This window comes from Rhodothermales bacterium (assembly GCA_041391505.1).
GTDB lineage: Bacteria > Bacteroidota > Rhodothermia > Rhodothermales > JAHQVL01 > JAWKNW01.
On record JAWKNW010000016.1, the window covers coordinates 1 to 115,343 of the forward strand.

A 115,343-nucleotide genomic window follows, 5' to 3' on the forward strand; every position below is an offset into this window, starting at 1 on the left:
CGTAGAACTCGTTGTGGGTGCCGAGGGTGAAGGTGTGGCGCCCGCTGAACAGGTTCAGGTTATTGGTGATGGTAAAGATGTCCTGCTCGAGGAGGTTCGCGGTCGAGAACGGCTCCGGACCCAGCGAAATCGAGCCGGCGCCGTCGGTGATGCTGACCGAAGGGAACGGCCGGCCGGCCACGCCGCGGTCGTCCTTCACCCGGGTGTAGCCGAGCAGCAGCTTGTTGGCGACGCGGGTTCCGAACAGGCTGTTCAGCTCCATCGTCGTCGAGTTCGTCGTGTTCGGGAAGATGATCCCGTTATTCCGGAAATTGATCGTCGAAGCCGTGCTGGCGAACTCGTCGGTGTTGTCCGACTGCGAGTAGCTGTGGCGCAGGCTGAGCTTGTGATCCCGGCTGATGTTCCAGTCGATCTTCCCCAGCAGCTTGTTGTCGTCTAGCGACGCGGCCTTGGCCCCGAAATCGCCGGCGTCGTAGCCCAGTTCGTTCTGGAGCACCGTCTGGATCTCGGCGAGCCGGCTCGCGGACGCGCCGCGGTACTCGCCGGCGTTGAACGGCCGCGGCGACTCCGAACGGAGCAGCTCGCCGCTCGCAAAGAAGAACAGCTTGTTCTTCACGATGGGGCCGCCGAGCCGGATGCCGTAGCGCTGGTTCGAGAAATCGGCCAGCCGCTCGCGCGTCAGCGTCGGGTCGCTGGTCGGCGTCTTGCCGACGAGCGTCTGGTTGCGGAGGTAGTAGTAGGCCGACCCCTCGAACACGTTCGTGCCGCTGCGCGTGATCGCGTTGATGGCGCCGCCCGTGAAACCGCTCTGGGTGACGTCGAACGGAGCGATGTTGATCTGAAATTCCTCGATCGCGTCGATGCTGATCGGGGTCGCTCCGGTCTGGCCGCCGTTCGTGCCCTGGGCCGAAAGGCCGAACACGTCGTTGTTCACCGCACCGTCGATGTAGATCGTGTTGAAGCGGTTGTTCTGGCCGGCGATCGAGATGGCCGGGCCGTCGTCGTCATCGTTGATGACGTAGGCCTGGGGCGTGAGGCGGGCGAAGTCGGCGATGTCTCTCCCCATCGACGGCGCGACCTGGATCAACTGTTCGTCGATGTTAGACGCGATGCCCGTCCGGTCGGCGTCGAACACGCCGCCGAGCCCGATCACGGTCACTTCATCGAGCAAAACGGCGCTTTCGGACAGCATCGCCCCGATGGCGTGGCTCTGTCCGAGCACCAGTGTGATGCCGTTCTGGGTGTACGATTCGAAGCCTACGTACGAAATGACGACCTCGTACGGGCCGCCAACGCGCATATTGGGGATCCGGAAATTGCCGTCCAGATCGGAGATCGTGCCGTACTCGCTGCCCGAGGGCAGGTGCGTGGCCACAATATTGGCGCCGGGAAGCGACGTTCCCTGCTGGTCGGTGACTTTCCCCCATATGGAGGAGGTGGTGACGCCCTGCGCGTGCACGGCGGCCGGCGCCAGCAACAGCAAGGCTGCCAGGATAATCCAGGATTTCATGATGGTCCTCGTATGATAAAACGGGCTGACCTGCGTTCTCCCGCCGGCGAATGCGAGACGGCGGACCATCCGGGTCCGCGTGTCGACCGCCCTGCGCAACCAGGAATGAAGGGGCCGTGTGGTGGTCGGATAACCCCTGTCGATTGCGCGCGAAAAACCGGGTGTATAGCCCCGTAGCGTTCGTTACCGCAACAAAGTAGGAAGCCTGCTTCGAATCGGGCAACCCGCGTCAGCCGGATGCGATAGATCTTAACAGATTGATGACAGGCGGTCTTCGGGACGGCGTCGATGGAGAGGGTTCGCCGGCCGGACGCCCGGTCACTCGGCCGGCTCGACGATGGCCGACATCGAGCCGCGGCAGTGCGCGATACGCCAGTCGGCGCCATAGCTGTGGATCTGATCCCGCTTCAATTCCGCCCGCTCCTTCGTGGTGGTATCGACGACGACGCGCCCCTGCCGGTCGACGTCGCACGCCATGCGGTAGGCCTTCTCCTGGCTGTGCCCGAACAGCTTCATGAGCATCTCGATGACATACTCGTAGGTATGGTCGTTGTCGTCGAGCAGGATGACGTGAAAGTTCGGGAGGAAGATGGTGCGTTCTTCCTCCACGTCGATTTCTACAGGCGCTGTCAGAATATCTGGTTCCATACGATCGATGTGTCGCGTTCGAGCCTCCCCGTCAGCGCAGTTGCTCCAGGAGGAAATTGCAGCCGCGCAACGCCGCGCCGCTCAGCCGGCCCAGCACCTGGAACCCGTCGCCGGTCTTGCGCGCGCGATCCTGGGTAAGCAGCGGCGACACGGAATACATATTGGCCAGATCGATGACCGCGAGCGCTCCGTCGCTGCCCTCCGGCACCGGGTTCATCGGCGATTCGGGGTCTACTACCTCCACGCGCATCCAGGGCGGCGGATAAAAGAGCGCGCCCCCTCGCGTGTAGCATTGACTCAGCAACTCGCACATCCCGTATTCGCTCCACACCCGCTCGCGCGGAACCCGAAAGCCCTCCGCCAGCCGCTCATGCAGCGCTTCCCGTTCCACCGCCCTGCGAAACGTTTTCATGCCGCCGGTCTCGATCACCAGGGCGCCGTCGGGCACTACATACGCCCCCTGTTCCACCAGATCCAGCAAGCCGAACGCGGCGCCGAACAGGATGAACGGTGTGCCGGCCTCCCCGCTCTGCGCGATCGCCCGGTGGAGCAATGCGTCGTCCTCCAGAAAGAAGCCGCTTGCATCGTCACCGAACGTTTCGATCAGGCCGTGGACCATGTAGAGGAGGGACGAGCGCGCGCCCCGGCCGGCGTAATGAGGCAGATGCGCCACGATAGTGTACGGGCCGGCGCCGAAAAGCTGCCGGAAATGCTCCGTGAACGACCGGCGATACACCGCCGCCTTGCAGACCCCATGCCGGCTCGGCGTCCCCTGCCCGGTTCCGCTGCTCTCGAACTCCAGCTCCACCTCATCGGCAGGGCAGGTCTGCAGCGGCGCATGTTTGAAGGCCTCGACCGGAAGATACGGCATGCGCCACCCGGGAAACGCCTCGCAATAGCGGGCATAGACCGGATTCCTTTCCCGCTGATACGCCACCACGGCCTCCGACATGGCCTCAAAACCCGCGTCGTCGCCCGGGAGCAGTCCCGTAAAGCCGGCCTCGACATCCCGCAGATCCGGCGCGGGAGAGCCTATAATTTGATCCGGCATCCGAACGGCTGCGTTTCCGATGGGTCGGGCGCCGCGCCCGTGCGCAGCGAGGTCAGGGCGTCGAGGAGGTACGTCTTCTGCACCAGCGCCGCGTCGCCCGGGCTGTCGTCGATGCCGCCGGCGTACATCAGCTGCCGCGCCGTATCGAACAGAAAGACGTGCGGGATGCGCTGGGCTCCCATCGACCGGGCCAGCGACCCGTCCGTATCGAGAAAATACCGGTCCACGCCGACGCGGCGCGCGACCTGCCGGCTTTCCTCCGCGTTTTCCTTCGGAAAGGCCTCGGGATCGTTGGCATTCACCAGCACGACCGCCACGCCATCCTGACGGGCCTGCCGAATCACCTGACGCAGCCGTTCTTCATACCGCTGCGACCATACACACTGGTTGCCCCAGAACACCACGACGGTGCCGCCCTGGCCGAACGCGCTGACGACATCCATGCGCGCCCCGCTCACGGCGTCCATCATGGGGCGGTTCAAACCGGCGGCCGAACCGCCGATGCCAAGCACGGGCTGCGCGACCACCGGGTGCGAGGCGGCGAGCAGCGCCGTCAGGGACCACACGAGAATCCTTGCAGCGTACCGTGTTTGCATAGCTTCGAGCGTTTTCATGGACTGTACCGGTTGGTTCAACGTCCGGCCCCCGGCCTGGGGTCCGCATGACGTTGCCAGGCCTTATTGCATAGATCGTGCCCATGCCACGTCGTCATGCCGGCGTTGACGCCCCACAGGGGGGTCCCGGGATGAGACTCAGGCGTTCTGGCGCACGCCCGATGCGCCGGAATGCCGAGCCCACGAGGCGGTTTCGGGCGCGCCTGAGCCGGTCTGATGCGCCATATGGCGCATTTTAACGCCGCCGCGCCATGCAGGGCGATCGTTCGTCCCTGCGCTCCCCCACACCGATTCGAACCGCCCGGGACGTTCGGAATGCGTGGTTTGTGCGTCTTTTTTTTGCCCGCTCGGCCAAAACCGGCGTGTCGCCAGAATACGATAGCGACCTTCCATTTCTGGACACATACCGCGAAATGCAGCATGAACACCGTGTTTTGGATCCATCTGCTCCCCGGCGCGACGCAGTATGCCGCCTGCCTCCTCAGGGATATTCTGGCACGCCGTTTGAGAAACAACCAGACGAAATTGCCCGCCCCCCGCAATTTCTGACGACTATCACTCGTCGAATCGCCGGCACATGACCCCGGCGCTCCGGTACTCCCCGGCCGGACACATCACCTCAAGGAATCGCTCACTGTAGTATTACTGTCAAACGGGAAGCCGTTTAGCTACGTTATGAGGTTCAAATCTACGTTCGCCGTGGCGCGTGCACGGGTGTCCTATATCCTCCTGTTAGTTGTTGTCACATGCATTTCACTGCAAGCCCCCCCGGCGTTGGCGCAGGAAGACGCGTTCATCGAGGCGGACGGGCTGGTGGTGATCGAAGCCGAATCCATATCTGGGATCGACGGATGGCTCACGGAAACGTCCGAATCCGGCTATGCAGGGAACGGGTATCTGCGCTGGAACGGCGCCAACTTCTTCACCGACCCGGGCAACGGCACCATCGCCTACAAGGTCCGTATCGACACGCCAGGCGAGTATAACATGCGCTTGCGCCTTTCGCATCAGGGCGCGCCGGCGGGCGACCAGGAAAACGATTGCTGGACGCGCATGGACGGCGGCGAATGGATCAAGACCTTTCATCCGAGCAACCGGATCGACGAAGGGTTCACCTTCCACTCCTTCCACGAACCGTCTTCCGGCGAATTCGTCAACCCCCGGTACACCCTGTCCGCCGGCGAGCACATCTTCTACATCTCCGGACGCTCGAAGAACGTCCGGATCGACCGCATTCACCTTTACCTCGACTCGGTGGCGGACCCGCTGAGCATCGCCCATCCCGAATCGGCGCGCGGTGTTACGGGCGGCGGCGGGGGCGGCGATGCCACGCCCGGCGGCGTCACCGTCACGGGCGAGCAGAAGAAGTGGCACCCGATCACGATCACGCTGGACGGCCCGCAGGCCAGCGAAGGCGGCAATCCGAATCCGTTTCTCGACTACCGCTTCGAGGTCACCTTCACCCAGGGCGCTTCCAGCTACCGTGTGCCCGGTTATTTCGCCGCCGACGGCAATGCGGCCGAGACCGGTGCCACGGCCGGCAACAAATGGCGCGCGCACTTCGTCCCCGAACGGACGGGCACCTGGACCTACACGATATCGATGCGCAGCGGCGCGGACGTGGCCCTCGACACCGCGCCGACCGCCGGCTCGGCTACCGCATTCAACGGGTTGAGCGGCAGCTTCACGATCTCGGAGACCGACAAGACCGGTGCCGATTTCCGGGGCAAAGGGATGCTCCGCTATGTCGGCCGGCACTATCTCCAGTTCGACAACGGCGAATACTTCATCAAGGGCGGCGCGGACAGCCCCGAGAATTTTCTCGCCTACAAGGAATTCGACGGCACCGTCAATGGAGGCGGCACCGACTTCACCAAGTCGTACAATGCCCACGTCGGCGACTGGCAGCCGGGCGACCCGACCTGGAAAGGGAGCAAGGGCAAGGGGATCATCGGGGCGCTGAACTACCTGGCCTCCAAGGGCATGAACTCCGTCTACTTCCTCACGATGAACGTCGACGGAGACGGGAAAGACGTCTGGCCGTGGCCGGCCCAGGGCGATCGCCTCGTATACGACGTCTCGAAGCTGGCGCAGTGGGACATCGTGTTCAACCACATGGACCGGCTGGGCATCATGCTGCACGTCCAGACCCAGGAAACGGAAAATGAACTGCTTCTCAACGGGGGCAACCTCGGCCGCGAACGCAAGCTCTACTACCGCGAGCTGGTGGCCCGCTTCGGCTATCACCACGCCATAACCTGGAATCTGGGCGAAGAAAACGACGACAACACAACGGCCCAGCGGAAGCAGTTCGCCGACTACTTCGCCGCCCTCGATCCCTACGACCATCCGGTCGTGGTGCACACCGTGCCGGGGCAATACGACCAGATCTACAACCCGCTGCTCGGTTATCCGACCTTCGACGGCCCCTCGCTCCAGATCAAGAGCCCGGAACTCGTGCACGCCGAGGTCAAGAAGTGGCGCACCCTCTCCGCCGCGAGCCGGCGCTGGATCGTTTCGCTGGACGAGATCGGCCCCTACAACCTCGGCGTCACGCCCGACGGATCGAACAACAATCACGGCGTCATCCGCAAGCAGGCGCTCTGGGGCACGCTGATGGCCGGCGGGGCCGGCGTGGAGTGGTATTTCGGCTACGACTACGACAACCACGACCTGAGCGCCGAGGACTTCCGCACTCGCGACGAGATGTGGGATTTCACGCGGTACGCCCTCGAGTTCTTCCAGGCGTATCTCCCCTTCAACGAGATGAACCCCATGGATGAGGTGACGTCGCGGGCGGACGATTACGTCTTTGCCAAACCGGGCGAAGCTTACGCGATCTATCTCCCTTCCGGGGGCACCGCCACGGCAAACCTGGCGGGCGGCGAATACAGCGTGCGCTGGTACAACCCCCGCTCCGGCGGCGCACTGCAAACCGGCAGCGTGCAAACCGTCAACGGCTCCGGCTCGACCGCCATCGGCAACCCGCCGGGCAGTGTGGATTCGGACTGGGTGGCGCTGCTGCGGAGCACCTCCGGCGTGATGACGCAACCCGAGCTTCGGGTCACGCCGGCCACGCTGAACTTCGGCGAGGTCCAGGCCGGCACGCCCAAGACGCTGCCCCTCACCGTGATCAACGACGGAAATGCGAGCCTGTCGATCAGTTCGCTCTCGATCGGCGGCGACAACCCGTTCCCGTTCACCGTTCCTGAAGATCCCGCTCCGTTCACCCTTAACCCCGGCGCCTCGATCGTACTCAACGTGGTGTTCGAGCCCGGCGCGGCCGGGAGCAAGGATGCCTCGTTGCGCATCGCCAGCAACGACCCCAACCGGTCGCTCCTCAACGTCACCCTCTCTGGCAGCGGCGTGGCCGCCGGCAGCGGGGGCGGCACGGGCGACGGCGGAGACGGCGGCGGTACGGGTGGCGGTGGAACCGGAGGCGGCGGGGGCAGCACGGGCGGCGGCGGAAGCGGGGGCGGCACGGGCGGCGGCACGGGTGGCGGTGAAGCCGGAAATGGCATCCGGGTCGTCAGCTTTACGCTGGTCGACGCCCAATCCGGCGAGGAGCTCATGACGATCCACAACGGCGACATCATCAACCTCGGGTCGCTCCCCACCGCCAACTTGAACATTCGGGCGGATACCGAGCCGGAGCAGGTGGGAAGCGTCCAGTTTTCCCTCAACGAGAACCGCAACTTCCGGCTAGAGAACTCGCTGCCCTATGCGATGGCCGGCGACATCGGCGACACCTACAACGCGTGGACGCCTGTGCCGGGCGAGCATGTCCTGAAGGCCTCGCCCTACAGCTCGCGCAACGCGACGGGCGCACTCGGGGAATCGCTCGAAATCACGTTCGTCGTGTCTCGCGATGGCGAATTGCCCGGCGCGATCGAGCTGAATCAGAACTTCCCCAACCCCTTCCACGAACGCACGACGATCGCCTTCAAGGTGCAAAAAACCGCGTACGTGACGCTCGACGTCTACAACGCCATGGGCCAACGCGTGCAACGCATCGTCGACCGCTACATGCCGGACGGCGTGCACCACGTCATCTTCGACGGCGCCGACCTGTCGAGCGGCCTCTACCTCTATCGGATCGAAAGCGAAGGCCAGGTGACGGTAGGCAAGATGCTGCTCGTGCGATAAGGGGGGATGGAGTTCAAGGTTTGAGGTTTGAAGTTCAAGGTTTGAGGTTCAAGGTTTAAGGAAAGTGCCCTTAAACCTTAAACCTTAAACCTCAAACCCTTCTCAACCATATCTCCCGCCAGTAGCTGTTTTCGGCGCGGTGGCAGCCGCCGATGGCGTACATGCAGCGGCAGTGGACATTGTCCAGGATCACCGTGTTGCGCACGGTGAGCATCTCGCCGGTATGTTCGAGGATCATGCGATCCAGCACGTATTTCACCGGAAACTGCTTGCCGCAGTAGGCGCTCATTTCGTTGGTGAAGCGAAGCCCGCGGTTCTTGCCGGCGGGGTCTAGCGTGGCGCGGATCTCATCTACCGACCGGACCTCGACCCAGTCGCCGGGTTTCAGGTCGAGCGAGAGCGTGGGCGTTTTGGCGAGGGCGCCGGCGGGCCACTTCCCGAACAGCTGCCCTTTTAACTTCACGGCGAGCGAACCGGAAATCTGGCGGACGGCGTCGAGCGGGCTCCGGTTTCCGATGCGGATGTCCTCGGCGATCTTGAACAGCCGGTCGATCCGGGGAAGAGGCACAGTGGCCGAAACCAGGGCGGTCGACTGGCACAGGTAGGTGTCGTCCGCGCGCCGCGTGCCCAGCATACCTTCCAGGGCGCGTTCCGTACGCGCTACCGGCTCCGGCGCCGGCGACGCGGCATCGTCCATCCGCTCCAGCCACGCTTCCTTCCAGAAGAGCCGGCAGGCGCGGGCGCAGCCGTCGTGCGCCTCCCCGTCGCATCGCAGGTCCTCGAGAAACACGACATCGTCCTGCTCAAAGGCGCGGAAGGTGTCGCTGTAGCCGTCGACGCACGTCTTTTCGACATGGTAGGCCACCTTGTACGTCTTGCCGCAGTGCTGGATCATCTCCGGCATGAAGGGCAATCCATCCAGCATGCCGAACGCATCGAGGGTGGCGGCAATTTCGCCGGGCTGGCGCACGCGCACCAGATCGCCGCGACGCAGTGAAAGCTCCTCCCCCGTCGCATCGCGAATCGATTGGGAAACCGTTTTCATACCGTCTATCCAGAATAGGTGATGCGCCCCCTCCCGACCGGGAGAGGGCGCATCGAAGGGAATCATCCAGACCGACTCGTTACTTCAACAGCGTCATCCGTCCCGTCTGCACCTGGGCGCCCGCGTCGAAGGTGGCCTGCAGGCGATAGATGTAGGTGCCCGAAGCCAGTTCCGACGCGTCGACGGAGAGCTGGCGCGCCGCGCCGGCTTCCATCGAGCGGGATTCGAGCCCGAGCACTCGCCGGCCGAGCAGATCGAACACATCGAGCCGCACGTTGGCCGCTTCGGGCAGGTCGAATACCACGGTCGTGGTCGGATTAAACGGGTTCGGATAGTTGCCCTGGAGGCCGAACGACTCCGGCAGCGCCTCCGCAGCCGCGCTTTCGGCCGACAGGCGCAGTGTTTCGACATCCGGGTTCGCGATGACGAGCCCCTCGCCTTCGACCGCCTCGTGCGTAGCGACAACCTGGCCGCGCACGAGCTCCTCGATCACGTACCGGCCGCTAAAAGCCGGCAGCGCGTCGATCTGCACCGTCACCGGATACGTTTCGCTGTGAATCCGCACGACAGCGGCATCGCTTTCAGCCAGCCGGCTGTCGTCCGCGAAGCGGGCGTCGAACCGGAGCTGGGCGGCGCCCGGAGGCATCGCGTACTGCCGCCTGTCCGTCGCCTCGTCGAGCGATCCCCCGAAGAACAGGGTTTGCTTGCGGCCGGCGTCGTCGCGCACCGTGAGGGCGCCGAAGCCGTCCGGCGCCGGCGTCGCGGCGGCGCCCCGTTTGGCCACCACGCCCACACCCGAGCAGGTCAGCGTGACCGCGCCGGCGTCGGTGGTCAGCACCCAGTAGCCCCGATTCGGGGCCAGCTGCGATACGCTCTGGTAGCCGCCCTCGTACGCGAAGAAGGTGCCAGGGACGAGGATGCCGCCGCTATCGACGATGTCGTCCGTATTGAGCAGACAGGTGGGCCCGCTGATCAGGTTCCAGCCTTCGACGATCGGCAACACGATCGACGTGATCTCTGAACCGGCGACGTTGACGTTGCCGGCGGCCGGGACGTTGATCCAGTAGCCGCGCCCGACATCGAAGGTGGTGGAGTTCGTATAGGCCCCGTCCCAGAGGAAAGGCTCCCCGATCGGCGAAAGCGAGCCGAAGAGCGAGAGGTAGTTGTTGTCCGCCACCTCGAGCGAAAGGCCCAGCAGGTTCCAGCCCTCACTGAACGCCACGGATCCCTCCACTTGCAACTCCATCACGAGCGTGTTGGACGTGCGGCCCATGAAGCCCTCGGTGTTGGTGGTGGCCATGAAATAGTTCAGACCGCCGACGAGGCCGTTGCCCGGCACCGTCATCTTCAGCTCGACCGGCACCGAGGCCGTGCCGGACTCATCGAGCGCGACATCGTACTCGATCACGGTCATCGCCTGGTTGGCTTCGTACGGCTGGATATCGAATCCGCCTTCCGGCGCGTCCTCGGGGTTGAGCGTCGCATCCAGCTGAACGAGACGCACCGAGGCAAAGGGCGGGCCGCTGACGACTACCACCTGCTCCGGGTCCGTAAAGCTGGCCTGGGTCTCCTCCGTCCCCGAGATCGCCAGCGTGACGGCGTCGGCCGGCGTCTCGTACAGGATCGCCTCGCCGCCGCCCAGGCCGCCTTCGACCACGCGGAAGAGATCGTTCACGATGGTCACGCCGCCCGTAAACTGCACCGTGACGACCGCGCCCATGAGTTCGATGCCGGATACCGAGCCGGCTTCACCGACCGTGCTGGCGCCTTTGAGGCTCGTGGGGTCGACATCGACCGAAAACGTGAAGATCTCCTCGGCGTCAAAATCGTCGAACGCCAGCGAAGCCTCGTAGAATCCGCCCTGGAAAGGCAAGGCAAACGGATCGACGCAGGGATCGGACGGAGCGATGTAGCCGGTCGCTTCGGCCCCCGAGTTCGCCTCGATGCACTTGCTGCCGGAGTCGCCGGCCTCGCCGTTCGGATCAAACACCATGTCTGGCAGGATGCTCGTCGCGAGGTCGATCGTCACCTGCTCGATTTTCAGCGTGCCGGTAGACAGGTTTTCGACGACCAGGGTGCCGGCGTTGAAGGTGCTCGCCCCCAGCCCGTTCGTCGGGGTGATGGCTACGCGCGCCCGGGGCGTGCCGCCATCCACCTGGACGATGAATGTATCGTCCGCAGACTTGCCGTCGGTATTCGTGGCGCGGACCGTGATTTCCGCCACGCCGCGCGCGCCCGGCGTAAAGCCCAGCACCAGCGTCAGACCGTTCTCGATGGTCGCATCGACGACATCGGTGTTCGTGTTATCGAAAATGTTGAACTCCATGTCCAGCGCGGCGGGGTCGGTGAATACCGACGAAATATCGATCTGGACGTCGGGATCGGTGTCGAGCACCTGCAGGTCCCCGATGGGATCCGTGACGATGGGCGCAAAGCTGCCGATCGTCCACACAAACGGGGCAAACGTGCCGCGCGACGGCGTGCCGTCGTCGATGACCAGGAGCCGGACGTTGTATTCGCCGTCGGCCGACGGATCGATCGTGCCCGAAATGACGCCGGTCGCGCTGTCCATGAACAATCCAGTAGGCAGCCCCTCGGCAAAATACGAGAGTACGTCTTCGTTGGGATCGGAGGCCGAAACGGCCAGTTCGACGTTCGAGCCGGGATCGTCCGACTGGTTGCCCGGATTCACGACGATCGGCGCGTCGTTGCCCGAATCCATGTCGACGATTTCGATGGCGCTGATGACCGGAATGCCGATCTCGGCCGCAAATTCGATGGTGAGAAGATTATCGCCGTCGTGATCGTAGCTGTCGATGGTTTTGGCGAGGACGACCTTCTCCAGATTGCCCGTTTCGGCCAGGATATCCAGGTTATCCACCACGAGTTCGCCTTCCACGAGGATATCGAACACGCGTGTGCCGGTGCCGGCGCCGAACAATTCGGTGAAGTAGAGCACGACCTGGTAGTTGCGCTCCTGAAGCACCGGGAAGCTCCAGATCAGGTTCTGCTCCGGCGTCACCGGATCCCAGCGCTGGGTATTGAAGAGCGTCGTGCCCACGCCGGCGTGAACGGGATCCTGGAAGACGATTTCAGCGGCCTTGTTGCGGCCGGCGGTCTGATCGCCGGCGACGTCGGCATTCACGTAGGGCGAATTCGTGCCTTTCTTGGCGAACTGGATCGGAGGCGGATCGAGCGCCTCCTGCTGGTCTTCGGCCCAGTCGGGATAGCTGATGTCCGTGGCCGGCGTGATGGCGCCGCCGGTGTTCACGCGATAGACCACGACCTGCGCGGAGGCCGTGGTGGCCATGGCCAGGGCGGCGATCAGCAGGACGAATGTGTATCGGATGCGCAGGAAAAGGTCCGAACGCGTGGATAGGAGGTTTATCATGGGTGATACACCGTGATGTCGATAGAACAAGCTGCGAGAAATGACCCGGGATGGGCCGAGATAGCGGGCGATGCGCAGATCAACCGAATGAATGGGGGCGGCAACTGAAAGTACGTACAGACCGGTTAACGGCCGGGAGCTTGCCGATGGATCGGCGTACGTTTTTGGCCCATGACGCCAGCCTCCTCCGGCGCACAGCGGCGGGAATCCGGAGTCGGGATGGTATTCCAGCGTCTTTCAACAGCATGTCGTTGCACATCGGCGGCCTTGCGGCAGCCAGACCAAAAAAACAGGGCGGCGTCCCGCCAACACGGAAGCGTCACCCGGCCGGCGCGGGGACGTCATCCCCCTAAAGAAAGGGAGTCCGGGTGCCGGCGTCAGGATGGCATCATCCTGTATCCGCCGGCTCCCGGACTCCCTGAAAGAAGGAAGCGTCAAGAAGCTCGTGGAAACTAAAAAACGGGCTGTCTTCCTGGGCCCCCAACGCAAGCGCCGGGGGCTCAGGAAGACAGCCCAATTTAATCTCTCAACGGTTTCTCAAGGCTGCAGGTTCAAGGCGTAATGTAATCCTTCATTGATCCTCGAACGGGCAACCTCAAACGGCAAGCCCATCCATTCAACAGCATGGATGGGCTTGCCCTTGGTCACTTCAGCAGCATCATCCGCCCGGTCTGCACCGCCGTGGCGTTCGCCATCGTCGCGCGGATCTGGTAGATGTACAGGCCCGACGCCAGGTCGTGCGCGTCGATCTGCACCTGCTGGCCGGCGCCCGGGCCGAAGGCCGCCGCCGGCACCTCGAGCACCTGGCGACCGAGCGTGTCGAACACCTTCACCGCTACCGTGCCGCTGGCCGGCATATCGAAGAGGAGCGACGTCGTCGGATTGAACGGGTTCGGGTAGTTGCCGCGCAGCGAGAACTGGCCCGGCAGGGTGTCGACCGACTCGTTGGCCGTGGCCGTCGATTCCAGCGTGACCCGGATCTTGTTCACGTTCGGGTCGGTGACCGAAATCGTTCCGGCCTCCTGCAGCGTCTGCGTGGCCATCACCTGGCCGGCGACGAGTTCCTCGATCATCAGCGTGCCGCTCGTGCCGGCCGGCAACTGGGTGAGCGTGATCTCCATCGGATAGTGCGCGCTCTGGAGCTGGATGACCGCCTGGGGACCTTCCGCAAGCCGCCTGTCGGTCGCGAAACGCACGTCGAACGAGCCCGACGGCGCCACCGGCGGCAGCGAGAAGAAGCGGATATCCTCCGAGTTTTCCAGCGTGCCGCCGAAATACAGATCCTGCGTGGCGCCGGCCATGTCGTTGACCTTGAGCACGCCGAATGCCGTCACGTCCGGGGTCTGGCTCACGCCGGCCGACCGAACCGAGGATTTACCCGGCGCGGCGCAGTCCATCGTGATCGTACCGACGCCCTCCGAAAGCACCCAGTACCCGAACCCGGGCTGGAGCGTGGTGGCCGACTGGTAGCCGTCGCCATACGAGAAGAGGATGCCGTTCGACAGCACATTCGACGGGTCGCTGATCGCGTCAAGCGGCAGGATACACGCCGGCCCGCCGATCAGATGCCAGCCCGCCGTCAGGTTGATGCCGACCGAGTTGACCGCCGCGCCGTCGAAGGCCTGCGCGCCGTCGGCGTCGAGGTTCAGCCAGTAGCCCACGCCGCCGCCAACCGTCTCGGTCTGGGCGTAGTTGAGGCCGTTCCAGAGGAAGGGCGCGCCGATGGACGACACATCCCCGAAGACTGCGGCATACGCCGCGTTCGCCGGCGTCACCGGGACGCTGACCAGGTTCCACCCTTCGCTCATCGAGCGGCTCAACCCGCCGACTTCAAGAATCTCGATGCCCTGGATGATCGGGTCGTGCGAGATGTTCGTAAAGTCGATGTCGACGTTGCCGTCGCTCACGAGCACGAACGAGCGCATGAAGCCGAGATCGACGCCGGTGGATGCGATCTGGAAATTGTTCATCTCCGCCGGCACGACGCCTTCGATCGCCACGCTGAAGATGCGCGGTCCGTTGACGCCCTGGTCGTCATCCGGCGCATTGAACAGCTGCTCGGCGAAGTAGAGCCGCACCTCGATTTCCTTGCCGGCCTCGATCGGGATGTCCCACTGCATGGACGGATTGCTCGTCGGGTCCCATCGGCCGCGCTGGAAGAGCGCAACGGGCGTGCCCGGAGGCACCGAGGCGTCGAGCGTGATCGTCTCGTCGCGCCCGAAGGTCCAGTCGCCCGTGGCCGCGGCGTTTACATACGGATGCGGCGTACCGGGACTCGAAGCGCCGTTGTCATGGCCCACTACCTCCGTCTGGTCTTCTTCCCACGGATGCGCGCCGTCCGGAATCATCGGGCCGCCCGCGTTGACGCGGAAGAGAATGGTCGTACCGGTGCCGCCCGAGGTGGCGTTGCCGGAGACGTCCACCGTCAGCGGCGAGTTGAGCCCCGTGTGCGTAAACGTCAGCGTGGCCGCCTTCGTCCCCTGCAGATCGGGCGAGAACGTCACGTTGATCACCGACGAACCGCCGGCAGCAACGGTCACCGGGCCGTTGGTCGACACCGAAAAGTCGCCGGCGTTCGCGCCGCCGAGCGCGATGTTCGATACCGTGATGGCCTCGTCGCCCGGGTTCGAGAGCGTCACCTCGAACGGCGCGCCGGTCTCGCCGGCGGCGACGCTGGGAACGACGATCGGCGAAGGCGACACGCCCAGAATGGTCGCGTCGCGGAGCGATTCGGGCAGCGAAGCGTCATGCCCCGTATCCCACGAAATCTTGAAGGGCGCCTCCAGCTTCCAGAAATGGATCCGGTCGATGCGTACGTTGAACGAGCGCGCGGCGACCTGGAACGTGTGCACGCCGGCGGTGAGGAAGTATTCCGGGTTCCGGAACACTTCGACGCCGTTTTCCTTCAGCGCCCACTGCGTGTGCATCGTAAACCCGTTGTTCAGCTGCCCGCCCGGATGCAGGGTCTTCGTCCAGACTTCGGTATCCATCCTCGACCACACGTCGTTCTGCTGATCGAGCGACGGCGCCCCGAGGTGCGACATCTGCATCACCATGCCGTACCAGCCTTCGTTCTCGACCACGATGTTGTAGTCGATGATATCCACCCCCGGATTAAACAGCTGGTCCGGACCGGTATAGCGAAGGTAGCCGGCTCCCGTATAGCCCGGCTCTACGGTCTGAAACTTCCAGAGCTCAGGCGTCGGCACCGACTCGGTCTCCATCACGATGAGCCCCTCCTTTTCGAGAAAAGGCGCATCGGAAACGACCTGGGCAAGGGCGGATGGCCCGCAGAACAGGACAAAGGCCATGACGCCGGCCCACGAGATGACCTTGGAAACCACTTTTTTCATATCCATTATTGATTGAATCGCTGGCGATAGCTGGAATGGCGCCATCCTGCTTGCCCGCCCCGGTGGACCGCATGCGTGTCTGGCAGGGATCGCAGCGGGATGGCCGAGCGGATGGAATGCGGGACGAAACGGTAGAATTAAAAAAATAAGGTCCGCCGGCGCCGTAGGAGTGGGCGGTTAGGACGATGGGGGATCTACTTTCGGCGCATCAGGGACGGGGGATCTGACGCGGCCGCGGGATAGGGCGCTCGAGGCGCGGCGTGCCGGATGCGGGATGGCCGGTCCAACCACCCATCCCGCATCCTGTACGCTGGTATGCCTCGATTGACGTCGCCCCGGACGTTTTTTATTTCACCAGGCTCATCCGGCCGACCGCGAAGGCCTGCGTGGCATTCATCTCGGCGACGACGCGATAGAGATAGATGCCGCTGGCCAGGCTGCCGGCGTCGATCTGGATCTGATGGCCGTCGCCCGGGCCGAAGCCCTGCGCCGGCACGTCGAGCACGCGGCGTCCCATAACGTCGTAGACCTCGACATGCACCTGAGCCGTCTCGGGCAGGTCGAAGATGACGGTCGTCGTGGGATTAAACGGGTTCGGGTAATTGCCCTGCAGCCTGAAGGCGCCCGGCAGCTCGCCGTCGATATCCTCCACGGCGACCGTGTTCGCGATGATCAGTTCGTTCACCCCTTCGTCGATGATGAGTACGGACTCGCCCTCGGACAACTCGCTCGACGCGAGCACGCCGCCGGCCTTCATCTGCTGAACGTACAGCTTGTTGTCGCCCGTGGGGAGCTTGACCAGCTTGAGCGACACCGGGTAGGCGCCGGCCTGGAGATCGACGGTCGCGAAATCGGAATCGATCAGCAGCGCGTCGTTGCTGAAGCGCACGTCGAAGCTCCCTTCCGGGGCACGCGGCGGCAGCATGTACGGACGCAGCTCACTCGCCGCTCCCAGGGTGCCGCCGTAATAGAGCGTCTGCGAGCCGGCGTGCGCATCCGAGATCAGGATGGTGCCGAACGAGGCGTCCGGCGCGCCGGCGCGGGCCGAGGCGGTCTTGCCCGAGGCGCAGGTCAGGCTGACCGTGCCGGCGCCGCTCGCCTCCACCCAGTAGCCCATGCCCGGCTGCAGCACGGTCGAGGCCAGATAGCCGCGGTTGTACGCGAACCAGCTGTTGGCCACGACGATGCCCGAGGGGTCGTCGATCGCTTCGACATCCACCGCGCATGCCGGACCCGACACCAGATTCCAGCCCGCCGTCAGGTTCAGCGACAGCGTCTCGACGGTCGTGCCCTCGAAGGTGTGCAGGCCCGACTGGCCGGCGTTGAGCCAGTAGCCCTTGCCGGTGCTGAGGCTGGTCTCCTGCGCATAGCTCGATCCATTCCAGGCGAACGGCGCCTGTACCGGAGCGAATGCGCCAAAGATGCTCGTGTAGCTGCCGTTGGCCGGTGTCAGGGGCAGACCAACCAGGTTCCACCCCTCGTCGAGCGCGCGCGCGATGTTCGTGCGGTCGAGGATCTCGATGCCCTTGACGGCGGCGAGCTCCTGCCCGCCATCCTTCACGAACTCGATATTGATCGCGCCGTCGCTGGTCGTGACGAACGACTTCATGATGCCGACATCCGAGCCGGCCTCCGCGTAGACGTCGATGTTGTCGAAGCCCGTCGGGATCGTTCCATCCACCACGATATCGAATACGCGCGGACCGTCCGTCTCGTTGTTGTCGGCGTTGAGGAAGATCTCGGCCAGATACACGCGCACCTCGACCTCCGTGCCGGCCTCGACCGGGAAGGACCAGATCATGTTCGGCGACGCCGCGGCGTCCCAGCGTTCGGTCTGGAACAGCGACTCCGGCGTGCTGGACGGCACCGACGTGCCGAGCGTGATGCTGTGCAACCGGCCGAACGTGAAGTTGCCGGCCGCGCCCGTGTTCACGTAGGGAGACGGCACGCCGAGCTGCGCCTGACCCAGCGCGTTGCCGCTGGCCGTGGCCTGGTCGCCCTGCCAGATCGACAACCCGTCGATCGAGGCGATCGACGGCCCGCCGGCGTTGACGCGATACAACACGTTGCCGGGCTGGACGACCTGTCCCTCGCCCGAGAGCGTGATCTTGATCGGCGTCTCGCTGTCGCTGTGCATGATGTTCATCTGCGCCGTCTTGCTCCCCGCGAACGTCGGCGACATCGTGACGCTGACGGTGCTCGAGCTGCCGCCGGCGACCGAGATCGGGTCGGTGAAGCTGGAGGCGAATTCATCGGCATTCGCTCCGGTGAAATCGATGCCCGTCACCGTGATCGCCGAAGCGCCGCTGTTGCTGATCGTCAGCGTGCGGGCCGGCGACTGGGCGCCCACCTCCTCGACGGAGAAGTTGATCGGGTTCGGCGTGGCGGACAGGGCGGTGGGCTCGCCGAACGTAGACACCTCGATCGCGGAGATTTTGCCTTCACGGGTCGTGGACGTCAGGTCGATCGTGAGCAACCCGTCGGTCACCGTGATGCCTTCGAATGTCTTGATCAACGCGGCCGTGGCGCCCACCTCCGCATAGATGTCGAGGTTGGTCAGCGAGGCCTGTCCGTCTTCGATGTCGATCGAGAAGACCCGCTTGCCGGCCCCGCCGACGCCGCCGTTCGGGGCGCCAAAGAAGATCTCGGCAAAGTGGATCGCGACGTTATAGTCGCCGTCGGCCGGCACCGGGATGCTGTAGCCGAAGCCGCCGCCGCCCGCATCGTAGCGCTCCGACGTATACAGGGCGTCGTCGCTCGTGCCGCTGATCTCAATGCCCGGGTTGCTGAACGTGGCGCCACCCGTACTGTACTGGTCGGCGCTCCAGGTGACGCCGTCGAGCGTCACGGCCGGGCCGCCGGCGTTGATCCGGAACAGGGTGATCGGCACCGCCTCCGGATCGTGATCGAGTACGACCACGTCGGAGATCGGGCTGGTTTCGCCGGCCTCGTTTTCGAATGCCGCGACGATGTAGTTGATGCCGCCCTCCGCCTGGCTGTCCGTCAGCGTCACCTCGAAGTCGACCAGCCCGAGCGTGCCGGTGTTGCCGGCCAGCTCCTGGACCGCGATGACCGAGTTGGCTTCAAACGGATCCACGTCATAACCGCCGCTGCCAGCGAGGAACAGGGCGCCCTCGACGACGAGCAGCCGGACGTCGGTGTTGGCCGGCCCGGATACGCGGACGACCTGCTCGAGGCTCGACACCTTGGCCTTCAGACCGGACTGCCCCACCACGTCGATCGTCGGACGGGCGAGTGTGCCGCCGGCGATGATGCTCTGCGAACCGCTCAGGCTCTCCGGAATCCGGAACGCCTCGGACACGTACGTCGACCCGTCGTCGAACGTCACGGTAACCGTCGCCCCGGTGATTTCCAGACCGGAAATACTGCCGGCCTCACCCGGGCCCGGGGCCGACGTGCCCTTGATGCTCGTCGGATCGACATCGATGGAGAACGTGAAGGTCTCCCCCGGCTCGAAGTCGGTAAACGCCATCGACAGCACGTCGAAGCCGTCATCCTCGTCGACGGTGTTGTGGAAACCGGACAGGGTATGGCCCGTCAGGCCCGTCGCCGCCTCACCCTGGCTGGGGGTGAACCCTTTGCCGGTCTGATCGCCGGCGGTGCCATCGGGGTCGAAGACGACATCCGGAAGCATACTCGTGGTCAGGTCGAACGTCACGCTCTCGATCTTCTGACCGCTCGTGGACGTGTTCGTGATCTTGATGCTGCCGCCCGAGTTCGTGCTTTCGTTGATGTCGTTCGGCGGCTGGATCTTGACGTCGGCCGCGGCGCCGCTCGCATCGTAGACGATGGTGATGCGGTCCCACGTGGCCGGGAACGTCGCTCCGGTGGTCGACGAGGTGCTGATCACGCCGACCGCCAGCGCCACGCCATCGGCCTGGAGCGCGTTCAGCGAGGCGCCGGACAGAGCCACCGGCTCGCCGATGTAGACGACGTCGCTGCCGTCCATGCTGTAGCCCGGCAGCGCCGTGCCGGCAGCGGGGTCGACCAGCATAAAGAGGTCGAGCTCGACATCCGTGTCCAGCGGATTATCCGGGATGGCCGCGTCGCCGTTGCCGCCCGTCGCGTACATCGTCCGCGTGGCCGTCCCGGCGGTTTCGGAGACCACCTCCAGCCCGCCGTTCCCGCCGTTGGCGCTCACGACCACCTTGAAGTAATTATCCTGGTCGCCGGCGCCGATGTAGAAGCCCTGCGACTGCTCGCCCTGGGGCGTATTGCCGAAGAAGGGCGGCTGCATGCGCACCCGGACGGTAAACGGCGCCGTGCCGCTGTCGACATCGATGCCAAACTGGAATGCGGAGAACTGATCGTTCTGGCCGCCGATGGCGTCGCCCGCGGGCACATCGGGCACCGTGAGCAGACCCGCCGTCCCGCCGGCGATCAACTGATCGTCGAACTGGTCGAGGTAGTCGGTCGTGCCGTTCGTCATCAGCCCGGTGAAGCCGATGCCGAAGAAGCCCGTCTCGCCGTTGAAGAGTTCGTAATCCAGCGGCAAGGTGGTGCCAACCCCGTTGTTGGAGTCGTGCGCGAACGCATCGTCGACATCCGGCGTGCCGTCGTTGTCGTCATCCGTGTCGAGGCGATCGGACACGAAGTCGGTGTCGAAGTCGGACGGCTTGTCGCCGGCGTTGCACTCGCTGGTGCCGTTGGCGATTTCGTCATCGTTCGAGTAGCCGTCGCCGTCGTCATCCTGGCTGCCGGGTCCGCCGGCGCATTCGCCCTCCACCGGCTCGAAGACGGTGATGTTCTGCGCGCCGAACGTCACGGCCCAGATCGTGCCCGGGAAGACGTCGTCATCGCCCTGCGCCACGACATCGAGCGGCGTGAGGCCAAAGTTGGAGAAGAGCACTTCCACGCCGTTCGTCACCTGATCGCCCGCGCCGTTGAGCTTGGCGATAAAAATTTCGCCGCCGAAGCCGGCGGAGAGGATCGAACCCTGGAGTTCTCCACCGAAGGTCGAGGCGGTGTATTCCGTCATGCCGTTCGTGGAAGGCACGTAGTCGACGAGCGAGCCGTCGCCCTCGCCGGAGTTGCGGAAGTCGCACTCGGCGGCATACGCCTCGCTGGGAGGCACCGGCGGCCAGTCGGCCGGCAGCGGATTCGGACCGGACGTGCTGGTGCGGAATACGCCGGCGCCGTCGAAGAAGGTGTAGAGCCCGGCGCCGGTGGGGTTGCCGCGAATCGGGGCGGCGTGGCCGGCATAATAGCGCTTCCCGGGATCGACCTCACGGATGTAGTGGAGGCCGTTCAGGTTGTTCACCTTGTTGTCGTTGGGTCCCGGCCCGGTCGACCCCGGCTCGGCGGGATCGTACGCGTTCGTACACTGGCCGGCGCTCGCGCCGGGGTACGCGCCCTCCCCTACGGGATGGCCGCCCCAGCCGGCGTTGGCGCCGTTGTCGATCGAATACATGCGGCCGGCCTGTCCCGGCGTCTTCGTGATGACCAGGTCATACGGATTCCGGAAGCCGGTCGCGTGCAGCTGCACGGGGCCGCCGACGACGACCTTGGCCATGTTGAGGCCGTTGTTGCCACCGAAGGGATCGCCCACGTCGATGCCGTCATAACCCGGCGTATTCGGGTTTTCGATGCCGTTGACGTTCGGGCGCGTGGGGTCATCCAGGGTGGGGATGTCGTACACGTACGCCCCGTTGCCGGTGCCCTGGATCGGCATCGCATCCAGCATGTCGAGGTCGATCTTCAGGATCGCCGCGGACAGTGCATATTCCGTGATGCGAGCGAAATTATTCGAGGGCGAGCCGGCGTTCGTGAGGCCGCCGACGCCGAGATACAGGACGTTCTCGGCTTCGTCCATCACGATGCCGTTGGTCGAGTGATTCTCCTCGGAGCGCGGCAGCCCCCGCACGAGATCCAGCTTGGTCCAGCTGCCGCCCGACTTCGTGAGGCGATGCAGGATGCCCGAGTTCGTATCCAGACCCGAATCGTTGATGCCGCCCCCATGGTCGCCGGCGCCCTCGCGCGGGTCGCTGGAGGTGGTGTAGATGATCGGGCTGCCGGCAGTGCCGGTCACGTAGATGCCCGTGATCTGCCGTGTGTTGGTGAGCGTCGACGTGGACGTGTTCAGCTCGCCGTCGTCGTCGTGGTTCGGCGTATTGAGCTTGACAATGTTGATCGACTCGGTGTTGGTGATCACATAGTCCTGCGGTCCGTTACGGACGATCGTATAGGCCAGGATCAACCCGTTTTTCTGCGCGACGTACAGGCGCCCGTCCGGGCCGAACTGGAGCGTCGTCGGCAGGATCAGGTTTTCGCCCTGGAGACCGCTGGGATCGAATGCCACGACTTGCGCGGCGGCCTTGTCCGCGGAGTTCGGGCGATAGATGAGGCGTTTCTTCCACGGAGCGGCGCTTTCCGAAACCTCGGGCACCGGAACTTCGCTCACCTGGGCCGCCGCCGGCAGGCCGGCGAAAAGGAACAACGCACTAATAGCAATCCATCGTACGCAACGACGCAACGGTGCATTCATATCGATTAAGATCTTGGATCGGACGTAAAAAACGAAGCGGAATGGGGAATTGACGTTCTGAGGCGCAAGGGCATCCCGGCTGTATCACGCGATGCGCGCGCCGCAAGCCTCTCCAAATACATGCCAACATGGCAAGGCGACTCCCTCCGCCCGGCAGTCGTGCCATATACGAAAAGCTCCGGAACAGGATCGCGCCTCTACGGAGAAATGCTACGACAGGCTACCTGCTCCCGGATACACTACATCGCCGGGAGGCCCCTATCGGTTCCAGGATGGGATAGCGAGGTAAAAAAACGGGGAACGCCGCTCCGGTTAGATGCCGCTCAGCACATTTCTTTTCAATCGGCCCACCATCCAGCCGTTGAGCAACGCCAGCACGATGGCGGCGCCACCCCACTGCACGAGACAGGTCATCACGCTGTACGGATCCGTCGGATCGAACCACGTGGTCGGCGCATATTCGGTTGCCGACAAATACAGCCACCACCCCAGCAGCACGATGGCCTGAAACGGGATGAGATACTTGATCTGCACATCCCACAGCTTGCTGACGCTCCAGTCCATCGGCGTGCCGTTGATCTCCTCGCGGCGGAAGTGAGCCACCCCGAAACGCATGACCGCGAACGCGATCAGGGCCCCGGAAATCATCAGGGCGACGCCCCACACGAAATCCTGGTTGCCGAACACGTTCAGGTTGACCGCCGACGGGATGCCGAGCAGAAATCCGAGCGTCGCCACCGAAAGCACGGCGCGATTGCGCGACAGTCCGCCATCCACCAGCATCCGGGCCGCCAGTTCGATCATGGAGATGAGCGAGCTGAAGGCCGCGAAGGAGAGTCCGAGGAAAAACAGCGCGGCGAAGGCGGTGCCGAACGGCATCTGGGCGAACAGCTGCGGCATCCAGATGAACGTCAGGCCCGTCGAGGCCGGCCCGCTGTTCTGCATCACCGAAAGCACCTCGCTTTTGTTCATCTCGGCGCCCAGGATCGCGAAACAGGCGGAAAAGATCGTGATCGCGGCGAGGAGGGATACGGTGTTGTTGCCGACCCCGGTGATGAAGGCGTTCTTGACCACCCCGTGACGGTGCTGCATGTAGGCCCCGTACGTCAGGATGAGGCCCCAGCCGGCGCCAGTGTCCCACGCATTTTGCGTCAGCGCATCCAGCCACAGCCGCGGGTTGGCCAGCGTGTCCCACTGCGGGGTGAAGAGGTACCGGATGCCGTCGCCCGCACCGTTCAGTGTTACGGCGCGGCCCAGCGCGATCAACACGATGAGCAGCAGCGCCGGGATGAGAAACTTGTTGGCGCGCTCGATCGAGGACACCCCGCGCCAGACGATGAGGCCGCCGATCAGCATGGCGAGGCCGTGATACATGATCGGCATGTATCCCCCTTGAAACTGGTCCCAGATGCCCTGCGCGGCGTCCGTCGTGAGCGGGAGCGGCTGGGATACGGTCTGCACGAAATAAAACAGGCACCACCCGTTCACGACCGAATAATAGAACATGATGGCGGACGCGACGAACCCGATGAAGGCGCCCATCCAGGCGAATTTTTCGCCGGCGATCAGCGAAAACGTCCCGACGAGCCCCATGCGCCCCTTGCGGCCCAGCGCATACTCCGCCATGATCAGCGGGATGCTCCAGACGAACAGAAAGATCAGCCACGCGATCAGAAAAGCCCCCGCGCCATCCTCTCCCGCATTCTGCGCCGCAATCCGGGGAAACCGCCAGATATTACCGGTACCTACGGCAATGCCCAGGACGCTGAGTATGAGCCCGAGACGTGAGGAAAAACGAAGTTCGGTATGGTCGTTCATGGCCATCGATCAGGATGCGCGCGATCCCGCGCGCGAATAAGGACGGTGGGGCGGCCGGCAGGGCAGGACCTCCGGCGGAATAGCCGACAACATTAGCCCGATTTTGGCTCACCTGCAAGTCGCAGGCTGCCTTTTATCGGCGGGGGCATTCAGCGTGGCGTGAGCGTCTGGCGCGATCTCACCGCGCCGGCCAGGGCATCCGCCGCCGTCGCCGGTTTTGCCAGCGGGTACCGCTCGAACCGAAGGTAGGTCTCGATCTGGGCGTCGTACAGCGAACTGAAGGGGTTGCCGCTCGGTCCGCCGGGATACACGCCATACCCCGTGGGCGGCTGGGTGGAGAAATCGACGACGACGCGCCAGCTGGCGCTGTGGGTGGTGAGACGGCTGCCTGCCGGCGAAAGCGTGGAGGCAAAACCGGGGTATTCATACGGCCCGCGCCAGAGCGGCCGGAGCGCTTCGCTGCGCGTGAAATGCCTGAACAGCACGTGGTGATGCTGCCCCCAGCGCCAGCGCGCGCGGTCCCAGCCGTACCGGGATTGCAGGCTGTCGACGGTCGTTTCGAGCGCCTGACGCAGGATGTCGGCGGCCTGCTCGCGTTCCGGGGACGCCTGCCGGTCGAACCAGACCGACGCGGGGTCGCGCACGATCAGGGTGTAGAGCTGGCTCTCTTCCGGACGCCCCGTCGTCTGGAATACGGGTTCGTCCCACGTCAGGTCCGCCAGCCTGCTCAGCAGCACGTCGAGCACGAGCGGTTCCGGACGATCGGTCAGCGCGTCGCCGTCCCACCGCTGCAGCATGGCGCGAAGTTCCTGCGCCCGCGGCGAGAGCCCGGCGAGGGTGTCGAACAGCGGCGCGAAGAGGTCGCGCTGGACGACATAGACATCGGACTGGTACGAGGCGATCTGCTCGACGCTATGGCGTTCCTCGCCGCCAAGCAGGGCGTCGATCCGCAGGGACCGGTACCCCGGGGCCCACTTTCGGCCGAGATAATACGGGTACGTCGAGTCTGCCGGCTGCTGGTTGGTCGACGTGAGGTATCCCTGCTCCGGGTTGTAGGAGTACGGGAGCTCCTCGAACGGAATCCGCCCGACCCACGACGACGCGTCGCTGGTGCCGTCCCGCATCCCGGTGCCGTCGCCGTCCCTGCGCAAGGGGAAATAGCCGGTCGAGCGGATGGCGATGTTGCCGTCGACATCCGCGTAGAGGATGTTCTGCATCGGCGAGTCCCAGTAGCGCAACGCGTCCTGGAACGTGACGAAGTTCGAGGCCCGGTTCATCTGCCACAGCGCGCGGACGGTCCGGCTCGAATCGTGCGCCACCCATCGGATCGCCTGAGGCGTGTCGCCGTCGAGATCCGCCGGCCCCCAGTGCGTGTAATACAGGCTGTCGATCACGGGCTCGCCATCCTTCACGAAGATGGTGTCCGCCGCCGTCTCGAAGGGACGGTACGCGCCTTCGTACAGATAATTGCGGCGCGCCGCATCGACCTGGAGCGCGAGATGATCAATCTGATCGGCGCCCGTATTGGTGAACGCCCATCCCAGTCGTTCCGTGAACGCCTCGACGGGCAGCGGCGCGCCGGGGATGAGCACGCCATAGCTGTTCATGGATGGCGTCACGAGATGGACCTCATACCAGATCGCCGGCAGCGACAGGCTCAGGTGCATGTCCCCTGCGAGGATAGGCGCGCCGGTCGTCGAACGCGCGCCGGCGACGGCCCAGTTGTTGGACCCCTTTCCCGGCAACCACCCTTCCGCCAGCGTATTCGGCGCATCGGCCGGCGGCGCCGCCGCCATCGGATACCCGGCCGTATCGTAGATCGGGCGCCGGCTCGCGTCGGGCACCTGACCGCCGCGCTCCGGAATGATCGGCACGCTGAGCGCCGCATAGCGGGGATAGAGCCGGCTCAAGGCGGGGTCGTTTGCGCCGCCGGCCTCGCTCTGCGCCGAGCGGTACGTGAGGTCGTACACCATGTACTGGAGCACGCGCAGCGATTGCAGCGGCGAGTAGGCATCGGGCTTGAACCCGAGCAGCCTGAACTCGAAGGGAAGGTCCGCCTCGTCGAGGCCGTCGAGGTACGCATTGAAGCCCCGCGCGTAGGCTTCGAGGATGTTGAGCTCTATGCCGCCGGCCCGCTCGATGCGCTCCAGGTTGCGGCGGGCGCCCCAGTCCATGCCCGTCTTCCGGAACATGCGATCGGTATCGACCAGAGCCGGCCCCATCGCCGACGCGAGCCGGCCGGAGGCCACCCGGGGAAGGAAATCCATCTGGAAGAGGCGATCCTGGGCGGTCACATAGCCCAGCGCCGCGATGGCGTCCAGGTCGTTTTCCGCGTAGATGTGGGGCACGCCGCGTCCGTCACGCACGACTTCGACGCGCCCTTTGAGACCCGAAATGGCCACGTCGGCGCGGTCGCCTTGCGGCTCGGCGTCGCGCGCGGTCCGGTAGAGCCCATCCCAGGGATCGAGGAGCCGGCCGAGGGGCGGCGCGCCGGCTTGCGAAACAAGCAACAGGAAGAGGATGGCCCCGGTCAACGCCAGATAGACCAGGAGCAGCAGGATGGACTTCATGACACGCGGCTGGAAGCGGGAAAAACGCCTGCGTGTAGATACGATCAGGACCGATCGTATTCAACTCGTTTCGTGTAGCGATTCGGCGAGGGCTTGCGCGGGGCGTCGTCGGCCTGCGGCTCCAGGATATCGGGCGCGCGAATGGTGAACGCCGGATGGGAAGGCGCCTCCGTGAAGGGCGAGCCGTCGGAAAAGGGCGACCCGTCCGAGGAGGGCGCCAGCGAGGGATCGGCCTCGGTTGCCTGTTCTTCCTCGGCAATGAGGAAGTCGACGATGCGGGCCACCTCGTCCGTCACGTCGTCCGACAGGGACGCGACATAATCGGCCACCCAGTCGCCGCCGAGTTTGGTTTCGGGCGAATCCGGCAGGACGGTCTTTTTTGCCGCCGGCCTGGCGCTTATTTCTCGTACGATGACGGTGATATCTTCCTTGGCCTGCTGGGTAGGCTTCTCCAGCGGGTTGCGCCGCAGCACGATGTCGGGCGCGTCCGCGTCTTCACCACCCCGCTTATCCACGTTATGGATGATAAACTCATAAGAAGGACGAGAATCCGCGATTTCCCCGGCAGGATTTCGAGGATCCGTTGCATCGACGTTATCAAGCATACAACTGGGGGTAATAGAAGCCGGCCCCTGTGAACACGCCGGCGCTGGTGTAACGACCCTGCTCTCGGGCAGGAAACGGCCCTTCCAGCTATGGGAGAAGGAAGGGTGCCTGTTCTTCATGCCGGAAGAACAAATACTGTACCGCGTGCCGGGGAACGAACGGTACTGGAATATCCGACACGAGATGCAAAAAAGCATCAGATTCGCTATCGTCAGTAGTCTCAATTTTCAAGCTCGTTACGTCCCCATGCGTTTACCGCCGGAAGCGGCCCGATACGTCCCATCGCGTCATGCGCCCGATGTCGCCGCCCGCCTCCGCGGGGCGTTGACGTGCGGCCTGTTGCTGGCACTCAGTTTCCCCCCGTTTCCCTTCCCCATCCTCGGGAGCTTCGCGCTGTTGCCGCTGCTGCGGCTCTGGTATTACCAGACAGATATGCGACTGATGTACCTCGACAGCTTCTTCGCGCTGCTCGTGACGTTCCTCATCGCGTTTTCGTGGCCGCTCCTGCATCGCCTCCCCGACGCCGCGTGGGCCTCGCTCAGCGGCTTCTTCCTGCTCCCGATGATGCTCGCGCTCCCCTTCGCCCTGGCCATCCCGCTGCGCCGGCAGTTCGGCATAGCGCTCGGCTGCACGGCCCTCGTTGCGTTCTCCGTCGCCATCGAATGGGTCATCAGCCACGGTCCGTTCGCCATGCCGGGCCCGCTGCTCGGCAACACGCTGGCCGCCGCGCCGTCATTGAACCAGATCGCCGACCTCGCCGGCGTCCCCGGCCTCACGGTCTGGCTCTGGCTCTGCAACCTGTGTTTCTTTTTTGCGATCACCGGGGTGTACCAGCGCCGCAGACTGGCGGCCGGCATCACGGTCGCGATCCTGTTCGCCGCCGCCTACACCTACGGGTTATACCGCACCAGCGGCACCTTCGGGGTCGACGGGACCATCGACGTCGGCCTCGTCCAGCCGGCGGTTTCCCCCGAACAGTGGGCCGGCGACGACAAGACGCCGCAGGTTGACGCCCTGTTCGCCCTGTCGGATTCGCTGCTGGACACCCCTTCGGCGCCCCATATCCTCATCTGGCCCGAGACGGCCGTCTCGGTCCTCCCGTCGGCCGCCTCCTCCCGCCCGATCCGCGAGCGGCTCACCGAATGGATCACGCGCCGGGGGATCACGCTCCTGACGGGCGCCATCGCCGAGGCGCCGGGGCACATGCCCTCCGTCAGCTACGCCAACAGCGCCTTGCTCCTCCGCCCGAATTTCCCGCTGCTGCGGTACGACAAGAACAAGCTCGTCCCCTTCGCCGAACGCGTCCCGTTCGAGTCGGTCCTGCCGCACCTGGATTTCCTCCGGGTGCAGGCCGGCGGCGTCGCCGGCTACCAGCCCGGCCGTGAACGCGTCATGCTGCCCGTCGGACCGCTGCAAGCGGGGCCCCTCATCTGCTTCGAAAGCCTGTTCGGCGACTATACCCGCCGGTATGTGAAGGCGGGCGCGGACTTCCTGGCGGTCCTGTCGCAGACCGGCTGGTGGGGTCGATCCCTCGGTCCGTGGCAGTACCTGGCCTTCACCCGGCTCCGCGCCATCGAGACGCGCCGCGCCGTGGTCATCGCCACGGTCGCCGGCCCGAGCGCGCTCATCCTGCCTTCCGGGCAGGTCCAGATCGGCACGGAATGGATGAAACGCCGCGCGCTGACGGTGAAGGTCCCCGTCGCAACCGAGCGCACCTTCTACGTGACGCACGGCGACTGGGTGAGCATCGTCGGCATGGCCGTCGCGCTCCTGCTCACCGGCTGGTTTTTTGTCAACCGATTCTCCGAACGCTGGATGCACGCCTGAGGCATCCGCCCGAACTTCCAAGCCGGCGCGAGGCGCCGTTCCGTTCATGCAGTTTCGTTGCCCGTTCGTGCTGGCCTCCACCTCGCCACGCCGGAAACATCTCCTCGAACAGCTGGGGCTCGCCTTCGAGCGATGCGCGCCCGAGGTCGACGAATCGTTCGATCCGGCGCTCGCGCCGCCGGCGATCGTCGAAGACCTCGCCGGCCGCAAGGCCGATGCGGTCGCCCATCGGTTTCCCGACGCCCTCGTCCTCTCCGCGGACACCATCGTCGTGCTCGATGGCGACGTGCTCAACAAGCCGGCCTCCTCGGAAGAAGCCGCCTCGATGCTCCGCCGGCTCAGCGGCCGCACGCATGAGGTCTACACCGGCATCGCCCTCGCGCAGGCAGCGACGAGCCGGCGCGTGACGGCGCACGAGGCAACCCGCGTGACCTTCGCCCCGTTAAACGACCGCGAGATCGCCGCGTATGTCGCCACCGGGTCGCCGCTCGACAAGGCCGGCGCATACGGCATCCAGGACGACCGCGGCGCTCTTTTCGTCGCCCGTATCGAGGGAGATTATTATAATGTCGTGGGGCTGCCGCTACACCGCGTCTACACGGTGGCGAAAGCCTCATTCAGTGACCTGATGGTGCTGTAAGCGCGTCACACCGACCCGGCATGCCTGGCTTCGGACCGGCCGACACCGTGCAGCCCTTCACCCACCGCAACGGGATTCCGATGCCGTACACCTCGTTTCAAGACATCCGGCTGCTGCTCATTCAGGCCCGCAGCGCCGCGCACATGCGCGAACAGGAGCTGACGTGCTTTCTCGAACGGTGCCGCCTCCGCCCCGACCAGATCGTGCCGGTCAATGTCCTCACCGAATCCATCGACGGCCTGCTGGAAGGAGGGTTCGACGCCCTGATGATCGGCGGCTCGGGCGAATGCAGCGCAACGGAAGACTACGCCTGGATGCCCGACCTGCTGCACCTGGTCCGAGAGGCCTACGCCCTCGATCTGCCGACGTTCGGATCGTGCTGGGGGCACCAGATCATCGCGCGCGCGCTCGGCGGACAGGTCATCCACGACCCCGAACGCACCGAAATGGGATGCCTGGAGGTTCACCTCCGCCCGGCGGCGCGCGTCGACCCGCTCTTCGGCCCCTTCCCCGACCGGCTCAAGGTCAACGCTGGCCACCACGACCGCGTCCTCACGCTCCCCCGCGAGGCCATCGAGCTGGCCTACAGCGACTCCCAGCCGAACCAGGCCTTCCGGATCGCCGGGAAGCCGATCTACGGCACCCAGTTCCACAGCGAGCTGGACGCGCGCCGCGAACGCGAGCGCCTCATCGAATACCGCCCGTTTTATACCGAGATCGCCACCGAAGAAGCGTTTCAGGCGATCATGGACAGCCTCACCGACACCGGCGAGGCCGACCATCTCATGTACGATTTTCTCCGGATGTTCGTCGCGCCGCACGGCGCCTGACATCCCCTATCGACCGGATCATGGCATCAAACGACAAACGATCATTTTCGGAAGAGGAAGTGGGCAAGCTGATCAGCCGCGCCATCGCGCTGCAGGAAGCGGAGCGCCTGCGCCAGAAGCAGGATGAACGCGGGCTGTCGATCGAGGAAGTGCAGCACGTGGCGCGCGAGGCCGGCATCGATCCGCGCTATGTGGTCCTCGCCGCGTCGGACCTCGAGAAGGGTGAAGCACCGAGAGCGGCGACGCCCTTTTTTGGCGCTTCGGCAAACACCTTGTTGCATCGCCGCGTCCCCGGACAGCTCAACGATGAGCAGATTGGGCAGATCGTGGGTGAAATCCGGAGCGCCCTGAGTTCCCACCAGGTGATACGCGGCAATCTGGACCGGATCGGTCGCACGTTCGAATGGAGCACGCCGGCGTTCGGTTCGACGCGAAATATCCTCATCCGGGGCGTGCCCGAACAAAACGATACCCGCATCGAATTCCAGGAAAACCAGTCGAGTGTGCTGGTCCTCTTCCACATCTGGTGGATGATGCTGACGCCCATGTCTCTGCTGCTCGCGCTGGTCGGCGCCCCGTGGCTCGTGCCGTTCACCCTCTTTTTGATCGCGCTCCTCACCTTCTTCGTCGGACGCATGGGTGCGGCCTACGTCGTCAACAAACGCCGCGAGGCCGCGGAAGACCTGCTCGAAAAGATCGAGCGGGTGGCGGCACAGGGCATCGCCCCGGGTGCGCAGGACACGGAGCCCGAATTCGATGACGAACACGAACCCCTCGCGACGGGGGCCCGTCTGGATCTTCCCGACGCCGCGCCGGAAACCGAAGCCGCCCCGCGTCGCCGGCGCCCGACGCGCCGCTCCTGACGCCTGCGCAGGCAACCAGATGCCCGATGCCCCGGTTGAATCCCCCAGAAACGGTTGGGATTTTCAAAAATCCTTCTCGGAACGTCATCCTGAACCGCCCTCCGCTTGCGCCGGGGGCTCAGGAAGACAACTCTTTTTTATTTCTCAACAGTTTCTCATCGTTCCACCTTTCCTCATCGCCATGCCTACCCTTCGCATCGTCGCATTCGCCGGCCTCGTCTTCATGGCCGGCTGCACGCAGGAAACCCAGAACCGCTTCGGCCGCGCCGTCCAGAACTGGACCGGCACCAACGGCGTCCTCGAGATCTACGGCGGCAACACGGTGGTCCGCCGGTTTCTGGAAATCGACAAACTGACGACCGCCACCTCGACGGAAGGAGGCGCTATCGCCCGGCCCTACCGGTTCGGCTACGGCGTCCTGGATGCCAACCTCAACGGCGTGGTCGATCCCGGCGAAAAAAAGGTCTATTTCGAGATCAGCGACTACGCCACGCCGTACGTCTTTTTTGAGAACCCGGATTGAGCGAGCGCGACCGATATGCCCTGGGTCCGATGCAGTACGCGCGGATCAACACGGTGCTGCTGGCCTTCCTCGCGTTGTGTGTCGGCGGCTTCGTCCTGCATCAGCTCAAGGTCGTCCTGCTCCCCTTCACGGTCGCGGCCCTGTTTTCGGTCGTTTTCGAGCCGGTCATACGCTTCCTGAAAGTCCGTCAGTGGCCCACGGTACTGGGGCTGATCGTGATCTTTCTGTTTCTGATGCTGCTCGGCGTGCTCTTCAGCCTCGTCTTTACCGCGACGGCGACGGCCTTCCTGGATGCGCTGCCGCGGTACGAACCGCGCTTCGACGCCCTCTTCGACGGCGCCATCGCGCGGATTGACGCCATCGCCACGCGCCTCAACCTGCATCCGCCCGACCTGGACGCCCCGGTCTCGTTTACGGCGCTGACCTCTACGGCGCGCGCCGGCGTAAACACCCTCATCAGCTTCGTCAGCAACGCCTTTCTCATCCTGCTCTTCATGCTGTTCATGCTGATGGGCGCCGGCGACACGAACGCCAAGCTCCGGCGCGTGCTGCCGGCGCATACCGCCGAACGCATCGTCTCCGCCGGCCTGAACATCGGCGTGCAGATGCGGCACTACCTGCTGACCAAAACGATCATTAGCGCGGTCACCGGCGTTGTTTCGTTCGCCATCCTGTGGCTCATCGGCGTCGACTTCGCGCTGATGTGGGGAATCCTCGCCTTTCTGCTCAACTTCATCCCCAACGTGGGATCGATCGTCGCCTCGATCCTGCCGGCCATCTGGGCGCTGCTGCAGTTCGACACCATCCTTCAGGGCATCCTCGTCGCCGTATTCCTCACCGCCACCCAGATGACGCTGGGCAATGTCATCGAGCCCCGCGTGATGGCCTTCCGTCTCAACCTCAGCCCGCTGCTGGTGCTGGTGGCCCTCATCTTCTGGGGATGGCTGTGGGGGATCTGGGGGATGATCCTCGCCGTCCCGCTGATGTCCGCCATCAAGATCGTGCTCGAAAACATCGAGCCGCTGCGGCCGGTGGCGATCCTCATGGGCGACGCACCCGAGCGCAGCCCCCACCGGGGTTCACGCGGTCATTCCACGCCGTGATCCAGGATCGATCGGAGCATCTCTTTCGAGATCGAGTTGCCCCGGTTCAGTTCATCGAGCATCAAATCGATAATTTCCTGGCGGCTCAGGTTGGAATCTTCCATCATGATCTGCCAGAAGTACTTGAGCCAGTCTTCATTGTTGGCGCGCAGACTCTCGTCGAATGCGGCCGTGATTTCCTGGTGGATGCGAAGGATTTCGTCTTCGGATTGCTGCATCATGGTTGCACAGAAAACAACAACGGGTTTCGGGGGGGATCGCGGATCGGTGGGGGGCGAAGCGCATCATACAGGCCGAGTATCGACCGGCGGATGCCGCACTTTAACCGAGCTGTCGTCAGGCCGGCTTGATGCGCGCCGGCATCAGCCAGACCAGGACGCCGTCCGACGCCCCGACCACCGCCCAGGCCTCCCGGTCGATATCGATCCGGGCAAGCGCCGCCGTCGGAAAGCGGACGACGCCGCCCGTGAGGCGCGCTATCAGTTCGCTGCACATCGGTTCGTGGCCTACCAGCATGAGCCGCCTCGCCTCCGCCGGCGCGGAGCGCACGATCTGGAGGTAGCGCGCGCCGTCGGTCTCGTAGAGCTGTTCGCGTGTTTCCACGGGCGCGTTCCAGCCGGCCGCACGGGATGCCCGTTCGATCGTTTCGCGCGTGCGGCGGGACGGAGAACAATAGATGAGATCCGGGGGCACATCCGCCTCGCTAAGCCACCGTCCCTGCCGCGCCGAAGCCGCCTTTCCGCGCTTCGCCAGCGGCCGCTCGCTATCGTGCGTATAGGCCGCGTCCCAGTCCGATTTGCCGTGCCGGAACACGTAAAGGGTTTTCATGCCGTCCCTGTGCATCGCGCGGAGATCCTTCCGCGTTTTTCGCCGTTAAACCCACCTGCCGATCTTTCGCACAGGCACCCGTAGCAACCAACTCAATTCGCCGATGGCCACATCGTTCCCTCTCGACGCGCTCCCGGCCTCCAGCCGGCTCTGGATCTACGCGCTCGATCGCCCGCTCGCGCCGGCCGAGGCCGACGCCCTTCAATCCCGGCTCGATGCGTTCGTGGCAAACTGGCAGTCGCACGGCCGGAAGGTGACGGCGGGGCACGACCTCGTCCACGGCCGGTTCGTGCTCATCGCCGGCGTGATCCCCGGCGGCGACATCTCCGGCTGCGGCATCGACGCCTCCGTCCATGCCCTCACGGAGTGCGGCGATCGCCTCGGTTTCGGCGTCACGAACGGCCTCGACCTCTTCTTCCGCGACGAACAGGGCGCCATAACCCATCTTCCGCGAGCCGCTTTCCGGAAACAAGCGCGCGCCGGCGCCATTACAGGAAACACCGTAGTGTTCGATACCAGTTTGACCAACCTGCACGACTACCGGACCGGCCTCTTCGAAGTGCCGGCGCATGCCTCCTGGCACGGCACCGTTTTCAAGATTCCAGCATTCAATATTCCAGCATCCCCGAATGCTGCCGACGCCTCCCGACCGGCGTAGTCCGTCCCCAGGCCTGATACAATATGATCGCTTCCCTTTTTCGAATGACCGCTCTCCGTCTCGTGCTGACGCTGATCCTCGCGCTCGCCGGCGCCGTGTCGGCGGCCGGCCAGTCCTACATCAGCCAGGAAGCCCTCGCCGATATCCTCAACAACCAGAAGGGGTTGATGGAGGAGCAGCCCGAGGTGTACTACAACTACTTTACGTTGTACAACACCCGCGGCAACAACGTGATGGCGCGTAACACCTTTTTTAAGGTGCTCGGCGACGGCAACCTCGACGTAGGCAAGGAACGAAGCAAACTGGTCGAACTCCTCAACCGGAAACTGATCAGCAACCTGGAAATCGGCGACACGCTCGTCGTGCCGACGGAGTACGACCTCGACTTCCGCTCGTATTCCCCATTCCCGCTGTACTACCCCGGCGCGAAGGATTTCGACAAGCTGTTTATCATCGAGAAGACCATCCAGGCCTTCGCAGCCTACGAATACGGCCGCCTCGCCCGCTGGGGCATCGTCAACACGGGTTCGGAGGAATCGCGCACGCCGAACGGGCGCTTCAACTTCAACTGGAAATCGGAGTACCGCATTTCCTCGCTCAGCCCTCCCGGCGAAGACTGGGAGATGTACTGGGTGTTCAACTTCCACGAGGAGCGCGGCATCCACACGCATCAGTACCCCATGCCCTCGGGCGGCCCGACGAGCCACGGATGTGTCCGCCTGGTCGACGCCGACGCCGAGTGGGTCTACAACTGGGCCTCAGGCTGGCAGACCGGCCGGTCGCCCGGCTTCAAGACGGGCCAGCGCATCGTGGTGAAGCCCGGAACGACGGTGCTGGTCATCGGCGAGGATCCGACGGATCATCCGCATCCGTTCACCTACGAAAAACGCTTCCCGGTGCTCAAGCGCCTCATCCTCCCGGCCCATCCGTACGACATCCCGGCCGGCACGTCGCAGCAGGAGTACTTCGACCGCATCCGCCTCGCGAGCGCCGATCAGTGAATCCGTAACGGGATGCGCTCGGCGCGGGCTTTTTTCTGATAAGGATCCCAGGAGAAGTAGATGAGGACCGCCTTGCCGACGATGTGATCCTTCGGCACGTAGCCCCACGTCCGGCTATCCAGCGAACTGTCCCGATTGTCGCCCATCACGAAGAAGTAGTCCTGCTCGATCACGTACGAATCCGCCGGCTTGCCGTCGATCGTGTACTGATTTTCGCCCAGACGCTCGGCCTCGTGGCCTTCGTAATGGGTGACAATCGCTTCGTAATTCGACCAGGTGGCGTCGTTGATCGCCACGGTGTCGCCCTCGGCCGGAATGTAGAGCGGACCGTAGTTGTCGGGTGAGAACGAATGACCTGAAGGAAACATCCGGCTCTGCAAACTGGCCGAACGGACCAGCGCCTTCACTTCGCGCACTTCCGCCCACTGGGCAACGTCGCGCGCCACATTGACGGTGGCTTCAAAATCGACAGGGTCGTCGCGCCGCTGCGGCAAGGTGATCTGGACGACGCCGGCGCCGGTGAGGCGCTCCAGGGGAAGCGTTTCGCCCTGCACGGGAAACGCGCGCCACCGCTGCTTCATGTTGTCCATCATCGGCAGGGCTTCCTGGCCGGCGTAGGGAATCTTGTTGATGATCGAGAGCGAGTCGCCCGGCAGCCCGATCACGCGTTTGATGTAGTGGGTCTTGCGATCGAGCGGCTCGGTTTCCGTCGGCACGTTGAACACGATCACGTCGCCGCGATGCACGCCGGTGAAGCCGGGAAAACGCAGGTAGGGCAGGTGAACGTCGTCGAGGTAGAGCTTCGTGAAGGGCAGCCCCAGGGTGATAGGCAGGCGAGGTCCGTAGTGAAGCTTCGACACCAGGACAAAATCGCCGACCTGGAGCGTGTTCTCCATCGATTCGGACGGGATGCGGAACGCCTCGAAGAAGAGCGCACGGATGAGGAGGGCCGCGATCAGGGCCAGCGCGACGGCTCCGCCCCACTCCCACAGGATGCTCCGCCGCTCCCGCCACCGCGCCGTGGCCACTTCCTGGAGCGGCGGATCGGCGTAGGCGCCGGCCAGCGGCGCCCCTGAAGATGGGTCAAGCCTGTCCAAAACGTTCGGCGTAAAATAGGGTCAATGGATAATCTTGAAGAACCGGCGGAAGCGCGGCAGGAAGGACGAGGCATCCCAGGAATAATACACGAGCAACGCCTTGCCGACAATGTGGTCCATCGGCACGAACCCCCAGAACCGGCTGTCTTCCGAGTTGTCCCGGTTGTCGCCCATCATGAAGTAATAGTCCTGCTCGAACGTGTAGGAGGACGCCGGCTGCCCGTCGATCTCGTACGTCCCGGCGGGCGTCACCCGCACGCTATGATGCTCGTAGCGGCGAATTACGGGTTCGTAAACCGGCCAGGACTCCGGCGTCAGGTCTACCGTCATGCCGGCTTTCGGAATCGTTATCGGCCCGTACTGGTCCGGAGTATAGCCGCGGCCCGGCGGATACATGACCGCGCTGTAGCCGGCGTTTTCCGGCGCCAGGTAGGGCTCCACCCGGTCGATATAGGGCCACGTGCGAATCTGGTCGATGGCCTGCTCCGTCGCCACCACGCGCACGAGCTGCGGGTCCAGCGTGGCCGAAACCGAATCGATGCCGATCGCACTCAGGCGCGATGCCGACAGATGCACCCGCTGATCCGTCTTGTATACGTTCCAGAGCCGCTGCATCGTCTCCACAAACGGCTGCGCCTCGCCGTTGATATACACGACCTTGTCGCGCACTTCCAGCGTCTCGCCGGGCAGACCGATCGTGCGCTTGATGTAGTGCGTCTTGCGGTCGACCGGCTTCTCCTCGTCCGGGTAGTTGAACACGACGGCGTCGCCGCGCTTCACCTCCGTAAAGCCAGGGAGCCGGAAAGACGGGAAATGGACGCCCGGGACATAAATCTGCGTGAAGGGCACGCCGAGCGTGAGCGGCGTGCGGGTGCCGTAGTGGAGCTTGGAGACGAACAGGTAGTCCCCCACCAGCAGGCTCTTCTCCATCGAGGGCGTCGGGATCCGGAACAGATCGAAGATGAACGTCCGGACGATCAACATGACAATAACGGCAAATAGAAGCGCCTCGCCCCATTCTCGCAGTTTGCCCTTGGCCGTCTGCGGGGACTGCGCGTCGGCCGTGCGACCGTTCGCTTCCGATCGGCTTCCTTTGGCACGGGCCTTCTGACGGTCCCGCCTGCGCTTGTCTTTCGACATGTAGTCTGTAGTCAATGCGATGAGCGATTATACGAAACAAGCTAATCGGACCGCGAGAGCGCGTTGAGCCAGGGCCGCCCTAGGGCAAAGTTGGGTTGCTTGGTCCGTTCGAGGTAATAGCGTAAGCCATCAAACCCCGCATAATACCAGCTTGATTCAATGGGATTGTAATAATAGTCGATATACGGCGCCCTGCGATCCGAGCGGAGGAACTCTTCCATGAACGATTCGCGGATGCGCAATAGTATGTCGCGGTACCGGTAGTCGGATGAAACGATGAGGCCGCGTTCGAGCGGGCCGTTCACATCCATCACGACCAGGGGAATCGTGTCGTTGAGGACAAACCAGTATTCGAACTGGATATACCGGTCGCGCGCGGACTTCCCGCTGCCGGGGCCCAGGACTTCGGTGATCGTCTGGGTGGGCGGGCCGAAATAGGCCTCCATGCGGGCCCTCAGGTCGCGCGTGAGCGTGGTATCGATGGGCATCAGCGACTCGGTACCGAGGTAGGCCCAGAGGGTGGACGCATAGCGTTTTTCGAACCATCCCCGTTCGAGCCGGCGGACGAGCTGCCACTCGTCGATCGCGAACGGCTCCCCCGAATAGGTGGTCGACGCGGAGCCGGCGCGCATCACCATCAACCATTGCAGCAGGGTATCCGATCGGGACGGGATGTGCTGGGGTGCAGCGGGATCGGCCCGCATGCCCGTGGCCTCGAGATGCGCCTGCGCCTGGACGTTGAACCGCGCGTTTCGATACAGGTCGGCCAACTCCTGCCCCTCCGCCGGCCGGACGAGCCACGAACATACCAGAAACAGGACGAATACACGCATGGTCCTTACGTACTTTTCGATGGGCCACTCAAGGTAGCGACTTTGCGAACGAATCGCCACGCGCGGCCCGCCTCAGTCCTCGATGGAGAGAACGGCCAGGAACGCTTCCTGGGGCACGTCGACCCGGCCTACCTGCTTCATGCGTTTTTTCCCCTCCTTCTGCTTCTCGAGCAGCTTCCGCTTACGGGAAATATCGCCGCCGTAGCACTTGGCGAGCACGTCCTTGCGCATCGCCTTCACGGTTTCGCGGGCGATGACGCGGGAGCCGATGCCGGCCTGGATCGCTACTTCGAACATCTGACGCGGAATCAGATCCTTCAGCTTCTTCGTCAGCTTCCGGCCGATCTCGTAGGCCTTGTCGCGATGGACGATCGTGGAGAGGGTATCGACCGGATCGCCGTTGATCATAACGTCCAGCTTAACGAGTTCACTCGGGCGATAGTCGAGCACTTCGTAATCGAAGGACGCATAGCCCCGCGTGATGCTTTTCAGCTTGTCGTAAAAGTCGAAAATGATTTCCGCGAGGGGGAGTTCGTAGTGGAGGTCTACGCGCTCGGTATCCAGGTACTGGGTATTGATATAGATGCCGCGCCGTTCCTGGCACAGCTGCATCAGGCCGCCGATGTACTCGGTCGGCGTGATGATTTGCGCCCGCACGTACGGTTCGCGGATCTCGGTGATCGTGCTGAGAGGCGGCAGATCGCTCGGGTTGTTCACGATCTCCATCTCGCCGTTCGTCAGGTGCGCCTCGTACTTGACGTTCGGCACCGTCGTGATGATATCGAGCCCGAACTCACGATCCAGGCGCTCCTGGATGATCTCCATGTGCAGCAAGCCGAGGAAGCCCACGCGAAACCCGAACCCCAGGGCCGACGAACTTTCCGGCTCGTACGTGAGGGACGCATCGTTCAGCTGCAGTTTCTCCAGCGACGTGCGCAGGTCCTCGAATTTTTCGGACTCCGTCGGGTAGAGCCCGCTGAAGACCATGGGTTTGGCTTCCTGGAATCCCTTGATGGGCTTGTCCGCCGGGTTGCGGGCCGTGGTGATCGTGTCGCCGACCCGCGTGTCGCGCACGTCTTTCACCGATCCGATCACATAACCGACTTCGCCGGCCTTCAGCTGCTCCAGCGGCTCCATGTTGAGCCGCATGATCCCGATCTCCTCGGCGTCGTATTCCTTCAGATTCGACATGAACCGCATGCGCTCGCGCTTCGTGAGCGTGCCGTCGAACACGCGCACATACACGACCGAGCCGCGGTACTGGTTGAAAACCGAGTCGAAAATCAGCGCCTTGAGCGGGGCCTCGGGGTCGCCCTTGGGCGGCGGCACGCGGCGCACGATCGCCTCGAGCACTTCTTCCACCCCGACGCCGGTTTTGGCGCTGATGGAAAGAATGTCTTCCGCCGGCTCCCCGATGAGCTGCTCGATCGTGCCGGCGACGAGATCCGGCCGGGCGCTCGGCAGGTCCACCTTGTTCATGACCGGGATGATCTCCAGATCGCTCTCGAGCGCGAGGTAGAGGTTGGAGATGGTCTGCGCCTCGATGCCCTGCGCGGCGTCGACCACGAGGATGGCGCCTTCGCACGCCTTGAGCGCGCGCGACACTTCGTAGGTGAAGTCGACGTGGCCCGGCGTGTCGATCAGGTTGAGGATATAGTCTTCCCCATCCTGTGCGCGGTACTTCATCCGGATCGCGTGGCTCTTGATCGTGATGCCGCGCTCCCGCTCGAGGTCCATGCTGTCGAGCACCTGGTTCTGCAGCTCGCGCTGGCTCAGCGTGCCGGTCTTCTCGAGCAGCCGATCGGCGAGCGTGCTTTTACCGTGGTCGATGTGCGCAATGATGCAAAAATTGCGGATCTTGTCTTGATACCCGGCCATTCCAGAACTTCTCAAAAACTACTGCAGGCGGACGTCGCCCGGCAGGAGTTGCCGGGCTGGCGTGATGCTGGAGGAAACAAACTTCATTCCTTCGAGGATCCCTCGGGATTCGCGGCCTGCTCGGGGGCTTCGACCGCCGGCTGATCCGGCGCGTCGACGGTGGGGTGATCGCCGGCCGGATCGATGCCGCCGGCTTCGTTTTTGAGCTGTTCGCGCATCAACTCGTGCTGGAACGTACCCTGAAACACCAGGATGCCCAGCACGCCGACCACGATCGCCATGTCCGCCACGTTCCAGATCGGAAACAGCGCCGTATACTTGCCGCCCACGATCGGCCAGGACTCCGGCAGGTAGCCGCGCCACAGATTCACGTGGATGAAGTCCACCACCTTCCCCGCAAACAACGGCGCGTCGCTGAACAGCACCCCGTAGAACACCCGGTCGATGATATTCCCCAGCGCGCCGCCCAGGATGAAGGCAATGCTCATCCGGTAGGGCTGATACAGCTTCCGCACCCGGTAGAGGTACAGAAATATCAACCCGGTAGCGGCCATGGACAGGAAGGTGACCATGCCGCGCGGACCGAACGTGATGCCGAAGGCCATCCCCGGATTTTCCGTGAACGTGAATTTGAGCCAGTCGCCGAGCAGGGGAATCGATTCACCAACATACATGTTGTGAAGCACCACCTGCTTGGTGATCTGGTCGACCACGATGATGGCAACGGTAATCCAGAGAATGTGCATGACGAGGCGACTATCCGGCGCTATCCCGCAGGCCGCGAACGGCCCGCGCGCGCCGGCTACTTACGCTGTTTGAGCTTGGCTTCGATCGAGATCTCGGTGTGCGGCACGGCTTCCAGACGCTCTTTCGAGATCGGGTTGCCGGTGATTTTGCAGATGCCGTACGTCTTGTTCTTGATCCGCTCGAGGGCGCGATCCAGATAGCTGACGTATTTCTGCTGGCGTGCAAGCATGAGATACAGCTTTTCGCGCTCCATCGCGTCCGTGCCGGCGTCGGCCATGTGGTAGCTGTATGCGGTATCGTTCTCGGACTGTTCGCGCGCATCCTGCAGCTGCATCCGCAGCCGGTCGATATCCTCGACGGCCGATGAGCGACGCTGCACGATCAAATCCTCGAAATAGCGGAGTTCTTCGTCGGTAAGGGGGGTCTTGACGTCGGTATGTGCTTCGATTTTTTCCATATCCTCCTGACTCTGTGCGGATACCTGTTCATCAGCACGCCCGGGGGCAGGTTTCTTCATGGCCATAACCTTACCATGCGTGAACGGTTGTGAATAAAGCAATGAGGTACTTCCTTGCGGCGGCCGGCTTCAAACCGTACGACAAACCGGCGCCACAGGTACTGGATTACTACGACTTCGCAGCGTGTCGATTTCGATTACTTGATCTTGTCTACAGCCAGGGTGAGTTTCTCTTCACCGATCGAAAACGTCTCGACAAGCGCTCCGGATGGATGAGGTGACTCCTCCAACGATGCAGCAAGGGTCTCGTTCCGGATCCATCCGGCCTGCTGAGCTATGGCCGCAGCGAGCCGGCCGGAGGCCTGGAAATACACCCGAATCCGATCTGTCACATCAAAATCGGCTGTTTTGCGCATGTTCTGGATTCGATTGACCGTCTCCCGCGCCAGTCCCTCGACCAGCAGCGCCTCGGAGATGGTCGTATCCAGCGCAACGGTAACTCCATCTTCCTGATCGACCAGCCAGCCGTCGATTCCCTCGCTGACCACCTCGATATCCTCGCCCTGGAAGGGCATGGGGCGGCCGCTAATATCGAGCATAATCTGCCCTTCTTCAAGGAATCTTGAAATTTCTTCTTCGCTCATCTCCTTGATCCGTGCGGCGGCGGCCTTCATGTCCGGACCGAGGCGCCGGCCAAGCGCCTTAAAATTCGCCCTCGCGGCCCGTTTTACGACGCGGCTCGACCCGGAGACGTACTCGACGGCCTTTACGTTCACCTCCTCCAGGATGATGGAACGCACCCGCTCGACGGCCTCCTCCGTGGTCGTCCCGCCCGTGACCACCATGATCCGGGGTAGCGGCTGGCGGACGTTGATGCCGCTCGTGTTGCGCAGCGCAAGCACGATGGACGAGATCGTCCGCGCCAGCTCCATCCGATGCTCGAGCGCCGGATCCAGCGCGTCTTCCTCCACGGCGGGGAGCAGCGCCAGATGGACGGAGTCGTGCGGCGTGCGGCCGGCGACCTCGTTCAGCGCGCGGTAGAGCCAGTCTCCAAAAAACGGAGCGATCGGGCTCATCAGCCGCGCGACGGCTTCGAGGCATTCGTAGACGGTCTGGTAGGCGGCCAGCTTGTCGCCGGCATCCGTCTCGCCCGTCTTGGCGCTCCAGAACCGCCGGCGGGACCGGCGGACGTACCAGTTGGACAACGCCTCCACAAACGCCTCCAGCGCCCTGGCCGCCCGGGTCGGGTTGTATTCGGCATACGCGGCATCCACCGTCGCGATGGTGGAATTGAGCCGGCTCATGACCCAGCGATCGAGCTCCGCCCGCGCCGGCACCGGAATCCGCGCCTCCTCGAACCGGAAGCCGTCGATATTGGCGTACGTCGCGAAAAAGGCATAGACGTTCTGCAGCGTCCCGAAAAACTTGCGCTGGGTATCGACCAGTCCGCGCTCGGAAAACTTGAGGTCCTCCCAGGGCGGCGAATTGCTCATCATGTACCACCGCACCGGATCGGCGCCGTGGCTGGCGAGGAAGGCGTAGGGGTCGACGGCGTTGCCCTTCGTCTTCGACATCTTCTCCCCCTTCTCATCGAGCAGGAGGCCGTTGACGACGACGTTTTTGAACGCCTTCTCGTCCATCACCAGCGTGGCGATGGCGTGCAGGGTATAGAACCAGCCGCGCGTCTGATCGACGCCCTCGGCGATAAAGTCGGCGGGGAAGTTCTCCTCGAACTTGTCGCGGTTTTCAAAGGGGTAGTGCCACTGCGCGAAGGGCATGGCGCCGGAATCGAACCAGACGTCGATGAGGTCCGGCACGCGCCGCATCGTCCCGCCGTCGGGCGCCGGCCACGTGTAGCGGTCGACATACGGGCGGTGCAGATCGAGCCGGTCGTCCGCCGGCACCTGGTCACCGCATTTCTCCCGCAGCTCGGCGACGGAGCCGATGACTTCGATGTAGGTGGATCCCGGCGCGTCCGACTGCCAGATGGGCAGCGGCGTGCCCCAGTATCGCCGGCGGCTCAACGCCCAGTCCACATTGTTCTTCAGCCACTCCCCGAAACGCCCTTCCCCGATCTGGCGCGGCTGCCAGTTGATCTGGTTATTGAGCTCGATGAGGCGATCCTTGACCGCCGTCGTGCGGATAAACCAGCTCTCGACGGGGTAACTCATGAGCGGCGTGCCCTTGCGCCAGTCGTGCGGGTAGTTGTGCAAGTAGCTGTCCTGCCGGAACAGCAGACCGCGTTCCTTGAGGTGCCGGTTGATGACTTTGTCGGCGTCCTTGAACCACAGGCCGGCGACGAGCTCGGCCCGGTCGTCGAACAGGCCGTCCGGCGTCACGGGGTTAAACAGCGGCAGCCCCTGCTTCTGCCCCACCTCGTAGTCTTCGGCGCCGAAAGCCGGCGCCATGTGCACGATGCCCGTACCGTCCTCGGTCGAGACAAAGTCCGCCGGCACCACACGCCAGGCGTTTTCGGCACCGGGCTCGTCGGCAAAATAGCCGAACAGCGGCTCGTACCGGATGCCGAGCAGGTCGGCTCCCGTCATGGACTCCACCTCCTGGTAGGTGTCCGGCAGGACCGAGGCGCGCGCGCGGGCGAGGATCAGGTCCTCGGCCGGCTGATCCGGAGCCGTCTGGCGGTACCGGACATACTCGATCGCCGGCCCGACCGCCAGGCCCGTGTTCGAAATCAGCGTCCACGGCGTGGTCGTCCACGCCAGCAGGTACGTGTTTTCCGCCCCGATCTGCTTGAACCGGACGTAGACGCTGGGGTCCTGCACCTCTTTATACCCGAGGCTGACTTCATGCGAAGACAGCACGGTGCTCGATCCCGGGCTGTACCACTGGATCTTGTAGCCCTTGTAAAGCAGACCCTTCTCGTAGATCTGCTTGAGCAGCCACCAGACGGATTCGATGTATTCGTTCTTGAACGTGATGTACGGATGATCGAGGTCGACCCAGTACCCCATCCGCGTCGTCAGCTCATCCCACTGCTTCTTGTACCGCAGGACGCTCTCGCGGCAGGCCGCGTTGTATTTCTCGATGCCGTAGGATTCGACCTGGTGCCGGCCCTCGAGGCCCAGCGCCTTCTCCACCTCGATTTCCACGGGCAGCCCGTGCGTATCCCACCCCCCTTTCCGTTCGACGCGAAACCCCTTCATCGTCTTGTAACGGCAGAAGATGTCCTTGATCGTGCGGGCCAGCACGTGGTGGATGCCGGGCCGGCCGTTGGCGGTCGGCGGCCCCTCGTAGAACGTGAACGTATCGGCTTCGCGGCGCGCGGCGATGCTGCGCGCGAACAGGCCTTCTTTTTCCCAGCGCGAAAGCATCTCCAGCTCCATCGCCGGCAGATCGAACTGCTTTTCCTCTTTGAACGTCTTCATCGAACGATGATCGGCTACACCCTTTTTTGAAAAGTCGCAGTGATACGTGGTTCAACGCCTTATGTTCGAAGACTACGGGTTTTCAGCCGGATACGGGCTTTCTGGTTGAAGTGCCGGCGCGCTTTCTGCGAGCAGGGCGTCTGGTACGACAGATAGGACGACACCTCTATGCTCCATAGCCTCCTCTGGAGCCCGGGAAAACCCCCTACATACTGACCTTCTCATCGAAGCGAATTGCTTTCCATGCCGCAACGAGCTATCCGCCCGACGTTCATCCTCCTGATGACGCTGGTAGTGCTATTTCTACCGCTGCGAACGCGAAACGGGGCCTTTGCTCAGGATGCCGCCGGCGTCTGGACCAACCTCAACACCACGAACACGCCCATCGCGCGGCATGAAAACGCCTTCGCCGCCGTCAACGGCAAGCTGTACCTCATCGGCGGCCGCGGCGTGAAGAAGGTGCAGATCTTCGACACCCAGACCTCCACCTGGTCGGACGGCGCCCCGCCGCCGTTCCAGATGCACCACTTCCAGGCCATCGTCATCGGCGACCTGATCTACGTGATCGGGGCCTATACCGGGGCCTGCTGCGACGCCGAATTCGGCGTCGACCACGTCTACTATTACAACACGGCGAATAACACCTGGAATCAGAGCCATGCCGTGCCGGTGGATCGCCAGCGGGGCTCGGCCGGCGCCGTGCTCTACAACGACAAGATCTACCTCGTCGGAGGCATCCAGGGCGGCCACGGGGCGCCGGCGACGGGGTATACCTGGTTCGACGAATACGACCCGGTGACCGGCCAGTGGAAGGTGCTCCCCGACGCCCCGCGCAAACGCGATCACTTCCACGCCGTCGTCTTCAACAACAAACTCTACCTCATCGGCGGACGCGACACGAGCAACCCGGCCTATACCTCCGCCAACATCGGCGAGATCGACATCTACAACTTCACGACCGGCACCTGGTCCACCCTCTCCGCATCCCACAACCTCCCGACGCTGCGCGGCGGCACGACGTCGGTGATGTACCACGGTGAAATCCTCGTCATGGGCGGGGAATCGTCCAAACAGACCCTCGCCTTCAGCACCACGGAAGCCTTCGACCCCATTGCCCAGACCTGGCGCACCCTCGCGCCGCTCAACGTGGGCCGGCATGGCACGCAGGCCGCCCTCCTCAACGATGCCGTCTACATCGCCGCCGGCTCGGCGCAGCAAGGCGGCGCGCCCGAACTCGACTCCATCGAGCGGTACGACAACGGCTCGACCAACGTATCCGCCGCCGACGTGGTGCTCAACCCGGGCTGGAACATGGTCGGCCTGCCGCTCTCGCCGTCGGACACCGACTACGAGGCGGTGTTTAACGACATCTCCATCTCGCAGGACATGGCGCCCATCACCTGGAGCGACGCCGGCGACTACGCGGAGGAAGCCAACCTGGCCATCGGAGCCGGCTACTGGGTGCATCTGGATGAGACCTCGGGCCCATCGCAGGTCCAGACGATCACCGGCGAGCCGATCAACGCGCTGCAGATCGCCCTTAAGGCCGGCTGGAACATGATCGCCGGCCCCTCCTGCACCGACGTCGTCTTGCGCGGCATCAGCACCGACCCGATCGCCGCCATCCCGACCAGCGCGCTGTACACATGGGCCGATGCGTATGTGCCAGCCTACTCGACCAGCTTTCCCCGGGGACGCGTCAGCCAGGGCATCGGGTACTGGGTGTTTGCCAACGAAAACGCGGTGCTCACCCTGGACTGCGGCACGGCCAAACAGCTGCCGGACGAAGCGCCCGCGGCGGCCGGCTCGCTCGACGCCTTTCATCGCCTCCTCGTCACGGACGACACCGGCAAACGGCAAATCCTGCATTTCGGCGGGGCCCTGACCGTTGAGGATGCCGCGGCTTCCTACCGGCTCCCGCCGCGCGCAAACGGCCGGTCGTTCGACGTCCGCCTGGGCGACGATACGCGCCTGACCGAAAACACGGCGGCGCTCGTCCGCCTCCAGTCGACCGCGCTGCCCTTCACCCTGTCGTTCGAAGCGGCCGCCGGCCGGCCCGCCGCCCGGTACCGGGTCGAGGAGCTGGTGGCCGGGCAGCTCGTCGCCACGCACTCGCTGGCGGAGGGCGAACGGCTGACCCTGGACGATCCGTACGTGCAGTCGATCCGCATCGCGCTGGAGCCGCCTGCCGACGTATTGCCCGATGCACCCCTGCGCGTCGCCGGCAATTATCCCAACCCGTTCAGCGATCACACCGCCATCCGCTTCGATCTCGCCACCGATGCGCGGGTACGCCTCGCCGTCTATGACGCCCTCGGACGCCAGCGCTATGCCGTGGAACGCAGCGAAATCGCCGGCTTCGGGTACGAGGAGCCGATCGCAAGCGCCGGATGGCCCGCCGGCCTCTACGTGTATCGCATCGAAGCCGAGACCGCTACGGGCGTGTCGGTAAAGACGGGCCGCTTTCTGCTGGTGAGATGAGCCGGAAGGTCGGCTATTCGATGCCGAGATCGAAACGCCGGCGAAGCTCCTGTACGTAGAGCCCGACCTCGTTGCGCGTTTCGAAGAGGCGTTCGTAGATATCGCGGTAGCCGGCGGCGTCCATGTAGGGCATGGATTTGAGCTCGGGAAACAGACTCAGCGCGGCGTTCGCGCACTGCAGCGCCCGTTTCACACACGCGATATTGCCGCCAAGGGTGTCGCGGTCGTAGCCCAGCCCGTGACCCCGCGCGATATTGGCCGGGATCTGGAGGGTATTGGTGCAAAACTGGACGAGCGCCGAGTCCTTCTGGTCGCCCGGGATCTCATCGGACCAGGCGAGCAGGATGTTCGCCAGCTCGAAGGCCATCCGGTAAACAGGCAACGCGTTCAGGCCTTCGATCGTCGAGGCCTCCATCTCCGGATCCTCATCCACCTCGAACAGGGCATCCCAGGGCGTCTCCAGCGGAGCCCCCGGCGTCTGGCCCGCATCCGCGGCGCCCTCTTCCTCCTCTTCTTCCAGGGCCCGCTCGGCGTCGTCGGGGTACCACCCTCGCTGGCGGAGATAGGCGCGCAGGCGGGCCTCCCAACGCGCCATGGCCATGCGATCGCCGGCCTCGGGCATCGGATGCAGACCGAGAAAACCGATCAGGTGATTCATGTACCGACTGAGCCGCTCGTCGTCCTTACGCAGAAACGACTCCCAGGCGTGCTCGTCCCACAGGTCGTCTTCGGGCATGGTGTACCTCGAACCGAAAAAATACGACTGGCCACGACGGGCGTCCGCTCAGAGACGGACGAGTACTTGCCTGACCAGCGCCGTGAGGGACGGCTCCGCCGTGGCGGCGGCGGCCAGGATCTCGGGGATTGAAATGGGCTGGAGGGCGTCGGGGAAGCACTCGTCGGTAATAACCGAGATGGCCATGACGCGGATCCCCATGTGGCGCGCCACGATCACCTCCGGAACGGTGCTCATGCCGACGACGTCGGCGCCGATGTTTCGGAGAAACCGGTATTCGGCGCGCGTCTCGAGGTTGGGGCCGGTGACGGCGACATAGACGCCCTGATGCAGTTTGATGCCGGCGTCCAGCGCCGCCTGCTCAGCCGTCTCGCGCAGCGCGACATCGTACGGCTCGCTCATGTCCGGAAAACGGGGGCCCCACCCGTCGGCATTGGGCCCGCAGAGCGGGTTGACGCCCTGGAGGTTGATGTGGTCCGTGACCAGCATCAGGTCGCCGCGGCGCATGTTCGGGTTCATCCCGCCGGCCGCGTTGGATATCAGCAGCGCCTCGACGCCGAGCGCGCCGGCGACGCGCACCGGGAAGGTGACGTCCTGCGGCGAATACCCTTCGTAGAGATGAAATCGCCCCTGGAACACCATCACCTGGACGCCTTCCAGACGCCCCAGGTGCAATTTTCCGGCGTGGGTCTCTACGGTAGACAGGGGGAAATGCGGGAGGTCGGTGTACGCGATCGTCCGTTCGATGTCGATGTCGGAGACCAGCCCGCCGAGCCCCGTGCCCAGAATGATGGCGACGCGCGGCTCGATACCCGAGGATTCGCGGATCGCGCGAGCGGCTTCTTCTACGTTCGCGCGATAGCGCTCCATGTCGTACAGGGTGCGTTCCTCCACCGATCGCCGGCAGCGTGACCCGTCAATCCAGGTCGTTCAGAATACGTCGGATTTTTTCGATCTCCTCGGGCGTGGCGGTCAGATCGTCGTGATCGTCACTGCCCCCGAAGAGGGGTTTCTCGAACGTGTCGGGGATCGAGTCGCCGTGTTCGTCGCCGGGAGGCGCGTGCGAGATGATCGGGTTGCGCACCCAGTTGCCGCCTTCGCGCGCCGGCGTCGCCGGCTGCTCGTCGAAGGGCGACGGAGCGGTTCGAAAATCTTTGGGCTCCAGCCGCAGCACCTCTTCCTCGTCGTCTTGCTCCTGGAACGGGTCGTCCTGCCCGCTCATCCACGGCTCCTCTTCGAGCGGCTCCGCCGGCTTGAAGAAGGCTTCGGCCTCGACGTTGTGCGCGGCCGTGGTGACGGTCGCCTTGATGAAGTCGAGTTCGTCGGAGCTGAGTCCGCCCAGCTCGCCGGGGACTTCGTCCTCGTCTTTCGCCGGTTGCGGCGCCATGCTGGGCGGCGGAGGCGGTGGAGGAGGCGCTACAGAAACAGGCGCAGGAGCCGGGCGTGCCGGCTGAGGCGGCGCGGCGGGAGGGGCCTGGTGCGCGCGCCCATCACCAAGCGGAAAAGACGATTCGTCCTCGTCGTGCAGGTCGCCCGGGTCGTCGTACTCGTCGAGCGCGACGTTCGGACGCTCCAGCTTGCGCTTCTCGGGGGCGGACAGGCGGATGAAGCCGATCGGATCCTGCCCCTCGAACCGGGCAAGAATTTCCAGCTCGGACATCAAGAAGGCCCTCAATCGGGCCATGATCTCGTCCCGCCGGCCGGCAATTTTCGTGACGTCGGTCTTGAGCCGCTTGTGGTCGCTGAACGCCTTGCCCCGGATTTCCTCGGCCTCGGCGCGGGCCTCTTTCAGGATGATCTGCGCTTCGCGCTGCGCGTTCTCGATGGTCTTGTGCGAATTGTCGCGCGCGGTCTCGAGCGCTTCCTGGAGCGCCTCCTCGATCTTCCGGTAGTGGATCAGCTTGGCCTCCATGTCCCGGATATTCTGCTCAAGCCGGCGATTCTCGTCGAGCAGCCCGCCCCACTGATCGGCCACCATATCGAGAAAACCCTGCACCTCCTGCGGATCGATCCCGCGGAACGTCCGGGTGAACTCCTGTTTCTTGATATCGAGCGGGGTCAATTTCATGTTGCTGCCCAATTTTTCGGATTCAGGGGGTAACGGGCTTCTGCGCGAACGTCGCCCCGATCTTCCGGAAGATACAAATTTGTACGTTTCAACGAAATGTAGCGGAATCAGGTCCCCGATCAGGATCTGCTCCCAAAAAGTGCGCTGCCGATCCGGACATGCGTGGCGCCCTCCTCGATGGCGACCTCGAAGTCGCCGCTCATGCCCATGGAGAGGGCGTGCATGCCGGCCAGATGCGCGTACCGCGTTCGCGCCTGTTCGTAGAACTCTCGTAACATACGGAACTCCGGGCGAACGGATTCGGGATTCGCCGCCGGCGACGCCAGCGTCATGAAACCCTGCACCTGCAGTCCATCCAGCGGCGCCAGCCCGGCCAGAAGCGGGTCCAGCGCCTCCGGGTCGAGCCCGAATTTCGAGGCCTCGCCGGACACGTTTACCTGCACGAAACACGGGATATGCCGGCCCGCCGCCAGGGCCCTGTCGTTCAGCTCTTCAGCGAGACGGAGGCTGTCGACACTGTGCACCGCATCGGCGCACGCGACCACGTCTCGCACCTTATTGCGCTGTATGTGTCCAATCATGTGCCATACTGCCTCTCCGCCCGCCAGGCCCCCGGGTATTTCCTCAACTTTTTGCTTCAGCTCCTGGACGCGGTTCTCCCCGAAATGCCGCACGCCGGCTGCCATCGCTTCCCGTATCGCCGAGGCCGGATAGGTTTTGGATACCGCCACGAGCGTCACCGCAGACCGCGGCCGGCCGGCGCGTTCGCACGCCCGGACGATGCGGCTTTCGATCGCTTCGAGTCGGGAAATCAACGGACCACGCACACGTTCCGGCGGGGAGAAAACCATGGACCAACGCTGTCGATGCGGCGAACCGGTCCGCGCACATCGATAAGTAGTTAAAAAACAGAGCGTTTAAAGAGCTGATTGGGTCGACTGCCTTACGAGCGATGGGCCGGGTTTGATCCCGCATCGCCTCAGTAGGCCAGCTCGACCTCGAAGGTCGCAATGGCCTCCTCCTCTACCCGGTAGGTGATCTGGAGCGGCCGGCAGCACACTTCGCAGTCCTCCACGTACGTTTGCCCCTCCACCGACAGGTCGACCAGCACCGAGACTTCCTCCCAGCAACTGGGGCACGTGAAGAACACTTCTTCTTCCATGGTGGCAGGCTCCCAGCTTTATCGCTCGGCGCGAAGGACCTCGAGCGGCGGCCGCGCATAGATCCCCCGGCTGTTGAGCAGCCCGATGACCAGCGTAAGCCCCGTAATAAGCAGGACGACGAGCACGATCGGGCCGAGCGCCGGCACAAAGGGAGTGTCGAAAACGAATACCGCCAGCGCCCCACTGCCGGCGAGGGCGAGCAGCATGCCGGTCGCCGTCGCAAAAAAGCCGAGAAACAGGTACTCGATCAGCATGATGCGGATCAGTTGCCGGCGGGATGCCCCCAGCGTCTTGAGCAGCACGCTCTCCTCGATTCGTTGAAAACGACTCACCGTCACGGCGGCGATGAGCACGATCAGGCCCGTGAACAGGCTGAAGAGTGCCATGAACCGCAAGACAAAGGCGATCCGTTCGTAGATCGTGTCGAAGATGTTCATGACGAGCGTGAGGTCGATCGACGACACGTTCGGATACCGACCGAACAGCGCCGACTGCAGTGCGCCGGACTGCGCGTCGCCGGCGGTTCGCGTCAGGGTCACGTAAAACTGCGGGGCCTCTTCCAGCACGCCCTCGGGGAAGAGGACAAAGAAGTTGGTCTGAAACCGTTGCCAGTCGACCGTGCGCAGGCTCGACACATACGTGGTGATCGGGAGCCCCTGGACATCCCACACCAGCGTATCGCCGATCGTCACGTTCAACTCCTGCGCGAGATCGCGCTCCACCGAGATCGGCACGATGCTCACCTCGGGGCCGACGCGGCCCACGAAATCCCCTTCGATCAACGTCTCCGCGTCGCTCAACTGGCCGCGATAGGAGGAACGGTACTCGCGGCGCAGCGCCCACGATCCGCCGCGACGCGTCGAGTCCCGCCGGATCGCGTCGACATCGTCCCCCTTCAGGCGCGACAGCCGCATCGTCACGATCGGCACTTCCTCGATGATTTCGAGCCCCTGCCCCCGCACGATCTCGCCCACGCCGGCGAGCTGCTCTTTCTGAATGTCGAACAGTACCGTATTGGGGCGCCCCTCCCCGCCGGCCACCTGGATCTGGGCCATCAGAGTCTGCTGCGCCAGGTAGAGCGTCAGGATCAGGAACGTCCCGAGCCCCAGCGCGAGCATGAGCATCAGCGTCTGGTTGTTCGGCCGATAGAGGTTCGACAGCCCCTGGCGCCACGGATACGTCCAGCCCGAAGGCATCAGGCGCGGCGCGAAGTGGATGATGAGCCTGGCCACGCCGGCCAGCAGGCCGAACACGACGGCGATGGCGGCCGCATAGCCCAGGCCGACCTCCCACTCCGGCGCCTGCAGGATCGACAGACCTGCCACGGCAATTGCAATAACGGCATACAAAAACCAGCGCATCCGCACGCCCCCGGTCGACGGCTCCGCCTCGTACGATCGCCGCAGCGTCAGCAGCGGCGACACGTCGCGCACCGACAGCAGGGGCAGCAGCGAAAAAAGCACCGCCACGCCGAGCCCCACACCAAAGCCCAGCGCGATCGCCGGCCAGGACAGCGACACCGCCACCGTCACCGGCAGCACCTCCGCCAGCAGCGTCGGCACGAGGTACTGGATCCCCACGCCGATCGCGCACCCGATCGAGGCGGCGAGCGCCCCCATCACGCCGGCCTGCACCAGAAAGATCAGAAACGTCGGCGTAGACCGCGCCCCGAGGCAGCGCAACACGGCCACCGTCTCGATGCGCTGCTTGATGTACACATGGACCGTGCTCGCCACGCCGACCCCGCCCAGCAGCAGGGCGACGAGCCCCACGAGGCCGAGGAACCGGTAAAGGTTGCTGAGCCCCTCGTTCCAGTCATCCTTCACCTCGGCCACGGTATCCACCCCGACCCGCTCCTCGTCGAGATGCGGCTTGATGGCCTCGACCGTCTGCTCGACATCCGCGTCGTCCTCGAAACGGAAGTACACCTCGTATTCGGCCCGGCTGCCGCGCTGGAGCAGCAGCGTATCGAGGCCGGCCAGCGGCACGAACACGCGCGGGCTGAAGAGGGCGAACGCGGCGGACTCGCGGGGCGTCTTGATGATTTCGCCCAGGATCGGATAGGCGACGTTGCCCACCTCGACCGTATCCCCCACGCCCACGCCGTACTGTTCGAGCAAGGCCCCGTCCAGCAGGGCGCCGCCGGCCCGCTGGTACTGGCCGGCCGCCGCCGGCGGATCCGTCTCGATGGCCCCGTAAAACGGATAGCCGTCGTCGATCGCGCGCACGGTCGCCAGACGGGCCGCCTGGGCTTTCGGGAAAAACGCCATCGACGCGAACGAGATGCGACGCGCCTGCCGGCCGCCGAGTGAATCGATCAGCGCTTCGGTCGCCTCGCTGAACGGGCCGCCGCGTTCGAGGCTCATATCCGCCCCGAAGAGCCCGAGCGCCTCGTTGTCGACCGCCTGCTCGAGGTTATCCCCGAACGAGCGAATCGCGACGAGCGCCGCCACACCCAGCACCATCGACGAGACAAAGAGCAGGAGCCGGCGCCGGCTGCCCCGGCTGTCCCGCAAGGCCATCGTAAAGATCCAGGAAACCATGCGATCGAGCGAAGAATGCCAAAAATGAAAACGGAAACCGGGAGGAACGGCCTCCCTGAACCACGTACCCGGTCCCTACGCCCGCTGCGGCTCGCCGGTCAGGGTGTCGGAGAGGATCGCGCCGCCGCGCAGGCGGATGATGCGTTCCGTGCGGCCGGCGAGGTCGATGTCGTGCGTCACCAGCACGAGCGTGGTGCCGGCGCGCGCATTCAGTTCGAACAGCAGCGACTCGATGATGGCGCCGGTATCGGCGTCGAGATTGCCCGTCGGCTCGTCGGCGAAAAGGATGCGCGGTTGGTTGATGAACGCCCTCGCGATGCCGACGCGCTGCTGCTCGCCGCCGGAGAGCTGTTTCGGGTAGTGATGCATCCGGTCGCCGAGGCCGACCTGTTCGAGCAGCTCGCGGGCCCGGCCGGCGGCCGAGCGGTCGCCGCGCAGTTCGGCCGGCACCATCACGTTTTCGAGCGCCGAGAGGGTCGGGATGAGCTGAAACGACTGGAAGATGAATCCGACCTGCTCGTTGCGCACGGTGGCGCGCTCGTCTTCGCTGAGCCGGCCGATCTCGACCCCGCACAGCGAGATCGCCCCCGACGTCGGCGCGTCGAGGCCGGCGCACAGCCCGAGCAAGGTCGTCTTTCCCGATCCGGACGGCCCCACGATGGCGCACGTATCGCCTTCGTGCAGCGTGAAGGAGATGTCCTTGAGGACTGTCAACGGCCGTCCGCCGCTCTGATACGTCTTGGAAATATCGGTCAACGAGAGGACGGTAGTCCCTTCCATAGCACTCCAGGTGAAACATGGGCGATTGGACAGGGGTAGAGAAAGCGCCAGCCCAGTATGAGATCCCAACCGATGAAAAAAAGTCACCGCCGTCTTTTGATCGCTCTCGCCTTCGTTTTGGCCGCCTGCGGGGGGTCCGAACAGGGGGCGCCGATCGATGCGCAACCCGTCGCGGACGCCCCGACCGCACCGCGCATCGCGAAGCAAACCATCCTCGTGCTGGGCAACAGCATCGCGGCCGGTTACGGCGTCGAACCCGAAGAAGCCTTCCCGGCCCGCCTCCAGGAGAAGATCGACTCGGCGGGGCTCCCCTTCTCCGTCGTCAACGCCGGCGTGTCGGGCGAAACCACCGCCGGCGGGCTGGGCCGTATCGACTGGATCCTCCGGCAGCGGGTCGACGTGCTGATCCTCGAACTCGGCGGCAACGACGGCCTGCGCGGCACCCTGCCGGACGCCACCCGGTCGAACCTCGAAGCCATCATCGACCGCACCCGCGAACGGTATCCCGATGCCGACGTCCTGCTCGCCGGCATGCAGATGCCTCCGAACCTCGGTCAGCAGTTTACCCGCCAGTTTCTGGAGCTTTTCCCGCAGATCGCACAGGAGCGGAATGTCGCCCTCGTCCCGTTTCTGCTGGAAGGCGTCGGCGGCATCCCGAGCCTCAACCAGTCCGATGGCATCCACCCCACGCCCGAGGGGCATCGTATCGTGGCCGAGACCGTGTGGCAGTATCTGGAGCCCATTTTGAGATCGCGGGCGGCGTCCGTCTAAAAACGCCGACGGCCTGGCGGGTTTGGCGTCCTTTTCACGCAGGTCTTCCTGAATGCCCCGAGTACTGGATTTCGAGCCCGTTTGTCGATACATTGAACGCGCGGACGCTCTCGCGACCCGGCCGGGTCGCGATCCCGTATTTCAGACATCTCCCCCCGAACGCTTGCGGCGTGTGATTTGCACGGAGGTCGGCGTATTGATCGGCCGTATGGAACGTCTTGCGGCCGGCTATGTTGACGGACGATATCGATCACATCTATAGCTCCATGCTCCCCGGCAAAGCGGCCCAATGATCCGGGACGCGGCGCACCGCCTCTCGGTCCGATTCGCGCCAAAGACGGTATGCCCCATGTTGCGTGCATGATTCCAATGACATCGAAGCAGGAACAGTCATACGAAGATCGCATCGAGCAACTCGAGAGGACGGTTGCCAATCTGGAGTACACGGTTTCGCGACTGCAGGAACGCCTCCATGCCGCCAACGCCGCGACGCAGCGCCGGCCGGCGCTTCAGACGACGGATCCTGCCGAGGCCAGGGCCAACAACGGTAACCGGCTGCTCGCCGACCTCAAGCCCGCGGCGCCTGCCGCAGAAGGCGCTCCCACCGAACGCCCGCGCCGCGTGCGCCCCATGTATGCCCTCGACGGCGAGGCCTGGCTGAACCGCGTCGGGCTCGCCTTCGTCCTCTTTGGCATCGCGTTCGGGGTCAAGTATTTTCTCGAGCAGGACTGGTTCTCGCCGTTTCTCCGCATCATCTCCGGGCTTTTGCTGGGTGCGGTCCTGATGGTTACGGGGCTGCAGCTGCACCGCAAACGCACGCGGCTGGCGCAGGTCCTGCTCTGCGTCGGCGTCGGATCCATCTATCTCACGGCATTCGGGGCCTACCAGCTCTATTATCTGGTGCCCTACCCGGTGGCGTATTTCGGCATGTTCGCGGTATCCGTGGGGGCCTTTCTGCTCTCGGTGAAACGCAACGACCCGGTAGTCGCGATTCTGGCCGTGTTCGGGGGGCTCGTGACGCCGTTCATCATGCACTCGCAGGGCGACAACCTGCTCGGCATCATCAGCTACACGTCGCTCATCCTGACGGGCGCCGGCGTGATCTACTGGTTCACGGGATGGCGCAGCCTGCTATTCCTTTCCGCCATCGGGGGCTGGTTCGTCGTGCTGGTGTGTTACCTCAACGTCGGATTGTACTTCGAGTCCGTGGCGGCCGATCGCTGGACGCTGCTGGCCGGCGTAGGGGTTTGCTGGATGCTGTTCTGGGCGATGCCGGTCGTTCGCGGCGTGCTCCGGGCGCGCCACCCCGAAAAATTCGCCGCGCCGCCGCCCGTGCGCGCCGTGGGCTACTTCTTCAATCACCCCGCCCTGCCGCTCTCCGTCGCGACGCCGTTGTTGACGTTCGTGCTCGGCATGCTCATCTGGGACCTGTCGGACACCCTGTGGGGCTGGATCGCGCTCGAAGCCGCGGCCATCTACGGATTCCTCTATCTCTACATCCGCGGGCGCGATCTGAATCATCTCGCCCAGATGCAGGGCTTCGCCGCATCGGTGCTCCTGATCATCGGTCTCGTCCTGCTATTCAAGGAATTCGCGCTGCTGGTCGCCCTCGCGGCGGCGGCCGGCGTGATGCGGCATGTAGCCCGGATCATGAAAGACCGGATCATGTCGTTCAACTCGCATGCGCTGTTTCTGGTGGTGCTCTCCTGGCTCACCATGCGGCTCATCAATGTGCCCTCGGAGGGCACGCCGGTCACCAACCTGCCGGCCATCTGCGAGTTCGTCGTCATTCTCCTCTGCGCCAGCATGGCGCAGGTGCTCCGCCGCTCGTGGATGTACATGATCTACCTCTTCCTGGCCCATTTCCTGTTCCTGGGGTGGGTCTTCCGCGAGGTCGGTTCGCTCATCGGGGGCGAGGCGCTCGTCACCGCCGCCTGGGGCGCGTATGCGGTCATCCTGCTGCTCATCGCCCGGAAGAACGGCTCCGCCATCCTGCGCCGCGTCGCGATCGGCACGCTGGCGCTCACGATTTGCAAGCTGTTTCTGTTCGACCTCGACGCCGTCGATCCGCTCGTGCGCGTGATGCTCTTCCTCGGCTTCGGCATCTCGTTCCTGGGCCTGAGCTACATCCTGCCCCGCCTGATCGCGCGGACGACCCGTCCGGTGGAAACGGAACCGTCGAAACCCCTGGAGCGCGAAAAGGAACCCATCCTGTAGCGCCGGCGGCCGCAGGAACCGCTCGGTCTCCGCAAGCGCGCTACCGTTTCTGAAATGCCAGGCCCGTCCGGGCCCGTTGCTCACGCGCGCCGAGCGGCCTCGATAAAGCGCGCGAGCTTGCCGGCATCGAGCCGGCCCGCCGTGCGCACGCCGCTGCAGACATCGAGGCCGTACGGCCGAACCGTCCTTACCGCTTCCGCCACGTTTTCGGCTCGCAATCCGCCGGCGAGATACACCGGCACCGAAACCGCCTCGACAATCCGGCGGCTCCACGCCCAGTTGTGCGTCCGCCCCGTCCCGCCCAGTTCCTTCGTCGCCAGCCCCGGGTTGCCCGAATCGAGCAACAACGCGTCGACATGCGCCGATGCGGCGACGGCCTCGGTGATCGAAGCCTCGTCGACGACATGGACGACCTGCACGATGCGGACGGCCGGAGCGGCGTCGCGGAGGCGGGCATAGCCTTTACGCGGGATGGCGTCGCACAGTTGAACGGTCGTCGGCCGGCAGGCATCCAGTTGCGCGGCGATCGCTGCCGGATCCTGGCGGCTCGTGAGCAGGAAGGTCTCGGCCGGCGGCTCGATTGCCGCCGCGATGGCCGCGATCCGGGCATCGGAAATCACACCCGGTCCACTGGGCATCGCCGAAACCAGGCCAAGGGCGTGCGCGCCGGCATCGAGCGCCATCCGCGCCTCGTCGAGGTCCTGGATGCAGCAGATCTTGATGCGGATCATGGGCACCCCTCCTTTCGACCGGGCCCGTGTGGGCGCGCGTGCCGCGCGGTCAGTCGAGCGCCTTCACCTCGTTGGTGAGCTTCACGATGGAGTCCTTGGCATCGCCAAAGAGGAGCTGCGCGTTGTCGTAGAAGAAAAGCTCGTTTTCGACGCCGGAGTACCCCGGACGCATGCTGCGCTTGAGGATGACGACGTTGCGCGACTTGTCGACGTTGAGAATCGGCATGCCGTAGATCGGGCTGGATTTGTCGTGGCGCGCGGCGGGATTGACCACGTCGTTGGCCCCGATGATCAGCGACACGTCCGTGTTGTCGAATTCGCCGTTGATGTCATCCATCTCATACAACTGGTCGTACGGCACGTTGGCCTCGGCGAGGAGGACGTTCATGTGGCCCGGCATGCGGCCGGCGACCGGATGGATCGCATACTTCACCGTCACGCCCTTGGCCTGGAGCAGGTCGGCCAGTTCGCGTACCTGGTGCTGCGCCTGCGCGACCGCCATCCCGTAGCCCGGCACGATGACGACATTCTCGGCATAGCTGAGCATGATGGCGACGTCCTCCGGCGAGGTCGATCTGACCGATTTGCCCTCGAAACTCGTCTTGGTGGCGCCGTCGTCGCCGGCGCTGTCGCCGCCGAAGCCGCCGAGCAGCACGTTGAAGAGCGAGCGGTTCATCGCATCGCACATGATCTTGGTGAGGATCAGCCCCGAGGCCCCGACCAGGGCGCCGCTGACGATGAGGGCCGTGTTGTCCAGCACGAAACCCGTCGCCGAAGCGGCCAGACCCGAATACGAGTTGAGCAGCGCGATCACGACGGGCATGTCGGCGCCGCCGATCGGGATGACGAGCAGGATCCCCAGGAAAAACGCCACGACGCAGAGTGCGAGCGCCGCCCACATGATCTGCTGGGAGTCGTTGGGAAACACACCGGCTTTGATCGCGACCATCACGTGGCCGGCCACGACTGCGATTGCGAGCAGGAGCGTCAGGATACGCATCCCCGGGAAGGAGATCGGATTGCCGCTCACCTTGCCGCTCAGCTTGCCCACCGCCACGAAGCTGCCCGAGAAGGTTACGACGCCGATGAGGATGCTCAGGAAGATCGTGACGCCGATGGAGGCCGTGAAGGGTTCGGAGGGTGCGGCCACCGAGGCCGGCTCGGACGCCCAGGCGATATAGCGCATCAATTCCGCACCGGCGACCAGCGCCGACGACGCCCCGCCAAACCCGTTGAGGGCGCCGACCATCTCCGGCATCGAGGTCATCTCCACCCGGCGCGCCAGCACCACGCCGATGCCGGAGCCGATTACGAGGCCGAGCAGCATCTCGGAGGGCGTAAGGATTCTCGCCACGAACAGCGTTGCCAGCACGGCGATCAACATGGCGATCGAGGAAAGACGGTTCCCCTGTCGCGCCGTCGAAGGAGACTGCAGCCGCTTCATGCCGACAATAAACAGCGAGGCGGCGAGCAAATAGGCAAGGTCGATCAGCGTTGCAACCATGGCGGGACTACAAATACAGGTGAATACAGTGGGATGCGCAGGCCGGGATTTAAGGTTCAACGTTCAAGGTTTAAGGATGCAGATCGCCTTAAACCTCGAACCTGGCAACCTTAAACCGCTCACTCTTTCCCCTTCTTCTTGAACATCTGGAGCATGCGGTCGGTGACCAGGAAGCCGCCGACCACGTTTACCGTGGCCACGATGAGCGCAGCGAAGCCCAGCCATTTGGCGGCGACGCCTCCTACCATGCCGGCCGCCACGAGGGCGCCGACGATCGTGATCCCGCTGATGGCGTTGGTGCCGGACATCAGGGGGGTGTGCAGCGTCTGCGGCACCTTGCTTATCACCTCAAACCCGATAAACGAGGCCAGCACGAAGATGATCAGATTCTCAAGCATAGCGATTCGACATTAGCGATTACAGGGGCCGCACGATCAGGCGGCGAGCAGGTTCTTGACGCGTTCGTTCACCACCTCGCCGGCATGCGTGACGCAGGCGCCTTTGATGATATCGTCTTCGAAATCCAGCTGGAACGCGTCGTCCTTGTAGAAATCGAGGATCATCGCCATCAGCACGCGGGCGTACATCTGGCTGGCGTGCACGGGCATTTCGGCGGGGAGGTTGGTGGGGCCCATGATGGTGACACCGTGTTTGACGACGGTCTTTCCCGGCTCGGTGAGTTCGCAGTTGCCGCCGTTCGGCGCGGCGAGATCCATGATCACCGAACCCGGATGCATGGCCTGGACCGCGGCCTCCGTGATAAGCGTCGGCGCACGCCGGCCCGGGATGAGCGCCGTCGTGACGACCACGTCCGACGAGCCGATGTGCGGCACCAGCAACTCCGTCTGCCGCCGCGCCTTTTCCTCGGCGAGCGCCTTGGCGTAGCCGCCGGCGTCCTGCGAACCGGTCGTTTCCAGTTCGAGCTGCACGAACGTGGCCCCGAGGCTCTCGATCTCCTCGCGCACAGCGTCGCGGATGTCGTAGCCCCACACCTTCGCGCCCAGTCGGCGCGCCGTGGCGATGGCCTGGAGGCCGGCGACGCCGGCGCCCAGAATCAGCACGTTGGCCGGCTTGACGGTGCCCGCGGCGGTCGTGAGGAGCGGGAAAAACTTGGGAAGCGCTTCGGCGGCTTTCAGGACGGCTTTATAGCCGGCGACCGAACTCATGGCCGACAGCGCGTCCATCTTTTGCGCGCGGGAGATGCGCGGCACCATCTCGGTGCTGAGCGCGGTCACCTTGCGGGCCGCGAGCGTCTTCGAGACCTGCGGGGTATCGAGGGGATTCAGGAAGCCGATGTAGATGGCTCCCTCACGCAGCAGCGCGATCTCGTCGTCCGAAGGCGGCTGGACCTTGAGCACCATGTCCGCCCCGAAGGCCTCCTGCCGGGTGCCGATCCGCGCCCCGGCGGATGCGTACGCGCCGTCGTCGTGGTACGCACCGGCGCCCGCGCCGGCCTCGACAATGATTTCCATGCCCTTTTTCGCCAGTCGCCCGACGACCTCGGGCACTAACGCAACACGTCGCTCATCGGCGGCAGACTCCGCGGGAACGCCAATCGTAAATGCCATGACAGGTGGGGTTCAGTACATACACACGAACGAGCCCAGTATACAACCGAGAAAAACAAAAGGGGTGAGGAGAGTTTTTGAAGATGGTTTAAGGTTAAACGCTCAAGGTTCAGGGTAGCCTGACGCCGCCCTGAACCTTGAACGTAGCTCCTTGAACCTGCTCACCCGTTCTCCTTCTCAAACCGGTCCATGAACGCGATGAGGGCGTCGACGGAGGCCGGCGGGCAGGCGTTGTAGATCGAGGCGCGCATGCCGCCCACCGAGCGGTGGCCTTTAAGCCCGAGCATGCCTTCTTTCTTGGCCATCTCGAGGAATTTCGCCTCGAGCGTTTCGTCCTTCAGGCGGAAGCAGACGTTCATCTCGGAGCGGTCCTTCACATCCGCCGTGCCGCGGTAAAAATCGTTGGCGTCGATCCGCGCATACAGCTTGCTCGCCTTTTCCTTGTTGAGCTTGCCGATGCCCGCGATGCCGCCCTGCGCCTCCAGCCAGCGGAGCACCTTCTCGACGATGTAGATGGCGAAGACCGGCGGGGTATTGTAGAGGTCGGCCGCGTGGGTGCCGTAGTCGAGCATTACCGGCAGGTTGGGGTTACGCTTCTGGAGAAAGGCGTCGCGCACGAGGACGACGGTGACGCCCGACGGGCCGATGTTTTTCTGCGCGCCGGCGTAGATCAGGCCATAGCGTTCGACCGACATCGGCCAGCTCAGGAAGTCGCTCGACGCGTCGCATACGAGCGGGACGTCGGAGGCCGGCTCTTCGTGAAACTGGGTGCCGTAAATGGTATTGTTCGAGGTATAGTGCAGATACGCCGCATTCGGATCACGCTTCCAGGTGGAGGCCGCCGGGATGTAGGCGTAGTTGCGATCCTTGCTGCTGGCCACCTCGCGCGCCGAACCGACGTACGCCGCCTGCTTGTAGGCCTTCGAGGCCCAGGCGCCCGTGATCACATAGTCGGCGCTACCGCCCGCCGGCAGGAAGTTGAGCGGCACCTGATAGAATTGCATCGACGCCCCGCCCTGCAGAAACAGGATGTGCCAGTCGTCCGACAGCCCGAGCAGCCGGCGCAGGCTCTCCCGCGCCGACGCCTCAATCGCCGAATAGTCGGACGACCGGTGGCTGATCTCCATGATGGACGTGCCGATGCCCCGGTACACGGGCAGCTCATCCCGCACTTCGAGCAACACGGATTCAGGTAACACGCCGGGGCCGGCGGAGAAATTATGGACGCGCTGGTTGGTCATGGGTGTTGGGGTTCAAGGTTTAATGTTCAAGGTTCAATGCTCAGTTCAAAAGGCATCCATAGAACCTAGAACCATGAACATTGAACGGTAGCGTCCGGCAAAGCCGGTCGCTACAGCGCAATGGCGCTCACCGCCAGGATGTCCGGCAGCTTGCGAATGTTATCGAGGGTGGCTTCGCTCGGGGAACCGTCGAAGCGAATCCGGGCGCATGCCGCCTTGGCGCCGGAAAAAATGAGGTTTTCCATTTCCTGGACGTTCCATCCCGCTTTACGCACCTCGTCCAGCACGTTCGCCAGCACGCCGACCTTGTCGAGGTGGCGGACGGTGAGCAGGTGCGTCGCCGGCGAGCGGTCCGCCAGGTTGACGCAGTTCGGCACGACGCCGTCGACATGGTACGATTCGATGATGCGGACCGCCTCCTCGGCGATGGCATCCTGCGCCTGCTCGGTCGACGCCCCGATGTGGTGCGAGATGTACACGTTCGGATGGCTGGCCAGCGGATGCGAAAACGCGCCGTCTTTGCCGGCGGGCTCGCCCTCGAACACGTCCAGCGCCGCCGAAATCGGGCGCGCGTCGAGCGCCCAGACGAGCGCCTCCTCATCCACTACCGCGCTGCGGGTCGTGTTGATGAAAAACGCCCCGGGCTTCATCGTCTCGAAAAACACCCGGTTCGCCAGGTGCCGCGTCTCGGGCGTCGAGGCCACGTGGAGGCTCACCACGTCCGCAGCGGCGGCCACGTCGAGCGGACTCATGCAGCGCCGCACGCCGCAGGCTTCTGCCGTCGCATCCGTCAGCGAGCGGCTCCAGGCGATCACCTCCATCCCCATCGCCGTCGCGATGTCCGCCACCCGCTGCCCGATGTTACCCATCCCGATCAGCCCGAGCGTCCGCCCTTTCAGGCCCTGCGCCTTGCCGTATTTGCCCTTATTCCAGGCGCCGGCGCGCGCGTCGCTGACGTTGTCGGGCAGCCGGCGATCGAGGGACAGCATCAATCCGATCGTCAGTTCGGCCACCGCGTCCGCATTTTTCCCCGGGCAGTTCGCCACGAACACCCCGCGCTCCGACGCGGCGTTGACGTCGATGGTGTCGTACCCCGCCCCGGCGCGGACCACCAGCTCCAGGTTCGGATCCGCCTCGATGGCCGCCGCCGGCACCTTGGTCGACCGCACCACGAGCACCGTCGGCAGCTGGGTCGCCAGCGCCGTCACCAGGTCATCGCCCTTCAGCGCGGGCGCGTTGAGCACGGTGTGCCCTGATTTCTCCAGGCGCTCGATACAGGATGCCGGAAGCGCGTCGGCGAGAAGGATGGTCATGGCGGTGGATGGGGAGCTGGTTGCGGGATATGGGATGCTGGATGCAGGATCACGGATCACGTCCGGGATGACGTTTCGTCAAAAAAGGTGCACCAGCAAACCGCTGCGGAGTTTCGGCTCGAACCAGGTAGATTTCGGCGGCATCAGCAGGCCGGCGTCGGACACGGCGAGGAGTTCGGCGACGCTGGTCGGGTACATCGAAAACGCCACGGCGGCCTTGCCGGTATCGACCAGCCGCTCGAGCTCGGCCGTACCGCGGATGCCGCCGACGAAGTAGATGTTGGGATCCGTGCGCGGGTCGCCGATGCCGAGGATCGGCTCGAGGATGTGCTCGCTGAGGCGGGCTACGTCGAGCGTGTCGGTGACCGTGTCTCGCCGGGTGGCGGGCAGCGTCACCTCGTGCCACGAGCCGGCCAGATAGATACAGACGTCGCCGGCATGGCGCGGCGTCGGGGTCTGGGCCGGCCGAAGCGGCATGGCGGCGGACAGCTTTTCGAGGAACGCCGGCGGCGTCATGCCCAGCCGGTAGACGATGCGATTATACGGCAGGATGGCCATTTCCCCCATCGGGAAGAGCACCGCCGGGAAATAAAAGTGCTCGCCGGTTGTCCCGTCCCCCGCTTCTTCCACGGCCGCGGCCGCGAGACTCGCCGCCTTGCAGCGGTGGTGACCGTCGGCGACGTAGAGGTGGGGAATGTGTGCAAACGCCTCGACCATCGCGTCGGCGTTCGGCACCTTCCAGATGGTGTGGCGGACGCCGTCGGGGGCCGTGAAGTCGTACAGCGGCGGCGTCGCCTGAGCGGCCGCGATGCCGGCGGCGACGGCCGGCGAGTCCCGAAACGTGAGCATCACCGGCTCCGCGTGGGCGCGCTGGGTGATGATGTGCCGGGTGCGGTCCGCCTCCTTGTCCGGCCTCGTTTTTTCGTGTTTGAGGATCGTATCGTCGTCGTAGTCGGCCACCGAGACGCATCCGTAGACGCCCGTTTGCGACCGGCCGTTCATGATGAGGCGGTAGACATAGACGGCCGGCTCGTTTTCCTGGATGGCCGCATCGCCTGCGGCATAGGCCTGGAGGTTCTCCGCGCCGCGGGTGTAGACGGCGTCGGCGTGTTCGTCGGTGCCCTCCGGAAGGTCGATTTCCGGGCGGATGACGTGGAGAAAGCTGTGCGGATTGCCGTCGGACAGCTGCCGGGCCTCTTCCGTGTTGATGACGTCGTACGGCACCGAGGCGACGCGGGCCGCGAAGTCAGGATGAGGGCGGAGCGCCCGGAACGGGTGCAGGATGGCCATAGAGGGGAATCGGATCAGGTTCAGAGACGGCGCAAAAGTACGACGCGCCGGCGGGCGCCGGACGGCTTAACAAAAAAGCCACCCGAAATAAGCCTCAAATTCACGGCTCCTCCTTTTGGAGCCGGCGTATAAAGGCTTATCATACCAGTCCTACATCGCGGGGTGGAGCAGCTGGTAGCTCACCGGGCTCATAACCCGGAGGTCGCAGGTTCGAATCCTGCCCCCGCTACGAAAGAAAAAGCCGTCGGTCCAGTTCAAGGGCCGACGGCTTTTTTATGTACGACGTACGTTGGGTTGAGTATGCGCGCTACGATACTCGCGCCTCATACTGTGACGGTTCAATACTAAATGCCTTCTCAATAGCACCCGCTTTGCAGAATAGACGTGGCTGCTGGCGAAAGTTATAGGCTCTGTAAAGCTGGAACCGCTCGCTTTCTTTGCGGGAAACTGCTAGCTCATTTCGAGTTACGAAAAATGGAGTCGATGCTCCATAATTTGTCGTTTTGACTTCGATCAAACGTTCTCGCCCAGAGGTCTCGAACGATAGCACGTCGTAACCGAGACCATCCCCGCGGGTAGCCGACACACGCTCGACTTTGCCAGCAAGGCGATCGTGGCGGGCGTGAAGCAGCCTGGCCACCTCGAATCGCAGAACGAATTCCTCACCTGCTGCACCCAGTGAACGATTATTGGCCTCTAAAGCAAGATAGTCGAAGCCGTGACGCAGTCGACCTGGTTCCTTAACAGAAGACCTGTTATAGCGATGTGGTGATCGCACAGAATCTGACGTAGGGGCCTTCACCAGTGCAGTCAAAATATCATCGAGTGTAGGGATCGATACCAGCGGCTCCGACATCTGTTGCCGAACGAAGTCTGTAAGAGACTTGCTCCGTCCTAATCGATGCTCTACAGCCTCATACAGCAAGTGCTGATAATTCACGAGCGGCTTGTAACCGGCGATATAGACGAACCCAAGTTCAATCAGGATTGCGCTGATATTCTGGTGCTTACGCTCTATCGCCCCGTCGGTCCGTTGATTCAACAAACTTGCAAGTCGCCGCCGATGGGCCGTCTTGTTGAATTCCCGGCCGCGCACTTCGCAATCGAGCATGTCGAAGTAGTCAGCAACGGTTGCCTCGACCTCCGTTTGAGACCAATCACTTGCCATTTTCTGTCTTTTGAGTGCCCAGATACCGAATCAAGTCCCACTGCTCCCAATAGGCTCCATACGAATCAAATGCATAAACGATCTCTTTGGCGGGATGGCTTGGAGTACGGCCGCATTCTCCAGGCTGAGGAGTTCTATCTCCATTCGATAGGTGCGTCACAGCTGTACCTGATGCGAATCACTGCAAATCAAACCAATTAGTCACTTCAATCCCTTCATAATCAGCAAAATCGGCAGTATTTCGGGTGACCACAAAAAGCTCATGCGCCACCGCAACGGCCGCGATCATGCCATCGACAAATGGCGCCGGCCGGCCGGTGGCTTCCAGACGAGCCCGCTCCCGCGCATGCCAGACCGCCGCTACCTCGTCGTACGGCAGAATCGGAATCGAGGGGTACACGACTTCGTTGAGGTAGTCGAAAAGGTACTCCTTTTTTCGCCCCGCCGGCATCCGCTCGACCCCATAAACCAGTTCGTGCCACACCACAATCGGCATCGCCACCTCACCCTGATGGACATGCAGCTTCTCGACGACGTTAGGATTCGGGTGCGGCTTTATGGGTTCAGAAAGGATGTTGCTGTCTAACAGAAATCGGAGCATCAGTGGCCGTCTCCGGTTTCTTCACCAAATGGCGAGGGCCGGCCTCTGTCCGGGCTGCGCAATCCATCAAAATCGGCATCTTCCAAGGGTGAAGGGCCATGATTTCTAACGAAGGCCTCGTACCGCTCCCGAAACGAAGCCCTCCCCTCGCTTAACGCCTGTTCGAGCAGCAGGATCGCTTGCTGGTTCAAACTGCGCCGCTCCTGCTCCGCCAGCCGGCGAAGCTGCTCCAGCAGCGTATCCGGGATGCTTTTGATCGTCAAAGATGCCATACTTAGATACGGTTCCATTATGGTTGCACAATGGTTGCGAACGTTGTGGACACGGTCTGGTTCTGCAACCGTGCCGTATTTCATCTTAAGCATGGCAATAGCTCCCATTTGCGCTACAAGCCCACTGGCCGGATCACAGTCTCCGAATCCACACGGTGCAAGCAGTCAACTCCCCTCTCACGCACTCTCCCGCTTGAACACCCGCGTACCTACGGCAATCCCCACCACGACCAGAAGCAGCGTCAGCGCCACCCCCCAGAGCGAAGCCGACGATACCAGCTCGCCCCGAAACATCGCGCGGACGCCGTCGATGATGTGCTTCAGCGGATTCAGGTCGCTCACGCGCTGGAGCCACAGCGGCGCGAGCGTCATCGGTAGGAAAATCCCGCTGAGCAGAGCGATCGGCAGGATGACGGCGTTCAGCAGCGGCGCGAAGGCGTCCTCGGACTTGAGCTTGAGCGCTACCGCATAGCTGACCGACGCGAAACAGGCGCCCAGCAGCGCCACGGTGCCAACACCCACCCCCAGCGCCCACCACGGCGCGCGAAGCCCCATCAGCAGCGCCGCGCCCACGAGGATCGTGCCCTGCACCAGTAGCACGAGCACGTCGCGGGCCACGCGCCCCAGCAGGAGCGACGCGCGGCTGGCCGGCGTGACGCGCATCCGTTCGATCACGCCCGCGCGCCACTCGGCGATCAGCCCGAACCCGACAAAACTCGACCCGAACATGCCGAGCTGCACGAGGAGGCCGGGCACGAAAACGCGCCACGCATCGCCTCCGAAGCCCGGCTGCTCGGCGACCGATTTCAGCAGCGGACCGAACAGGGTCAGATACAGAATGGGCTGCATGAGGCCGAACACGACCCAAACAGGCTGCCGCATCGACAGGCGCATCGCGCGGCTGAAAACGATCCAGGTGTCACGGAAAAGGCCCATAGCGTGGAAGCTCCGAATTATCCGTTGGACTCGCGCAGCGAGCGGCCGGTGAGGGTCAGAAAAACATCGTCGAGGGTCGGCCGGCGAACCGCCACGGCCGCGGTATCGATGCCGGCCTTCGAAAGGGCGACGAGCAGTCCAGGAAGCGCCGATCCGCCGTCTGGCGCCGTGAGATGGATCTCAGCGCCATGCACTTCGGGCGTGGATCCGGCGAGGCGTTCGGCGATCACGGCGTTGGCCTCGGCAATCCTGGATAGATCGACCAGCGTCAGGTAGATGGCGTCGCCGCCGACGCGGCGTTTGAGTTCATCCGGCGTACCGCGCGCCACGATCTCGCCGTGGTCGATGATCAGGATGCGATCGCAGAGGGCATCGGCCTCGTCCATGTAGTGGGTCGTGATAAACACCGTCGTATTAAATTCGTCGCGCACGCGGCGGATGTGCTCCCAGAGGTTCGCGCGCGACTGCGGATCGAGGCCGGTCGAGGGTTCGTCGAGGAAAACCAGGGTCGGCTCGTGGATGAGGCCCATCGCGATGTCCAGGCGGCGACGCTGTCCGCCGGAGAGGGAGCCGCACTTGCGCTCCCATACCCCGTCAAGGTCGAGCACACGCAACAGCATGCGCCCACGCTGCTCGGCGGTTTGACGATCGATTCTGTACATACGCGCGTGATCGACGAGCTCTTCGCCGGCCAAAGCCGAGGCATCGGTCGTACCCATCTGAGCGACATACCCGATTCGCCGACGCACCTCGACGGGGTTCGTGGTGAGATCCGCGCCGGCGACCGTCGCAGAGCCGCCGGTAGGGTCGAGCAGGGTGGTCAGCATGCGAAGGGTCGTCGTTTTGCCGGCGCCGTTCGGGCCGAGGAAACCGACGATCTCTCCGGCCGACACGGTGAGATCAACCCCCTTTACGGCCTCGAGGGTCCGGGGCGAGCCTTTTCCGCGTGCGCGAATCTTGTAGGTTTTTGCGAGACCTCGTGCGTCGATAACGTGCTGCATCGGTAGGATAACGGGCGAGATGATGGGTGGCCATCATAGCCGGCGAAAAGGCCGTTGTTCCTCATCGACTGACCTGTCGCTACGCACGTGCACCGCAACCATGCGAGATGCGCTCTTTCCGATGCTGGATGTGCTCATTTCGCTGTATTTCGAGTATCTAGCATCAGGACGGTTAACAAACTGCACCAAACAGTCCACGATCTGATCGGAACGCGCCGATTCGTCCTGCCTGTCCTGCGGCGCTACCCGCTGCCGGCCAGATCGTGCTGCGCTTTTTCTCCCACGACAAAAGCGCCAAACCACGACGCAACCTTTCCCGGGTGCGCCTAGTTTAGGCTGACGCCTCTTGTGCTTTCGACGTGACGGTGCGAAGTACCCGATAAAACCAGGCTTTTCCGCAGTACGGGGTATCCTTCACCGACTTAGTAGCAGTACACGTCACTTCACGCCGACCCGCCGAACGCAGACAGGAACGTTCTACCTCAGCTGATCTTACGTAACTGAGGATCACGGTTCTTTTACACGTCTTCCTTGGCGTCGGCGAATCAGGGCAAATCACAGGACCTGTTCAGGGACAATGAGTCTGCCTTCCTGATCAGGGAGCCTCGAACGGCTCCTGGAATCCGCCCGGATCTCCATGAGCGCACCGGGCCTGCATACTCGCGCTTCTTCTCTCTGGCCGGCTGCCACTTCCCTTCAATCGCATGTACTGGCACTACTCGAGCGATATCTGGTTCTTCGTCTTTAGCGGACTCAGCGTGGTCCCGCTCATCATCTATGGGTGGCAGCGCAGACGGCTGCCTTCCGTGTCGTATTTCAACGCGTTTAATGCCCTCGTCCTGCTCTGGTGCATCCTCGCAACCTTCGAGCACTCCGCAATCGACCTCCGCCTGCGCGAAGGCATCGTCAACGCGCTCTACGTGCCGATTCCATTCACGAGTGCGCTCTGGCTGCTCTTCGCCATCGCCTTCGCGCGGCATAGACGCTGGCTCGACGGACGAGTTGTGGCGCTCATCCTGCTGATTCCTACCATCACCGCCATCCTCGCCCAGACCAATCCGTTCCACATGCTCTTGTTCGGGCCGGCGTCCATGGAGCTGCGCGGCGACTTCCTGGTGCTGATGCGGCCGCGCTACGCCTGGTTCTGGGTGCACACGATCTACAGCTACGCCTCCGTCATCGCCGGCGCGACGCTCATCATCTCGCATGTCGTACGAAAAGGCCCCATCTACCGGAAACAGGGCATCGTGATGTCCGCCGGCGCGCTCCTGCCGCTGCTCGTCAACCTCTTTTACCTGCTCTTCTGGAATCACTACCTCTCGATCGACCTGACGCCGGTCGCGCTTTCGTTCGCCGCCGTCATCTTTGCCTGGGGCATCTTCAAATACCGGATCTTCGACCTCGTGCCGATCGCCCGCTCCACCCTGTTCGATTGCACCGACGACCCGGTCTTTATCCTGGATTCGCAGGACAGGCTGGTGGATCTGAACAACGCCGCCACCCTGCTCTTCGATGTGCCGACGGACGGCCTGATCGGCGAGCCGCTCGCCGAGGCGTGCCCCGCCCATCTCGCCCATCTCGCCCGACTCGCTTCGTCGCTGGAGGAGCCCGGCGAACTACCCGTGCTGTATCGAGACGAAGAACGCGTCTACCGCGTCGTTTCGAAACGGCTGCTCGATCAGAAAGATGAAACGCTTGGCCGGCTTCTCTCGCTGCAGAATATCACGGCGCTCAAACGCCAGGAATCCGCCCTCATCGCCGCCAAGGAACAGGCCGAGACGGCGGCGCAGACCAAAAGCGACTTCCTGGCCACGATGAGCCACGAACTGCGCACCCCGATGAACGGCGTGCTCGGTTTTTCGTCGCTGCTGCAGGCCACGCCGCTGGACGACGAGCAGAGCAGCTATGTGGACACCATCCAGACGAGCGGCAATATCCTGCTCGCCCTGATCGACGACATCCTCGACTTCTCGAAGATCGAAGCCGGCAAAGTCACGCTGGAGCAACGTCCGGTGGTCGTTCACACCTGCGTCGAGGATGCGCTCGGCCGCATCGCGGAGTCGGCGGCCCGAAAAGGGATCGAACTGACCTGTTCCATCGCGCTCGACGTCCCCTTCGCAATCGTGGGTGACGAGGTGCGCATCGGCCAGGTGCTGGGCAATCTGCTGGGCAATGCCATCAAGTTTACCAAAAAGGGTGAGATCTCGCTGCAGGTGGCGCGGATCGCGCCGCCGGCCGGCGCGCCGGACCGCTGCACGCTCCGCTTCTCGGTGTCCGACACGGGCATCGGCATTCCGCCGGACCGGATCGAGACCATCTTCGACGCCTTCACCCAGGCCGATAGCTCGACGACGCGGCGGTTCGGGGGCACCGGTCTGGGGCTCGCGATTTCACGGCAACTCAGCGCGTTGATGGGGGGCTCTATCCACGCCGAGAGCGTCGTGGGCGCCGGCTCGACGTTTCACTTCACCCTCAAGGCCGGAATGAGCCCGATGATCGCCGCGAACGCATCCCCGCATCACGCCCTGATCGGCCAGCGCGCACTTTTGCTGAGCCATCACCCGACCCGCCGCTCCTATCTGGGCCAGCTCTGCCGGATGTGGGGCATGGAGGTGACGCTGTCGCCGTCCCATGCCGAGGCCGAGGCCTACCTGACGGAGGAGGAATCCCCCGATGTGCTGATCGTCGACGCCGGCGGCGCCGAGGCGACCCTCCTCCGGGCGTCGCTCAACCGGTGGCGAAAGCGGTACGCGGTCATCTCGCTGACCTCCGTAGGCCACACCGACCGCGCGGCTGAACCCGGCGCGGTGAGCGTCCGGAAGCCCGTCAAACGCGCGGAACTGCTCCAGGCCCTCCTCAGCTGCCGTCCCGACGGCGGCCGCAGCGTCGGAAGCCGGCAGCCGCTCTTCGACGAGGCGCTCGGACGAACGCACCCGCTGCGGATCCTGATCGCGGAGGACGACGCCATGAACCAGGAAGTGGCGCGGCTCTTTTTCTCCAGGATGGGCTACGCCCCCGACCTCGTCGCCAGCGGACGCGAGGCCGTCGAGGCCGCGGGGCGCACCGACTACGACGTCATCTTCATGGACATCTACATGCCCGAGATGGACGGCATCAGCGCGGCGAAACGCATCATGGCGTCCGGACCGGCGCGGCCCAGCATCGTCGCCCTGACGGCCAGCGTAACGGAAACGGAGAAGAAGCAGTGCCGCGACGCCGGCATGGACGGTTTCATCAGCAAACCGCTCCAGCTCGAACACCTCGTCGAGATGCTCCGCACTATCGCGCCACGGCATTAGCGGCATCGGGTTTAACGGGAGCGCTACTGCAGGAGCGCCGGCGGGGCATCTCCGGTCTCCGACGAGTCGGATTGGGCCAGGGCGAGCTGCTCCCGATGGATCTGCGCCTGCAGCCGCTTGCGCGACAACGTGTCTTTCGCGTGAACGCCGGCCAGCAGCCGCTCGCGAAACATCTTCACCTCGACCATCGCGGTCTCGTGCTCCGACTCGATACGGGCGCGCTCGACCTCGAAGTGCAGGTCGCGCGCATACGCCTCGTCGTTTTTTTCGGTGTACAGCTCCGCGATGGCACTTTCCTTCGCCAGCTGCCTTGCCACGCGGCGGACGGTATAGCTGGTGGTGATGTCCCGCTCCTCCTGCCGGTTGCGGCGGAGCAACTCGTAGATGCCGGCTTCATAGATGCTGCGCCCGATCATGACGGCGAGGACAAACCGAAAGGCCCAGCCGGCGGCGCCCTCCCCGTTCGCGATGGCCAGGATCAGCAGCGCCACGTAGATCACGACCAGCGTGAGCGCCCACGCGATCTTCATCGGCATGGGGGCATGCTTCTGCGAATCGATGGCGAGCCAGGAGTTGATGAAGGCGCCCTCCACCAGCACGAGCGCGGCGCCCATGATCACGTACAACCAGGGCGGATCAATATGGATGAAGGCCTGCCGCGCCACCGAGAGCGTCGCAAACGAGGTCACCATCACACCCGCCACCTTGATCAGGATGTCGACGACGCGTTGCGTCCAATAAAAATCGAAATCTTGTTGGCTCATCCGTTTACATCCTGTTTCAAGACGCCTCGCCGGGCGTGGGTTTTGGAGTGACGTTAGGCACGTCGGTACAGTGTTATCGAAGCGATGAGGGGATGTGGGATGCGCGATGCAGGATTTTCCCGTAAAACCATGTTTTCGACGGGGACTCTTGTATCCAGGTATCCGGTATCGGCAGACCAGCGGCGATGATGTGTGCGATCCATCAGGGATTCAGGCTGAAAACCAGCGTAAAAAGATACCAGGATTTCACCGGCTCCCGATTGAAAGTCGCCGGCTCGAACCGGGCATTCTGCAACACCTGGATGACTTCTTCCTCGCAACCAAACCCGATGCCCTGCACGACGGTCGGGTCGTGCAGCTGCCCTGCTTCATCGATCATCATCCGGAGGATCACGCGGCCTTCCACCCCCGCGCGGCGGGCGCGGGCCGGGTATTCCACCTGGTTCCGGACGGTGGCTTCGTCGACCAACCGGGCCGGCGTTTCCGGCACCACAAAGATGCCGTTCTCATCGGTGGCGCGCTGGATGCGGTCTTCGAGACGACGGGCTTCCGCCTCGGCACGCGACGCGGCCTCCATCGCGTCGCGGGCGAGAGCGATCTGCTCGGTCAGGTAGGCCTCGCCGGGCCTGTAGGCGAGCGCAGCGGTATAGATGTCCAGTGCGTCGGCCCAGTGCCGTTCCCGGAAAAGCACGTCGGCCTGTCCGCGCAGGTACTGGTACTGCCGCTCGTTCTCGATCAAGGTCTGGGCACGGGTTGCCTCGGCGGCCGCCGAATCCCGCGCGGCCGTCCGCTGCGCGGTCGCGTACCGATCGTCGGGGCGCAGCGCGAGCACCGACGCATACGCGATCTCGGCTTCTCTCCATGCGCGCCGCGCAAACAGGTTATCCGCATCGGCGCGCGCGGCCTGATACTGCCGCGTCTGTTCCGCCTCGATCGCGGCCTGCGTTTCTTCGGGCGTGGGGCCGGAGGCCGGCCGGGGCGCCGGCGGGTTCGCGCGCGCTGCCGGCGCGACCGGGCGCGCTGCGGGCGTAGCGACGGGCGCGGGTTGCGGGGCCAGCGTTTCCTTCGGCCGGGGCGCCGCGCCCTCGTTGTCCTCCGGCGGGGAAACGACGTTCGATCCGGCGGCCGGGGGGTTGCCCGATCCCGGCGCGGTGTCGCTCACCACGCGGCCGTAGTCGCTGCCGGTCGAAAGCCCCATGCGAAAGCCGGCGAAAAACCCCACCACGGCCAGCAGCACGACGACAACGAGCGTTCCCAGCAGCCGGTTGAAGCCCTTCTGGCGGTTCTCCAGCTCGGCGATCCGGACCTGCAGCTCCTGCGTGGGCGGCAGGTTGCCGGCCGGCACTGGCTCGACGGGCCGCTTCGATACCGCCGCGGATCGTTTCTGGTGTTCGCTACCGTATTCTTCCATTTGTTCAGACAATCCCATGGTTGGTCCTGTGACGATCATCGACGCGAGGATGGCGGGGGCGGCGGCATCGTCCCATGCAGACAACGCGGCCGGCGCTTCCGGCTCCAGCGGCAGATCCGCCCCACCTTCGGCCTGCACCGCGTCCAGCGCGACCACCTGTCTGCGATCGGCAACGGCGCGGGCGAGCGCGTCCAGCAGCAGACTGACCGAGCGCGGCCGCGCCGTGGGGTCCCACTGCAGGGCCTGAAGCAGCACCGACTTCAGGTCCGTCGTGATCTCCCTGCTGCGTTCCACGGTGCGAGCAAGCCGTTTACCCTGGGACGGGGTCATGACGGCCGGAGGCGTCTTCCCCGTCACCATAAACAGCAGGAGCGCCGCGGCGGAAAACACATCGGTCCACGGACCGACGGTGTCGCGTTCGCCGGATAACTCCGGGGGAGAAAAACCGGGCACGCGCGCGGCGTCGATGTCGCCGGCTACCTGGGCATAATACAGGCGCGCCGCGCTGAAATTGAGCAGCATCGGCGTCCTGCCCCGATCCATGAACACCGCCGTCGGCGATAGCATGCCATGCACCAGCCCCAGTTCGTGGCCGGCCTCGACGCCCTGCAGCATCCGAGTCGCCAGCCCGATCGCTTCGTCCTCCGCGATCTTCCCACCCCGCTGCCGGACGTACGCGCGCATCGAGATGCCCATGCGTCGCTCACTCACCCGGTAGCATGTGCCGTGAGCACTACCGTGTGTTAGACACCGGACCACATGAGGATGCGAAAGGCGCGCCAGCGCACCGGCTTCCAGCTCGTGTTCGGCCAGTCCGTAAGCAAACAGGGCATCGTCCGTCGCCACGCAAAGGGCGCCGTCATCGCCGCGACGCACAATCGCGCCCGGATAAAATTCGCGCACGACGACACCGGACTCGTCGCGTCGATCGGTCGCCTGATACGTCAGCTCGAACAGACCCGGATCGCCAAGCAGCGGCCCGATGGCGAAGCGGTCCAGAAGCATCGTGCCTTGCTGCAGACGCATGGTACGGGGAGAAGTGGGAAGAGTGTGGACAGCCGAAATATGAGAAAACGGCGCAAATCCGCGTCATAGGATTTGCCTACATGGCTGACGCTTCTGGCACAACCTGACGTAGCCAAAGCTTCCTGAATTCCTGCGCCACCGACGCATCCTACCGCCACAAATCCGTTTGAACGCCGCACGGGCGTCGCTTCCATGCCGCGGGAAAGACACCCGTACGCCATCCTGTATCGGCCCTTCCGGTAGCCCCACCCGCTGCACTTCCGGCAAGCGCCCGCCGGCGCAACAAAAAGCCGGCGCGCGCCGTCTGTTCGGGCGTTCGCCTTCTGTACCAACACGTCGCAACCATGCGCCTCGTTTTTCTTGCCGGCCTCCTGGCCGCCACCCTGCCCGCATTGGCCCAGCCCGCTTCGCCGTGGCTACCTCAAGCCGAAGCGCTGAGCGTCGAGATCGACGGGCTGCGACAACGATTGGATATACCGGGGCTGGCGATGGTCGTCGTGCACGACGGCGAGGCGATCTACCGCAGCGCCATGGGGACCACGCGGAACGGCCGGCCCTTCGCCACGGACACGCCCCTCCGGATCGCCTCCGTCACCAAATCGCTCACGGCGGTCTTGATCATGCAGGCCGTCGAAAACGGCGAACTCGCGCTCACGGACCCGGTGACCGACTACCTGCCGGACTACGAGGGGAGCCCGGAAACAACGATCTACCACCTGCTCACCCATACATCGGAAGGCCGGCTCGGCGCCGAGTTCGTGTACAGCACGATGCGATACGCGCGGCTCGCCGACATCCTCGCCGCCGCGACGGGCCGGCCCTTCGAGTCCATGATCCGCGAGCGCATCATGCAGGTCGCCGGCATGCGATGGTATCCCTCGCCGAATCTCGGCGCCCACGCCGGCCTCGTCTCCACCGCAGACGGCCTCGCCGCCTACGCCCGGGCCCTCGACCAGGGCCTGCTCCTCAGCGCGGCGATGCAGCAGGCGCTGATGTCTCCACAGGTATCCGTCACCACCCACGATCCGCTGCCCGTCGGACTCGGATGGTTCAGCCAGACCGTCCAGGGGGTACGCGTGGTGTGGAGCTTCGGGCAGGACGATCCGGACCATTCGGGGGCGCTCTTACTTCGGCTGCCCGATCTCGGGTTCACGTTCGTCCTCCTCGCCAACGCAAACGTCCTCAGCGACCCTTTCCGTCTTTTGATGGGGGATGTCCGGCTATCCCCGTTCGCGATGGCATGCATCCGCCTGTTCGCGTTTTCGCCGGCCGGCGCCCCACTCGCCGCGCCGGACCGGGGGACCGAACTCGCGGAACAGCTCGACCTGCTGGAGCGCGCGTCGCCATACCGCTTCGCCGAGGAGCTGACGGGCCATCTGCTCGTCGACATCCGGCGCGGTGACCGGACCGCCGCGCGCGCGACCTGGGATCTCCTCACCTCCCGCTACCCCGCCTACGCCCGCGAACCGAATGGAGGGCTGCTCATTCCGCTGCTGCAATCCCAGGACCCTGCGATGACCGCCGCCGCCGTCGCGATGGGAGAGCGCCTGTTGCCGGATCATCCGCTGAACCGATGGATCCTGTGGCCGATGGCGATGCTCTACGAAAACGCCGGCGAGGACGACCGCGCGATCGCGCTGTACGAACGCATCCTGGTGCTCCCCGATCAGGCCCCCGATTTTCTGCACGCCCTATTCCAGGCCTGGGCCGGCACCGGCCTCGGCCGGCTCTGGGCCGAACGCGACCCCGAAAAGGCCCGGGCGTACCTCGAGGAGGTACTCAAACTGGATGTCGAGGACGAAGCGGAAGAAGCGCGCGCGTTGCTGGAGCGGTTGGACGGTCGGTAGCGCGAAGGCGCCCTGCCGGCCTACGGCGTCTGAAACAGCCCCTGACCGATCAGCGCGTCCACGACGTCGTACGCGCCCTGGAAGGTGAGGTGGGACGCGTCGAACTGGAGCGGCTTGCCATTGGACGCCAGCATGCGGCAATCCCGGCCGTCGCAGAGCGTGTGGAGGATCGAGAAGTAGGTGCCCGGCGCGCGATCCATCGCGGCGCGCATGGCCTGATCCGTGGCGTCGACGTCGGCGAAGACCTGGGCCGCTTCGATCTCGCTATCGCCCGGGGTGTACCGGGCGAGGAGCCGCGGCAGGGCCTGCCGGTATTCGATGATCGGCCCGAGCACGATGACGCGGCCGACCCGGTTGGACAGCCAGCGGACCGTCTCCGGCAGCGCCTCGACATCGTACGGCTCCCAGCGGCCGGCGAGGATGACGGCGTCGTAGGGATTTGCCTCGAGAAATTGCTCAAACGCGCGTCGCACGAGTTCGGTGCACCGCGACTCGCCGCTGTAGTTCATCAGCGGCCGGCATCCGGATGCCGTCACCTGCGAAAACTGCACGTTCGGCAGTCGCCGCGCGAAGGCGGCATAATACTGGGCGGCGTGGCTGTCGCCCACGATCATCACATTGCGTTTCGCGGCGTCATAGTGCAGACACGTCCCTTCATCGAACAGGGAGAGGTCGTCCGACGCGCTCGTGAGAAAACACGTATTCGTTCTGAAGTACGGATCAGCGTCGTAATCGAGAAAGCTGATATAGCCGAGCTGGTCGTCCGAAAAGCGCTCTTTTCCGCCATCGGTCAGCACGAAGGTCAGGCCCACAACCGCCACGACTGCCGTAGCGATGGCGCCACCGAGGAAAACCGGGCGGGACGCGCCGGCGCCGGCGTTCCGGAACGGCTGCTCGATAAAGCGCCAGCTGAGATAGCCCGCCAGCACCGACGCCGCGATCAGCCCGTATCGCTCGGTCGCCGACGGCTCCGGGCTCACCTGCAACCGATAAAATACCACGATCGGCCAGTGCCAGAGATACAGCGAGTAGGAGATCTTCCCGATCCAGCGCGCCGGAGACCACGAAAGGAGTCGGGATGCGACCGTTCCGGGCTGCCGGCCGGCGACAAGCAGCATCGCCGCCCCGACGGTAGGCGCGAGCGCGTACAGCCCCGGGAAGGGCGTCCCTTCGGAATAAACCATCGACGCCCCGGCGATGAGCAGCAAGCCGGCCACGCCGGCGCCCTCACGCGCGAACCGCGACCGGATATCGATCGGGCGCAGGGCCAGCCACCCCCCGAGCAGCAGCTGCCATAGCCGCGTGGGCATCAGGAAAAAGGCGGCGGAGGCGTTCGTGCGGAGCAACCACTCGGCCGCCACCAGCGAGGCCAGTGCGATCGCCCCGAGCAGGACCGGCGCGCGGCGTCTGCCGGCCCGAAACAGCACCAGCAGCAACAAGGGAAAGACTAGATAGAATTGCTCTTCGACCGACAACGACCAGGTATGCAGGAGCGGATTGTAGGTCAGGCTCTCGTCGAAATAGTCGTTCTGCGCGAGGAAAAAATGGTTCGAGAAATAGAACACCGCCGAGATGGCGCTCCATCCATAGGTGCGCACCTCGTCGGGCAGACCGATCGAGAGTTCGAGGGCGGCGGACACCAGGATGACGGCGACGAGCGCGGGGTAAAGCCGGCGAATGCGGCGCGCATAAAACGAGGCCAACGAGAGCCGGCCGGCCTCCAGGTCGCGCCACAGAATCCCCGTAATGAGAAATCCCGAGATGACGAAAAACACATCCACGCCCGCAAAGCCCCCCGAAACCAGCGCCGGCATGACGTGGAAACCGAGCACCGCGAGCACGGCGACGGCGCGCAGCCCGTCGATATCCGGTCGGTAGTTCAACATCCCGCCGCGCCTCCGATCGGGCAGCGCACGCGCATCCCGGTCACCTTCCCATCCATCGATTCCCCCCCTGCTCTTTCATGAGGTCGACATGGAGGGCGATATATGCGAACACGAACATAAAATGGCCGATATGCCTCGGGCGGAAAAACACCGACTCCTGGAGGTTGAACACCAGCAGGCTGATCACCAGCCACTTCCAGACCTGACCTTTCTTGAGCCGGCCCAGCCGCTTGAAATACGCCGCGATCATAACGAGCAGCAGCGAAAGCCCCACCAGACCCGTCTGGCTGAGCATGTCGATGTACCCCTCGTGCGCCTGGTTCGGCAGCCACGGAAAGGTCTCGAAAAGCGGCACGAGATGCGGGCTGTCCATCACCCAGAAGCCACCGATCCCCCAGCCCGTCAGAAACTTGCCCTCGTTCATCGCGATCACCGTCTGCCAGAGGTCGACGCGCCCGGTAAAGGTGAGGTCTTTCCCGAACAACCCGAAAAACGAAGCGAGCAAATCGGGAGCGCCGACGACAATGATCGTCCCGATCAGCACCATCCCCGTCAGAAGCGCCGTGGTGTAGACCCGCGTGAACAACGGTTGCTCGAGCCACATGCTGGCGCGGGTGATCAGGAGCACCCCCAGCGTAACCAGGCCGGCGAGATACGACGTCGTGCTGCGCGCCCCGATAAACAGGATGACCGTCAGCGCCAGCATCGCGTAGTGTGTCAGATTGATCAGGCGTTTCCGGTTGTAGGGGATGATGCCGCACCAGAGTACGATGCTGAACAGCGTGATCTGGCCGAGGTTGTTTTTCGTCGGCGCCAGACCGCGCCAGGCCGGAAATTCCCACTGGGTGGCTTCATGGATGAAGAGCACCGCCAGGATGCTGAGCGGGATATACAAAAACAGGATGGGCCGAAAATACCGGAGCGCTTCTTCCGACCATCGAAAATGCAGCAGGGCGGCCAGACAGATGATCACCTCGCCGAACAGGCCGATCCAGCGCTTGATCGATACGATCGGATACGGCGACCAGGCCACGCTCAGCAGGCACCATGCCAGGAGCAGGGTGAGGTATTTTTCGGTGCGGACAAAGGTGCGAACCTGTTCCTGCTTGCCTACGAGCGAAGCCATCGAGACGACGAACAGGAGCGACTGGAGCTGGTTAAGCGGGTTGGACGTCTCGATGTCGCGGGGATCCGACGTAAAGTCCGGGAAGGGCGCCGAGGTACCGAAAAACGTAAAAAACAGATAGACCAGAAAGGCTCCCCGCGCCCATTTCTCGTAGCTCGATTCAGAATACGTACCGACGATCCGGTGTTCAATTGCGCGCATCTCGGAGTGCGGATCAGTGCCTTTAGAGCCCGGGGGTGCATGTGGAAACACCATTTTCCCGGGGATAAGCCTCGACGTCAAGGAGGCAATCCGCGAAGTTACGCGTGTCGGCGGCCGCCGGCGTCCCTACAAAGGCGCATCCGCCCCCAGCCAACGGCGCATCCCGTGTATCCATTTCGACCGGATGCCGTATCGCTCCCCTCCCCGGGTCACCTTCCATCCTGATCAATCACCGACCTCGCCACACCCGCACGATGAAAAAACGCCTGATTTCCATCCTGATGCATGTATCCGCCGGACTGATGGGGGCCGGCGGGCTCCTGATGCTCTTCGCCGCGCAAGAAATGGCCGCGGCCCTCGGCGGAGAAAGCCACCTGGTCGTCGCGCTATGGGGAGCCGCATTGATCGGTTTCGGCGCGATGAACTGGACCGCCCGGTCGCTGCCGCTGGGCGGTATTTATGGGCGCGCCGTCGTCGCCGGCAACCAGGCGCACAGTTTCGTCGGCGCGATGGTACTGCTCAATGCCGCATATACCCACGCTGGGAACGCGCCGGTCGTCGCGCTCCTCGTCTTGTACCTCATCCTGGCCGCCGCCTTCAGCTACCTGCTCTTCCGCGCATCGGGACTCGACACCTGACGCGACCGGGACCGGCTATTTCAGTCGATTTTCGGCGATAAACGGCCCGAATCGAATTTTTCTTACAGGATATGAAAAGGCCCTTAAGTGGCCGGGATTCCCGCCGATACACCACTTGTTACTCATGCGCACGCGCCGTGGACCGCGCACCCGATGTTCGCCTGTTCTTCGGGTCTCAGCGCCGGCACCGCGGCCACGCATTCCCCCCCAACGTCATACCGAGTACCCCTATGCTAGCTTCCCTGTTGAAATTCCTCTTCGGCGGCGAAACCGATCCTGTAGCCGAATCCATGGGCGTCGTCGATCGCTACTGATCGATCCCAACACATCCCTGTAAAGACGATCAAGGGGTAGGTTCGCGCCTACCCCTTTCGTTTTTTATCGGCTCCCGGCCGGCGCACTAAAGCGCGCGGCGCCATGTACGGCGTCGAGACCCTGTTTGCAGACACGCCGGCGCGCGTATGCCCTGATAGGCGTGTCCGTTATGTGGACGACCGTTTCCCAAGCCCGATCGTCTCGTCGCAAAGCGCATCGATCGTATCCTGCATGTGGCTGGACATTACGATCGAGCCGCCGTCCGCCTTGAAGCGTTTGAGGAGCCCGGTGACGGCATCCCGCGTGGCCACGTCGAGTCCGCGGAACGGCTCATCCATCAGCAGCAGCGCCGGCCCGGCGATCAGCGCGGCCGCGATCTGCGTCTTCTTCCGCATTCCGGTCGAATAGGTCGCGATCAGTTCCTCCCGGTGCTCGTCCAGCATCAGCACATCCAGCAGCGCGTCGATGCGGGCGCGGGCGTCCGCCCCCCACTGCCCGCGTTGACGCAGCACGAACGAGAGAAACTCGACGGCCGTGGCGTGCAGCGGGAGCGCATCCTCGTCGTGCACGATACCCACCTCGGCGAGGTATTCGTAGGGTTTTTCGTGGATATCGATCGTGCCATAACGGATATGTCCATCGCTCGGGTGGGCGAGCACCCACAGCATGCGGAGCAGCGTCGTTTTGCCGGCGCCGTTCGGCCCCACCAGCCCCGTAGCGGTCGCCGGCTCGAAGCGGTGCGAAAACCCGTCGATCACCGGCGGGCGCGTGCCGTAGCGTTTCGTGATGGCCTCGAGAACGAGCGGTTTAGCCAGCATAAGCATCCTTTGGTTGTGCAACGAACGCAGCCACAAGGCCGCCGGCGATGTCGACGCCGACCCAGAGCACGACCTGCGCCGGGGTCCAGGCCTGCGACACGAGCGCAAGCAGGCCCAGGCTGAGCGCCAGGGATAGCGTCCAACGTCCATGAATCCAGGCGCGCACGCGCCGCCAGTCGGCACGGGGCAGGTACTGCCGCTGCAGGGCCGGCGGGAGCGATGTGGCGCCCAATCCGCGCACGGCAGCCAGCTTCTGCCCGACGACGATCACGCCGAGGAGGACCGCCGCCGCGGCCGGCGGGGCGTCGCGATACACCATCACCCAGAGCAGCAGGTGGCCAAGCGCGGTCAGGCGCCCCAGTGGCGCCCGCCGGTCGAGCTGAACGAGTGCGAGCCAGGCGGCCGGTCGCAACCGAGATGGGATCCAGTAGAGGCTTTCGTACGGCAGCGGGCGCGCATCCGACACATGGAGCCGGCCGGCGGTAAAGATCTCCCGGAAGAAGGCGTTGCTATGGTAATAAAGCCGGTCGAACCGCCCCCGCGCCTGTTGCCACCGGATCCCCATCCCGATCGCCAGCACGAGGCCGGGCGCCAGGGCCAGCGCGGGATGGATGCTTTCCAGGAGCCGGCTCGCCAGATGCGCCGCCACCCCGACTCCATAGATCCGCGACGTGCTCATGAACGCCGGCACCAGACCATCCGGCAGCGGCACCCCGTAGGGGGTGTTTTCCTTGATCCATCGGTACGCATCGCCCCGCCGGGCCTCACTCCACGCCTGCGAAAGCGGACCGAGTTTGTGGTAGTGCAGCAAGGCGTAGATCCCCACCCCTCCAATCGTGAGTCCGTAGGCGGCACCCCGCAGGACGCGCGTCGCATCCCACGGCGGCCAGAGGGCCAGGACCACCCCCGGAACGAGCAACCCGAGCACGACCGGCCGCCACGCCCGCCACTGGCTCGCTGCCAGCGCGGCCGGCGCGAGGTTGCCGAGCTGTTTGAGAAATTGCTGGGGGTCCGGCAGCGCGAGATGCGGGAGCGACGAACCGAGTACCCCGATGCCGAGCAGAACCAGGTATTCCATGAACCAGCGCAACGAGGCGGGGTCGCTCCCATAGGCCATGAGGCCGGCAAAGGCCGCGCCCGGGCCGGCCACGGCCCAGAAACGATTGGAATGGCGAGGTAACACGGAGGGGATTCGGTTGAATGCCCCCCTTAAAGGGCCGAAAAGTCCGCAGGATCCCCGCGCTTGGGCATGTAGCCGGCGCGACGTATACTTCCGTCCCCTGACACCTACGCCGCCCCGCGGCACGGATTCCATGCCAGCGCCCCGCCTCATCGCACGTTGTGCCTCGCTGCTGCTCCTGGGCATCGCCGCCTCCTGCGCACCGGAACCACCGGCACGGCTACACCCTGTCTTTTACGCCTCATTCGATGCCGGCCTGAGCGCCGACATCGCCGCCGGCGACTCCGTGCTCTACGTCGCGCCGACGCCGGACGCCCTCGATGCCCGCGAACCGCTCTCGACCGGAAACCCGCTGGCCCGGCGCGTCCCCGGCGGCCGCGCCGGCCATGCCCTGCGCGTGGCCAGCGACTGGAACCCGGTCGTCCTCTACCGCGCCGCGGGCAATGTGCCCTATGCGGCATCCGACTGGTCGGGCACGTTTTCGCTGTGGCTGAAGGTCGATCCGGAGACCGGGCTGGCGCCCGGCTACAGCGACCCCTTCGTGGTGACGGACAAGAACTGGGATGACGCCGCGCTGTACGTCGATTTGACCCAGGACGATGTCCCCCGCCATTTTCGGTTCGCCGCGTTTGCCGACAAGGCGGTCTGGAACCCGGAGCAGATCCCCTGGGATGACATCGCGCCGGCGATGCGCCCGATGATCGACGTGGCCGACCCGCCGTTCTCCGGCGACGCCTGGACGCATATAGCGCTCGTCTTCGAGCAGTTGAATACCGGCGGCGGGCAGATCACCGGCTATCTGAACGGACGCCCGGTCGGAAGCCTGGAAGGCCGTGACCTGCGGCTCACCTGGGACCTCGACCGGGCCGTGATGCTGCTGGGCCGGCACTACACCGGCCTGATCGACGAGGTCGCCGTTTTCGATCGCGCCCTGGAAGCCGGCGACATCCAGACCCTGTACGAGCAACCCGCATCCGACCTGTTCCGTCCCTGAAACCCTTCGCCTGCCATGCGCGCACTCACCCTGCTTCTCCTTCTCGCCCTCGCCGGCTGCGTCGCCTCGGCGCCCGGAGTCCGAACCGAGCGGGCCGCCACGATCGACGGCGCCGGCCCCGGTTGGGAAGACCTCACCGAGGCAGACTTCGTGGATGTGAACGGCGATCCCGACACGTGGACGTGGGACGGCACCCTGGTACGCACGACCGGCAACCCCATCGGCGTGTACCGGTCCCGGGAGGCATTCGAAAACTTCGAGCTGATCGTCGAATGGCGTCATCTCGAATCGGCGGGCAACTCGGGCGTGTTCGTCTGGGTGCCGCTGCAGGCGCTGGCCGGCCTCCCCCCCGGCAACTTGCCCGACTACGGCATCGAGGTCCAGATGCTCGACCACGGCTACACCCGGCAATACATCGAACGAAGCGGCAATGCGGCCGACTGGTTCACCACCAACGGCGACATCTTCCCCGTCGGGCACTCGGTGCTCACGCCGTTTCCGCCGACCTCCCCGAACGGCGTGCGCAGCTTCCCGCGCAAAAACCTGAGCCACGGCGTCGGCGAGTGGAATCACTACTACGTGCGGGCCATCAACGGCGAGGTGCGGCTCTGGGTCAACGGCGAGGAGGTCTCCGGCGGCACCGGCGCCCATCCGTCGCGGGGTCACCTCTGCCTGGAGGCGGAGGGCGCCCCGGTCGAATTCAGGAAGATCCGAATCCGCCGGCTTCCCTGAGCTCCTCCAGCCCCCGCGTTCCTTCGGCCTGGTCAACATCGCCCCCCCCGTCGGCCCTATCGGCGTCCGGATGGGTGTCGGTGAGGGCGAAACCATCAAAAATCCAGACAAAACCTCCCGGTGGAATTAGGAAATAGCAGGGTTCAGCGCCTATACTCCGGTGCGCTTTCTGCCGGGGGTCGCCCCCGCAGGAGCGCGGGACCCGCTTGCATCCTCTGAAACAAGCCCTTTCACAACGTGGAACTCAACGCCGTAAAATTCGACAATCAGCAGTCGCAATCGTTCGTTTCGGATCTAAAAAAGCGGGTAAATGCGTATTTCGACACGCATCAGATTTCCCGAAAGGCCAATGGGGCGATGTTTTTTAAGACGTTCGCCATGCTGCTGATGACCTTCGGCCCCTACGCGCTTATCCTCACGAATCGGTTCAGCCCTTGGGAGATGCTCGGGCTGGCGGTGTTGATGGGGATCGGCATGGCCGGCATCGGCTTCTCCATCTCGCACGACGCGCTCCACGGCGCCTACTCGTCCAACCAGCGCGTCAACACGCTGCTCGGCCTGTCGTTCGACCTGCTCGGCGCCAACGGCTATCTCTGGAAGATCACGCACAACGTGATCCACCATACCTATACCAATATCCAGGGGATCGACGAAGACCTGGAAGTCTCCCCGCTCCTCCGGCTGTCGCCCGAATCCGAGCACAAACCCATCCACCGCTATCAGCACCTCTACGGCCTGGCGGCGTACGGATTTTCGACGCTGAACTGGGTATTTGCGAAGGATTACATGTATCTCCTGCGCTCCAGCCTCGGGCCCTACCGCAACGTAAAACATCCCCCCCGCGAAATCGCCATCCTGCTCGGGATGAAGGTCCTCTTTTATGTCTACACCATCGTGATTCCCCTGATGGTGCTCGATGTGACCTGGTGGCAATTCGCCATCGGCTACCTGGCGATGCACCTGACCGCCGGCTTCATCCTCGGCGTCGTCTTCCAGCTGGCGCACGTCGTCGAAGGCCCCGAGCACTTCACGAGCAAAAACGGGGACTCGATGGAAGACGCCTGGATCGTGCACGAGATGAAGACCACGGCCAACTTCGGCCGCTCGAACAAGCTCCTGTGCTGGTACGTGGGCGGACTCAATTTCCAGATCGAGCACCACCTCTTCCCCAAGGTGTGCAGCATCCACTACCCCGCGATCAGCCCGATCGTCGAACAGGTGGCCAGGGAGCACGGCATCCCGTATCACCACCATCCCACGCTGCGCGAAGCCGTGGCCTCGCACCTGCGCATGCTGAAGACGCTGGGCAATCCCCAGCCGACGCCCGTCCCCGAACCGGTCGCCGTTTCCTGACGGTCACTCGAGCGCGGGGCGCCGGAGGTGGAAGTCGGTCGCCTGCTGATACGCGTGCGCCACCGCCAGCGTCTCGGCGTCCTTGAATAGCCCGCCGATGAACGTGATGCTGCCGGGCGCGCGCCGGCGCTGATCCGGCGGGTTTTCAAGCGGATCGAACCGGTTCGGAACGCAGACGGCCGGATGGCCGGTCAGGTTGGTCGTCAGCAGTGTGCCGCCCCCGAACGAAGGCGATACAAACACATCGACGTCGGCCATCACCGCCTCCATGTCCCGCATCAGCAGCGTCCGGTGGCGGTTGGCCTGCACGTATTCCACCGCCGGGATGAATCGCGCCTGCCTGAAGGAGTTGGGCCAGGACCCCGCGGTCTGCCGGACCATCCAGTCGGTCCGCCCCGAACGCGTCAACGCGTCGAACGACGCGGCGGCCTCCACGATCAGCAGCATCCGCATGGCGCCAATGGGCCGGTCCGGGAGCGCGATCGGCTTCAGGTCGTACCCCAGCGACCGCAGCACGTCCAGCGTGGCGGCATCGGCCTGCTTGCCGGCGTAGTCTTCTTCGAACGCCGACGCCAGATACCCCACCCGGATCGAGGCCGCGCGCGATGGATCCCATGCGAACGGCGCGTCGTAACTTGTGGCGTCGCCCTCGCCGCGTCCATGGATGGCATCGAATACCAGCGCGCAGTCTTCGGCCGAGCGGCACATCGGGCCCAGCTTGTCCATCGACCAGGACAGCGCCATGGCGCCGCCCTTGCTCACCCGCCCGAACGTGGGCCGCAACCCCGTGATGCCGTTGCGCGTGCTCGGCGACACGATGGAGCCCAGCGTCTCGGACCCGATGGCGAACGGCACGAGGCCGGCCGAGACGGCAGAACCCGGTCCGGCGGACGACCCGCTCGATCCCTGATCGAGATTCCAGGGGTTGCGCGTGATGTCGTCGAACCAGACATCCCCCATCGCCAGCGCGCCCAGCGTCAGCTTGGCGACGAGCACGGCGCCGGCGTCGTCGAGCCGGCGGACCACGTCGGCGTCGGCGTCAATCTCCTGGTCGCGGTACGGCGCGGCGCCCCAGGTCGTCCGGTAGCCCCGCACGGAAAGCAGGTCCTTGGCCCCCCAGGGCACGCCGTGGAGCGGCCCGCGCCAGCGGCCGGCGTCCAGCTCCCGGTCGGCCGCCCGCGCCTGCGCCAGCGCGCGCTCTTCCGTCAGTGTAATCACCGCATGGAGCCGCTCGTCGTAACGCTTGAGCCGATCGATAAAGAACTGCGTCAGGCGGAGCGAGGTGATTTTGCGGGTCTTCAGCAGCGACGCGAGGCCGGCGACGGACAGGTAGGCCAGATCCTCGTCCGACCCCGGAAGCGCCGTGGCCGGCGGAGACCAGTCCGTCAACCGCCGCACGGGCCCCTGGGGTATCGTGGCCCCGCCGGCGCGCAGGTCGAACTGCAGGGCCGGCGCGACGCTGTTGACAAGCGGATACGCCCGCATCTCTCGGAACCCCTCGCGGTTGCGCTGGAGATCGTCGCGCATCATGGCGCGCTGCTCCGGGGTAAATGACAGGCCGGCGAGTTGCTCGGCCTGCTCGATCATCTCCACCGTAATCTCCGCCTCATCCTCCGCCGCGCCCTGCGCCGCGACCGTATAAAGGGCTCCGGGAAACAGTCCGCCCGAAAATCCGGCGGCCGACAAGCGGGCGAGAAAACGACGACGATCGAGCGGCATGCGAGGCGTGATCTGGTGAACGATACGCCCGAAAAGTACGACAGCGAACGTGGAAATGGAGGGGCTTATGGGGAGGAGGCTGCCGCAAAAAAAGATGCAGGATGCCGGACGCCCTCTGGGCCATCCGACATCCTGCATCCTGTACGTACACAACCGGGCCAGGGCCCGGGCGGCCATTAGCCGAGAAGCGAACGCCCTTCGGCGGCGATATTGTCGGCCGTGAAGCCGAAATACTTGAACAGGTCGTTGCCCGGGGCCGACTCGCCGAAGCGGTCGATCCCGAACGTCTTGCCGTCCATGCCCACATAGCGCTCCCAGCCCATCGTCACGCCGGCCTCGACGGAGAGGCGTTTCCGGACGTTCGGCGGCAGCACGCTGTCGCGGTAGGCCTGCGTCTGCTCCTCGAAAAGCTCCCAGCACGGCATACTCACCACCCGGACGCGGCGCCCTTCGCTCGTGAGGCGCTCGGCGGCGCCGAGGGCGACATGGACTTCACTGCCTGTCGCCATGATGATCAGTTCGGGCGTGCCTTCGCAGTCGCTCAGCACATACGCCCCCTTGCGGGCGCCCGACGCCGGCGCGTACTTCGTGCGGTCGAGCGTCGGCAGGTTCTGCCGGCTGAACGCCAGCACGGTCGGGCGATCCGAGGAGGCGATGGCCGTGCGCCAGGCTTCCGCCACTTCGTTGGCGTCGGCCGGGCGGATGAAGTTCAGGTTCGGGATGGCGCGGAGCGACATGTAGTGCTCGATCGGCTGGTGCGTCGGACCGTCCTCGCCCTGCCCGATGGAGTCGTGCGTGAGCACGTAGATGACCGGCTGGCGCATGAGGGCGCTCAGGCGCAGCGCCGGCCGCATGTAGTCGCTAAAGATCAGGAAGGTACCGCAGAACGGACGCAGGCCGCCGTGCAGGCTGATGCCGTTGCAGATGGCCGCCATGCCGTGTTCGCGGACGCCGAAGCGCAGGTAGCGTCCTTCCGGCGAATCCCGCTGGAAATCGCCCTCGCCCTTCAGCCCCGTGTTGTTCGACGGCGTAAGGTCGGCCGAGCCGCCGACGAGGTTTTCGATCACCGGGGCGATCGCGTTCATGACCTTGCCGCCGGAGACGCGGGAGGCCGACTTTTCGTCGACGCCAAACGTCGGCAGGCTGTTTTCCCAGCCCTCAGGCAGTTCGCCGGCCATCCAGCGCTCGAACTCGGCCGCGAGATCGGGGAACGCCGTGCGGTAGGCGCTGAAGGTCTCGTTCCAGGCGGCTTCCCCCTGCTTGCCGGCGTCGACCGCCTTGCGGAAGTGCTTGCGCACGTCGTCGGGGATCCGGAACGTCGCGTCTTCGGGCCAGCCGAGGTTTCGCTTCGTGAGCCGGACTTCCTCGTCGCCGAGCGGCGAGCCGTGGATGCCGGACGTGCCCTGTTTGTTCGGGCTGCCGAAGCCGATGACCGTACGCACGACGATGAGCGAGGGACGGGCCGTCTCCTTCCGCGCCGCTTCGAGCGCCGCGGCGACTTCCGCCACGTCATTGCCGTCTTCCACGTGCAGCACATGCCACCCGTACGCATCGAAACGCCGGCCGACATCCTCCGTGAAGGTGATGTCCGTGCTGCCGTCGATCGAGATATCGTTGTCGTCGTACAGGAAGATCAGCTTGCCGAGTCCGAGGTGGCCGGCCATCGAGGCGGCTTCGGCCGACACCCCTTCCATCAGGTCGCCGTCGGACACCAGCACGTAGGTGTAGTGATCGACGATCTTGTAATTCGGCCGGTTGAACCGCGCCGCGAGCATCCGCTCCGCGATCGCCATCCCGACGGCCGTCGCGGCGCCCTGCCCGAGCGGGCCGGTTGTCGTCTCGACGCCTACGGTCTGGAAGTTCTCGGGATGCCCGGGCGTCTTGCTGTGGAGCTGGCGGAACTGCTTGAGTTCGTCGAGGGGAAGGTCGTACCCGGTCAGGTGCAGGAGCGCGTAGAGCAGCATCGAGCCATGGCCGGCGGAGAGGACGAAGCGATCGCGATCCGCCCATTTCGGATTCGTCGGACTATGCTTCAGGAAGTTCTGCCAGAGCACGTAGGCCATCGGCGCGGCGCCCATCGGGAGACCGGGGTGGCCGCTGTTGGCTTTTTGAACGGCGTCTACGGCCAGAAAGCGAATGGTATTGATGGCATCCTGGGTGAGCGTGGTCTGCTGCACGGCTTTATCCTGAGTCAATGAGTCCATAAAAAATCGTCAGATCGGTTGATATAGATCGATGCCGCCGGACACATCGGATGCATCAAACAGGGGGCGGAAGACATCCGCCGGGTTTCGGGAAAGGGTATCGGCGCGGGCCGGACAATAATTAGGCGCCGGCCCGGCGCACCCGGGTCTGCGTTCGCGCGATGCGCGTTACCCCCTCACCCCGGGACGGGGTCATGGGCATCGCACCCGGTCCGGGGCGTTACAACGCCGCCTGCGCTTCCTGCACGAATTGCGCGAAACACCCGGGCGAACGCGTCCCCATGAACCGGCCGTTGATGATGACCGTCGGGACGCTGCTCATGCCGGTATCCTGGGCCTTGGCGCGCTGATCGATGATTTGCCGGCGGAACGCATTCGACCGAAGGCGCGCGTTCATCTTGTCCACATCCATCCCGATGCGTTCGGCGATGTCGCGCAGTTCGCTGATGTTGATGCCCGTCGTGCGGCGCATCGCCATCTGCGCGTCGACCATCTCGGTAAACTTGCCCTGTTCGTTGGCGGCGTACATCGCTTCGATCTGCGGCACCGAATAGTCGCGGATCGGGTACGGGATGAAATAGAACCGCACGCTGTCGCTATGCGTCGCCACCATCTGTTTCATCAAAGGATGGAGTTCCTGGCAATGCGGGCAGTTCGGATCGAAGTATTCGATCACCACCACATCGGCATCCGGATTGCCCACCACCGGATCGGTCGGGGAGATGAGATTGAGGTAGTTGGGGTAATCCGCCATGCGGGAATCGTAGACGCAGCTCAGCGGCCTGTCATCCGCGATGGCGTCGGTGGGCGCGACCGGCGTGGCCGCGACTCTGGGGGGCGGCTCGGGCAGGCTGTTGAAGTAGGCGAGATCCGCGCCGATGAGCACCACCAGCGCCAGGGCCAGGCCGGCATAAAAACGCGGCTCGCCGCTCAGCTTGCGGGCCGAGGCCAGCCGGGTCTCGCTGCCCTTTTCGGTGAGCCAGTCGTAAACGAGCGTCCCGAAAAGCGTCGTAGCGATCGCCGCCGATGTGAGGCACAGCGCGCAGAGCTCCCCGATGCTGTTGATCTGGTAGTTCACCAGGTACATCGAGTAGAGGAAGCCGAACCCGATCATCCCCGCGCGGATGCGCTTGAGCAGCGCGAGTGACTCCGGCGCGGCGCGCATGATCAGAAAACTGATGACCGCGATGCCGAAGTAGAAGAGCATGCCCCAGTACACGTTGGAGATGCCCAGGATGGAGCCGGCTCCGCTCGTGACCACCGCTTCGCAATTGAAGAGCTGTTCGCCGCCCTGCGGCGGGTTGAATCCCCAGCACCCCTGATCGAATCCACGCCCCTGCTGAATCCACAGGTGGACGGTGACCATGATCCCCAGGATGCCCAGCGCGAAGACGAGCCGGTCGAGGATCGGGCGATAGGACGACAGGGCGCCGGCCGAAGATGCCGCCGTTCCGGCCGCCTGACGGGAAGCCTGTTCTTTCTCTTTACGTGTCTTTTTTGCCATGACGAAAACGAATCGGTGCGAGGTGGGGTAGCCGCTGGCCTCTTATTATTTGCAAAAACGTAGCCACCTTAACGCCTATTCGGCCTACAAGGTTCGAGTCTCGCGACGCCCGTCGCGCGTCGTTTGCAATTTCCCCGCCGGCATGCGCATTTTCACCCCGTCCTGACCGCATGCCACGGCGTCGGCCGGAGCGTTCATCCCTATCTCCCCCCCGTTTTGCACACTCCAGATCCCCTGCACGCCTCGCCCATGCTTCCCGCCCGCCTCCCCAAGTCGTCGATACCGGGGCTCTACACCTGGATCGCGCCCACGCACGACTGGCTGGCCGTCCTCGTCGAAGCCCGCGCGCGCCGGCTGGGCATCGAAAAAGCCGCCATCCGCGACGGCGAGACGCTGATTGAGGTCGCGGTAGGCACCGCCCTGTCCTTCGCCCGCCTCGTCGCCGCCAACCCCTCCGGGACCAATGAGGGCATCGACCTCACGCCGGCGATGCTCCGCCAGGCCGAGCGCCGCATGAAACGGCGCCGACTGACCAACTACCGGCTCCAGCTGGGCGATGCGTATGCCCTGCCGTTTCCCGATGCCAGCGCGGACCTCCTGGTCAACAGCTACATGTTCGACCTGCTCCCGGAATCCGACTTCGTCCCGGTCCTGCGCGAATTCCACCGCGTGCTGCGTCCGGGCGGGCGGCTCGTGCAGATGAACCTGACCCTCGCCGAAACGTGGCCTCAACGGCTCTGGGACGGCCTCTACCGCCTCCACCCCGCCATCCTGGGCGGCTGCCGCGGCATCACGACCGCGCCGGCACTGGCCCAAGCCGGCTTCGAACGCATAGAACGCACCTTCGTCAGCCAGCTCACGTTTCCTTCCGAAGTCGTGACGGGAATTCGGGGGGATGGTTAGGTGCGGGTGCGGGTTGTGAGATGTGGGATGCGGGAGCAGCGGCAATGCCCACAACGACCCACCTTGTTATGGAGGGTGTGTCCCCAGGGCAAACGCACGGCCATGTTGTTAACCGTATTGATCCAGCATCCTACATCCTGCATCCTGCATCCCGTGCCGCGTACCACCCCGCAGGAATCAGCCCTGGTGATCGAGCGATCCCCCTTGCCTTAAACCTCGATCCTCGATCCTCAAACCCCGCTCACGTGTCCGCCACCGGGGTGCGGGGTTGATCGGGGGCGTCCTTGCTGTAGATGAGCGCCTCGATGCGGGCATTCAGTACGGCCACGGTTTCGGGTTCGATGCGCCTGGGCTCGGCGCCGCGTTCGCGGAGCACGTACAGGTCGCCTTCCCGCCGTTCGAGAATCAGTTCACACTGGCCGGCGTGGCGGAGCACGCGGCGCTCGAAACCGTCGGGCCGGCGGTAGATCAGCAGGGTGTAATCCGACACATTGCTGTGCAGGACCGCCACGAGATCCTCGGATTCAAACAGCGACGACACCGGTGCACATCCTCCCAGCAAGAGGATCAGCAGCGGCCAGCAGGAACGGAGTGAAGCCATGAAAGGATGCGGTCAATCGTTGCTCGGACACGAAGGCGAACAGTTCTTCGGATCCTGTTTAACAGAATCCTTCCGTAGTATCGCCGGCACCCGTCCCTGCTTAACGCGGGGGCGGCGCGCGGCCAATTCGCAAAAACATCGCAACGGGGTCTTGCGCGCGCCGGCGTGCGGCGTGTATCTTCCCCGCATGCATCGAAATCCACATACCGCTACGCGCCGTAACAACCTTTGGTGGCGCCGCTTTTTTGCAGCGGCCATGCGTACCGGCTTGTAGTACGTTTCGATCTGGATTATTTCCGGCGTTGGCCCGCTGCTCGATGGAGTTAGCGGGTTTTTTGTTTTTATACGACTACGATGGATCAGACAGCTTATTTGGATCTCATCTCGGACCAGCGCGCCCAGGGTATCGATCGGATGATCGTCCCGGTCTACCGCCGCGTCAGCGCCGACCTGCTCACGCCGGTCTCCGCGTTCCTCTCGCTGCGCAAACAGGGCGAATACGCCTTCCTGTTCGAGAGCGTGGAAGGCGGCGAGAAGCTGGCGCGGTACTCCTTCCTGGGCATCGACCCGTTCGCTATCCTGAGCGCCCACGGCGAGCGGACCACCTTCGAGACGCTCCGGCCCGGCCGGCGGCTGGCGCCTCCCGGCGACGGCAACGTATTCGACGCGCTCAACGACCTGCTCGGCCAGTACAAGGAGGTCAAGATCCCCGGATTCCCGCGGCTGACCTGCGGAGCCGTCGGGTATATGGGCTACGACACCGTCCGCCTCGTCGAGAAGCTCCCCGCCACCGGTGAAGACGACCTGAAGCTGCCGGATGCCGTCTGGTGCTTTTACGATACCGTGGTCGCGTTCGATCACGTAAAACATCAACTCGTCATCATCGCCGCCACGTTCGTGGAGCCGGAGACCGACCTGCTGGCCGCCCATGCGGAGGCCAACGAGCGGATTCGCGCGCTGGCCGACACGCTGAGCCGCGGCGCGTACGCCCCGCCGGCGCCGATCCGGCTCAAGGGCGGAGCGCTGCGCTCCGCCACCGAACGCAGCGCGTACGAGGCCGCCGTCGAACGCGCCAAGCAGTACATCTACGAAGGCGACATCTTCCAGGTCGTTCTCTCCCAACGGTTTACGCTCCAGATCGAAGGCGACGTCTTCAATCTGTACCGCGCGCTCCGCCAGATCAATCCATCCCCCTACCTCTTTTTCCTCGATTTCGGCCCCTTCGCCCTCGTCGGCTCTTCGCCGGAGGTGCTCGTGCGCGTGGAGATGGACAAGGCCGAGGTGCTGCCCATTGCCGGCACGCGGCCGCGGGGCAAGTCGCCGGCGGAGGACGAGCGCCTCGAACAGGAACTCCTGGCCGACCCGAAGGAGCGGGCTGAACACCTCATGCTGGTCGACCTGGGCCGCAACGACCTGGGGCGGGTCTGCTCGTTCCAGTCCGTCGAGGTGGACCGCTACGCCTACATCGAACGGTATTCGCACGTGATGCACATCGTCTCGTCGGTCGTGGGACGCCTCAAGAAAGGCATCACGCCCATCGACGTGCTCGCCGCTTGCTTCCCCGCCGGCACCGTCAGCGGAGCGCCCAAGGTGCGGGCGATGGAAATCATCGACGAACTCGAACCCAAGAAGCGCGGCGTCTACGCCGGCGCCGTCGGCTACATCGATTTTTCGGGCTATATGGACACCTGCATCGCCATCCGCACGATGGTCGTCCAGGGGCAGGATGTCTATATTCAGGCCGGCGCCGGCATCGTGGCCGACAGCGACCCCGGGCGCGAATTCGAGGAGACCGAAAACAAGGCCCGCGCACTCTACGAAGCGCTCCAGGCGGCCGGATCGGATTTGCTGTGAGGGTTCAACGGGTAAGGATCAAGGTTTAAAGCAGTCGTTTATAGCATGCCATCATCTTCATCACCCACCGTTGTGGTATCCGGCATCCAGCCGTCGGGTACGTTGCACATCGGCAACTACTTCGGCGCCCTGCGGCAGCACATCCAGCTGCACACGCAACACGAAGCCTACTACTTTATCGTTAACTACCACGCCCTCACGTCCGTACGCGACGCCGACCTGCTGCGGCGGTATACGATGGACGTGGCGCTGGACTACCTCGCGCTGGGCTTCGACCCCGAGCGCGCCAACCTCTTCGTCCAGAGCGACGTCCCCCAGGTCACCGAACTGGCCTGGGTGTTCTACAACCTCACCCCGGTGAGCCAGCTGGAAAAAGGCGTTTCTTACAAGGACAAGATCGCCCAGGGGCTGATGCCCAACGCCGGCCTGCTCAACTACCCGGTCCTCCAGGCGGCCGACATCCTGATCTACGGCGGCTCCCTGGTGCCGGTCGGCGCCGACCAGAAGCAGCACATCGAGATGACGCGCGACCTCGCGATCCGCTTCAACGCGACGTATTGCCCCGAGGACGACCCGATCTTCCCGGTCCCGGAGCCGCACATCCTCGAAGACGTCGCCGTCGTTCCCGGTCTGGATGGACGCAAGATGTCGAAGAGCTATAACAACACCATCGGCATCTTCGACGAAGGCAGCGCGCTCAAGAAAAAGATCATGGGGATCGTGACCGACTCCACCCCGCTCGAGGAGCCGAAGGACCCCGATAAGGATAACGTCTTCGCCCTCATCAAGCTCTTCGCGGACGCCGAGACGGCGGCGCGCGTGGCCGACGCCTACCGCGCCGGCGGCTACGGATACGGGCACGCCAAAAAAGAGCTGCTGGGGCTGATGACCGCCTATTTCGCCGAGGCCCGCGACCGCCGGCGCAAGCTGGCCGAAGATCCGGACTACGTCCGCGACGTATTGCGCCAGGGCGCGCAGCGCGGCCGCGCGAAAGCCGAATCGTTCATGGAGCGCGTGCGCGAACGCACCGGGCTCATCACCACGCTTTGAACGCTATGATTCTCGTCATCGACAACTACGATTCGTTCACGTACAACCTCGTCCACCTCATCGGCCGCGAAACGCCCGATATCGAGGTGTACCGGAACGACGCCTTGCGCGTCGAGGAAGCCCTCGCGCTGCAGCCGGCCGGCATCGTCATATCCCCCGGCCCCGGCCGGCCGGATCAGGCCGGCATTACGATGGACCTCATCCGCGCCGCCGGCGACCGCATCCCGGTGCTGGGCGTCTGCCTCGGCCACCAGGCGATCGGCCAGGTCTTCGGCGGGGATGTCGTACACGCCCCCAGCCTGATGCACGGCAAGACGAGCTTCATCGAGCACAACGGCCGAGGTCTCTTCGCCGGCCTCACCGAACCGTTCGAGGCCACCCGCTACCACTCGCTCGTGGTAGCGCCGGCCACCCTGCCGGACTCCCTTGAAGTAACGGCTGAGACGAGCGATGGCATCATCATGGGGCTTAACCACAAAACCCGCCCCGTGTTTGGCATCCAGTTTCACCCCGAGAGCGTCATGACGCTCGCCGGCCCGGCGATGATTCGCAACTGGCTCGGCGTCGTGGACGCGTATTCCTCCCACCCGACTCCCGCCGCATCATGAACGACATTCTCACGGCGGTCGCCGCCGGCGACCGGCTCAGCAAGGCGCAGGCCGAACAGGCCATGCACCACCTGATGCGCGGCGAAGCCGGCCCCGAGCAGATCGCCGGATTCCTGCTCGGCCTCCGCGCCCGGGGCGAGTCGCTCGACGAACTCGCCGCCTTCACCCGGGTCATGCGGGAATACGCGGTGCGCGTCGAATCGCCGGACCCCGACGCCATCGACCTGTGCGGCACCGGCGGCGACCGCAGCGGCACCTTCAACATCTCGACGACCGCCGCCTTCGTATGCGCCGGCGCCGGCGTCACCGTCGCCAAACACGGCAACCGGTCGATCTCCTCCCAGTGCGGCTCGGCGGACGTGCTCAAGGCGCTCGGCGTCGACATCGAACTCGGCAAGGAAGGCGTCGAGTACTGCCTCCGCGAGGCCGGCATCGCGTTTATCTTCGCGCCCTATTTCCACCCCGCCCTGAAGCATGTGATGCCGGTGCGCCGCGCCCTGGGCGTGCGGACCTTCTTCAACATCCTCGGCCCCCTCTGCAACCCCGCCGGCGTGCGGCGCCAGCTCGTCGGCGCGTTCAGCCGGGACGTCGCGGAGACCATGGCCGCCATCCTGGGCCGGCTCGGCGCCCAGCACGTCGTGGCCGTCCATGCCGACGACGGGCTGGACGAGTTCTCGACCGCCGCGACCGCCAGCGTGTTCGAAGTCCGCTCCGCCGCCCCGCCCTCGTTGTCGCGGATCAGCGCGTCCGACTTCGGGCTCGGCGAGGCCTCACTCAACGCCGTGCGCGGCGGCTCCGCCGAGGAAAACGCCGGTATCCTGACCCGCGTGCTCGAAGGCACCGCCGGCCCCCATCGCGACATCGTGCTGCTCAACGCCGCCTTCGCCCTCTCGACCAGCGGCCGCTACCCCACGGTCGACGACGCGCTCGAGGCCGCGCGACAGAGCCTCGATAGCGGCGCGGCGATGCGCGCGCTCGACGCGCTGCGCGAGGTATCGGCCCAGGCGCCCAAGCGAGAGGTGGCCTGACCATGAGCATCCTGGATCGCATCGTCGGGGCCACCCGCGAACTCGTCGAAGCCCGCAAGCGGGAGACCACGCCGGCGATGCTCGAAGCCATGCCGCTCTGGGCCACGCCCCGGCGCTCGCTCGAGGCCGCACTCCGCATCGACGACCTCGCCATCATCGCCGAAATCAAAAAGGCCTCGCCGTCCAAGGGCGTCATCCGGGAGGATTTCGATCCGGCGAGCATCGCGGCATCCTACGCCGCCGGCGGCGCCGACGCGCTCTCCATCCTCACCGAACCGCTGTTTTTCCAGGGCGCCCCCGAAAACCTGGCGCTCGCGCGGGGTGTAGCATCTATCCCTTTGCTGCGCAAGGACTTCATCGTCGACGCCTACCAGCTCCTCGAAGCCCGCGCCTGGGGCGCGGATGCCGTGCTGCTGATCGCGACGATTCTGGATACCTCCCAGCTGCGCGACCTGCACCAGACGGCCGGCGACCTCGGCCTGGAGGCGCTGGTCGAGATCTATGACCCGGCGGAGCTGGATCGGATCGATTTCGACCAGGTGCGCATCCTCGGGGTCAACAACCGGAATCTCCACACGTTCGAGGTAGATCTCGCGCATTCGGCGCGCGTCTTTGCCGCGATCCCCAACCACGTCGTTCGCGTATCCGAAAGCGGCCTCGATACGGCCGACGATCTCGCCTATGTCCGCCGGCACGGCAGCGACGCCGTATTGATCGGCGAATCCTTCATGCGCGCCGCCGACCCCGGCGCACGCCTCGCCTCGGTCCGCCACGACCTTCACTCGCTCCTTTCGTCCAATGCCTCCACCGAATGACCTGCGCACCCGCGTAAAGATCTGCGGGATCACCACCCTCGCCGATGCGCGCTTCTGCGCCGGCGCCGGCGTGGATTATCTCGGGTTCATCCAGTATCCCCCCAGCCCCCGCTTCATCCCGGCCGACGAGGCCGCCGAGATCATCGCCTGGCTGTATGGCGCTGAACCCGTCGGCGTCTTCGTCAATGCCACGGCCGACGAGGTGAACGCCGCCTGCGCGCGCGCCGGCTTTGCCATCGCCCAGCTCAGTGGGCAGGAAAACCTGGCGACGTGCCGCGCGATCGACAAGCCCGTGATCAAGACGCTGCACGTGCAACCGGACGCGACGCCCGATGCCCTCCGCCGCGAAATGGACCACTACGCCCCCCACGTTACGGCCTTCCTCCTCGATACCGCAAAAGCCGGGCTCTGGGGCGGCACCGGACAGACCTTCAACTGGGACGTCGCCGCCGCGTTGAGCGCCGAATACGACCTGTTCGTCGCCGGCGGACTCCACGCCGGCAACGTGGCCGACGTCATCGAACGGGTGCGCCCGTACGGGATCGACCTGTCCAGCGGCGTCGAATACGCCCCCGGCAAAAAAGACTTCGACAAATTGTCGGAGCTCTTCGAGACCCTCGAACGCATCCACCCCTCTTCCACGACCTGATTGCTGCTTCCATGCCCAACGCCTCGATAACCGATACGTTATATACAGCGCCCGGTCCCGACGGGCACTTTGGCCCCTATGGCGGCACCTACGTACCGGAGATCCTCATCCCCGCCCTCGAAGAACTCAAGCGCGCCTATGCCGAGGCCGCCGGCGACGCCGCATTCCGGGCGGAGTACGAGCGCCTCCTGCGCGACTACGTGGGCCGGCCGACGCCCCTCACGTTCGCGGACCGCCTGACCGCGCATTATGGCGGGCCGAAGATCTACCTGAAGCGGGAAGATCTGTGCCATACCGGCGCGCACAAGGTGAACAATACCGTCGGCCAGATCCTGCTGGCCCGACGGATGGGCAAGACGCGGATCATCGCCGAGACCGGCGCCGGCCAGCACGGCGTGGCCACCGCCACCGTGTGCGCCAAGTTCGGGATGCCCTGCATCGTGTACATGGGCGCCGAGGACACGGCCCGCCAGCGCCTGAACGTCCGCCGCATGCAGCTGCTCGGCGCCGAGGTGCGCCCGGTCACGAGCGGCAGCCAGACGCTCAAGGACGCTACGAACGAGGCCATCCGCGACTGGGTGACCAACGTCGGCGACACGTTTTATATCATCGGCTCGGTGGTGGGTCCGCACCCGTATCCGATGATGGTGCGGGATTTTCACCGCGTGATCGGTGAGGAGACGCGCCGGCAGCTGCGCGAACAGGAGGGACGCGAAACGCCGGACGCCGTCGTCGCCTGTGTGGGCGGCGGGTCGAACGCGATGGGGATCTTTTACCCCTTCATCAACGATGCGGAGGTGGCACTGCACGGCGCGGAGGCCGCCGGTGAGGGGCTGGATGCGCGCCACGCCGCCACGCTCACCGCCGGCTCGCCCGGCGTACTCCACGGCGCGATGAGCTATCTGCTGCAGGATACCGAAGGCCAGGTCGAGATCGCCCACTCCATCTCCGCCGGCCTCGACTACCCCGGCGTCGGCCCCGAACACGCATACCTGAAGGATCTGCGCCGCGTGACCTACCATGCCGTGACGGATGCCGAGGCGCTGGCCGGCGTCCAGACGCTCGCGCGCACCGAAGGCATCATCCCCGCGCTCGAAACGGCCCATGCCGTCGCCGCCCTCGACCGGATCGCGCCGGCGCTGGACCGCCGGCAGGTCGTGGTGGTCAACTGCTCCGGCCGCGGCGACAAAGACATGGATACCATCGCTACCCACCTGTTCACGCCCTGAAGCACACACCCCGCCATGCATCCATCCACCACCCTTCGCGCCGCCATCGAGGCGGCCGGCTCCCGGGGCGAAAAAGCCATGGGGCTGTTTCTAACCAACGGCTTCCCGGATCCGCAAAGCACGCTCCCCATCCTCCAGGCGGCCGATGAAGCCGGCGCGGACTTCATCGAACTCGGCATGCCGTTCAGCGACCCGCTCGCCGAAGGCCTGCCCATCCAGCGCTCCAGCGAGCGGGCCCTCCGCCACGGCATCCGGATGCGCGACGCGTTTACCCTCGCGGAAGCCTTCCGCCGGCAGAGCGCGACGCCGCTCGTCCTGATGGGCTACATCAACCCGATCTTGCGCTACGGCGTGGGCAACTTTTGCAGGGACGCGCGCTCTTCAGGAGTAAACGGATTGATTTTGCCGGATCTCCCACCCGAAGAACGCGCCATCGTCGCCGACGAAGCCCGGGCCCAGGGGCTGGATTTTATCTGCCTGGTGGCGCCCAACACGCCGGATGAGCGCATCGCCACCGTTGACGCGGCCTCGAGCGGCTTCGTCTACGCCGTCTCGATGACCGGCCTGACCGGCACCGAAATCGGCGGCATGGACACCGTACAGAGCTACCTGGCGCGCGCCCGTCGGCTCGTCACCCGCAACCCCCTGCTGGTCGGGTTCGGCATCAAAACGCACGCCGACGCGATGCGTCTGTCCGCCCACACCGATGGGTTCATCGTAGGCTCCGCGCTGATCGAATGCGCCCAGCGCGCGTGGGACGATCCGGCGCTGGCGCCGGCCGAACGCCTCCAATCGATCCGGTCCTTTGTCCGCGCGCTTAAATACGGCGATTCGGAAACCTGAGCGCCAACATCTACATTAGCTCTATGCGAACTTCGACGACCTCCATCTTGCCCGATATGCCTGTTACGATGTCCTTTTTATCCCCTATGCGGTGGCATCTCCTGGCCCTGTTCCTGCTGCTCGCCGGCACCGGCTGCAACCCGTCGGGCGATTACCGTCCGCGCGCCACCGGCCCCGAAGGCAAGATCACCATCGCCATCGATTCCCTGCAGTGGCAGGGCCCGATCGGCGACGCCCTCCGCGAGACGCTCGGTGGGCCCATCATGACGCTGCCGGCCCCCGAGCCTGCCTTCGACATCGAGCAGATCTCCATTGCATCCGACCTGCTGTTCGAGCAGATGAAGAAGCAGAAGAACGTGGTCATCGTCGCCCCGCTGAGCGACACCACGGCCGAAGCCAAATTCCTGCAGGCCCGTTTCGGGGAAGGCGTCGAAGATTTCATCAGCTCGGGGAAGAGCGCCGTCGTCTCCCGCGAAGACCTGTGGCGCCGCGATCAGATGGTCGTCTACATCGCAGCAGCCACACCGGACAGCGTGGCCGCCGCCATACGCGACAAATCGGAGGACCTCCTGTATGTCTTCAACAAGATCACGCGCGAACGGACCACGGTAGAGATGTTCGAGAAAGGCCGGCAGAAGGATATCGAGGATCGGTTGATGGAGAAACACGGCTTCGCCGTGAACGGACAACACGACTATTACATCGCCGTCGACACCACGCGCTTTGTGTGGATGCGCCGCGTGATTTCGGCGGAGACCTGGCGCAGCCTTTTCATCTACTACGAGGAAAACGCCGAGCCGTCCGACCTCTCGGCCGAATGGATCTACGCCCGGCGCGACTCACTCACGCGGCAGTACCTCCAGGGGACCGAAGCCGGCTTCGTGGAGATCGATCACCGCCGGCCGCTGTTCACCGAGAACATCAACTTTCTCGACCGTTACGGGTTTGAGACGCGCGGTCTCTGGCAGATGGTTTTCGAGCAACCCGACGGCCAGAAGGTTCAGCTCGGGATGGGCGGATCGTTCGTCACCTACGCCTTCTATGACCAGGGATCCGGCCGCAACTACCTGATCGACGGGATGATCTTCGCCCCCGGCTACGAGAAGCGCGAGTTTCTCCGCCAGATGGAGGTCATCGCGCATACCTTCCGCACGGCCGACCAGAGCGGCGAAGCGCTCGCCGCCCTGACGCGCTGAACGCCCGCCGAAGCCGGCCTGCATCCCGTTTTACCGTATCCAGCACCCAGCACACCCGTCATCCACCGATGTCCTCTCCCCTAGAAGCCGCCGCAACCACCCGAACCGAGATCGACGAAACCCAGGGACACATGCTCCGCCTCGGCCTCCCCAAAGGGAGCCTGCAGGACGCGACCTTCGAACTGCTCAGCAAGGCCAGCTTCCATTTTCGCATTGGCGATCGCGCCTACGTCCCCTCCATCGACGACGACGAACTCTCCGCGATGCTCGTCCGGGCGCAGGAGATGGCGCGGTATGTGGAAGACGGTGTCTTCGACGCCGGCATCACCGGCAAGGACTGGGTGATCGAGACGGATGCGGACGTCGTGACGGTGTCCGACCTCATCTATTCCAAACGCAGTATGCGCCCCGTGCGCTGGGTCCTGGCCGTGCCGGAAGAATCCCAGATCGAATCGGTATACGATCTCGAGGGCAAGCGCATCGCGACGGAAGTGGTCAACATCACGCGCAAGTGGCTCGCCGAACACGGCGTGAACGCCGAAGTCGAGTTCTCCTGGGGCGCCACGGAAGTGAAATGCCCGGAGCTGGTCGATGCGATCGTGGAGGTGACGGAGACCGGTTCGTCGCTGCGGGCAAACAATCTGCGCATCGCGCAGGTGTTGCTCGAATCCAACACGCAATTAATCGCAAACAAGGCCGCCTGGAACGACCCGTGGAAGCGACGCAAGATCGAAAACATCGCCATGCTGATGGAGGGCGCGATCCGGGCCGAAGGGCGCGTGGGGATGAAGATGAACGCGCGTCGCGAGGATGTGAGCAAGATCGTCGCGCTGCTGCCGGCGTTGCGCATGCCTACCGTCGCTCCGCTGGCGATGGGAGAAGAATGGGTGGCAATCGAGACGGTCGTTGAGGAAAAAACGGTGCGCGATCTCATCCCCCGTTTGAAACACGCCGGCGCCGAGGGTATCATCGAATTCGCCCTGAACAAAATCATTCCCTGATGCACGGACTATGGAGTAACCTCTTCAAACCCACCAGCTTTGAGGAGGAAACGCGCGCCCTGCTGAAGAGAACCCCCATCTTCGCGTCGCTGTCCAAGCGCGAACTGGACAGCATTGAACGAATTATGTACCGGCGCGACTATGTCGCCGGCGAACAGATCTTTCACCAGGGCGATCCAGGTATCGGGATGTACATCATCCAGCATGGCGTCGTCTCCATCGTCCAGTTGCCCGACCAGCACGAACTGGCCGAGTTGACCACGGGCGATTTTTTTGGCGAGATCGCCCTGCTGAACGAAACCCCCCGCTCCGCGAGTGCGATCGCGCGGACCGAGTGCACGCTGCTCGGCGTGGGGCAACCGGATCTGCTCGGGCTGTTCAAGCGAAACAGCAAACTCGGCGTGAAAGTGCTCATCCCGCTCTCGCAGATCACGGGGCGGCGGCTGGTCGAGATCGACCAGGAGCTGCCCGCCTTGCACCATCGTATCGCCGCGCTGGAGGCTGAAAACCGCCGGCTGGCCGCCATTGCCCATGAGCTCTCAGAACACGACGCACTGGACTAGGGTATTCGTCCTTGTGGCGCTCGGCGTGGGGGCGCTGGTGTTTATCTCCTACGTGGCGGACCTGGTCAAGCTGGTGATCGTCGCGGTCCTGTTTGCTTACCTCCTCGACCCCATCGCCACACGGCTGGAGAGCCGTGGCATGTCCCGCACCTGGGCGACCGTTTCGATATTCGCCGGCCTGTCGCTGCTTTTCACCGGCATCTTTCTGCTGTTCTTCCCCGGCCTTCTGCGTCAGCTCGAGGCGTTGCAGGCCGGCCTGGTCTTCCAACAGGCCGAAGCCGCCCTGGGCACGCTGGAGGAGCTCATCGTCGACAAACTGGGCTTCCTGGGGATCGAGCAGCTGAACCTCAGCGAAAGCCTGCGGCGCAGTATCGATCAATACGAAGCCCGCGCCTTCACCTATCTGCCGGGCATGCTGTCGATTCTCGGCAATCTGGTCATCATCCCGTTCATGATGTTTTTCTTTCTGCGCGACGCGCGCAGCATGAAGAAGGGGCTGATCAACATGGTGCCGAACAAATACTTCGAGTTCTCGCTCAACGTCCTCCAGAAGATGGACGATCAACTGGGTAACTACCTGCGCGGCCAGTTCCTGATTGCCGCCATCGTCGGCGTGCTGTCGACGTTTGCGCTGTGGGTGCTCGGGGTCGACTTCTTCCTGGTCATCGGTCCCATCGCGGGCCTGGCGAACATGATTCCCTACATCGGGCCCTTGTTCGGGGGGATTCTGGCCGTCGTCGTATCGGTTTTCACGACGGGCACCTTCGACACCATTCCGGCCATCGCGATTTCGTTTCTGACGATTCAGGGGATCGACAACGTCTTCCTCCAGCCCCTCATCCTCGCGCGCAACGTCCAGTTGCACCCCCTGCTGCTCCTCATCGCCCTGCTGCTCGGCGGGAAATACCTCGACATCGTGGGACTGATCCTCGCGGTGCCGCTCGCGGCCATCATCAAGGTGGTTTTGCAGGAGACCGTCGTCAACCTGCGCCGCTACCACTTCAACTGATCGTTATGCCCTTCAGCCAACCGACACGATGGACACTCGCCGGAGCGCTTTCCTGCGCGGTCTTTGGAACGGTGTTGCTCACGGCCGGCTGCGCCCCGGGCGAAGAAGCGCCCGATGAACCGCCCCCGTTTCCCGACAGCGTCTTCGTGGATATCCTGATCGATCTGCACCTGGCCAGCGCGCGCGCGCAGCACTGGAACGACATTGGACCCGGCATGAAAGACTCGGTCCTCGCGCACTATGGGGTTACGCGGGAACAGTACGATGCGGCGGTCGAGTTCTACTCCGCGCATCCCAAAGCCTATCTCGACGCATACAACGCCGCGCTCGACGAACTCAACGTCGAGCGCTTCACCACGGACGGCCGGCAGTAAGGCCGCCTACTCCTCTATGGCCACCAGCTCGATCTGAAACGTCAGATCCTTGCCGGCGAGCGGGTGGTTCGCGTCCAGCGTGACGGACTCGAGCGACACCTCGGTGATCAGCACCGGCATTTCGCTGCCGTCGGGCTGGCCGACAATCAGGTTCTGGCCGACTTCAGGCGTGATATCCGGGGGGAACTGGCCGCGGGGCACCTTGATTACGAGGTCGTCGACCCGATCGCCATACGCCTCGGACGCGATGATCTCCACGGTCTTGGAGTCGCCCGGCTGCATGCCGAGCACGGCCTGCTCGAAGCCGGCGATGATGCCGCCATCACCCAGGGAAAAACTCAGGGGCGTGCGCCCTTCGGAACTGTCGAATACGGTGCCATCGCTCAGCGATCCGGTGTAGTGGACGTGAACGGTATCGCCAATTTTTGCTACAGACATGCCAGGTGTCACTTGATGGGAGGTACACTACGTCAGGCCAGTCCGGTTCGGCCTGAAATGGAAAAGGGGCAGGCTGGCAGCCTGCCCCTCTACCAGAGCAATTACCAGGATTTACGATTGCGGTCGCGATCGTAATCGCCGCCGCGACCACCGCCACTGCGACCACCGCCGCCGCCGCTGCGACCGCCGCCACCGCCGCCGCCATAGCCGCCACCACCACCATATCCACCACGGCTACCGCCGCCGCCACCGCCGCCGCGATTGAACCCACCGCCACCGGGCTTACGTTCGGTCTTGGGACGCGCTTCGTTGACGACAAGCGTCTGCCCGTTGAAGTCCGCTTGATTCATTTGCTCGATCGCTTCAAGCGCTTCAGCCTTGTTGGGAATCTCAACAAAGGCAAAGCCGCGAGGCTCGTACGTAAAACGATCCTTGATAATTTTAACCGATTCCACCTGTCCGTACGCCTCGAAGGCTTCTCGCAGTTCATCTTCGGTAGTTTGTGCGGCAAGGTTGCCGACGTAGATGTTCATCGTGATAGGAGTTGATGAGTTGGCGTGGCGGCCCGCAAAAATAAACCTACAGCCTGAAACACTCAGTTCTGCGTCTTTCAGGCTGTAGGCTTGAGTCGTGAGCGGCGCACGATGACGTAAAACAAGTCTGGAACAGCCCGCTGTTTACAAAAGATCCCGAGCGGCCAATCTACCGGGCCGGCCTATGCTTCGCCGGCCAGGCGGCGCATCCCCGAAGCCGTTAAAACATAACGTATTGCGATAGGGTCTTCGCAGCGAATTATCCCCTCGTTTTCCAGGTGATACAGGGCTTCCTCCGCCCTTCGGCGTTCCGCCGGCGCCGCATCGGCCAGGGTATCGGCCAGCCGGCCGTCTCGGATCGATGCCAGCAGCGTGTCGAGCAGCGACGCGTCGGAGGGGCCCAGCGCGGGCGGGCGGTGCCGGCCCAGGCAGACATCGCAGCGCCCGCACCGATCCGGGGCGTCTTCGCCAAAATACGCCAGCAGATGCCGGCGACGGCACCCCTCCGAACGGGCGTAACGCACCATGTCCTTCAACCGGGCCGTCCCCCGCTGCAGAGCGGTGCGCGACGGCACCTCGTCGGGCCGCAGCCGATCAGGCCTCGGCAGGGCGAACTGGACGCGCATCCCGCCATCGGGCGGCTGCCACTCCGCCATCTGCCGCTCCTGCAGAAAATCGAGCAGACGCTCCACCTCCTCCCGCGGCTCGCCGAGCTTGCGTTCGAGCTGCCGGAGATCGAGCTCCCACCAGCCGGCGAAGGCATCGGCATGCACGAGCCGCAGCAGATGCCCCAGCAGCGCCCCAACGCGCGGATTCGCCGCCCGATCGGCATTGCGCCGCATGACATCGGGCGACTGAGAAAAGCGAAAGGCGGCGATGTGCCGTCGCGGCCGCACCACCGTCCAGTACCCCTGCTGCTCCAGCATCTCCACCGCCGCGCGAACCCGTGCCACCCCGGTTTGCAGACGCTTGGCCAGCCCGGCTTCGTCCAGCGCCAGCGGCGCCGGAGGCAGACTTCCGGTCGCGATCTGATGGGCGTTGCACACGGCGGCGTATACGGAGACCATGAAGGCGGCATCCGGGTGGCTGTCGTCCAGCAGGCGCTGCTGGACCTCCTCGTCGCCCGGGTTGTACAGCAGCACGGCATACGCTTTCACCCCGTCACGGCCGGCGCGGCCCGCCTCCTGGTAATAGCTCTCGAGCGTGGCCGGCAGGTCGGCGTGAATCACGAAGCGGACCTCCGGGTGGTCTATTCCCATCCCGAACGCGTTGGTCGCCACCATCACGCGCGTGTTGCCGCTCAGCCAGCTTTGCGCTTCCGATTCCCGTTTCGCCGCGTCCATCCCACCGTGGTAGAAGGACACCGCGACGCCGGCACGCTTCAGCTGCTGCGCGAGGGCTTCCACGTTGCGCCGCGTTGCGGCGTAGATGACGCCGCAACCGGGCACGCCGGCGAGCACGTCCCTGATCTTCGCCAGCTTGTCCGGCGTCTGAAAAATCGACCACACGATGTTCGGCCGATCGAATCCCTGCACCCGGACAAAGGGATCGCGCAGCGCCAGCCGATCGAGGATGTCCTGCCGGACGGCCGCCGTAGCCGTGGCGGTGAGCGCCACCACAGGCGGATGCCCGATCAAGGGATACACGTCGGGGATCGTCCGGTACGCCGGCCTGAAGTCGTACCCCCACTCGCTGATGCAGTGGGCCTCGTCGACCGCGAGCCGCGAGACGGTGAGCCGCCCGGCCCGCGCCTGAAACAGCTCGGAGCCGAGCCGCTCCGGCGCCACGTACAGCAGCCGGTAGCGACCGAACTCCGCGTCGTTCAGAATCTGCTCGATCGTTTTCGGCAACAGCTGGCTGTGCAGACAGGCGGCCGGGATGCCGCGCGCCTTGAGGGCATCCACCTGGTCGTTCATCAGCGCGATGAGCGGCGAGATGACGAGGGTGAGGCCTTCGTCCACCAGCGCCGGCAACTGGTAGCAGAGCGACTTTCCGCCGCCGGTCGGCAGCACAATCAGCGCGTCGCGGCCGGCGATCACCTCGTCGACAACGCTATCCTGGCCGGGCCTGAACTGCTCGTAGCCCCAGTACTGCCTGAGGAGATCCAATGCCCGGTTGCTGGGTGATGCCACGCGTCCGATAGGGAGATTAACGTTGAGGCCGGCACAACAATGCGGCACGAAACCAGTATAAGCGAACCGTTTTAGCCGCGCATGCGCCCTCGCACATACATGACTGCTCCTACGCCCGGTTACCCCCTTTCAGTTTCCATCATCATTGTAACCTGGAACGCCCTGCCGCTGCTCCAGCGTTGCCTGCCCGGCGTGGCGGCCACGGACTATCCCGGGCTGGAGATCATCCTCGCGGACAACGCCTCCACGGACGACTCGGTCGCGTGGGTCAGCGCGCACTATCCGGCCATCCGCATCGTGCGCCACCCGGAGAACTGGGCGTTCTGCAAGGGCAATAACGCTGCCATCCCGCACGCAAAGGGACGGTATATTCTGCTGCTCAACAACGACGTGGAGGTCACGCCCGGCTGGCTCGCGCCGCTCGTCGAAGTGCTGGATCGCAACCCGTCCTGTGCGGCGGTCCAGCCCAAGCTCTTGCAGACCGACCGCCGCGACCACTTCGAATACGCCGGCGGCGCCGGCGGCTACCTCGATGCGTTGGGCTATCCGTTTACGCGAGGCCGCCTCTTTTTTTCGATGGAGCGCGATACCGGCCAGTACGACGACGCCCGCCGCGTCTTCTGGGCCACCGGTGCCGCTGTGCTCATTCGGCGCTCCGCGCTGGATGCGTGCGGGCTGCTCGACGAGCGGTTCTACATGCACATGGAAGAAATCGACCTGTGCTGGCGTTTTCAGCGCGCCGGCTACGACATCCGGGTCGAGCCGGCCAGCGTGGTCCATCATATCGGAGGCGGATCGCTGCCGTACGGCAATGCCCGCAAGACCTACTACAACTTTCGGAACAGCCTCCTCATGCTGTTCAAAAACCTCCCCAAACGCCGGTGGCCGGCGGTGTTCATCGCGCGCACGCTCCTGGACGGACTGGCCATCCTGCGGGCCGTAGTTTCCGGGCGGCTCGATGAAGCAGGCAGTATCCTCCGGGCCTACTGGGATGCGCATCGCATGCGCCGGCACTACCTCGGCGAGCGGCCTCGCGCCGGCGAACGCGTTGTGCTCCCGTCCTACCGCGGCAGCATCGTGATCGATTATTTCCTGCGTGGACGGCGGACGTTCAGCGACCTGCCTTCATCGCGTTTTACGGAATAAGCCGGGCGCGAGCGCCAGTCCTACGCCGGCGAGCGCCACCACCATCCCCGCTATCGACACCGCCGCGGGCGTTTCATCAAAAAGCAGCCAGGCGAGCGCCGACGCGCCCACCGGCTCCGTAAGCGAGAGCAGCCCCAGCACCGCGGCCGACAGGTACCTTACCGACAGGTTGAACGAGCCGTGCCCCAGAATCTGGGGGCCGAGGGCCAGGAGCGCGCTGATCCCGTAGATTTTCGGGGGATAGCCGGTCAGGGTCACGCCGGCCGCCAGCGCGAGCGCCAGAACGGTCAGCGCGCAGAGCGCATACAGGGGGAATACATACGTAAGCCAGTCCATGCCCTGCCTTGCCACGCGGCCGATGACCAGGTAGATGCTCAGGGCGAAGGATGCCGCCACGCCGAGCAGATTGCCCCAGGCCGGATTCGGCGCGCTGCCCGTCGTCGCATCTCCCATGGCGATCATGGCGCCGCCCAGCGTCGCAATGGCGATGCCGGCCAGCACCGCCGGCGTGAGGCGCTCTTTCAGGACCACAAAGCCGATAGCCGCCATGAAGACCGGGCTCAGCGCGACGAACATCGTGGTGCTGGCCACCGTGGTATTGTACAGCGACTCGAAAAACAGATAAAAATGCACGCCCAGGAGGATGCCGGCGGCGGTGATGCGCCCGTATTCCGCGGCGGACAGACGGGCATAACGCTTCAGGTGCGCGGTGCGGAGAAACGGCAGCAGAAAGAGCACGGCGAAGAGCGTCCGCCAGACCGCCACGGCCAGGGCGGGGGCTTCCGATGCATAACGCACCAGGATCGGACTGAAGCAAAAGCTCAGGATGCCCAGCGTGAGCACGACCCGGACGTGCGTGGGCATTTCCAGAGGACTGCCGGATGCGGGCGGCATGGGGGGCGATTCGTCGATCAGCGTAGCCGATCCATGGAACGAACGAGGGCGATGTCTTGCTCGATGCCTTTTCGGGCCAGGAGGAAAAACACATACGCAAGAACGGCCGGCGCCGCGCTCAGCGCCCACGACGCGACATCCAGCGGCGCCGCGGCGTCCCTGAAAACAAAACGCAGCACCACGATCGCGGCCAGCACGATGAGCGCGCCATACTGCAGCAGCATCACCACCGACCGCTGCCGAGGCCGATCCGCGTACTGAAAGATGGCGAAGACCGCGCCGAGGGCGACCAGCGCGGAGATCCCGGGCACGATGGCCGGCAGCCAGCTTTCGGCCACGGCGACGTCGACCGGCACCACGAAGGAAGAGAGGAGCGCCACGGCGGCGATGGCAAGGAAAAAGGTCTGCTTCCGCTGAATCATGACGAAAGAATGAGACAGAGGTTGATGTATCGAGGTTGGGATGAAGCCGGGCGACGAACCGTCAACCCAGCGCGGCAACGTGGTGGGCGACCCGCGCGGCATACTCGGATGTCGAGGAGTGCCCCCCGACATCGGCCGTCAGGTGCGTGCCTTCTCGCATGGTCTCGCGCAACCCCGCATGAAGCCGGTTTGCCGCGTCCGTCTCGCCGATATGGCGCAACATCATCTCGGCAGACAGCATCAGAGCCGTGGGGTTGGCCTTGTTTTGCCCGGCGATATCCGGAGCGCTGCCATGCACGGCCTCGAAGATCGCGTACTTCTCACCGATGTTCGCGCCCGCGATCACGCCGAGCCCGCCGACGAGGCCGGCGGCGAGGTCGCTCAGAATATCGCCAAAGAGGTTGGTGGTCACGATACAGTCGTATCGTTCCGGCCGCATGACCAGTTGCATGCACATGTTGTCGATGATCCGGTCGTTGAATTCCACATCCGGATACTCACTCGCCATGGCGCGGCCGATTTCCAGAAACATGCCCGACGAGAGCTTCAGGATGTTCGCCTTGTGCACGAGCGTGAGCTGTTTTCGGCCATGCCGGCGGGCATACTCGAACGCAAAACGGATGATGCGCTCCGAGCCCAGACGCGTGATGCGGGCCGTGCTATCGGCGATCTGGTTGCGCTCGTCGAACGTCTCGATGCCGGAATACAGGCCCTCCGTGTTCTCGCGAAAAATGATGAGGTCGACGTCCTCGAAGCGCGTCGGGATGCCAGGCATCGTCTTCGCCGGCCGGACGTTGGCGTGCAGATCGAGCTTCTGGCGAAGCTGGACGTTGACGCTCTTGAAGCCCTTGCCGACGGGCGTCGTGATCGGTCCCTTCAACGCGACCCGGGTATCCTTGATCTGATCGATCAGGGCTTCCGGCAACGGCGTGCCCTCGCGTTCGACGGCGGCCGCTCCCACCGAGTCGAATCGCTCCCACTGAATGGATGCGCCGGTGGCTTCGACGGCCTGAACGGTCGCTTCCACGACTTCAGGCCCGATCCCATCACCGGGGATGAGCGTAATGCGATGTGTCATGTGCAGCAGATAGGAAGAAAAAAAGCCCTGCCGTGGCAGAGCTTTTTTTACAGTCGTCTAAAAACGTAAGCCCTAGGGCCAATCACTTGGCTGGCAGCCGGCGCTTAGAAGAGTAATTGATACGCAATGTTCCCGCTTCGCGCAGTTCTTGCTGCACCCTGGTGACAATGCCCATTTCCGACGTCTGGTCGACACGGAGCGACACGATCAGCTTGGGCTGCTCGGACCATTTGCGGTACATCACGCTGCGAATGACGGAGAGGTCCTCCACCAGGGCGTCGTCGATCTGGATCGAGGTCGGGCCCAGATCGTTTCCGGGCAGCTTGAGCGGACCGACCCAGATGTACGACACGAGTCGCTTCTGTTCGATCTTCGTCAGCGCCTCGGCCTGGGGCAACTGCGTCCGCACCTGAACCGTCGTTTCCCGAAGCACCGTCGTGACCATGAAGAAGATCAGCAACATGAAAATGATGTCGGGAAGCGATGCGGTCGGGATGTCGTTCGCGCCGGTGTTCGCTTTTTTCTTTTTAAAATGCTGTGACATGGATACTACTCCAGTTTACGAAAGTCAGATGGGTAGGATCAGACCGTGTCGTCGGGCTCCGCGATGGAAATAGCCGCCGGAAACTTGTCGCGAACGACGTTATCTGCTTCCGCCCCGAGCGCTTCCTGGTAGGTGGCGTAATCGGGGTAGCCGAGCGAACGCGCTTCATTGTCCCAGATCTGGAAATAAGCCATCCAGACCTCGTTCAACACCTGGATGTAGGAGTCATACGGGGTCTTGCCGGAAGTCTTGATCGAGATCACGGCGACGCCCGGACGTTCCGAGTAGTTGGGGTCCGCGCCAAAGTTGGTCACGTGCTTCACTACCTCGTCCCGGATGAGGCTCAGCTGCGAGGGCTTATCCTCCAGCAGCACGAGACCCGTCTCGTTGACGAGGATCTTCAGCATGTTGCGCTCCTTCACGGGAGGCGGCTCCGTCTCGTCGAGCTTCGGAGGCAGCACCATACCGATGCCCGTATCCACGTCGATCGTCGTGGTCACGAGGAAGAAGATCAGCAGCAGGAACGCGATGTCCGCCATGGAAGAGGTGGGGATCTCCGCGGCTTTACGCGCCTTCTTTTTGAGTAAGGGCATAGTTTCTACACCTGAAAATGTGGCTTGGTAGGGGCCCGGGACCTCAGCTGAACAGGCTGCGAACGCTCGAGAGGACGATCGCGACGAGCGCGAGGATCACCACGATGAACAGCGTAAAGATGGCTGCTTTCGTCCAGTCGCCCATGGCCAATCCGAGCGCGCCCATGAGGACGAACGGGAGCGCGATAAAGGCGATGCTGAGCGGCTTGACCTTGCCGGCCACGACGTTCCGGAGGCCGAACACCACCATGGTGAGCAAGCCCAGACCGGTGAGCCCGATCGTCACCCAGATTCCTATAAGTACAAGAGATTCCATAACGGTATCGTTAAAAGAAGAGGTCTACGACGCAGTGGTGCCCGTGAACCGATGTTGATGAGCCGCATGCCGGGATGCGCGGAGCATCCCGGCATGCACTCAAACCAACCATTCCATTCAAACGAGGCGTATCCGGCGGCGATGCCGCCCGGTGACGTTACTTCGCGGCGGGCGTGGTGAGCGGCCGGCCGGCGTTCATGAGGATCAGCGAATCGATCAGTTCGATGGAAGCTTCTTCCATTTCGACGACGATACGGTCGATCTTCGATACGGCGTAGTTGTAGAAAACCTGCAGGATGATGGCCACGATCAGACCGAATACGGTCGTGAGGAGGGCCACCTTGATACCGCCGGCCACGAGGCTCGGGGAGATATCGCCGGCGCTTTCGATGGCATCGAAGGCGTCGACCATCCCGACTACCGTTCCGAGGAACCCGAACATCGGGGCCAGGGAGATAGCCAGCGACAACCAGACGAGGCCGCGCTCCAGGAAGCTCATTTCGATCGAGCCGTAGGAAATAACGGCTTTCTCAACCGCTTCGATGCCTTCGTCGTGGCGAAGGAGGCCGGCCTGGAATACCGAGGCGACCGGGCCGCGCGTATTGGCGCAGACTTCCTCAGCGGCGGCAACGCCCCCGTCTTCAAGCGCTTTCTTGACGTTCAAAATGAACTTGCGCGTATTGATGTCGGCCCGGTTCAGGGTGATGATACGCTCGAACGCGATCGCGAGACCGATGATGAGCGTGATCAGGATGGGCCACATAAAGTCGCCCCCCTCATTGAACTTCTCAACAAGTACGTTGATGAAATCCGACGACGCCGCTGCCTCCTGAGGCAACATCGTGAGAACATTCAGAAACTGCATGGACACAAGCCTCCCGTAGAAGAAGTTGTTTATGGTTGGTTAGCGTGTTCTACGAACAGCACGGTGGGAATACGTAGCCCGTAATAAACACATTATGATGCAATATATCCAGCCCTCCGTCAACACCCCCCATCTTCAGGCTCCCGGTTGCATCGCCGGGGCGGTATCTAAGGCATGGACACGCCTGTGTGGC

92 protein-coding genes and 1 tRNA gene are annotated in these 115,343 nt (G+C 64.2%); 34 read left to right on the forward strand and 59 right to left on the reverse strand.

What is annotated here, in order from left to right:
* From R2834_15175 to R2834_15190, 4 genes are all read right to left on the reverse strand, one after another.
* On the reverse strand, positions 1-1,510 hold a 1,510-nt coding region (locus R2834_15175; GenBank protein ID MEZ4701679.1), incomplete at its 3' end, for a TonB-dependent receptor.
* A 318-nt stretch (positions 1,511-1,828) separates the two neighbouring features.
* On the reverse strand, positions 1,829-2,158 hold the full coding sequence (locus R2834_15180) for an ATP-dependent Clp protease adaptor ClpS (GenBank protein ID MEZ4701680.1): 330 nt from the start codon (positions 2,156-2,158) through the stop codon (positions 1,829-1,831).
* Positions 2,159-2,189: 31 nt separating this feature from the next.
* On the reverse strand, positions 2,190-3,209 hold the full coding sequence (locus R2834_15185) for a hypothetical protein (protein MEZ4701681.1): 1,020 nt from the start codon (positions 3,207-3,209) through the stop codon (positions 2,190-2,192).
* Positions 3,191-3,823: a redoxin family protein gene (locus R2834_15190; GenBank protein MEZ4701682.1), complete on the reverse strand. Its 633-nt coding sequence runs from the start codon at positions 3,821-3,823 to the stop codon at positions 3,191-3,193. Before R2834_15190 ends, R2834_15185 begins: the two co-directional genes overlap by 19 nt.
* Before the next feature lie 774 nt (positions 3,824-4,597).
* Here R2834_15190 and R2834_15195 point away from each other — a divergent pair.
* The gene (locus R2834_15195) at positions 4,598-7,969 is read left to right on the forward strand and encodes a choice-of-anchor D domain-containing protein (GenBank protein MEZ4701683.1); all 3,372 of its coding nucleotides are present in this window, start codon (positions 4,598-4,600) and stop codon (positions 7,967-7,969) included.
* Positions 7,970-8,060: 91 nt separating this feature from the next.
* Here the strand turns inward: R2834_15195 and R2834_15200 are convergent, their stop codons facing one another.
* The 7 genes from R2834_15200 to R2834_15230 form a co-directional block, all read right to left on the reverse strand.
* Entirely contained in the window at positions 8,061-9,014 is a 954-nt protein-coding gene (locus R2834_15200) for a hypothetical protein (GenBank protein ID MEZ4701684.1), read from the reverse strand.
* 79 nt (positions 9,015-9,093) lie between these two features.
* A complete protein-coding gene (locus tag R2834_15205; protein ID MEZ4701685.1) occupies positions 9,094-12,405 on the reverse strand; it encodes a malectin domain-containing carbohydrate-binding protein in 3,312 nt (1,103 codons plus the stop codon).
* Positions 12,406-13,049: 644 nt separating this feature from the next.
* Positions 13,050-15,758: a choice-of-anchor D domain-containing protein gene (locus tag R2834_15210; protein ID MEZ4701686.1), complete on the reverse strand. Its 2,709-nt coding sequence runs from the start codon at positions 15,756-15,758 to the stop codon at positions 13,050-13,052.
* Between the two features lie 346 nt (positions 15,759-16,104).
* A complete protein-coding gene (locus R2834_15215) occupies positions 16,105-22,215 on the reverse strand; it encodes a malectin domain-containing carbohydrate-binding protein (protein MEZ4701687.1) in 6,111 nt (2,036 codons plus the stop codon).
* A 360-nt stretch (positions 22,216-22,575) separates the two neighbouring features.
* A complete protein-coding gene (locus R2834_15220) occupies positions 22,576-24,081 on the reverse strand; it encodes a sodium-dependent transporter (protein ID MEZ4701688.1) in 1,506 nt (501 codons plus the stop codon).
* 149 nt (positions 24,082-24,230) lie between these two features.
* Positions 24,231-26,651: a penicillin acylase family protein gene (locus R2834_15225; GenBank protein ID MEZ4701689.1), complete on the reverse strand. Its 2,421-nt coding sequence runs from the start codon at positions 26,649-26,651 to the stop codon at positions 24,231-24,233.
* Positions 26,652-26,695: 44 nt separating this feature from the next.
* Positions 26,696-27,166 (reverse strand): hypothetical protein, encoded by a 471-nt coding sequence (locus tag R2834_15230; GenBank protein ID MEZ4701690.1) that lies wholly within the window; start codon positions 27,164-27,166, stop codon positions 26,696-26,698.
* A 337-nt stretch (positions 27,167-27,503) separates the two neighbouring features.
* Between R2834_15230 and lnt the strand changes: the two genes are divergently transcribed.
* The 6 genes from lnt (at position 27,504) to R2834_15260 (ending at position 33,043) form a co-directional block, all read left to right on the forward strand.
* Positions 27,504-29,084, forward strand: a complete 1,581-nt coding sequence (gene lnt / locus R2834_15235; GenBank protein ID MEZ4701691.1) for an apolipoprotein N-acyltransferase — start codon at positions 27,504-27,506, stop codon at positions 29,082-29,084.
* A 46-nt stretch (positions 29,085-29,130) separates the two neighbouring features.
* Positions 29,131-29,724, forward strand: coding sequence for a Maf family protein (locus R2834_15240; GenBank protein ID MEZ4701692.1), 594 nt, complete (start codon positions 29,131-29,133; stop codon positions 29,722-29,724).
* A 20-nt stretch (positions 29,725-29,744) separates the two neighbouring features.
* Positions 29,745-30,554 carry a type 1 glutamine amidotransferase gene (locus R2834_15245; GenBank protein MEZ4701693.1) on the forward strand — a complete coding sequence of 270 codons (810 nt, stop codon included), beginning with the start codon at positions 29,745-29,747 and terminating at the stop codon, positions 30,552-30,554.
* A 20-nt stretch (positions 30,555-30,574) separates the two neighbouring features.
* Positions 30,575-31,417 (forward strand): hypothetical protein, encoded by an 843-nt coding sequence (locus R2834_15250; protein MEZ4701694.1) that lies wholly within the window; start codon positions 30,575-30,577, stop codon positions 31,415-31,417.
* 181 nt (positions 31,418-31,598) lie between these two features.
* Complete coding sequence (locus R2834_15255) at positions 31,599-31,940, forward strand: hypothetical protein (GenBank protein MEZ4701695.1); 342 nt, start codon at positions 31,599-31,601, stop codon at positions 31,938-31,940.
* Complete coding sequence (locus R2834_15260) at positions 31,937-33,043, forward strand: AI-2E family transporter (protein MEZ4701696.1); 1,107 nt, start codon at positions 31,937-31,939, stop codon at positions 33,041-33,043. The genes R2834_15255 and R2834_15260 overlap by 4 nt, the downstream gene beginning before the upstream one ends.
* On the opposite strand, the gene R2834_15265 is transcribed toward R2834_15260, so the two are convergent.
* Both R2834_15265 and R2834_15270 read right to left on the reverse strand, forming a co-directional pair.
* Positions 33,028-33,264 carry a hypothetical protein gene (locus tag R2834_15265; protein MEZ4701697.1) on the reverse strand — a complete coding sequence of 79 codons (237 nt, stop codon included), beginning with the start codon at positions 33,262-33,264 and terminating at the stop codon, positions 33,028-33,030. The two genes, R2834_15260 and R2834_15265, sit on opposite strands and share 16 nt — an antisense overlap.
* 115 nt (positions 33,265-33,379) lie before the next feature.
* Positions 33,380-33,871: a histidine phosphatase family protein gene (locus tag R2834_15270; GenBank protein MEZ4701698.1), complete on the reverse strand. Its 492-nt coding sequence runs from the start codon at positions 33,869-33,871 to the stop codon at positions 33,380-33,382.
* Between the two features lie 103 nt (positions 33,872-33,974).
* Between R2834_15270 and R2834_15275 the strand changes: the two genes are divergently transcribed.
* On the forward strand, positions 33,975-34,529 hold the full coding sequence (locus R2834_15275; GenBank protein ID MEZ4701699.1) for a hypothetical protein: 555 nt from the start codon (positions 33,975-33,977) through the stop codon (positions 34,527-34,529).
* 44 nt (positions 34,530-34,573) lie between these two features.
* Positions 34,574-35,530, forward strand: a complete 957-nt coding sequence (locus R2834_15280) for a L,D-transpeptidase (protein ID MEZ4701700.1) — start codon at positions 34,574-34,576, stop codon at positions 35,528-35,530.
* Here R2834_15280 and lepB (R2834_15285) read toward each other — a convergent pair.
* The 7 genes from lepB (R2834_15285) to ileS form a co-directional block, all read right to left on the reverse strand.
* On the reverse strand, positions 35,524-36,627 hold the full coding sequence (lepB, locus tag R2834_15285; GenBank protein ID MEZ4701701.1) for a signal peptidase I: 1,104 nt from the start codon (positions 36,625-36,627) through the stop codon (positions 35,524-35,526). The genes R2834_15280 and lepB (R2834_15285) overlap by 7 nt on opposite strands.
* A 21-nt stretch (positions 36,628-36,648) precedes the next feature.
* On the reverse strand, positions 36,649-37,767 hold the full coding sequence (lepB, locus tag R2834_15290) for a signal peptidase I (protein ID MEZ4701702.1): 1,119 nt from the start codon (positions 37,765-37,767) through the stop codon (positions 36,649-36,651).
* 41 nt (positions 37,768-37,808) lie between these two features.
* Positions 37,809-38,600, reverse strand: a complete 792-nt coding sequence (locus R2834_15295) for a hypothetical protein (protein MEZ4701703.1) — start codon at positions 38,598-38,600, stop codon at positions 37,809-37,811.
* Between the two features lie 72 nt (positions 38,601-38,672).
* Complete coding sequence (gene lepA / locus R2834_15300; protein MEZ4701704.1) at positions 38,673-40,478, reverse strand: translation elongation factor 4; 1,806 nt, start codon at positions 40,476-40,478, stop codon at positions 38,673-38,675.
* Positions 40,479-40,561: 83 nt separating this feature from the next.
* Positions 40,562-41,224 (reverse strand): signal peptidase II, encoded by a 663-nt coding sequence (lspA, locus tag R2834_15305; protein MEZ4701705.1) that lies wholly within the window; start codon positions 41,222-41,224, stop codon positions 40,562-40,564.
* A gap of 56 nt (positions 41,225-41,280) precedes the next feature.
* Positions 41,281-41,682, reverse strand: coding sequence for a molecular chaperone DnaK (locus tag R2834_15310; GenBank protein MEZ4701706.1), 402 nt, complete (start codon positions 41,680-41,682; stop codon positions 41,281-41,283).
* Positions 41,683-41,879: 197 nt separating this feature from the next.
* Positions 41,880-45,065, reverse strand: coding sequence for an isoleucine--tRNA ligase (gene ileS, locus R2834_15315; protein MEZ4701707.1), 3,186 nt, complete (start codon positions 45,063-45,065; stop codon positions 41,880-41,882).
* Positions 45,066-45,308: 243 nt separating this feature from the next.
* On the opposite strand from ileS, the gene R2834_15320 reads away from it, so the two are divergent.
* Entirely contained in the window at positions 45,309-47,546 is a 2,238-nt protein-coding gene (locus tag R2834_15320) for a kelch repeat-containing protein (protein ID MEZ4701708.1), read from the forward strand.
* 13 nt (positions 47,547-47,559) lie between these two features.
* Here R2834_15320 and R2834_15325 read toward each other — a convergent pair whose 3' ends face one another.
* From R2834_15325 to R2834_15355, 7 genes are all read right to left on the reverse strand, one after another.
* Entirely contained in the window at positions 47,560-48,282 is a 723-nt protein-coding gene (locus R2834_15325) for a hypothetical protein (GenBank protein MEZ4701709.1), read from the reverse strand.
* A gap of 48 nt (positions 48,283-48,330) precedes the next feature.
* The gene (locus tag R2834_15330) at positions 48,331-49,152 is read right to left on the reverse strand and encodes a purine-nucleoside phosphorylase (protein MEZ4701710.1); all 822 of its coding nucleotides are present in this window, start codon (positions 49,150-49,152) and stop codon (positions 48,331-48,333) included.
* 46 nt (positions 49,153-49,198) lie between these two features.
* Positions 49,199-50,350: a DivIVA domain-containing protein gene (locus tag R2834_15335; protein ID MEZ4701711.1), complete on the reverse strand. Its 1,152-nt coding sequence runs from the start codon at positions 50,348-50,350 to the stop codon at positions 49,199-49,201.
* Positions 50,351-50,469: 119 nt separating this feature from the next.
* The gene (locus tag R2834_15340; protein ID MEZ4701712.1) at positions 50,470-51,201 is read right to left on the reverse strand and encodes a YggS family pyridoxal phosphate-dependent enzyme; all 732 of its coding nucleotides are present in this window, start codon (positions 51,199-51,201) and stop codon (positions 50,470-50,472) included.
* A gap of 128 nt (positions 51,202-51,329) precedes the next feature.
* On the reverse strand, positions 51,330-51,512 hold the full coding sequence (locus tag R2834_15345; protein ID MEZ4701713.1) for a CPXCG motif-containing cysteine-rich protein: 183 nt from the start codon (positions 51,510-51,512) through the stop codon (positions 51,330-51,332).
* Positions 51,513-51,530: 18 nt separating this feature from the next.
* Positions 51,531-54,056 carry an FtsX-like permease family protein gene (locus tag R2834_15350; protein ID MEZ4701714.1) on the reverse strand — a complete coding sequence of 842 codons (2,526 nt, stop codon included), beginning with the start codon at positions 54,054-54,056 and terminating at the stop codon, positions 51,531-51,533.
* Positions 54,057-54,131: 75 nt separating this feature from the next.
* Positions 54,132-54,836 (reverse strand): ABC transporter ATP-binding protein, encoded by a 705-nt coding sequence (locus tag R2834_15355; protein ID MEZ4701715.1) that lies wholly within the window; start codon positions 54,834-54,836, stop codon positions 54,132-54,134.
* A 72-nt stretch (positions 54,837-54,908) separates the two neighbouring features.
* Between R2834_15355 and R2834_15360 the strand changes: the two genes are divergently transcribed.
* Together R2834_15360 and R2834_15365 are read left to right on the forward strand one after the other, a co-directional pair.
* Positions 54,909-55,607, forward strand: coding sequence for an arylesterase (locus tag R2834_15360; GenBank protein ID MEZ4701716.1), 699 nt, complete (start codon positions 54,909-54,911; stop codon positions 55,605-55,607).
* A gap of 369 nt (positions 55,608-55,976) precedes the next feature.
* On the forward strand, positions 55,977-57,824 hold the full coding sequence (locus R2834_15365) for a DUF2339 domain-containing protein (GenBank protein ID MEZ4701717.1): 1,848 nt from the start codon (positions 55,977-55,979) through the stop codon (positions 57,822-57,824).
* An 80-nt stretch (positions 57,825-57,904) separates the two neighbouring features.
* Here R2834_15365 and R2834_15370 read toward each other — a convergent pair whose 3' ends face one another.
* The 7 genes from R2834_15370 to R2834_15400 form a co-directional block, all read right to left on the reverse strand.
* Positions 57,905-58,555 (reverse strand): phosphoribosylanthranilate isomerase, encoded by a 651-nt coding sequence (locus tag R2834_15370; protein ID MEZ4701718.1) that lies wholly within the window; start codon positions 58,553-58,555, stop codon positions 57,905-57,907.
* A 49-nt stretch (positions 58,556-58,604) separates the two neighbouring features.
* The gene (locus R2834_15375) at positions 58,605-60,059 is read right to left on the reverse strand and encodes an NAD(P)(+) transhydrogenase (Re/Si-specific) subunit beta (GenBank protein ID MEZ4701719.1); all 1,455 of its coding nucleotides are present in this window, start codon (positions 60,057-60,059) and stop codon (positions 58,605-58,607) included.
* A gap of 119 nt (positions 60,060-60,178) precedes the next feature.
* Positions 60,179-60,457, reverse strand: a complete 279-nt coding sequence (locus R2834_15380; GenBank protein MEZ4701720.1) for an NAD(P) transhydrogenase subunit alpha — start codon at positions 60,455-60,457, stop codon at positions 60,179-60,181.
* A 36-nt stretch (positions 60,458-60,493) separates the two neighbouring features.
* Positions 60,494-61,627 (reverse strand): Re/Si-specific NAD(P)(+) transhydrogenase subunit alpha, encoded by a 1,134-nt coding sequence (locus R2834_15385; protein MEZ4701721.1) that lies wholly within the window; start codon positions 61,625-61,627, stop codon positions 60,494-60,496.
* A gap of 161 nt (positions 61,628-61,788) precedes the next feature.
* On the reverse strand, positions 61,789-62,868 hold the full coding sequence (gene serC / locus R2834_15390; protein MEZ4701722.1) for a 3-phosphoserine/phosphohydroxythreonine transaminase: 1,080 nt from the start codon (positions 62,866-62,868) through the stop codon (positions 61,789-61,791).
* A gap of 110 nt (positions 62,869-62,978) precedes the next feature.
* Positions 62,979-64,181 (reverse strand): 3-phosphoglycerate dehydrogenase family protein, encoded by a 1,203-nt coding sequence (locus R2834_15395; protein ID MEZ4701723.1) that lies wholly within the window; start codon positions 64,179-64,181, stop codon positions 62,979-62,981.
* 78 nt (positions 64,182-64,259) lie between these two features.
* A complete protein-coding gene (locus tag R2834_15400; protein ID MEZ4701724.1) occupies positions 64,260-65,471 on the reverse strand; it encodes a DUF1015 family protein in 1,212 nt (403 codons plus the stop codon).
* A 156-nt stretch (positions 65,472-65,627) separates the two neighbouring features.
* Here R2834_15400 and R2834_15405 point away from each other — a divergent pair.
* A tRNA-Met gene (locus R2834_15405) sits at positions 65,628-65,700 on the forward strand.
* A 78-nt stretch (positions 65,701-65,778) separates the two neighbouring features.
* Here the strand turns inward: R2834_15405 and R2834_15410 are convergent.
* From R2834_15410 to R2834_15430, 5 genes are all read right to left on the reverse strand, one after another.
* Complete coding sequence (locus R2834_15410) at positions 65,779-66,639, reverse strand: DUF3883 domain-containing protein (GenBank protein MEZ4701725.1); 861 nt, start codon at positions 66,637-66,639, stop codon at positions 65,779-65,781.
* Positions 66,640-66,817: 178 nt separating this feature from the next.
* Positions 66,818-67,240, reverse strand: a complete 423-nt coding sequence (locus R2834_15415; protein MEZ4701726.1) for a type II toxin-antitoxin system VapC family toxin — start codon at positions 67,238-67,240, stop codon at positions 66,818-66,820.
* The gene (locus R2834_15420) at positions 67,240-67,605 is read right to left on the reverse strand and encodes a hypothetical protein (GenBank protein ID MEZ4701727.1); all 366 of its coding nucleotides are present in this window, start codon (positions 67,603-67,605) and stop codon (positions 67,240-67,242) included. Before R2834_15420 ends, R2834_15415 begins: the two co-directional genes overlap by 1 nt.
* An 84-nt stretch (positions 67,606-67,689) precedes the next feature.
* Positions 67,690-68,448 (reverse strand): ABC transporter permease, encoded by a 759-nt coding sequence (locus R2834_15425; protein MEZ4701728.1) that lies wholly within the window; start codon positions 68,446-68,448, stop codon positions 67,690-67,692.
* 17 nt (positions 68,449-68,465) lie between these two features.
* Complete coding sequence (locus R2834_15430; GenBank protein ID MEZ4701729.1) at positions 68,466-69,449, reverse strand: ATP-binding cassette domain-containing protein; 984 nt, start codon at positions 69,447-69,449, stop codon at positions 68,466-68,468.
* Positions 69,450-70,153: 704 nt separating this feature from the next.
* Here R2834_15430 and R2834_15435 point away from each other — a divergent pair.
* A complete protein-coding gene (locus tag R2834_15435; protein MEZ4701730.1) occupies positions 70,154-72,748 on the forward strand; it encodes a histidine kinase N-terminal 7TM domain-containing protein in 2,595 nt (864 codons plus the stop codon).
* Positions 72,749-72,771: 23 nt separating this feature from the next.
* On the opposite strand, the gene R2834_15440 is transcribed toward R2834_15435, so the two are convergent.
* Entirely contained in the window at positions 72,772-73,512 is a 741-nt protein-coding gene (locus R2834_15440) for a hypothetical protein (GenBank protein MEZ4701731.1), read from the reverse strand.
* A gap of 202 nt (positions 73,513-73,714) precedes the next feature.
* Complete coding sequence (locus R2834_15445) at positions 73,715-75,949, reverse strand: TonB family protein (protein MEZ4701732.1); 2,235 nt, start codon at positions 75,947-75,949, stop codon at positions 73,715-73,717.
* A 344-nt stretch (positions 75,950-76,293) separates the two neighbouring features.
* Between R2834_15445 and R2834_15450 the strand changes: the two genes are divergently transcribed.
* Complete coding sequence (locus R2834_15450; protein MEZ4701733.1) at positions 76,294-77,796, forward strand: serine hydrolase; 1,503 nt, start codon at positions 76,294-76,296, stop codon at positions 77,794-77,796.
* A gap of 20 nt (positions 77,797-77,816) precedes the next feature.
* Here the strand turns inward: R2834_15450 and R2834_15455 are convergent, their stop codons facing one another.
* Both R2834_15455 and R2834_15460 read right to left on the reverse strand, forming a co-directional pair.
* Complete coding sequence (locus R2834_15455) at positions 77,817-79,682, reverse strand: acyltransferase family protein (protein ID MEZ4701734.1); 1,866 nt, start codon at positions 79,680-79,682, stop codon at positions 77,817-77,819.
* Between the two features lie 40 nt (positions 79,683-79,722).
* Positions 79,723-81,009, reverse strand: coding sequence for an O-antigen ligase family protein (locus R2834_15460; GenBank protein ID MEZ4701735.1), 1,287 nt, complete (start codon positions 81,007-81,009; stop codon positions 79,723-79,725).
* Between the two features lie 254 nt (positions 81,010-81,263).
* On the opposite strand from R2834_15460, the gene R2834_15465 reads away from it, so the two are divergent.
* Positions 81,264-81,647 (forward strand): hypothetical protein, encoded by a 384-nt coding sequence (locus R2834_15465; GenBank protein ID MEZ4701736.1) that lies wholly within the window; start codon positions 81,264-81,266, stop codon positions 81,645-81,647.
* A gap of 482 nt (positions 81,648-82,129) precedes the next feature.
* On the opposite strand, the gene R2834_15470 is transcribed toward R2834_15465, so the two are convergent.
* The gene (locus R2834_15470; GenBank protein ID MEZ4701737.1) at positions 82,130-82,780 is read right to left on the reverse strand and encodes an ABC transporter ATP-binding protein; all 651 of its coding nucleotides are present in this window, start codon (positions 82,778-82,780) and stop codon (positions 82,130-82,132) included.
* Entirely contained in the window at positions 82,770-83,963 is a 1,194-nt protein-coding gene (locus R2834_15475) for a hypothetical protein (GenBank protein MEZ4701738.1), read from the reverse strand. The genes R2834_15470 and R2834_15475 overlap by 11 nt, the downstream gene beginning before the upstream one ends.
* A gap of 130 nt (positions 83,964-84,093) precedes the next feature.
* Here R2834_15475 and R2834_15480 point away from each other — a divergent pair, with 130 nt between their 5' ends.
* The 3 genes from R2834_15480 to R2834_15490 all read left to right on the forward strand — a co-directional run bounded on the left by R2834_15480 (position 84,094) and on the right by R2834_15490 (position 87,039).
* Positions 84,094-84,954 carry a LamG-like jellyroll fold domain-containing protein gene (locus R2834_15480; protein MEZ4701739.1) on the forward strand — a complete coding sequence of 287 codons (861 nt, stop codon included), beginning with the start codon at positions 84,094-84,096 and terminating at the stop codon, positions 84,952-84,954.
* A gap of 15 nt (positions 84,955-84,969) precedes the next feature.
* A complete protein-coding gene (locus R2834_15485) occupies positions 84,970-85,686 on the forward strand; it encodes a DUF1080 domain-containing protein (protein MEZ4701740.1) in 717 nt (238 codons plus the stop codon).
* A gap of 237 nt (positions 85,687-85,923) precedes the next feature.
* The gene (locus R2834_15490) at positions 85,924-87,039 is read left to right on the forward strand and encodes an acyl-CoA desaturase (GenBank protein MEZ4701741.1); all 1,116 of its coding nucleotides are present in this window, start codon (positions 85,924-85,926) and stop codon (positions 87,037-87,039) included.
* A 3-nt stretch (positions 87,040-87,042) separates the two neighbouring features.
* Here the strand turns inward: R2834_15490 and R2834_15495 are convergent, their stop codons facing one another.
* From R2834_15495 to R2834_15505, 3 genes are all read right to left on the reverse strand, one after another.
* On the reverse strand, positions 87,043-88,758 hold the full coding sequence (locus R2834_15495; GenBank protein ID MEZ4701742.1) for an amidase: 1,716 nt from the start codon (positions 88,756-88,758) through the stop codon (positions 87,043-87,045).
* A 176-nt stretch (positions 88,759-88,934) separates the two neighbouring features.
* A complete protein-coding gene (gene tkt / locus R2834_15500) occupies positions 88,935-90,962 on the reverse strand; it encodes a transketolase (protein ID MEZ4701743.1) in 2,028 nt (675 codons plus the stop codon).
* Positions 90,963-91,182: 220 nt separating this feature from the next.
* Complete coding sequence (locus R2834_15505) at positions 91,183-92,466, reverse strand: vitamin K epoxide reductase family protein (GenBank protein MEZ4701744.1); 1,284 nt, start codon at positions 92,464-92,466, stop codon at positions 91,183-91,185.
* A 249-nt stretch (positions 92,467-92,715) separates the two neighbouring features.
* Here R2834_15505 and R2834_15510 point away from each other — a divergent pair, with 249 nt between their 5' ends.
* Positions 92,716-93,369 carry a methyltransferase domain-containing protein gene (locus R2834_15510; protein MEZ4701745.1) on the forward strand — a complete coding sequence of 218 codons (654 nt, stop codon included), beginning with the start codon at positions 92,716-92,718 and terminating at the stop codon, positions 93,367-93,369.
* A 241-nt stretch (positions 93,370-93,610) separates the two neighbouring features.
* Here the strand turns inward: R2834_15510 and R2834_15515 are convergent, their stop codons facing one another.
* Positions 93,611-93,970, reverse strand: a complete 360-nt coding sequence (locus R2834_15515) for a hypothetical protein (GenBank protein MEZ4701746.1) — start codon at positions 93,968-93,970, stop codon at positions 93,611-93,613.
* A gap of 354 nt (positions 93,971-94,324) precedes the next feature.
* Between R2834_15515 and trpE the strand changes: the two genes are divergently transcribed.
* From trpE to R2834_15580, 13 genes are all read left to right on the forward strand, one after another.
* Entirely contained in the window at positions 94,325-95,824 is a 1,500-nt protein-coding gene (gene trpE / locus R2834_15520) for an anthranilate synthase component I (protein ID MEZ4701747.1), read from the forward strand.
* 72 nt (positions 95,825-95,896) lie between these two features.
* Positions 95,897-96,874, forward strand: coding sequence for a tryptophan--tRNA ligase (gene trpS / locus R2834_15525; GenBank protein MEZ4701748.1), 978 nt, complete (start codon positions 95,897-95,899; stop codon positions 96,872-96,874).
* A 5-nt stretch (positions 96,875-96,879) separates the two neighbouring features.
* Entirely contained in the window at positions 96,880-97,482 is a 603-nt protein-coding gene (locus R2834_15530) for an aminodeoxychorismate/anthranilate synthase component II (protein ID MEZ4701749.1), read from the forward strand.
* Complete coding sequence (trpD, locus tag R2834_15535) at positions 97,479-98,510, forward strand: anthranilate phosphoribosyltransferase (protein ID MEZ4701750.1); 1,032 nt, start codon at positions 97,479-97,481, stop codon at positions 98,508-98,510. The genes R2834_15530 and trpD overlap by 4 nt, the downstream gene beginning before the upstream one ends.
* A gap of 2 nt (positions 98,511-98,512) precedes the next feature.
* A complete protein-coding gene (gene trpC, locus R2834_15540) occupies positions 98,513-99,325 on the forward strand; it encodes an indole-3-glycerol phosphate synthase TrpC (GenBank protein ID MEZ4701751.1) in 813 nt (270 codons plus the stop codon).
* Entirely contained in the window at positions 99,309-99,974 is a 666-nt protein-coding gene (locus tag R2834_15545; GenBank protein MEZ4701752.1) for a phosphoribosylanthranilate isomerase, read from the forward strand. Before trpC ends, R2834_15545 begins: the two co-directional genes overlap by 17 nt.
* 11 nt (positions 99,975-99,985) lie before the next feature.
* Complete coding sequence (trpB, locus tag R2834_15550) at positions 99,986-101,203, forward strand: tryptophan synthase subunit beta (GenBank protein ID MEZ4701753.1); 1,218 nt, start codon at positions 99,986-99,988, stop codon at positions 101,201-101,203.
* Positions 101,204-101,218: 15 nt separating this feature from the next.
* Complete coding sequence (gene trpA, locus R2834_15555) at positions 101,219-102,046, forward strand: tryptophan synthase subunit alpha (GenBank protein MEZ4701754.1); 828 nt, start codon at positions 101,219-101,221, stop codon at positions 102,044-102,046.
* A gap of 86 nt (positions 102,047-102,132) precedes the next feature.
* Positions 102,133-103,242: a DUF4837 family protein gene (locus R2834_15560; GenBank protein ID MEZ4701755.1), complete on the forward strand. Its 1,110-nt coding sequence runs from the start codon at positions 102,133-102,135 to the stop codon at positions 103,240-103,242.
* Positions 103,243-103,310: 68 nt separating this feature from the next.
* On the forward strand, positions 103,311-104,243 hold the full coding sequence (hisG, locus tag R2834_15565) for an ATP phosphoribosyltransferase (protein MEZ4701756.1): 933 nt from the start codon (positions 103,311-103,313) through the stop codon (positions 104,241-104,243).
* Entirely contained in the window at positions 104,243-104,806 is a 564-nt protein-coding gene (locus R2834_15570; protein MEZ4701757.1) for a cyclic nucleotide-binding domain-containing protein, read from the forward strand. Before hisG ends, R2834_15570 begins: the two co-directional genes overlap by 1 nt.
* Positions 104,775-105,815, forward strand: coding sequence for an AI-2E family transporter (locus R2834_15575; protein MEZ4701758.1), 1,041 nt, complete (start codon positions 104,775-104,777; stop codon positions 105,813-105,815). The genes R2834_15570 and R2834_15575 overlap by 32 nt, the downstream gene beginning before the upstream one ends.
* A gap of 5 nt (positions 105,816-105,820) precedes the next feature.
* A complete protein-coding gene (locus tag R2834_15580) occupies positions 105,821-106,189 on the forward strand; it encodes a DUF4296 domain-containing protein (protein ID MEZ4701759.1) in 369 nt (122 codons plus the stop codon).
* A gap of 6 nt (positions 106,190-106,195) precedes the next feature.
* Here R2834_15580 and R2834_15585 read toward each other — a convergent pair whose 3' ends face one another.
* From R2834_15585 to R2834_15595, 3 genes are all read right to left on the reverse strand, one after another.
* Positions 106,196-106,627: a peptidylprolyl isomerase gene (locus tag R2834_15585; protein ID MEZ4701760.1), complete on the reverse strand. Its 432-nt coding sequence runs from the start codon at positions 106,625-106,627 to the stop codon at positions 106,196-106,198.
* Between the two features lie 101 nt (positions 106,628-106,728).
* The gene (locus R2834_15590) at positions 106,729-107,160 is read right to left on the reverse strand and encodes an RNA-binding protein (protein ID MEZ4701761.1); all 432 of its coding nucleotides are present in this window, start codon (positions 107,158-107,160) and stop codon (positions 106,729-106,731) included.
* A gap of 182 nt (positions 107,161-107,342) precedes the next feature.
* Positions 107,343-109,292: an ATP-dependent DNA helicase RecQ gene (locus R2834_15595; protein ID MEZ4701762.1), complete on the reverse strand. Its 1,950-nt coding sequence runs from the start codon at positions 109,290-109,292 to the stop codon at positions 107,343-107,345.
* 99 nt (positions 109,293-109,391) lie between these two features.
* Between R2834_15595 and R2834_15600 the strand changes: the two genes are divergently transcribed.
* Positions 109,392-110,438 (forward strand): glycosyltransferase family 2 protein, encoded by a 1,047-nt coding sequence (locus R2834_15600; protein MEZ4701763.1) that lies wholly within the window; start codon positions 109,392-109,394, stop codon positions 110,436-110,438.
* On the opposite strand, the gene R2834_15605 is transcribed toward R2834_15600, so the two are convergent.
* From R2834_15605 to R2834_15635, 7 genes are all read right to left on the reverse strand, one after another.
* A complete protein-coding gene (locus R2834_15605) occupies positions 110,418-111,332 on the reverse strand; it encodes a DMT family transporter (GenBank protein ID MEZ4701764.1) in 915 nt (304 codons plus the stop codon). The two genes, R2834_15600 and R2834_15605, sit on opposite strands and share 21 nt — an antisense overlap.
* Positions 111,333-111,349: 17 nt before the next feature.
* Positions 111,350-111,754, reverse strand: coding sequence for a DUF4293 family protein (locus tag R2834_15610; protein ID MEZ4701765.1), 405 nt, complete (start codon positions 111,752-111,754; stop codon positions 111,350-111,352).
* A 61-nt stretch (positions 111,755-111,815) separates the two neighbouring features.
* The gene (locus R2834_15615; GenBank protein ID MEZ4701766.1) at positions 111,816-112,832 is read right to left on the reverse strand and encodes an isocitrate/isopropylmalate dehydrogenase family protein; all 1,017 of its coding nucleotides are present in this window, start codon (positions 112,830-112,832) and stop codon (positions 111,816-111,818) included.
* A gap of 82 nt (positions 112,833-112,914) precedes the next feature.
* Positions 112,915-113,376 carry a biopolymer transporter ExbD gene (locus tag R2834_15620; protein MEZ4701767.1) on the reverse strand — a complete coding sequence of 154 codons (462 nt, stop codon included), beginning with the start codon at positions 113,374-113,376 and terminating at the stop codon, positions 112,915-112,917.
* 38 nt (positions 113,377-113,414) lie between these two features.
* Entirely contained in the window at positions 113,415-113,969 is a 555-nt protein-coding gene (locus R2834_15625) for a biopolymer transporter ExbD (protein MEZ4701768.1), read from the reverse strand.
* A gap of 43 nt (positions 113,970-114,012) precedes the next feature.
* Positions 114,013-114,285, reverse strand: coding sequence for a hypothetical protein (locus R2834_15630; protein ID MEZ4701769.1), 273 nt, complete (start codon positions 114,283-114,285; stop codon positions 114,013-114,015).
* Positions 114,286-114,442: 157 nt separating this feature from the next.
* Complete coding sequence (locus tag R2834_15635; protein MEZ4701770.1) at positions 114,443-115,126, reverse strand: MotA/TolQ/ExbB proton channel family protein; 684 nt, start codon at positions 115,124-115,126, stop codon at positions 114,443-114,445.
* Positions 115,127-115,343 lie beyond the last annotated feature (217 nt).

Excerpts from the sequence above, each read along its gene's own strand:
- R2834_15180 (MEZ4701680.1), bottom strand. The coding sequence starts at position 2,158 with ATGGAACCAGATATTCTGACAGCGCCTGTAGAAATCGACGTGGAGGAA.
- R2834_15185 (MEZ4701681.1), bottom strand. The coding sequence starts at position 3,209 with ATGCCGGATCAAATTATAGGCTCTCCCGCGCCGGATCTGCGGGATGTC.
- R2834_15190 (MEZ4701682.1), bottom strand. The coding sequence starts at position 3,823 with ATGAAAACGCTCGAAGCTATGCAAACACGGTACGCTGCAAGGATTCTC.
- R2834_15200 (MEZ4701684.1), bottom strand. The coding sequence starts at position 9,014 with ATGAAAACGGTTTCCCAATCGATTCGCGATGCGACGGGGGAGGAGCTT.
- R2834_15205 (MEZ4701685.1), bottom strand. The coding sequence starts at position 12,405 with ATGATAAACCTCCTATCCACGCGTTCGGACCTTTTCCTGCGCATCCGA.
- R2834_15210 (MEZ4701686.1), bottom strand. The coding sequence starts at position 15,758 with ATGAAAAAAGTGGTTTCCAAGGTCATCTCGTGGGCCGGCGTCATGGCC.
- R2834_15220 (MEZ4701688.1), bottom strand. The coding sequence starts at position 24,081 with ATGAACGACCATACCGAACTTCGTTTTTCCTCACGTCTCGGGCTCATA.
- R2834_15225 (MEZ4701689.1), bottom strand. The coding sequence starts at position 26,651 with ATGAAGTCCATCCTGCTGCTCCTGGTCTATCTGGCGTTGACCGGGGCC.
- lnt (MEZ4701691.1), top strand. The coding sequence starts at position 27,504 with ATGCGTTTACCGCCGGAAGCGGCCCGATACGTCCCATCGCGTCATGCG.
- R2834_15240 (MEZ4701692.1), top strand. The coding sequence starts at position 29,131 with ATGCAGTTTCGTTGCCCGTTCGTGCTGGCCTCCACCTCGCCACGCCGG.
- R2834_15245 (MEZ4701693.1), top strand. The coding sequence starts at position 29,745 with ATGCCTGGCTTCGGACCGGCCGACACCGTGCAGCCCTTCACCCACCGC.
- R2834_15250 (MEZ4701694.1), top strand. The coding sequence starts at position 30,575 with ATGGCATCAAACGACAAACGATCATTTTCGGAAGAGGAAGTGGGCAAG.
- R2834_15255 (MEZ4701695.1), top strand. The coding sequence starts at position 31,599 with ATGCCTACCCTTCGCATCGTCGCATTCGCCGGCCTCGTCTTCATGGCC.
- R2834_15265 (MEZ4701697.1), bottom strand. The coding sequence starts at position 33,264 with ATGATGCAGCAATCCGAAGACGAAATCCTTCGCATCCACCAGGAAATC.
- R2834_15270 (MEZ4701698.1), bottom strand. The coding sequence starts at position 33,871 with ATGAAAACCCTTTACGTGTTCCGGCACGGCAAATCGGACTGGGACGCG.
- R2834_15275 (MEZ4701699.1), top strand. The coding sequence starts at position 33,975 with ATGGCCACATCGTTCCCTCTCGACGCGCTCCCGGCCTCCAGCCGGCTC.
- R2834_15280 (MEZ4701700.1), top strand. The coding sequence starts at position 34,574 with ATGACCGCTCTCCGTCTCGTGCTGACGCTGATCCTCGCGCTCGCCGGC.
- lepB (MEZ4701702.1), bottom strand. The coding sequence starts at position 37,767 with ATGTCGAAAGACAAGCGCAGGCGGGACCGTCAGAAGGCCCGTGCCAAA.
- R2834_15295 (MEZ4701703.1), bottom strand. The coding sequence starts at position 38,600 with ATGCGTGTATTCGTCCTGTTTCTGGTATGTTCGTGGCTCGTCCGGCCG.
- lepA (MEZ4701704.1), bottom strand. The coding sequence starts at position 40,478 with ATGGCCGGGTATCAAGACAAGATCCGCAATTTTTGCATCATTGCGCAC.
- lspA (MEZ4701705.1), bottom strand. The coding sequence starts at position 41,224 with ATGCACATTCTCTGGATTACCGTTGCCATCATCGTGGTCGACCAGATC.
- R2834_15310 (MEZ4701706.1), bottom strand. The coding sequence starts at position 41,682 with ATGGAAAAAATCGAAGCACATACCGACGTCAAGACCCCCCTTACCGAC.
- ileS (MEZ4701707.1), bottom strand. The coding sequence starts at position 45,065 with ATGAAGACGTTCAAAGAGGAAAAGCAGTTCGATCTGCCGGCGATGGAG.
- R2834_15320 (MEZ4701708.1), top strand. The coding sequence starts at position 45,309 with ATGCCGCAACGAGCTATCCGCCCGACGTTCATCCTCCTGATGACGCTG.
- R2834_15325 (MEZ4701709.1), bottom strand. The coding sequence starts at position 48,282 with ATGCCCGAAGACGACCTGTGGGACGAGCACGCCTGGGAGTCGTTTCTG.
- R2834_15330 (MEZ4701710.1), bottom strand. The coding sequence starts at position 49,152 with ATGGAGCGCTATCGCGCGAACGTAGAAGAAGCCGCTCGCGCGATCCGC.
- R2834_15335 (MEZ4701711.1), bottom strand. The coding sequence starts at position 50,350 with ATGAAATTGACCCCGCTCGATATCAAGAAACAGGAGTTCACCCGGACG.
- R2834_15340 (MEZ4701712.1), bottom strand. The coding sequence starts at position 51,201 with ATGGTTTTCTCCCCGCCGGAACGTGTGCGTGGTCCGTTGATTTCCCGA.
- R2834_15345 (MEZ4701713.1), bottom strand. The coding sequence starts at position 51,512 with ATGGAAGAAGAAGTGTTCTTCACGTGCCCCAGTTGCTGGGAGGAAGTC.
- R2834_15350 (MEZ4701714.1), bottom strand. The coding sequence starts at position 54,056 with ATGGTTTCCTGGATCTTTACGATGGCCTTGCGGGACAGCCGGGGCAGC.
- R2834_15355 (MEZ4701715.1), bottom strand. The coding sequence starts at position 54,836 with ATGGAAGGGACTACCGTCCTCTCGTTGACCGATATTTCCAAGACGTAT.
- R2834_15360 (MEZ4701716.1), top strand. The coding sequence starts at position 54,909 with ATGAAAAAAAGTCACCGCCGTCTTTTGATCGCTCTCGCCTTCGTTTTG.
- R2834_15365 (MEZ4701717.1), top strand. The coding sequence starts at position 55,977 with ATGACATCGAAGCAGGAACAGTCATACGAAGATCGCATCGAGCAACTC.
- R2834_15370 (MEZ4701718.1), bottom strand. The coding sequence starts at position 58,555 with ATGATCCGCATCAAGATCTGCTGCATCCAGGACCTCGACGAGGCGCGG.
- R2834_15375 (MEZ4701719.1), bottom strand. The coding sequence starts at position 60,059 with ATGGTTGCAACGCTGATCGACCTTGCCTATTTGCTCGCCGCCTCGCTG.
- R2834_15380 (MEZ4701720.1), bottom strand. The coding sequence starts at position 60,457 with ATGCTTGAGAATCTGATCATCTTCGTGCTGGCCTCGTTTATCGGGTTT.
- R2834_15385 (MEZ4701721.1), bottom strand. The coding sequence starts at position 61,627 with ATGGCATTTACGATTGGCGTTCCCGCGGAGTCTGCCGCCGATGAGCGA.
- serC (MEZ4701722.1), bottom strand. The coding sequence starts at position 62,868 with ATGACCAACCAGCGCGTCCATAATTTCTCCGCCGGCCCCGGCGTGTTA.
- R2834_15395 (MEZ4701723.1), bottom strand. The coding sequence starts at position 64,181 with ATGACCATCCTTCTCGCCGACGCGCTTCCGGCATCCTGTATCGAGCGC.
- R2834_15400 (MEZ4701724.1), bottom strand. The coding sequence starts at position 65,471 with ATGGCCATCCTGCACCCGTTCCGGGCGCTCCGCCCTCATCCTGACTTC.
- R2834_15410 (MEZ4701725.1), bottom strand. The coding sequence starts at position 66,639 with ATGGCAAGTGATTGGTCTCAAACGGAGGTCGAGGCAACCGTTGCTGAC.
- R2834_15415 (MEZ4701726.1), bottom strand. The coding sequence starts at position 67,240 with ATGCTCCGATTTCTGTTAGACAGCAACATCCTTTCTGAACCCATAAAG.
- R2834_15420 (MEZ4701727.1), bottom strand. The coding sequence starts at position 67,605 with ATGCTTAAGATGAAATACGGCACGGTTGCAGAACCAGACCGTGTCCAC.
- R2834_15425 (MEZ4701728.1), bottom strand. The coding sequence starts at position 68,448 with ATGGGCCTTTTCCGTGACACCTGGATCGTTTTCAGCCGCGCGATGCGC.
- R2834_15430 (MEZ4701729.1), bottom strand. The coding sequence starts at position 69,449 with ATGCAGCACGTTATCGACGCACGAGGTCTCGCAAAAACCTACAAGATT.
- R2834_15435 (MEZ4701730.1), top strand. The coding sequence starts at position 70,154 with ATGTACTGGCACTACTCGAGCGATATCTGGTTCTTCGTCTTTAGCGGA.
- R2834_15440 (MEZ4701731.1), bottom strand. The coding sequence starts at position 73,512 with ATGAGCCAACAAGATTTCGATTTTTATTGGACGCAACGCGTCGTCGAC.
- R2834_15445 (MEZ4701732.1), bottom strand. The coding sequence starts at position 75,949 with ATGCGTCTGCAGCAAGGCACGATGCTTCTGGACCGCTTCGCCATCGGG.
- R2834_15450 (MEZ4701733.1), top strand. The coding sequence starts at position 76,294 with ATGCGCCTCGTTTTTCTTGCCGGCCTCCTGGCCGCCACCCTGCCCGCA.
- R2834_15455 (MEZ4701734.1), bottom strand. The coding sequence starts at position 79,682 with ATGTTGAACTACCGACCGGATATCGACGGGCTGCGCGCCGTCGCCGTG.
- R2834_15460 (MEZ4701735.1), bottom strand. The coding sequence starts at position 81,009 with ATGCGCGCAATTGAACACCGGATCGTCGGTACGTATTCTGAATCGAGC.
- R2834_15465 (MEZ4701736.1), top strand. The coding sequence starts at position 81,264 with ATGAAAAAACGCCTGATTTCCATCCTGATGCATGTATCCGCCGGACTG.
- R2834_15470 (MEZ4701737.1), bottom strand. The coding sequence starts at position 82,780 with ATGCTGGCTAAACCGCTCGTTCTCGAGGCCATCACGAAACGCTACGGC.
- R2834_15480 (MEZ4701739.1), top strand. The coding sequence starts at position 84,094 with ATGCCAGCGCCCCGCCTCATCGCACGTTGTGCCTCGCTGCTGCTCCTG.
- R2834_15485 (MEZ4701740.1), top strand. The coding sequence starts at position 84,970 with ATGCGCGCACTCACCCTGCTTCTCCTTCTCGCCCTCGCCGGCTGCGTC.
- R2834_15495 (MEZ4701742.1), bottom strand. The coding sequence starts at position 88,758 with ATGCCGCTCGATCGTCGTCGTTTTCTCGCCCGCTTGTCGGCCGCCGGA.
- tkt (MEZ4701743.1), bottom strand. The coding sequence starts at position 90,962 with ATGGACTCATTGACTCAGGATAAAGCCGTGCAGCAGACCACGCTCACC.
- R2834_15505 (MEZ4701744.1), bottom strand. The coding sequence starts at position 92,466 with ATGGCAAAAAAGACACGTAAAGAGAAAGAACAGGCTTCCCGTCAGGCG.
- R2834_15510 (MEZ4701745.1), top strand. The coding sequence starts at position 92,716 with ATGCTTCCCGCCCGCCTCCCCAAGTCGTCGATACCGGGGCTCTACACC.
- R2834_15515 (MEZ4701746.1), bottom strand. The coding sequence starts at position 93,970 with ATGGCTTCACTCCGTTCCTGCTGGCCGCTGCTGATCCTCTTGCTGGGA.
- trpE (MEZ4701747.1), top strand. The coding sequence starts at position 94,325 with ATGGATCAGACAGCTTATTTGGATCTCATCTCGGACCAGCGCGCCCAG.
- R2834_15530 (MEZ4701749.1), top strand. The coding sequence starts at position 96,880 with ATGATTCTCGTCATCGACAACTACGATTCGTTCACGTACAACCTCGTC.
- trpD (MEZ4701750.1), top strand. The coding sequence starts at position 97,479 with ATGAACGACATTCTCACGGCGGTCGCCGCCGGCGACCGGCTCAGCAAG.
- trpC (MEZ4701751.1), top strand. The coding sequence starts at position 98,513 with ATGAGCATCCTGGATCGCATCGTCGGGGCCACCCGCGAACTCGTCGAA.
- R2834_15545 (MEZ4701752.1), top strand. The coding sequence starts at position 99,309 with ATGCCTCCACCGAATGACCTGCGCACCCGCGTAAAGATCTGCGGGATC.
- trpB (MEZ4701753.1), top strand. The coding sequence starts at position 99,986 with ATGCCCAACGCCTCGATAACCGATACGTTATATACAGCGCCCGGTCCC.
- trpA (MEZ4701754.1), top strand. The coding sequence starts at position 101,219 with ATGCATCCATCCACCACCCTTCGCGCCGCCATCGAGGCGGCCGGCTCC.
- R2834_15560 (MEZ4701755.1), top strand. The coding sequence starts at position 102,133 with ATGCGGTGGCATCTCCTGGCCCTGTTCCTGCTGCTCGCCGGCACCGGC.
- hisG (MEZ4701756.1), top strand. The coding sequence starts at position 103,311 with ATGTCCTCTCCCCTAGAAGCCGCCGCAACCACCCGAACCGAGATCGAC.
- R2834_15570 (MEZ4701757.1), top strand. The coding sequence starts at position 104,243 with ATGCACGGACTATGGAGTAACCTCTTCAAACCCACCAGCTTTGAGGAG.
- R2834_15575 (MEZ4701758.1), top strand. The coding sequence starts at position 104,775 with ATGAGCTCTCAGAACACGACGCACTGGACTAGGGTATTCGTCCTTGTG.
- R2834_15580 (MEZ4701759.1), top strand. The coding sequence starts at position 105,821 with ATGCCCTTCAGCCAACCGACACGATGGACACTCGCCGGAGCGCTTTCC.
- R2834_15585 (MEZ4701760.1), bottom strand. The coding sequence starts at position 106,627 with ATGTCTGTAGCAAAAATTGGCGATACCGTTCACGTCCACTACACCGGA.
- R2834_15590 (MEZ4701761.1), bottom strand. The coding sequence starts at position 107,160 with ATGAACATCTACGTCGGCAACCTTGCCGCACAAACTACCGAAGATGAA.
- R2834_15600 (MEZ4701763.1), top strand. The coding sequence starts at position 109,392 with ATGACTGCTCCTACGCCCGGTTACCCCCTTTCAGTTTCCATCATCATT.
- R2834_15605 (MEZ4701764.1), bottom strand. The coding sequence starts at position 111,332 with ATGCCGCCCGCATCCGGCAGTCCTCTGGAAATGCCCACGCACGTCCGG.
- R2834_15610 (MEZ4701765.1), bottom strand. The coding sequence starts at position 111,754 with ATGATTCAGCGGAAGCAGACCTTTTTCCTTGCCATCGCCGCCGTGGCG.
- R2834_15615 (MEZ4701766.1), bottom strand. The coding sequence starts at position 112,832 with ATGACACATCGCATTACGCTCATCCCCGGTGATGGGATCGGGCCTGAA.
- R2834_15620 (MEZ4701767.1), bottom strand. The coding sequence starts at position 113,376 with ATGTCACAGCATTTTAAAAAGAAAAAAGCGAACACCGGCGCGAACGAC.
- R2834_15625 (MEZ4701768.1), bottom strand. The coding sequence starts at position 113,969 with ATGCCCTTACTCAAAAAGAAGGCGCGTAAAGCCGCGGAGATCCCCACC.
- R2834_15630 (MEZ4701769.1), bottom strand. The coding sequence starts at position 114,285 with ATGGAATCTCTTGTACTTATAGGAATCTGGGTGACGATCGGGCTCACC.
- R2834_15635 (MEZ4701770.1), bottom strand. The coding sequence starts at position 115,126 with ATGTTGCCTCAGGAGGCAGCGGCGTCGTCGGATTTCATCAACGTACTT.